This window comes from Gemmatimonadales bacterium (assembly GCA_035502185.1).
GTDB lineage: Bacteria > Gemmatimonadota > Gemmatimonadetes > Gemmatimonadales > JACORV01 > Fen-1245.
Window position 1 is genome coordinate 1 of record DATJUT010000015.1, and the last position, 115,343, is coordinate 115,343.

The following is a 115,343-nucleotide window of genomic DNA, read 5'->3' on the forward strand; positions in this document are numbered from 1 at the left end:
TCCTCGCGCTTGACCAGGATCGGCAGCTCGTTCACCAGGCTCGCCGCCAGGGCGTTCACGCCGGGGCCTCCCACCGCGACGACCGGGCAGAGGTGGAAGATCCGGTTCTGGGCGAACCAGGCGTCGGACACCACCAGCCCCGAGCGGAACGGCCGGCCTCCGCCCCTCCGGTCGATCTCGGCCTTGAGCCGATAGGCGAGCGGGCGGTCGTTCATCTCGGCGGGCACGTCGATGCCCGTCACGATGAGCACCGTGTCGTCGGTGTCGACGAGCTTCACGGCTGCGCCGGCTGCGGGCTGGCTGGCTGGGGTGGCTGGTGCTGCTGCTCGTGCTCCTTCTCCTTGCGCGCCCGGATCTCCCGCACCGCCTCGCGGAAGTCCTCCTCCGTCTGCGCGCGCGCCGCCGCCCGCAGGATGTCGGCCCGCATCGCCATGTAGGCCTGGTTCGCGCGCGCTTGGTCGATGTTGCCCTGCGGCGTCGAGAGGAACGCCAGCACCGCCGTCGGGATCGTGAAGTCGCCCAGGTGGATGCCCTTGGAATCGATTCCGTATGTCTTGCCGCCGACGCGGAAGGTCCAGGGCTTCGACACGTAAGGGTCGGCGTTGGGGTCGGGCGACGGGTTCTTCTCCATCGAGTCCGCCAGCTGCCGCATCCGCACCGCCACGGCCGAGTCGATGCGGATCTCCCGGCTCGCCGTCCCCGCTCCCGCTCCCGTTCCCGTCTCCGGATCCACCCAGGGACGCCCGTCGCCGAACTGCGGCGTGTAGTTGATGACGCCCCGGACGCCGCGCCCCGACCCGGACCGCGGCCTGGCGACCGCCACCACGGCGGTGTCGCGACCGCCGGCGCCGGTCCTCGCGGCCGGCATGCCGCTGTCGGCCGCTGCGGGCGGCGCGAGCACGGCGGGCGCCGTCACCGCGGTGGCGCGGCCGGCCGCCTCGCCCTCACCCGCGCCGCGCCGGGCGGGTGCCGAGGGCAGGTAGAGGACGATCCGCCGGGTGCTGTCGCCCGGCTCGGCGCCGGTGAGCACCAGCCGCCCGCGGGACGCCGGGCCCCCGAGGTGCCACGACATGCTCGATTCCACCAGCGCCGTGAGCACCACGAAGTGCGCCGCGATGGACGCGACCAGCCACCACCGCGGCCACGCGCCGCCCGTGGGGAGCGTGAACGCTTTACGCTCGCGCAAGCACCCGACCCATCCGCTCCGCCGCCTCGACGAGCCGTTCCTCGCCGACGGTGAGCGCGACCCGGAAGTACCCCTCGCCCGACGCGCCGAACCCGCTGCCTGGCATCACGATCACGCCTTCCTCCTCCATCGCCATCCGCGCGAACTCCGCCGACTTGAGCCCCTCGGGCAGCGGGACCCACAGGTACAGGGTGGCCCGCGGCGGGGCGACCTCGAAGCCGGCCGCGGTCAGCGCCTTCACGGCGGCGTCGCGCCGCGCCGCGAACCGCGCCACCGCCTCGCGCGCCACCGCCTCGGCCTGGTCCAGAACCGGGACCGCCGCCTTCTGGACCGCGAGGAACGGCCCGGTGTCGTGATACGACTTCACGGTCGTCAGGGCCCCGATCAGCTCGCGGCCGCCCACCGCCCAGCCCAGCCGCCATCCCGTCATCGTGAAGGTCTTCGAGCACGAGTGGAACTCGACCGCCACCTCGCGCGCGCCCTCGATCTCGAAGATGCTCGGCGCCCGGTATCCGTCGTAGGTGATCTCGACGTAGGGGTTGTCGTACGCCAGGACGATGCCGTGCTCGCGGCACACCGCCACCGTCCGCTCCAGGTAGTCGAGCGGCGCGACCGCTGCCGTCGGGTTGTTGGGATAGTTCAGGTAGACCAGGCTCACGCGGCGCAGCACGTCGCGCGGCAGCTCGCCCAGCTCGACCAGGAAGTCCGCGTCCGCGCGCAGGGGCGCGACGTGCGCCTGGCCACCCGACGCGATGGCCCCGCCGATGTAGCACTGGTAGCCCGGCTCCGGCACCACGACGACGTCACCGGGATTCGTGGTGGCCAGCGCGAAGTGGGCCAGGCCCTCCTTCGAGCCGAGGAGCGGCAGCACCTCCGTCATCGGGTCGAACGCCGTGCCGAAGCGGCGCCGGTGGTACCGCACCACCGCCTCGCGGAACGCCGGCAGGCCGAGCTGGAAGCCGTACTTGTGCATCGCCGGGTCGCGCAGCGCATCGGTCAGCGCCTCGAGCGCGAGCGCCGGCGGCGGCTCGACGGGGTCGCCCGCGCCCACGTCGATCACGTCCACGCCCCTGGCGATCAGCTCGCGCTTCAGGCGCGGAATGTGAGCCAGCGGATAACCCGGAAACATCCCCACGCGCCTGGCGATGTGCGCCACGAGTCGTCTCCCCGTCCCGCGAAGGTCGGCTGCGGGGGCGGCCGGCTGACGCTCCCACGCGCCCCGGCCGCGCAGACCTTGATACCCCGCTGCTCTGCAAATGTACGGCCTCGAGCCGCAACCCAAAACCCGGTCGTCCGCGGCGCTTGCGCGGACCCCTGCAATTACCGCATCTTGGCGTCGCATTGCCACCAGCCTTGCGGCGATCACCCATGGCTCCAGAGGCAGACGCGACCCGGCCACCCCCGCTCGCCCGCGCCTTCGCGGCGCTCGTGGCGGCCGTTCTCGCGGTCACGTTCGCCGTGCCGTACCTGCTGCCGCACGCCTCCGCCCTCGCCGTCGCCGCGATCGACGCCGCCATCGTCGCGACCGTGGCGGCGGGGCTCGCCTGGCGGCTGATCGTCCGCCCCCTCGGCGCGGCCGCCGTCGCCGGCCACGCCGACGCGGGACCGCGGCGGGCGGCCGAGCAGGCCCTGCGCGACTCCGAGGAGCGCTACCGCCTCCTGTTCGACGCCAATCCGACGCCGTTGTATCTGTTCGACCCCGTGACGCTGCGGTTTCTGGCGGTCAACGAGGCGGCGATCCGCCAGTACGGCTTCACGCGCGAGGAGTTCCAGCGGATGACCGTGGTCGAGCTCCGGCCGGCCGAAGACGTGCCGGCGCTGATGGAGCACTTCGCGGCGCCCGCCGCCGACGGGGTGCGCCGGGGGCGGTTCCGGCACCGGCGCAAGGACGGCACCGTGTTCGAGGTGGACGTGGTCGCCCACGCCATGGACGTCGGGGGGACGTCGACCCGGCTGGTGATCGCCACCGACGTGAGTGAGCGCACCGACCTCGAGCGCCAGCTGCGCCAGGCGCAGAAGATGGAGGCGGTCGGCCAGCTCGCGGGCGGGATGGCGCACGACTTCAACAACCTGCTCAGCACCATCCTGACCACGGCCGAGTTGATGGGGGGTGAGCTGCCGGCGGATTCGGCGCTCCGCGACGACCTCGAGACCATCCGCACCGCGGCCGGCCACGGCGCGACCCTCACCGCCAAGCTGCTCGCGTTCAGCCGCCGCAAGACGCTCGAGTACCAGACCCTGGCGGTGGACGAGCTGCTCGCGGACTTCGGGCGGGTGGTGCGCCGCCTGATCCCGGAGAGCATCGAGCTGACGCTCGCGCTGGGCGCCGCCCAGGCGCGGATTCACGCCGACCCGGGGGCGGTGGAGCAGATCGTGATGAACCTGGTCACCAACGCGCGCGACGCGATGCCGGGTGGCGGCACCCTCACGATCGCCACCGCGCGCACGACCATGGACGAGGACTTCACCCAGAGCCACGCCGGGACGCGCCCGGGCGACTACGTCGTGCTGTCGGTCCGGGACACCGGGGCCGGCATGGACACGGACACGCTGCGCAAGGTGTTCGAGCCCTTCTTCACCACCAAGCCGGTGGGCGTGGGCACGGGGCTCGGGATGTCAATGGTGTACGGGCTGGTGAAGCAGCACCAGGGATACGTGGACGTGGCGAGCCGCGCCGGCTCCGGCACCACGGTGACCGTCTATCTGCCCGTGGTCGAGGGGGCCGTGGCGCCGGCGGCGGCCGAGGAGCCCGCGCGCGCGGGGGCCAGCGCGGGCGAGACGATCCTCCTGGTCGAGGACGAGCCGGCCCTCCGGCGCGCCGCGACGCGGGTGCTCGCCAAGTCCGGCTACCGCGTCCTCACGGCGGGGGACGGCCGCGACGCGATCGACCTCCTGGAGCACGAGCCGCGCGTGGACCTGGTCATCACGGACGTGGTGATGCCGCGGCTCGGGGGGAACGAGCTGATCCGCGAGCTGCGGGAGCGCGGCCGCCACGTGCGGGTGCTGTTCACCAGCGGCTACCCGGGCCGGGGAGACGAGCGGGAGGAGATGGAGCCCGGGTTCCCGTTCCTCACCAAGCCGTGGACGATCCCGGAGCTGCTGGGCGCGGTCCGCGCGGCGCTCGACGCGCCGGCGCCCGGCGCGGCTAGCGCACCGCGGACCTGACCGGGTTCCGCAGCACCCCCACGCCCCCGACCTCCACCTCGACGACGTCGCCGTCGGCCAGCGGGCCCACGCCGCCCGGCGTGCCGGTGGCGACGAGGTCGCCCGGCTCGAGTGTCATCACCTGCGAGATGTAGGCGACGAGATCCGCGATGCCGAAGACCATCTCGGCCGAGCGGCCCCGCTGACGCTCGACGCCGTTGACGCGGCACCGCACCTCGAGGCCCGCCAGGTCGAAGTCCGCCGCCACCACGAGCAGCCGCGGGCCGACCGGGCAGAAGGTGTCAAATCCCTTGGCGCGGGTCCACTGGCCGTCGGCGTTCTGGAGATCGCGCGCCGTCACGTCGTTGACGCAGGTCACGCCGGCGATGGCGGCGCGCGCCGCGGCCGGGCTCCCCCGGCACAGCCGCGACCCGATCACCACCCCGATCTCGCCTTCGTGCTCGACCTGGCGCGACGCGTCCGGCAGGACGATCGCCTCGCCGTCGCCGATGACGGCCGACGGCGGCTTGAGAAACAGCAGCGGCCGAGCGGGCACCGCATTGCCGAGCTCCGCGGCGTGCGCGGGGTAGTTGCGGCCCACACAGACGATCTTGCCGGGTCGTTTCACGTCTCACCCCTCACGGCTGGAAGCGAGAGCAGTGAGCGGTGAGGGGTGAGAGGTTCAGGTGAGAAGTGAGAAGCAACGACGTGAGCGGTTCAGGTGAGGGGTCAGAAGCAACGACGTGAGAGGTGAGACGCGAAAGGCGTGAGAAGTCGCCGACCCCGCCCTCTCACGCATCACCGCCTCTCACTTCTCACCTCTCACTGTCCCCTCGCACTTCTCCCCCCTCACTTTCCCTTCTCACCTCTCACCTCTCACGCCCTCCACACCATGCAGCTCAAAGAACTCCTCGATCTCACCTCTCAACTGGTCCCACGGCCCAATCACCCGCGCCGCCTCCGGCAGCCCCTCCAGCAACGCCCCCCCGTACCGCTTGCGCAACACCCGGGGATCCAGCAGCACCACCACGCCCACGTCGCTCCGCGAGCGGATCAGCCGCCCGAACCCCTGCTTGAGCTTGAGCCCCGCGAGCGGCACCAGGTACTCGTTGAACGGGTCGCCGCCCGCGGCCTGGATCACCTCGCACCGCGCGGCGGTGAGCGGCTCGGTGGGCACGCGGAACGGGAGCTTGGCCAGGAGCAGCGCGCGCAGGGCGAAGCCGGGCACGTCCACGCCCTCCCAGAACGAGTCGGTGCCGAGCAGGATCGCCGAGCCGGCGTCGCGAAACCGGCGCAGCAGCTGGTCGCGGGGCGCATCGCCCTGGACCAGCAGGGGCCAGCGGCCCGCCACGTCGGCGCGGCGCCGGAGCGCAGCCGCGGTCTCGCGCAGCGCGCGGTGGCTGGTGAACAGCACGAACAGGCCGCCGTCGGAGGCGCGCGCGAGGTCCGCCGCGATCTCGGCCACCCGGGCGCCGTGGGCCTCCACGTCGTCGCGCGGCTCGGGGACGTCGTCGGGAATGGCGAACAGGCACTGGTCGCGGTAGTTGAACGGCGAGGGGAGCACCTCGCGCGCGCCGGCGCACGCCGGCGGCCGGTCGATCCCCAGCCGTCCCGCCAGGAACTCGAACGACCCGCTGGTCGCCAGGGTCGCGCTGGTCAGCACCACGGTCTCGACGCGGTCGAACAGCAGCTCCCTGAGGATCGGCGCGAGCTCGAGCGGCACCGCCGCCAGCGCCACGTGCGTGCCGCCGCGGCGCTCGATCCACCGCACCAGCGACGCGCCCGGCGGCGGCCGCAGCGCGGTGCGGAGTGCGTCCCGCGCGCCCTCGAGGCGGCCGGCGATGCCCTTGAGCTCGCCCAGCAGCGACTGGATGCGGTCCGACGGCTCGGCCTCGCCGGCGAGCCGGTCCGTCAGCGCCAGCAGCGCTTCCCGCAGCAGGCCGAGCGCGCCGCCGAGCCCGTCGAGCGCGTCGCCGAGACCGGCCGTCCAGACGGGATCGTCGGCGAAGTCGTCCGCGAGCCGCACGACGTTGTCCGTGCGGCCGGCGAGGAAGGCGTCGAGCAGCCGGAACAGCGCCTCCGCGGTGCGGCGCGCGTCGGCGAGCGCGGGCGCGACCCGGGCCTCGAGCACCTCCGTCGCCGCCTCGCGCAGCAGCTCGCCGGCGTCCGTGGCGAGCGCGCCCCGCAGCGCGGGCAGCACGCCGCGGCTGCCGCGCTCGAGCCTGGACAGCAGCCGCTCGACGCCGCGGGAGGTGACCTGCGCCCCCAGGTGCTCGCCGGCCGTATCCTCGAGGTGGTGCGCCTCGTCCACCACGACCCGCCGGTACGGCGGCAGCACGGCCGCTTCCAGCCAGTTGCCCGCCGCGCCGCGCACCGCCAGGTCGCTGGCCAGGAGGTGGTGGTTCACGACCACCACGTCCGCGTCCGCCGCCGCGCGGCGGGACGCGAACACGAAGCACCGCTCGAAATGCGGGCACCGCAGCCGGGTGCACAGGTCCGACTCGGCCGCCACCTCGTCCCACAGCTCCGGGCTGGGCGTGAAGCTGAGGTCCGACAGGCTGCCGTCGGCGGTGTGCGAGGCCCATTTCCCGATGGCCTCCAGCTCGTCGCGGCGGTCGGGCTCGAGCAGCGTGCCCACGCTGCGCGCCGCCTGCTCGAGCCGGCTCAGGCACACGTAGTTGCGCCAACCCTTGAGCAGCGCGAAGCGCACCGGGCGGTCCGCGGTCCCCAGCGCGCGCCCCAGCAGCGGCAGGTCCTTCCCCACCAGCTGCTCCTGCAGGTTGATCGTGTTGGTCGAGACGATGGTGCGCTCGCCGTTCGCCACGGCCCACTGGATGGCGGGCACCAGGTAGGCGAAGCTCTTCCCGACGCCGGTGCCGGCCTCGAGCAGCGCCACCCCGCCCTCGTTGTAGGTGTCGGCCACGTAGGCGGCCATGTCGCGCTGGCTCTGGCGGTCCTCGTGGAAGCCGAGCGCGCCCGCGACGGGGCCGCCGGGCGCGAGCAGCGCCGCGACCGCCACCGGGTCCAGCGCCTCCGTGGTGCGCGGCTTGGGGACCTCCACCACGACGTACAGCGCCGTGGCCCCGTTGTCCACGATCCCGAAGCCCACGCCGCCGTCGTGGAGGCGCACCGCCACGTCGAGGTCGGCGTTGGACGGCTCGAGGAGCCCGCTGGGGTGGTTGTGCAGCACCATCTGGCCGCGCGCCGCCACCCCCGGCAGGGCGAGCACCGAGTCCACCGTGCCGCGCGCCACCGGCTCCGCGCGGACCACGGTGCCGTCGGGCGCCAGGTCGGCGACGAACGACACCTCGCGGCCGCCGGCCGAGGCGATCGCCTGCGCGATCGCCTCGCGGGCGGCGGCGCCGAGCCGCCCGCCGGTGGCACGCGGGCCCGGGCCGGATCGAGCGGGCGGCGCGGCGGACGCCTCCGCTACCCGTCCGCTTTCGTCCGGCGCGGTCACGTCTTGAGTTCGCGCTTCCTGGCGGCCGGAAACAGCACGTTGTTCAGGATCAGCCGGTAGCCCGGGGACGTGGGGTGCAGCGACAGGTCGGTGGGCGGCGCGCCGATCTGGTGCTGCGGGTCTTCGGGGTCGTGCCCGCCGAGGTACGTCCAGGTCCCCCTGCCGAGGTCGCCATGAATGTACTTCACCCACGGCGCCCCCGGCTCCTCGGCCAGCACGACGTCGGCGGGCTTGAGGGTGCGGCGCGTGAAGCTCGTGGTGACGCCGTAGAAATCCGGGATCACCTGCCGGTGGCACTGGACCAGCATCGTGTACGCGGGATCGATCTTGGCGCTGAAGTTGAACAGCTCGAAGGCGCCGAGCGGCTGGCGCAGCGCCGGGTTGTTGACCTGGTGGCCGTCGATATCGGAGAAGACCGGGATCGCGGGGTTCTGCTCCAGGTGCGCGTCCCGGCACGCCATCGCGCGCGACCAGTCGAGCTTGGCGTCGGCGTCCGGGTCCATCGGCGTGCCGTCGGCGAAGGCGGCCGCGATGTCCACGTCGTGCGCCGCCAGCGCCAGCTCCAGCGTCTCCGTGGCGGTGCACATCGCGAACAGGAAGCCCCCGTTCTCGACGTAGGACCGGAGTCGCTCCGCCACGGCCTTCTTGAGGGCCGGCACGGTCGCGAAGCGCTGCTGCCGCGCCGTGGCCTGGTCGGCCGCGACCATGTCGTTCAGCCACGACGCCCCGGCGTAGGTGAGGTAGAACTTGGAGTCCTGGCCGGTGAAGTCCTCGTGGTGCAGGTGCAGCCAGTCGAAGGCCGTGAGCCCGCCGCCCAGGACCTCGGGATCCCACACGCGCGTGAACGGGATGTCGGCGTACTGCAGCGCCATCGTGACCGCGTCGTCCCACGGCGGCGCGAACGGCGGCGCGTAGATCGCGACCCGCGGCGCGCGCTCCAGCACGACGGCGTCCATGTTGTTCTGCTCGATCGTGCCGCGGATGGTCAGCAGCTGGCTGTCGTCCACGCCCTCCACCGCGACGCCCGCCAGCGTCGTGGCGCGGCGGACCGCGCCGTCGTCGGGCACGAGGAACGAGCCACCCCGGTAGTTCAGCAGCCACTCGGTGTGCCCGCCGCGCCGCACCGCGTCGTACGCGATGCCGTACGCCTTGAGGTGGTTGGTCTGCGCGTCGTCCATCGGCACCAGCAGCAGCGAGCCGTCGCGCGGCGCGGCGCCGCCCCGCCCGTCCGCGACCGGCGGCAGCGCGCGGGCCGCCCGCGCGCCCGCCAGCCAGCCGAGGGCGCCGCCCACCGCCCGGAGAAACACGCGCCGCTTCACGGCACCATCCCTCGTACCCGGTCCAGCTCGCGGCGCGCCTCGGGCACGAGGGCGCTCTGGGGATGGCCGAGGATCATGCCCTCGAGCCGCGCCCGGGCGCCGCGCAGGTCCCCCCGCCGCTCGAGTGCGCGGGCGAGCGCCAGCTCCGCCGCGGGAGCCACCCCGGAGGCGGGGAACCGCTCGGCGACCTCACGCCACAGCGCCTCGGCGCCCGCCGCGTCGCCGCCCGCGGCGGCGAGCCGCGCGGCCCACAGGAGGAGCGCGGGCTCGCCTTCGCCGCCGACCTGGCGCGCGATCGGCACCAGGGCGCGCGACGACGCCGCGGAGTCGCCGCGCACCGCCAGCAGCAGCGCCGCGCCGAGCGCGGGCAGCGTGTCGCGCCCGACCGCGTCGAGCAGCGCGACCGTCGCGGCGCGCTCCGCGGCACCGTCCGCTTCCCCGCCCGCCGCGCCCGCGCCCGCCAGCGCGTCCCGCGCGGCAGCCAGGTGGCCGCGGCACAGCTCGACCCAGCCGCGGATCTCCAGGGCGTCGAGCGACCCGTCGTCCTCGATCGCGGCGCCGGCGCTGTCCACCTCGCCGCGCCGCAGCCACCCGAGGGCGATGCGGCGGCCCAGCGCCTCCCGCTCCGACCCGGTGAGGGCGGCGGAGTCCGTCGCCAGCTGCTGCGCCGCTCCGCCCGGATCGCCGGCCCGCACGGCCAGCTCGATCATCACCGCGATGGCGGCCGAGCGGTCCGCGGGATCGGCCTCCGGATCGGTCGCCAGGGGACGCAGCAGACGCCGCGCCGCGGCGGCATCCCCCGCGGCCGCGTAGGCCCGGGCACTCTCCACCCGCGTCGCGACCGCCGCCGCCGCCGGCTCGATCTGCGCCAGCATCTCGTACGCCTGTGCCGCCGCGCGCTGCGCCGCAGGCCCCGCCACGGTGCGCGCCCGGTCGGCGAAGGCGCGGAGCGCGTCCGCCGCGAGCGGCCCGGGAGGCGGAAGCTCGGAGCGCAGCAGCGCCCAGGCCCGCGCGGCCTGGTCCCAGCCCAGGAGCAGGTCCGCGGCGAGCCGCCGGCCGTCGCTCACCCCGGCCCCCGGCGCCGTCAGCGTGGCGAGGATGTCGTCGCGCGTGCCGGCCGGGGCCGGGCGGAGACTGAAGGCGGCGGCCCCGGCCACCTGCGGCTCGGCGGTCACCCCCGCCCGCCACTCGGCGGCAGCCCGCATCCAGTCGCCGGTGGCGACGTCCACGCGTGCCATCTCCGGCGCGAGCAGCGCGGGGCTGCGGAACCGCTCCCGCGCCCGCTCCACCGCCGCGCGCGCCTCGTCCACGCGCCCCGCCGCGAGGCTGAGCTGTGCCCACTCGCGGTAGGGCAGCGGGCTGCGCGGGTCGGACGCCAGCCACCGCACCAGCGCCGCCGCCGCCAGGGAGTCTCGCCCCAGCGCCCGCAGCCCCCGCACCTCGACGCCGCGGGCCGTGTTGTCGGTCGAATCCCGCGCGATCGCACGCTCCGCGTACGCCACCGCCGAATCGCGCCACCCCACCTGCTGGCCCACCCGCTCCAGGCCCAGCAGCGCGATGGGGTTGTTGGGCTCCGCGCGGAGCGCCGCCGCGTAGAACCCCGCCGCCGAGCCGAGGAAGCCCTGCTGCTCCAGGTCCAGGGCCTGCATCACCGCCGTCTGGCCGGCGGCGCCCGCCGGCAGCAGCACCAGGAGCCCGGCCGCGAGGCTAGCGATCCTGTGCATTGAGCCGCTCGAAGTAGTCGAGGACCATCGCCCGCTCGACCGGGGAGAGCGCCTTGAGCTGCTCCCACGTGGGCGGCGGGTAGCGGAGCGCCGCCTCGCGCGGGACGACGGCCGGCGGCAGGTGGGCCGGCTGCTCGCGCGCCGTCTCGCTGCGACGCTCCGGATCGTTCTCCTGGTCGTTGCGCATCGTGCGCCCGGCATCGAGCAGGTGGCGGTACAGCTGCTGCTGGCGCTCCAGGGTCGCCCGGTCGAAGTGACCCGACTCGAGCTGGTCGGCCAGGCGCCGCGCCTCGGGCGCGAGCTGCTCGGGACGGCCGGGCAGACCGAGGCCCCCGAGCCGTTCCAGCTCGTTGGCCAGGGCCCGCTGGCGCGCGGCGAGCGCCCGCAACTGCAGGAGCACCGCCTCCTGGGCCCCGCCGGCGCCGAGCATCGGCAGCAGCCCGCCCAGCTGGTCGTTCAGTGCACCCTGGCGCCCCGCCAGGTCCGCCATCCGCTGCAGCGCCTCGGCCAGGCCCGAGCCCGACTGGGACCCGGCCACGTCCCGTCCGGCCTGGCGGATCTGGAACGCCGCGGCCGCCAGCGACTGCGCCGCCGCCTCGGCGCCCTGCGCCGCCTGGTCCGGGTCGGCGCGCGGCCCCTCCAGCGCGCGCCGCGACTGCTCGATCTGCGCGCGCGCCTGGCCGAGCGACGCCCCCAGCCGCGGAGAGACCAGTGCGTTGGAGCCGGACGCCTGCGCGAGCTGGCGCGCGAGCTGGTCCACGCCCTGCTCGAGCGACGACTGGCGGCCGCCCATCTCCCCCGAGCCTTCGCCGCGCCGCAGGGCGGAGGCCGCCTGCTGCTCCTCGAGCGCCAGGGCGACGGTCTCCGCCTCCGCATCGTGGAGCTGCTTCACGACCTGCGCGCGCCACGCCGACGACATCTGCTGCCGGCGCTGGCGCAGCGAATCGGCCACCGGCTGGAGGGCACGCGCGGCGCCCTCGGCCTGCCGCTGCGCCGAGTCCTGCTGTCCGCCGGACATCGAGCCGGCGGCCTCGGACATCTGGCGCGAGGCCTCGGCGACCTGCTGCGCCGCGCGCTCCACGGCGGCGGCGGTGGCGGTGTCGGCCCGCTGCCGCAGACGCGGGCCCAGGGCGGCGAGGCCCGATCCCAGCGTGTCGGCCTGCCGGTCCAGCGCGCGCTGCTCCCGGGCCGCGGCCGCCGTGTCGCTCCCCCGGTGCTCCGGCGCGCGGGCGGCCCACTGCTGCTCGGCGCGCCGCAGCTCGTCGGCGTGCTGCGCGTACGCCTCCATCGATCCCTCCAGCGCTGCGCGCTCGAACAGCTCGGCGCTGCGCTCCAGCTCGCGCCTCAGATCGCGCTGCGCGTCGGCCAGGTGCCGGAGCGCCTGCTCCACGGCCCGCGGGTCGAGATGCTCCAGCGCCTGGCGCAGCTCCTCCAGCCGCGAGGCCATCTCGGGGGTGATGGCCTGGGTGAGGAGCGAGTCCAGCTCCCGCAGCCGCTGCTGCCACGCCGGATCGTTGAGCCCGGCGTCCTCCGAAGCCCGCGCCACCTGCGCCAGCTCCTGGCGGAGCGAGTCCGCGCGCGCCACGAGCCGCTGCTGCTCCTCCCGGATCCGGCCGGCCTCCTGCGCCTGCTCGAACGGCAGCGCGCCCGCGCGCGGCGCGCTCCCGGCCGGCGAGGTCGGCGCCGTCTGCTCCGCGCCCGCCGAGTCCGCGCTCCGGTTGCGCTGCGCCGCCAGGTCGGCGGTGCGACGGCCGAGGGCCGCCTGGTCGCCCGCGAGGTCCGACGCCGACGCGGCCAGGCTGTCCACCCCGGCCCGCACGGCCTCCCGGACCTCCTCGAGCGTGCGGAGGCGGATCGCGTACTCGCGACTCACGCCCACGTGCGGCACGCTCGCCCGGTCCACCGCGCGCGCGAACAGGCGCAGCGTGTCACCCGGCAGCAGGCCGCGGCCGTTGATGTCCAGCAGGAGGCTCTGCACCACGTGATCCGCGCCGGCCACCCCCGGCAGCGTGTCCACGACGCGGCCGGCCGCGTTGCCGAGGCGGCTCACCTTCCAGCTCACGACCTCGACGCGGCCGAGCGCGTGGTCGTCGCGGGCGTCCACGACCAGCGGGAGCCGGAGATCGAGCGGCGCGGTGGTGTCGGACCCCGGCACCGGAAGGCCGACGACCGGCGCGCTGTCGGGCACGGCGCGCACGTTCACGACCGGCAGCGGTTCCGGGAACGGCTCGCCACCCTCGTCGGCCAGCGCGAGCCGCCACGCCGCCGTGCCCCGCACCACCAGCTCGCCGCGGAACGTCTGCCCCGAGGCCGCCAGCGCCACTCGCTCCGGGCCGTCGGCGAGTGCCGCCGCTCGCACCGGCCGGGAAGCGGCGCCGCGGATCCTCAGCAGCGTCCCCATCGGCACGAGCACCTGGCCGGAGTCCGACGGCAGCGTCTCGTCCTGACGCTCGAGGTACGCGGGGTAGTGCGCCTCGACGGAGAAGTCGGTGACCATGGCGGGCTCGACGACGCCCACGCGCACCGTGTCCGACACCCCGCGGCCCGCGGTTGCGAACACCCAGGTCGGCGCCGTGACCGCGGCGAGCCGGCCCGCGACGCGGCCGGCGCCCGCCGCCGCGGCGGGGATCTCGTGCCACGTGTCGCCCGTCTCGCGCACGTGCAGGTGGATGCGCTCCGGCGTGCTCGAGCGCGCCTCCACGGTCACGGTGCCGCCGCGCCGCACCTCCCGGGGCGACACCACGATCGCGACCTTCGGCGCGAGCGACGCGCGCAGGGTCCGCAGCGGCGACGCCAGCTGCGCCGCGGCGTCGCCCGCCACGACGAAGCCGACCGCGGCAACCCCCGCGGCGACCGCGCAGGCGGCGGCCCGGATGCCGACCCGCCGCCCGAGGTCGCGGACCGTCGCCGGCGCCCATGCGGCGCCGCCCGCGGCCGGCAGCACCCGCGCCAGGCGGCGCACCGCGCTCGCGACCAGCGCCGCCGACGTACCCGCCGGACCCGCCGATCCGGCGACGTCGACCGCGCCCACCAGCGCGCCGCGGCGCAGGGCCTGCTCGCGCTCCACCAGTGCGGCCGTCTCGCGCAGTGCCGCGAGCGACGCGGCCCGGCCCCGGGCGGCGCGCCACAGCGCTTCGCCGACGAGGCCCAAGGCGGCCGCCCACACCGCCAGCGGCACCCAGCCGAGCCGCCAGAACAGGCCGGCGCGGCCGGCCAGCGCCGCCGCCGCCATGAGGGCCAGCGCCGCCGCGAGCGCGCCGAGGACCCGGGCGGCGCCGCGGCGCCGCGCCACCACGGCGCGCAGCGCGGACAGGCCCTGCAGCAGCTCGCTCACGGGCCGGCGCCCCCGGTCACGGCGTAGACGAACAGGTTCACCCCCATCCGCAGCGCCTGCTCGCGGATCGGGGCCGGGTCGTGGTGCACCTCCGGATCCTCCCACCCGTCGCCGAGGTCGGACTGGTAGGAGTAGTAGAGGGCGAGGCGCGGACCGAAGAAGATGCCGAAGCCTTGCGCCGGCAGGCCGTCGTGCTCGTGGATCTTCGGAATCCCGTGCGGGAACTCGTACACGTTGTGGTAGATGGGGTGCGTGAGCGGCACCTCCGCGAACGGCCGGTCCGGGAAGGCCTTCGCGATCTCGCGACGGATGGACTTGTCCATCCCGTAGCAATCGTCGGCGTGCAGGAACCCGCCGGCCTCCAGGTGCGCGCGGAGCGAGCGCACGTCGTCGGCCGACCAGAGCACGTTGCCGTGTCCGGTCATATAGAGGTAAGGCACGTCGGGAAGCGCCGGGTCGGTGAGCCGCACCACCCGCTCCCGGTCGGCCGTCTGGAGGGTCGTGCGCTCGCGGATCGCGCGCAGCAGGTTGGGCAGGCTGGAGGGATTGCCGTACCAGTCCCCTCCGCCGTCGTAGTGGACCCGCCCGATGGTCAGCGGGACCACGGAGTCACCGGCTCAGCAGGCGATAGGCGTCGCGGCGGGAGATTCCTAGGCGTTGGGCCAGCTCCTTGGCGATGGCACCCGGCGCGCCGCCGTCGGCCCGCAGGGCGGCCACGAGCTCGCGCGCCTCGTCCTCGTCGGGCGCGGCGGGGCTGGGCTCGGCCGCTCCGCGAGGGGCGCCGCCGACCACCACCGTCACCTCGCCGCGCGGGGGGTGCTCCTCGTAATACTGGGCGAGCTGGCCAGCCGTTCCGCGCCGGATCTCCTCGTGGATCTTGGTCAGCTCGCGGGCCACCGCGGCCGGCCGGTCGGCGCCGCAGGCCGCGACCAGGTCCCGGAGCAGGGCGGTCGTGCGGTTCGCCGCCTCGTAGCAGACCGTCGTCCAGCTCTCCGCCGCGATGCGCTGCAGCAGCGCCGCGCGCGCCGTGCCCTTCCGGGGCAGAAACCCCAGGAACAGGAAGCGGTCGGCCGGGAGCCCCACGGCGGCGAGGGCCGCGATGACCGCCGCCGGCCCCGGGATGGGCACCACGCCGACGCCCCGCTCGTGGGCGCGGGCCACCAGGGCCGCGCCCGGATCGGAGATGGCCGGCGTGCCCGCGTCGGTCACGTAGGCGACGTCCTCGCCCGCCGCGACGCGGTCCAGCAGCCGCTCGATGTCCTCGACCTGGCTGTGGGCGTGCAGGCTCACGACTTCCCGGACGACCTCGTAGTGCCCGAGCAGCCGCCGGGTCCGGCGCGTGTCCTCGGCGGCCACCACGGCCACCCGCCGCAGCACCTCCAGGCCCCGAAAAGAAAAATCCCCCAGATGACCGATGGGGGTGCTCAGCACGAACAGCGTTCCGCCTTTCACCACTGGACGCGCCATGGCAGCTTGTCGAAGAACCCCACCGCGTTGAGGGCGAACCGGTGCTCGCGACCCGACTGCCGCACCAGCCGCGGCGCGCTCTGGGGCGCGAGCACCTCCAGCTCGGAGAGCAACTCCCGCGTCCAGGCCGCGACCCCCTCCGCGAGGGCGGCCGGCTCGACGACCGGGTCCGGCCGCTCGGCGCCGCGCAGGCCGCCCACGAAGGCCAGCACGTCGTACTTGGGCACGAGACGCTGGCGCACCCGCTCGGCCCGCTTGGTGCCTTCCCCCGGCGCCTCGCCCTCGATGAGCTCGGTGAGGTCCCACACGTAGCTACGGAACATCGCGATGAGCGCGGGCGCCGCCTGGACCGGCAACGGCCGCGGCAGATCGTAGAGCTTGACCGCGATGGCGGGGAGCGGCTCCGGCGGCGTCGAGGTAAACAGCCGTGCGACGTAGCTCAGGGCCGGCTCGTCCGGACCCCGCGCGGCGTAGAAGCCCGAGACCACCCTGCCGGCACTCACCGTCAGGTAGTTCACCCGTCCGTTCGAGATGAGCTCGAGCAGCCCGGACCACTGCCGCTCCAGCAGGGCGGCGAAGATCGTGTCCGGGCTCTTGGCCTCGATCTGGATGGCCAGCGGCGCCTGCGCGCACGAGCCGTAGATGGCGGCCAGCAGGTCGGGCGCGGCCTCGTGGAACGCGATCTCCCCGCGCTCCGCCCCGGCCTCGATCCGGCGCAGGGCGTCGCCGAGGGCCACGGTCGTGCGGCCCGCCGACGTCAGCACCGCCGCGTTGACCAGCTCGCCGCCGAGGAAGAAGAGCACCACCACCTCGTCGGGCAGGTAGGCGACCAGGTAGGCGTCCACCTTCCCGTCGCGGTCGCGCTTGCTGAAGGCGATGAGGTTCTCGAGCGCCACGTACGGCGCGCGGGTCCGGGCCAGCAGCGCCCGGCCGCGGGGAAACTCCAGACCCCACAGGCGGGTCGACGTGTCGGTCAGGACGGCGGACGAGGCACGCACGGGCTAGATGTGCTGGGTGATCTTCCCGAGCAGGTGAGCCTTCGGCACCGCCCCCACGACCGTGTCGACGTGCTTGCCACCCTTGAAGAACAGCAGCGACGGGATCGAGCGCACGTTGAAGCGCATCGGCGTCTGGGTGTTCGCGTCCACGTCCATCTTGGTGATCTTGAGCTTCCCGGCGTATTCGTCGGCGATCTGGTCCAGGATCGGCGCGATGACGCGGCACGGTCCGCACCATTCCGCCCAGAAGTCCACCAGCACCAGGCCGGGGTGCTGCTCCACCTCCGCCTGGAAGTTCCCGTCCGTCACCGCCTGCGCCTGCGACCCTGCCATGACATCCGGCTCCCGGTTAGAATGTGCGCGTGCTCCCGCCCGAGATGCAGCGTGCTCCCGGCGTCCGGCTCGCCCATGTCGGCGTGGCGGTGCGGAGCCTCGAGGAGGCCATCGGTTTCTACCGCGACGTCCTCGGTTTGGTGCCCGGCCCCAGCCAGACGGCCGACGGCGCCACCCTCGTCGTGGTGCCGGCCGGCGGCGTGGACGTCGAGCTGCTGGCCTCGGCCGATCCCGGGACCCCCATCGGCAAGTTCCTCGCCCGGCACGGCCCCGGCATTCATCATCTGTGCTACCACGTCCCCGACCTCGAGCAGGCCCTCGCGCGCTGCCGGGCGGCCGGCTACCGGCTGATCGACGCCGCGCCCCGGCCCGGCGCCGATGGCCGGCGGGTCGCGTTCCTCCACCCGAAGGCGACGGCAGGCATCCTGCTCGAGCTGACGGACTAGGGACGCGTACGGGCGTTCACAGCGGGCATCAGCGGCTCGAGGTCGATCCTGGCGACGAGCCACCCGCCGGCGGACTGCGGTGCCACCGTGAACGGCACGGTCGCCCGCTTCTCGCCCTGGAACAGCACCAGCTTCAGCACCCGCCAGGTGTTCTTGTCGGGCGCGGCCTCGGTGCTCACCACCCGCGACGAGTCGGACACGAGCAGGTGCTGCATGATCGTGATCATCGAGTCGCGGCGGGCCGCCTGCCGGGACCAGGTGACGGTGCTCGGGCCGCGCTCGTCGCCGAACAGCGCCGCCATCCGGTCGTGGTCGTTGGCGTTGACGGCGGCGAGAAACTGCCCTACCGTCGCCTCGGGGGACGCGGGCGCGGGGGCCACGACGACCCGCCGGCCGCCGCAGGCGGCGACGGCACCGAGGGACACTACGGCGCAGAATCGGAGTGTGGGGGCCACGAGCAGCGAAGCTAACGGGCGCCCGGGGAGCGAGCAAGCGTGAGACTGTACGTCAACGTCGACCACGCGGCCACGGTGCGCCAGGCGCGCCGGACCGACGAGCCCGACCCGGTCCGGCTCGCGGTCCTGGTGGAACAGGCGGGCGCCGACGGCATCACGGTGCACCTGCGGGAGGACCGGCGCCACATCCAGGACCGCGACGTGGAGCTGCTGGCCCGCACGGTCCGGACGGTGGTGAACCTCGAGCTCGCGGCCGCGGACGAGATCGTCGCCATCGCCGGCCGGCTGAAGCCGCACCAGGCGACCCTGGTGCCGGAGCGCCGCGAGGAGATCACCACCGAGGGCGGCCTGGACTGCGTGGCGGGCGCCGCGCGCCTGAAGGGGGCGCTGACCCGTCTTGCCGCGGCGGGCGTGCGGACCAGCCTGTTCATCAGCCCCGATCCCAAGGCGGTCGCGGCGGCGGCGGCGCTCCATCCGGTGGCGGTGGAGCTGCACACGGGCCGCTACGCCGAGAGCTGGCGCACCGGGGACGCGGCCCTGGCGGACCTGGCGGCCGCCGCACGGCAGGCCCGCGGGCTGGGCCTGGCGGTGCATGCGGGCCACGGGCTCACCTACGAAAACGTGGGCCCCGTCGCGGCGCTGCGCGACGTCGAGGAGCTGAACATCGGGCACAGCATCATCAGCCGCGCCGTATTCGTGGGCATCGAGCGGGCGGTGCGCGAGATGCGGGAGCGAATTGACCGCGCCCGCGCCGCGTCATAGCTTGGCGCCATCGTCGGAGGGGCCATGACCAACGCGATCGGGATGACGGACTTCTTCGTGCTCGAGGCGGGCGAGTACCTCGAGCGGCTCGACGCGCTGGCCCAGGCCCGGCCGGGCGTCTTCGAGGCGGCGGAGGAGTTCGTCCGCATCGCGCGCGCGTTCCGCGGCAGCGCGCTGATGGCGAGCCAGCAGCCGTTGGCCCGCGCGGCGCAGGGGCTGGAGTCGGTGGGCCGGGCCGTGCGCGACGGGCGGCTGGCATGGGACGAAGGCGTGCGCGGCGGCCTGGTGCGCGCGGTGGACGACTGCAAGGTCCTGCTGCGCCGGGTCCGCGCGCCTTCCGACCAGGACGCGGCCAAGGCGGAGGCCCTGGGCGCCGAGCTGGAGCGCGTGGCCGGACGGCCGAGCGTCCCGGCCCGCGCCAGCGGCGAGGGGCTCGACGCCGGTGCCCGCGCGTTCGTGGCCCGCGAGGCCGCCGCGATCGCGACCGCGCTGGACCGCGCGTCCCGCGCGCTGGCCAACGATCCGGGGGCGCGGGGCGCCCTGGCGGGCGTGACGCAGGCGATGTCGGCGCTGAAGGGCGTCGCGGTGCTGGGCGACCTGCCGCCCCTGGCCGACGTCCTCATCGGCGTGGAAGGCGCCGTGCACGAGGTGAACGCCACGTCGGGCCCGGTGGCGCCCGCCGCGGCCGCCGCGTTCGACGCCGGTGCCAAGGCCCTCGCCCGCGCCGCGCGCGAGGTGGTGGATCTCGGGCGACCGACGACCGACGGCGAGGAGGCGGCCGCCTTCGCCACGCTGCTGCTGCAGGCCTTCGCGGGCGGCGGCACCGTCGTCCCGATCGAGTCGCTGTTCTTCGACGACGCCGGCCCCCACGTGGTGACCCAGGGCGCCCCGCCGGCCGGACTGACGCGGGTGGAGGTGGTGAGCGAGGGCGAGTACCTGGCCGGTGCGGCCGGCGCGCTCCAGCGCGCCAACTCCCCGGTGCTGCGCGACCTGAGGCTGTTCGGGATGGCGGCGGCCCTGCGGCCACTCACCGGCGCCGGCGGCACGCCGCTGGCGGGCGCGCTCGGCCGGCTGGCCGACGCCGGGCGCGGCGCGATCGGGCGCGGCGCGGCCGAGGCCAACCTGCCCCTGTTCGTGGGCCTCGTCGGACAGGCGGCGGACACGCTCCGCGGCGCGGCCCACGACGACGAGGCGGTGCTCAGCGCGGCGCTCGACGCGGTGAGCGTCCAGCTCGGCGAGCTCTCGACGACGCCCCCGGCCCTGGCCCCGGTGGCGGCGGCGCCCGCGGCGACCCCCGAGCCGGAAGTGCTGCCGGGCCTTCCGTTCCTCGTGTCGCCGGCCGAGGCGGCGGCGGGCGGGGAGCCGGCCGAGCCGGCGGACGTCGTGGCACCCGTCGAGGCCGGCAGATCGCTGGCCGATGCGTTCGCATCGCTCGCCCGCCTCGTGGCCGAGCCGCCGTCCGAGGCCGGCGAGCTGGAGAGGCTGCTGGCGCACCCGGTCGAGGAAGCCGGCGTGGTCTCGATCGAAGCGCTGGCGCCGGCGGCGGCGGACGAATCCGAGGTCGTGCCGGTCGAGTCGCTGCTGTATCGCGGGCCGGCGGCGCTCAAGCACGCGCTCGCGCTCCAGCCCGAGATCGAGGCCCTGCTCGCCGCGCGGAACGGGGGCGCGGCGCAGCTGGCCGCCCTGGTCCGCGAGGTGTTCGACCTGGTCCAGCTTGGTCTCGGCGCCGAGCGCTAGCCCCGCATCGCCGACGTCCGCCGGCCGCGGCCGGTTCTGGCTGGGCCTCGCGGGCATCCTCATCTCGCTCGGGTTCCTGTATTGGGCGCTCCGCGGGGTCGACCCCGCGGAGCTGCTGGCCGACCTCCGCAGCGTCAACGTCGGGTACTACCTGCTCTCGGTGGCGCTCGCGACGCTCACCTTCCCGGCGCGCGCCTTCCGGTGGCGGATCATCCTCGCTTCGGGCGGCGACGTCGTGCCGTACCGTCCGGTGTGGCACGCGACCGCGATCGGCTTCATGGCCACCAACCTCCTGCCCGCGCGGGCGGGCGAGCTGGCACGGGCCTATGCCGCTTCGCGCTTCATCGACGTGCCGCTGCCCCGCTCGATCGGCTCCGTCGCGGTGGAGCGCGTGTTCGACGGCCTCATCGTCGTGCTGCTCCTGGCCCTCGCCATCGCCACGTTCCACGTCGCCGGCGCGGCCCGGCTGAGCGGGAGAAGCGTCTCGAGCATCGCCGCGTGGAGCGGCGCGGCGTTCATCGTGCTCCTGGCGTTCCTGTTCTTCCTGGTGCACGCACCGCGGCCGGCGCTCGCGTGGCTGGCCGCCGCCCTGCGCCGCCTGCTGCCCGAGCGGGCCGCGGAGTTCGTGGTCCGGGTGACGCGGTCGTTCATCGAGGGGCTCACGGTGCTGCGCTCACCGGTGGCCTTCGCGCAGGTCGTCGCCGCCTCGTTCGGGGTGTGGCTCATCAACGCGGCCGCCTTCTACGCGGCGTTCCTGGCGTTCCACCTCGGCCCGCTGCCCGTGACCTCGCCGCTGCTGATGCAGGGCATCGTGGCCGTCGGCGTGGCCATCCCCTCCTCGCCCGGGTTCGTGGGCGTGTTCGAATGGACCGGCGTGTTCGCGCTCGGCCTCTACGGCGTGCCGCAGACGCCGGCCGCGAGCTGCGCGCTGGGCACCCACATCGGCTGGTTCATCCCGATCACGGCGATCGGCCTGTGGCGGCTGGCGCGGTCGGGCCTCTCGCTCCGCGACCTCACCGGCGGCGGGACCGCGGCGTGAACGCGCGGATCCGGGCGCGGGCACCGGCCAAGATCAACCTGTGGCTGCGCGTGTTCGGGCGGGACGCGCGGGGCTACCACGCGATCGAGTCGCTGTTCCAGCTCATCGGCCTCGAGGACGACCTGGTGCTCGAGCCGGCCCCCGCCGGCGTCGCGCTGCACGGCGCCCCGCCCGCGCTCGGGCCCGCCGAGGACAACCTGATCGTCCGCGCCGCCACGCGCTTCCTGGCGGCGTCGCGCGCCCGCGGCGGGGTCCGGATCACGCTCACCAAGCGCATTCCCTGGAACGCGGGCCTGGGCGGCGGCTCCAGCGACGCGGCCGCCACCCTGGCCGCGATGAATCGGCTGTTCGGCTCACCGCTCTCGGCCGGCGACCTGCTCGAGCTGGGCGCGGCCCTGGGGAGCGACGTGCCGTTCTTCCTGTCGGGCAGCCCCCTCGCCCTGGGCTGGGGGCGCGGCGAGCGACTGCTCACCTTCGCACCGCTCCCTTCCCTGCCGCTGCTCGTGGTCCCTCCCCCGGCCCCGGTCCGCACCGCGGACGCCTACGCCTGGCTCGACAAGGAGCGCGGCACCCGGGAGGGCGGGTACGCCGCCGTGATCCCCGCCGGCACGCTCGCGAGCTGGGCCAGCGTGCGCGACCACTCGCACAACGATTTCGAGCCGGTCGTCGCCGGGCACCTGCCCGAGATCGGCCACTGGCTCGACCGCCTCCGGGAGACCGAGGCCTTCCTGGTGCGGCTGGCGGGGAGCGGCGGCGCGATCGTGGCGCTGTTCGAGTCGGTCTCGGCGCGCGACGCGGCGTGGTCGGTGCTGGGCGCGGCCACGATGCTGCGCGCCTCCACCCTCACCGCCCCGCCCCTGCTGGTGGACGACGGGTAGGCCGTGGCGACGCTCGAGATCGACGGCCACCACCTGACGCTCGAGGACGTCGAGCGCGTCGCGACCGGCGAGGTCGCGGAGGTGCGTCTCGCGCCCTCGGCGCGCGGCGCCCTGCAGACGGCGCGCCGGCTGATCGAGGACCGCGTCGCCAGCGGCGAGCGGGTGTACGGCGTCACCACCGGATTCGGCCGCCTCGCCGAGGTCGTGATTCCGGCCCAGGAGCGCGCGGCGCTGCAGCGGAACCTGATCCGCAGCCACTCCAGCGGCGTCGGGCCGGCGCTCGACCGCCCCGCGACCCGCGCGCTGATGCTGCTCCGGGCCAACTCCCTCGCGCACGGGCACTCCGGATGCAGCCCCGAGCTCGTGGGGCTGCTCCTCGACTGCCTCAACGCGGGCGTCCACCCGGTGGTGCCGGAGTTCGGATCGGTGGGCGCCAGCGGCGACCTCGTGCCCCTGGCGCACGTCGCCCTGGTGCTGATGGGCGAGGGCGAGGCGGAGCACGGCGGCCGCGTCGTGCCCGCGGCCGAGGCCCTGCACGCCGCCCATCTCGCGCCGTTCGAGCTGCGGGAGAAGGACGGGCTGTCGCTGATCAACGGCACGCAGTTCTGCACCGCGCTCGGCGTGCTGGCGCTGCTCGCGGGGACGCGGGTGCTCGAGGCGCTCGAGGTCGCGGGTGCGCTGACCCTCGAGGGCCTGCGCGGCTCGCCGGTGCCGTTCGACGCGGACATCCAGGCCGTGCGCGCGCACCAGGGCCAGGCGGTGAGCGCCAGCCGGCTGCGCGCACTGCTCGAGGGCAGCGAGATCCGCGAATCGCACCGCCGCGGCGACCCGCGGCTCCAGGACGCCTACTCGCTGCGCTGCATGCCCCAGGTGCACGGCGCCGCGCGCGACGCGCTGGCCTACGCGCACCGCGTCCTCGAGATCGAAGTCAACAGCGCCACCGACAACCCGCTGGTGTTCCCGGAGAGCGGCCAGATCAAGAGCGGGGGCAACTTCCACGGGCAGATCGTCGCGCAGGCGATGGACCTGGTGGCGATCGCCCTGGCCGATCTCGGCGCGATCGCCGAGCGCCGGATCGAGCGGCTCCTCAACCCGGACGAGTCGGGCCTGCCGGCCTTCCTGGCCGCGCATCCCGGCGTCGAATCCGGGCTGATGACGCTGCAGGTCACCGCGGCCGACCTCCTGACCGAGCTGCGCCTCCTGGCCGCGCCGGCCAGCACCCAGTCGGTCCCGACCGGCGCGGGCCGCGAGGATCACGTGTCGATGGGCCCGGCGGCGGCGCGCAAGGCGCGGCGCTCGGCCGAGTGCCTGGCCGACGTGGTGGCCATCGAGCTGCTGTGCGCCGCCGAGGCGGTGGACCGCCTGCGGCCCCTCAGGACCAGCCCCGCCCTGGAGCGCGCCCACGCCGCGGTACGGGACGAGGTGCCCCCCCTCACGGCCGACCGTGCGCTCGCGGCCGACGTGCGCCATATTGGCAACCTGGTGAGACGGGGGGTCTTCCGCGCGATGTAGCCGGCCCGGCTGGGCCGGCGCGACGGAAGGAGGGCCGGCCCGATGGCGACGCTCCTGGAGCGCCTGCGTGCGGCGCTCGCGCCCGACTACGAGGTCGACCGCGAGCTGGCCAGCGGCGGGATGGGCATGGTCTTCGTGGGCCGCGACGTCGCCCTGGACCGCCGCGTCGCCATCAAGATCGTGCGGCCCGATCGCGCCACGGCCGTCGCGACCGAGCGCTTCGTGCGCGAGGCGCGGATCCTCGCCTCCATCAACCATCCCAACCTGATCCCCGTCCATCGGGCGGGCGAGTCGGCCGGCTTCTCCTACTACGTGATGGACTACCTTGAGGCCGAGACGCTGGCGCAGCGCCTCGCGCGGGGGCCGCTGCCACCACAGCAGGCCGTGGCGGTGGCCGTGGACGTGCTCGCCGCACTGGAGGCCGTCCACCGCCGCGGGATCGTGCATCGCGACGTCAAGCCGGGGAACGTGTTCCTGCTCGAGGGCCGCGCCGTGGTCGGCGACCTCGGCGTCGCCAAGGCCAGCGGCACCGCGGAGCCTCCGCTCACCGGCGACGGCAAGGCCGTGGGCAGCCCCGGGTACATGGCACCGGAGCAGATGGCGGGCCGGGACGTGACGCCCGCGACCGACTTCTATGCGCTCGGGCTCGTGCTGTACGAGGCGCTCGCGGGCAGAGCCTGGCCGTTCGACGCGGACCCCACGCGCGGCGAGTGGTCGGGCGTGCCGCCCCGCCTGGTGGGGCCGCTGCGGCGGGCGCTGGCCCGCGCGCCCGACGACCGCTGGCCGAGCGCGGCCGCCTTTCGTGCCGCGCTGGGTGTGCCCCCCGGCCGCATGCGCCGGCGCGCGCTGGCGTGGGCGGGCCTGGCCGTCGCCGCGGCGCTCGCGGCGCTGGCGGTGGTCGGCGTCGTCCGGGGGCGGCGCACCGTGCCGTCCGCCGTGCTGCGGATCTACGTCCACGCCTTCGACGTGCGGCCGCCGGCGATGGGCTGGCTCGCGGAGTCACTCCCCGCCGCGCTGGTGCGCAGCGTGGGCGGGGCGGCCGACTTCGCCCCCGCGACCCTCACCGCCGGCCCGCCGCCACGCGGCGGCCTCGTGCTGCGGGGCATCGCGGAGGCGCTGCAGGGCGGCGGGCTGCGGCTGGCCCTGATTTCCGACCCGGCCGAGCTGCGTACAGGGCGCATCGATCTGGCGGTGAGCGGGCCGGCCGACCGATGGGAGCAGCTCGCGGACTCGCTGGGCTACGCGCTGCTGCTCGCCATCTGGACCAACGAGGGCGGGAAGCTCGCGGCCGACTTGCCGCTGCACGCCCTGCCGCGCAGCCGCGCGGGCCTGATCGCATGGACCGAGGCCGAGCGACTGTTCGCGCGCGCCCAGTGGGAAGAGGCCTACGCCGCGTACCTGCGGGCGCTGGCGGTGGACTCCACCTGTCTGCTGTGCCGCCTTCGCCTCACGGACGTCGGCCGCTGGTTCGGACGCGACCAGGACTCGGTCGCGACCGGCCGCTACCGCGTCGCGCTGGATTCCTTCCCGCCGCACTACCGTCGCCTCATCGAGGCGAGCTTCGCTTCCCACGACCGGCGCCTCGCGCTGCTGCGCGACGCCACGAACCGCGACCCCGATTTCGGCCTCACCTGGTTCATCGAGGCCGACGACATCTATCACCGGGGCGCGTTCGACGGGTACTCGCGCGCCGAAGCGTATCGGGCGATGAAGCGGGCGACGGTGCTGTGGCCGGATTTCGCGCCGGCCTGGGAGCACCTGGCCTGGATCGCCACGGCCGAGGGCGACGCGCCCGCGGCCCGGCAGGCCCTCGACAGCCTGAAGCAGCTGGGTGGCGGGAGCGACCCGTTCTCCGCCTCGGTGCGCGCGCTGCTGGAGGTGGGCTACCACTGGCGATTCGATCCGCCCGCCGCGGCGGAGCGGTACGCGGACGCCCTGCTCCACTCCCCGGCAGTGACCGGCTTCGCAGGCCTCGCCGCGGGCGCCCGCTACCAGCTGACCTTCGACGCTCCGGCCGGCGCGGTCTGGCTCGGCGGGCGCTTCGAGCACTTCGGGCGCCCCGACCTCGTGGTGCCGGGCCTGCTCGCCCAGGTGTACGGCTACCAGGCGCTGGGCAGGCCGGACTCCGCGCGGGCGGCGGCGGTGCGGCTGCGGGGCCTCACGTCCGAGCCCGACGTCGAGCTGTTCCTGGCCCAGCTCCCGGTCGCGCTCGCGCTCGCCGATTCCACGGCGCCCGCGGCCGTTCGCCGCGGCTGGCCGATGGTGGAGCGCGAGCTGGAGCTCCTGGCGGGCACGGGCAACCACGACGCGTTCGCGCGCCGCCGCGCGGCGTGGCTGTTGGCGCTGCTCGCGCGGCGCGCGGGCGACTCGCTCGGGGCGCGGCGGTTTCGCGCGGTGCTCGACGCCGAGGCGGGGCCGCGGCCGTTCGCGACGCTGGTCGACGCCGACGCGGACGCCGCGCTGGGGCGGCCGGCCAGGGCCCTGGCGCGTACCGAGCCGCTGATCGCGCTCGACTCGGCGTGGCAGGCCGGCGATCCCTTCTTCCGCGCGATGCTCCACCTGCTGCGCGCGCAGTGGCACGCCGATCAGGGCAGCACCGCCCTCGCGATCCGCGACCTCCGGTGGTACGAGAACAACGACCTCCGGACCACGGGCCTCCCCGCGGCCGCGCCCGAAGCAGCGGAGCTGGACTGGGCGCTCGGCACCGTGGCGCGGTGGCGGAGCGCGCGCCTCCTCGACGCGGCCGGCCAGGGCTCCGCCGCGTGCGTCCCCTACGCCGCGGTGCGAAGACTGTGGAGCGGGGGCGATCCCCACTTCGCGGCGCGCGCCGATTCGGCCGCGCGCCGGCTCCGCGAGCTCGGTTGCACGGAGGTCTCGTGATCACCTGCCGCACGCTGGGGCCGCTCGCCGTCACGGTGAACGGCGCCGAGCCGCCGCCGGAGCTCCTGTGGCGCAAGCACCTGGCGCTGCTGGTGTACCTGGCCCGCTCGCCGCGTCGCTCCCGCTCCCGGGAGCACCTGGTCGGGCTGTTGTGGGCGGACAAGCCGGAGACCGCGGCGCGGCACTCGCTGCGCGAGGCCGTGCGCGTGCTGCGCCACTGCGCCGGGGAGGCGGCCGTCGAGACCTCGGGCGAGCAGGTGCGACTCGCCGAAGGCGTCGCCGAGTTCGACGTGGATCAACTGGCGCTGCTGGCCGCCGAGGGCGACTGGGCCAGCGCGGCGACCCTGGTGACCGGCGAGTTCCTCGAGGGCTTCAGCGTGCCCGACGCCCCCGGATTCGACGACTGGCTGGGCGCCGAGCGCACCGAGTGGCGGCGACGCTCCGTGGACGTCCTGCTGCATCTCACGCGAGCGATCACCCGCGCCGGCCACGCGGCCGACGCGGTGACGCAGGCCCGGCGGGCGCTCGCGCTGGACGTGCATTCCGAGCCGGCCGCGGCGGCGGCGATGCACGCGCTGGCGCTGGCCGGCGAGCGCACGGCGGCGCTCGAGACGTATCGGGCGTTCGAGGAGCGCCTGCGGGCGGACCTGAACGCGGCCCCGGGTGATGAGCTGCAGCGGCTGGCCGCGCGCGTGCGGGACCAGCGGGCCTGGCGAGTGCCGGAGAGCGAGACCGTCCCGGCGATCGGCGCCGAGTCGCGCCGTGCGCCGCTGATCGGTCGCGAGCAGACGCTGGGGGCCGTGCTCGCCGCATGGGAGGAGTGCCGCACCGGGCCGCACGCCGCGCTGGCCATCGTCGAAGGCGACGCCGGCACGGGACGGACCCGGTTCGTGGAGGAGATCCTGGCGCGCGCGCGGCTCGACGGCGCCGGCACGACGGCCGCGCGGGCGGTGCCCGCCGACCAGGCCGAGCCCTGGAGTGGAGTGCTCGGCCTGGCGCGCGGCGGCCTGCTGGCGGCACCCGGCGTGGCCGCCGCGCCCGCCGGCGCGCTCGCGGCGTTCGCGACCCGGCTCGCCGACTGGGGCGACCGCTTCCCCGAGGCGCGGCGGGCGGTTCCCGGAGCGCCGGGCCAGGCGCTGGCCGAAGTCCTGCGCGCCGCGACCGACGAGCGGCCGGTGCTGCTCGCGCTCGACGACGGACAGTGGAGCGATCGCGAGTCGCTCCTGGCGCTGGACGGCGCGCTCCGGGATCTCGCCGCGGCGCCGCTGTTCGTCCTCGTGACCACCGTGTCGTTCGCCGGTCGGGAGGAATTGGATCGGCTGTGCGGGCGGATCGGCCGCGACGTCGCCGGGTCGGCGGTGCGCCTGACGACCCTCGACCGCGACGCGCTGCGGCGGCTCGCGGCGTGGGCCCTCCCCGGCTACGGCGAGGCCGAGCTCGACCGGGTGGCGCGGCGGATCGCCGCCGACTCCGCGGGCCTGCCCCTGCTCGCGGTCGAGTTGCTCCACGCCGTGGCGCTCGGGCTCGACCTGCCGGGAGCGGGGGCCGAAGGAGCGTGGCCGGCGGAGCACCGCACGCTGGACCAGACGATGCCCGGCGATCTGCCGGACGCCGTCACCGCCGCCATCCGGGTGGGCTTCCGCCGGCTCTCGAAGGACGCGCGGGCGCTCCTCACGGCTGCCTCGGTCCTGGGCGACCGGGCCCCGGCCGTCGCCCTCGGCCGCGCGACCGGTCTCGACGGCGAGCGGCTGACGGGCGCGCTCGACGAGCTGGAGTGGCAGCGCTGGCTCACGTCGGAACCGCGGGGCTACTCGTTCGTGGCGCGGGTGGTGCGCGACGTCGTCGCGCGCGAGATGCTCACCGATGGACAACGCCGGCGGCTGCTGGAGGCGGCCGGGCTGAAGGCCCCCGCCGAGGCCGGGTAGGCGCCGGCCGCCGCCGGTACGGGGGCTAGGGCAGCTCCCAGCGCCGCAGGAAGGCCCAGGCGTCGGCGTCGATGGCGTCCGACAGCACGAAGTAGTCGTGATCGTGACTCGCCAGCTCGACGTAGTGGACCGTGAATCCCCTCGTGCTCAGCAGGTCCCGGGTCCGGCGCACCCGGGCGAGCGGCACCACCTGGTCCAGCTCGCCGGCGTAGATCGCGACCGGCGTCCGGCGCGAGGCGCGATCCACGATCCAGGTGTAGTCGTCGGCGATGTACATCGCATGCACGGCGATGGCGGCGAAGTACTGCGATTCGAGCATGCCGGCGTCGTACGCGAGATACCCGCCCATCGAGTGGCCGAACACGTAGACGCGGCGCCGGTCGATGGAAACGCCGCGCCGGGCGTCCTCGACGATGCAGCGGAAGACCTGCGGGGCGATGGGCTCGAAGCGCGCGGCCATCGGCAACACGGGCGCGATCAGCGTGAGGCCCTCCCGTCGCGCCAGATCCTTCCAGACGTCCACCATCGATCCCGGCTCCCCGCCGGCACCGTGCAGCAGCAGCAGCGCCGGCCTCGGGCCCTCGTCGAGCGGGCTGAACAGGATGTACCGGTAGTCGCCCCCGGCGCACCGTACCTGACGCCAGTCCCGGGGCGGGACGGCCGGGGGCGGGGTGGACGGGGCGGCTCGGTACGTCGGCGCCACCAGCGCGAGCGCCACGCCGTTCGTCCAGCCGAAGCCGTCCTGGGCAGGATACTCGCCGCCGCCGGCCGCCCGGCCCAGGTCCACGACGTCGTACTTCTCCATCATCCGGCCGGTCTCGCCGTAGGTGCGTCGGTTCAACGCGAGCCAGCGGGTGCGCACCGTGTCGGCGAGGTCCGCGCGGCCGTAGCGCCGCACGCCCCGGATCGCCATCCACTCGAGCGGCGCCCACCCGTTCGGCGCATCCCACTGCTGCCCCGACGCGACGAGGGTCGTGACGAGGCCTCCGGGGCGGAGGAAGTCGCGCTCGAGCCGCGCGGCCACGGCGCGCCCCTGCTCTTCCGTCGCGAGGCCGAAGTACAGCGGCACGGCGGCGGCGAGCGTGGGGCGGTCGCTCACCCGCTCGCCGGTGCGCCACCGCACGTCGTAGAAGAAGCCGGTCGAGGTGTCGTAGGCCGCAGCGAGCAGCCCGCGCCGGCGCGCCGCCGCGGCCGCCTCGAACGTGCGGGCGACCGCGCCGTCGCCCGGGCGTCCCCGGAAGGCCCTCAGCGCGGCGATCAGGCGCTCGGCGTCGTACAGGAGGCTGTTGAGATCCACCGGGGCGAGCTCGGTCGTCTCCAGCGTGCGCAGGTCCGACGCATCCCGCGTCCAGCGGCTCGAGAAGTCCCAGCCGCTCTCGGCCGTGGCCCGGACGTTCCGGTAGAATGCCCCGCGCTCCGGCTCCGCCAGCGCTTGCGCGAGCGCGTAGTCGTGCCGGTAGGCCTCCGGCCGCGGTGTGGCCCGATCGTCCCAGTAGCGGTTCAACATCGCGCCGTCGGGGAGCCGCACGACCCGGCGGCGAGCTTCGCCCGGCGCCAGGCCGCCGGCGCCGTCCATCCAGAAGGCGTGCTCGGCCTCGAGCGCCGGCAGGTAGGCCAGCGCGTGCGCCGTGTCGGTCGCGGCCGCGTAGAGCCCGACCATGGCGGCGAAGAACGGCGGCTGGCTGCGGCTCAGGTAGTAGGTGCGGCTGCCGTTCGGTACGTGGCCGAACCGTTCGATGAGGAACGCGAAGTCGTCGAGCAGGTCGCGCACGAGATCCGTGCGGCCGCTGGCCACGAGGCCGAGCATCGTGAAGTAGGAGTCCCAGTAGTAGACCTCGCGAAAGCGGCCCCCCGGGACGACGTAGGGTTCCGGGAGTGCGATCAGGGAGGAGGGCGCGGCCGACGAATCGTGCGACGGGCTGCGGGTGAGGTACGGCCACAGGGCGCGCAGGTGCTGCTCCATCGTGGCCGCGGAGTCGGCGCGGTAGGCGGTCGGCGGCGGCTCGGGCAGCGCGAAGTGCCGCGCGACGAAGCCGGACAAGCTGAACCCGGAGTCGCTGCGCTGGCTCAGGTAGTCGGCGGCGATCTGCGTCGGCGGCTGGAGGGGCCGGGCGTCCGCGAACGTCTTGGCGTCCTGGAACAGCGGCGCGAGCTGCACGGCCTCGAACAGCGGGCCGAGATCGCGGGCGGGATCGTAGTAGGCGCCCGGCGCCGGAGCCAGGCGCCCGGCGCCGATGCGGCCGGCTGGCGGGGCGCCGGTCCGACAAGCGCCGGCGCACAGCAGTGCCGCGGCGAACGCCAGGGTCTGGCGAGGTCTGCAGGTGATCGCTCGTACCGGCTGGCGGCGCACGCCTGAAGATGGGCGCCGGGGCGCACGCGACGCCAGGCACCCATCACGCTCCGGCACGTCCCCAGCACGCAGCGGGTGACGAGGCCGGAAGGTCCGCAGCGACGAGGATCTCCGGCGGAACGTTGCGGGTGACGCACCGGGGTTCCATGATATGGCGTGCCGTGAGCGCTCCGCGGTTCGCTTCCCGCGCCCCCTCGAGCGTGAGTGGTCGCTCGGCCATGCGCCAGCTTCGGATCGGCGTACTCGACATCGTCGACATCCCCGCCAGGGGCCTGTGGGCTCGCGTGATGAACGCCAACTTCGCGAGCATCATGCCGCAGGTGGTCGCGGCATGGTGCGAACGGGCGGGGCACCGGGTTCACTACTGCTGCTACACGGGGTTCGACGACCCGCTGGCGGCGCTGCCCGCGGAGCTGGACCTCGTGTTCATCGGCGCGTTCACGCAGGCGGCCCACCTCGCCTACGCCATCAGCCACCGCTTCCGGCAGCGCGGCACCGTCACGGTGCTGGGGGGACCGCACGCCCGCTGCTACCCGGAGGACGCGGCCCGCTTCTTCGACTACGTGCTCGGGTTCACCGATCGCGCCGTCGTGGAGGAGGTCCTGCGAGAATGCGCCCCGCACCGGCCGCTGGGACGCCGGCTCTCCGCTGCCGCACAGCCGGCGGAGCTGGTGCCGCTCGCGGAGCGCTGGAAGTTCGTCGAGCTCGCGCTCCGCAAGGCCCCGACCATCAAGTTCGTCGGCATGATCGGGAGCCTGGGGTGTCCCTACAGGTGCAGCTTCTGCATCGACTCTACGGTGGCGTACCAGCCGCTGAGCTTCACGCAGCTCGGGCACGACCTGCGCTTCCTGCTCGGCAAGATCCCGGAGCCCATCGTCGCGTGGCACGACCCCAACTTCGGCATCCGGTTCGAGCAGTACATGGAGACCATCGAATCGGCGGTCCCGCCCGGCCGGGTGCGGCACATCGCGGAGAGCAGCCTCTCGCCGCTGTCGGAGCCCCATCTCGAGCGCCTCAGGCGGAACGGCTTTCAGGCGATCCTGCCGGGGATCGAGTCCTGGTTCGACATGGGCTCCAAGTCGAAGACGCGGCTCACCGGCATGGAGAAGGTCCGCCGGCTGTCGGAGCACGTGAACACCGTCCTGCGCTACGTGCCCTACGTGCGGACCAACTTCGTGCTGGGCCTGGACACAGATCGGGGCGCCGAGCCGTTCGAGCTGACGAAGACCTTCGAGCGGCTCACGCCCGGGGCGTTTCCCGGCTTCGCGCTCCTCACGGCGTTCGGGCGGGCCGCCCCGCTCAACCTGGCGTACCAGCGCGACGGCCGTGTGCTGCCGTTCCCCTTCCAGTTCCTGGACAACAACCAGGCGATGAACGTGCGGCCCAAGAACTACGCCTGGCCCGATTTCTACGACCGGGTGCTGGACCTCACCCGCTTCTCCTTCTCGCCGCGTGCCCTGGCGCGGCGATTCGCGGCCACGCGCGGCATCCCCCGTTGGGTCAACCTGCTGTCGGCGCTCTCCTCGGAGGGGTGGGGGCGGATCCGCTACTACGCCACCATCCGGCGGCTCCTCGACGCGGACCGGGAAGTGCGAGGGTTCCTCGAGCAGGACACCGAGCAGCTCCCCGAGTTCTACCAGCAGCGCATCAGGGAGCAGCTGGGCCCCATCTACGCCCTGCTGCCCGAGGGCGCGCTCACGCATGACCACACGGCCTACCTCAGGACGGAATCAGCGGCCGCCGTGGACACCGCCCGCGCCGCGCCGGGCAGCCGAAACTGAAGGAGGCAGTGGCGCCAGCGGAGGGGTTCGTCCGAGTGCGGTGGCTCGGCACCACGGCAAACGGACGGCCAAGAACCCGCCTGCCGCTCGGCAGGCGGAGTCGCTAAGTTAGGGCCTCACAATACGCTGGCCCCTCGTCCAAGGGCAGGACTCCGGACTTTGGATCCGGTAATGAAGGTTCGAATCCTTCGGGGCCAATTGGAGTTGCACCCCTTCCCTCCTCCCGTGGGTCAGTTCGTGGGTCAGTTCGCGGTACACGTTCGTCCCCATCAGCGCGCCGCTCGCGCCGGGGCGTCGTGCATGACCACGGCGGCGCCCGTCTCGGGGACGCAAACAACATCATAGGGAGGTCGCATGAAGCTCTCGGTGAAGGGCATGGCGTGGACTGGGGCGGTGCTGTGGGGGGGATGCCTGTTCCTCATGGGGATTCTGAATCTGGCGTTCCCGAAGTACGGGGTCGCGATGCTCGACATGGTGCGGTCCGTCTATCCGGGCTACGGGGCCATGTCGGGATTCGCAGGGGTGATTGTCGGTACGCTGTACGCTCTGGTGGACGGCGCGGTCTGCGGCGCCCTCCTCGCGTGGCTCTACAACCGGTTCGCCAAGCCGGGCGCCTCAGCATCGGCGTAGCGGCGACCGGTAGCCCGGCGCCGGGAGGACCATGAGCCGCGTGCTCTGACCGTACGCCGAGGTGTGCCCACGGGCGCTGCCCCGTGACCTACCAGCTGTCTACGTGCTCCTTGAGGTGCTCGAGGCTCTGCGGCGTCGTCACCAGAATGAGCCGGTCGCCGGCTTCCAACACGGTGTCCGGCCGGACACCGATCATGTGCTCGCCGCGGATGATCGAGATGACGCGCGTGTCTCCGCTCAGCGCGCCGCCCTGGCTCACGGTCTGGTGCACCATGGAGCTGCCGACCTTGAGGACACCCACCGTTAGGCGCCGGTCGTCGGGCAGCTCGACCGGGGTGCCGGACCTCAGGAGCGTGAGCAGGTCGAGCCGGCCCTGGAGCGGCCCCGACAGCTGTCGCTGCTCGAGGATGCGGAGCGCGATCTCCAGGTGCTCGGTGTGGTGGACCGGAGAATCCGTGCGTCGCGGGACCTGGGCCTCGTACAGGCTCCGGTACTTGAGTGTGCGCGACACACGCACCTGGATCAGGTAACTGAGCATCACCGCGAGCGCAGCCGGCACCAGCAGGGCATAGCCGCCGGTCATCTCCGTCACCATCATCATCGTGGCCAGTGGCACGCGCGCGGAGCCCGCGAACACGGCGGCCATCCCCACGATGACGAACGGCGCCGGCGGCAGGTGAAGGACCGCCGCCAGGAATCCGCCCAGCATGGCCCCGATGAACAGGCTCGGGGCGAACACACCGCCCGAGCCGCCCGACGCGATCGTCAGACTCATCGCGAGGATCTGCGCGAACACGAGGACCAGCAGCGTCCCCGCCGCCAACTGGCCGTCAATGGCGGCCTGCATCCACCCGTAGCCCCCGGCCATCACTTGCGGCACGACGAGCGCCATCAGCCCCACCGCGAGCCCGCCCAGCGCGGGCTTGAGCCAGGCGCGTAGCGGCAACCGATGGAACACGTCGCGCACGCCGTAGAAGACCATCGGTTCGAGGGTCGCCGCCAGCCCGGCGCCGATCCCCAGCACCACGAACCATCCGTAATCGAGCGTGTGGGGCAGCGCGAGGTCGGCGGGAACGCGGAACAGCGGCTGCCACCCGGCGAAGAAACCGTTGACCGCGTAGGCGACGACCGACGAGAGGATCGTGTAGAGCAGCGCGTCCGACTCGAACTCCACATCGGAGTAGAGCACCTCCACCGCGAACAGGGCCGTCCCGATGGGTGAGCGAAAGATGGCTGACAGGCCCGCCGCCATGCCGATCAGCATGAGGAGCCGGCGCTCCCGCTCCCCGGATCCCGCGAAGGAGGCGTACGCCGAGGCAATCGCGGAGGAGATCAGGGCAACGGGCCCCTCACGTCCAGCGGCACCACCCGAGCCGATCGTGATCGCCGACGCCACGGCCTTGATCGGCGCGACCCGCGCGCGGACGGCACCACCGGCGCGATGGAACGCCTTGATGGCGGCGTCGGTGCCGTGTCCCTCCGCCTCCGGCGCCCATCGGGTCACCATCCACCCCACCAGCAGACCGCCCAAGGTGGTGGCGACCGGCACGAGCCACAGGCCATGCGAGCCGACGATCGCGTGCGGCAGGCCCCCCTCGTTCGGGAGCCCCGGCGGACGGTAACCGGCGATTTGTCCGAGAAAGAACCAGTTGGCGAAACGCAGCAGCAGATTGAAGACTTGCGCGGCCGCCGCCCCCGCGACGCCCAAGAGCAGCGTCTCGAGGATCAGCCGACGTTGGGCAGGCTCGGCGGAGGCCGCGTCGGAACTAGCCAATGATGCGGGTCATGGCGTCAATTGGAAACAGTAGTTTGGATGTCAACCAAGTGCCAGCCCCAGGGGTAGGAGGATCGTCGCCCTTCCGGAGCCATGACGCTACCAGCCACCCACGCCTCACGTGGGCAGTTCGCGGGTCAGTTGAGGTGCGGGATTCTCCCCTTGGCGGGCGCGGTCCTGGCGGATTCTTCCGCCGGAACCTCGCGTCGGCGCGGGAGTGGTAGCAGCTTTGTGCTTGAGCGGCCCAGGCGCTCGGAGCGACTTTGGATCCGGTGATGGAGGTTCGAATCCTTCGGGGCCAAGCGTCGACGTACTTCCCCATCACATCGTTTCACGTCGTTCCAGCCGCCGACGGGCATGGCGCGGGCCGGCCCGCGCATGCGACCGCCGTCAGTTGGGCGCGTGCACGGTGGGCGCGCCGTAGTCGCGGCTGCCGCCCAGCTCGGGGCCGCCGTTCCCCAGTCCGTTGCGGCTGTTGTCCATCCGCGCGATGTACTGGCGGATCGCGCCGGGGAACGAGTCGGTGCTCGCGTGACCGCCGAACGGGTCGGTGAACCACACGGTCGGCCCGTCGGCGTTGCGGATCTCGGTGTCGTTGATGTCCACCACGCGCCGGACGCCGTTGAACGGCGAGCGCGGATCGTCGTACGCGATCCCGAGCACCGTGCCGCCGTTGGTCGCGTCCTCGCATGGACCACCGCGCGCCCGGTTACCGGTGGCGCTGTCAACCGCGTAGCACATGTCCATCGGCCGCCCCACCACGCCCGCCGCCGCCGGATCGTAGTAGCGGCTCGGCAGGAACACCTGGAAGTACGGGTTGAAGAACGCCAGGTCCCGCCCGTCCGCCGTCTGGATGGCGTTGGAGGTCTGCCAGCTCTCGTGCAACGTGCCGTAGTCCGACTGCTGGCCCGCCGCCACCAGGATGTGCTGGAGGACGCAGCTGGCGTCGGGGATCACCCGCTGCCCACCGCCCCGGGGAGAATTCAGCGGCAGGGCGACCCCGGCGGAGACGTCGGTGCCGTCGCAGCTGCGCGTGAAGTGCCCGGGAACGCCGATGGCCGCGAGCATGGTCACGTGGAGCTCGGTGCCGTCGGTGCAGCGGATGTGATAGACCAGCTCGTGCAGGTTGTTGGTGAACGCGTCCGCGGAGTGCGTGCCCTGGTGCAGCTTGACCAGCACGTCGCAGCGCACGTCGAACAGCGCGTTGGCCGCGGCGCTGCCGAAGTGCAGCGGGACGTCGTTCGCCCACTCGACCTTGTGTCCGAAGTGGTCCTCGTGCCGGGGGTTCGCGGGGTCCCAGGTGTCGAGCTGCTCGTTGGCGTAGCCGAACGGGATGTCGCCGACCGACGCGTACAGGTTCGAGCCGCGCGGGTCCCGTCCGTGGTCGTGGCCGAAGCTGCACCCGGTCACCGGATCCACCGGCGGATGCCACGTGGGATAGAGCTTGTGATCGGGGCCGACGACGGAGTACCGGTTGTGCACCGAGTCCGGGCAGGTGTCGAAGCGCCCCGGGTGCCACGTTCCGAACGAGGCCGCGTTCCCCACCGGCAGCACGGCGCCCCCGCCCGCCGCCGTGGAGAGGTGGTCGCTGCAGGCGAGGAGGACCACGGCGGGTGCGGCGAGTGCCGACACCCAGGCGCGACGCCGGAGCGCGGACAGCATCGGACGGCCTCCCGGAAAAGGGGACTAGTTACCTAGACTATGCTTGCGTAGTCTAAGTAACGATGTCCCCCGGCTCAATCCGACGTGCTGTGTTGGGCGCCGCCCTGTCGGCGCTGCTGGCTCCCGCGCTCGCCGCCCAGGAGGTGCAGGGGCGCGACGCGCTGTGGTACGGCGCGGGCCTGGGCCCCGGCGTGGCGCGCGTCCAGTGCAGCATCTGCCGCGCCAACCGCGGGACCGCCGCGACCGGCGTGCTGCGGCTCGGCGGCCGGCTCAAGCGCGGCCTGCTGGTCGGCGCCGAGGCGACGCTGTGGGCCGGCGGGGTCCAGTCCGGCGTGCACGAGTCCATGTGGGGTCTGGACGCGGTGGCCTACTACTATCCGCGCGCCCGCGGCACGCTCTACTGGAAGCTGGGCGCCGGGATGTTGTCGTGGCGCAGCGTCGATGGCCGCGACGTGCTCTCCGCCGGCGCGCCCGGCCTGGTGTTGGGGACCGGCTGGGAGTTCCGGATCGCACGGCAGCTCACGCTGGCGCCCTACGCGAGCCTGTTCATGGCCCCCGTCGGCGGCGACATCAAGTTCAACGGGGCCGGCATCCAGCAGAACGCATCGCTGCTGCTCGGCCAGCTCGGCGTGAGCATCACCAAGCACTGAGCCGGAGCCGGGCCGGCCGGCTGGTGGCGCTTCTTCGCGAGCGCCGGCTGCGGTGCCGGCATCGGGTACGAGTTGTTCTCCGCCAAGATCTTCCGACCGTCCGCCACCCGCTCCCACACGGCCGGGTAGGCGCCCGTAATGTCCATTGCCTGGCCGGCCGTATCCGTGATGGTGCCGTGCCAGGTCTCCGTCACCACCATCCGTCGGCAATCCGAGTCCCGCGCTCGGCTTGGTCCCGTGCGCCGGCCACCGCCCCTAACGCCCGCCTAACGCCGCCCGCCTAGTCTGCGCCGCATGGTCGGCCCGGCGCGAGGCCGGTCCGCACGGACCTCAACCATGTGGCGACCCATGAACGCACGTGGACTCCCTCAGCGCCGCCTGCTCCTGGCCGGACTGCTCGCCATTCTGCCCGTCGGGCTCGCCGGCCAGACGCCCCAGGCGGCGTCCGCCGCCGGGCCGGCCGCCACCTTCCTCGAGCGCTACAACGAGCTCATGAAGCTCGCGCCGCTGGCCGGACAGGTCGCGGACGTGCACCACCTCGTGCTGCGGCGCGACGCCGGGCAGCTCGTGCTCGAGCAGGGCAAGCTGTACCTGCTCTCGCGGATCGGCGGGCGCACGGTGGGCGCGGTGTTCGAGGGCACCGGCCGCTTCACCCTCACGCCTCCGCTCCCGGCCGAGCAGGCGGAGCTCCATCGCTTCGCGCATGCCACGACGCTCGACGACTCGATCCACGAGGTGATCCTGATCTTCGCCGACTCGACCGCGGCGCAGATCGGCGCCCTCACGTTCGGCCCGGCCGACGTGCCGGGCGAGGTGGGCAACCACGTGGACGCCTTCGTCGGCTCGCTCAAGGGCGACAAGGACGGCTCGTACGATCCCGGCGTGATGGAGCCCCTCCTCAACGGCGACACCACCGGCTACTTCCTGGCGCGCCTGGCCCCCGACCGGGGCGACGCGGTCCTGTTCGAGCTGAACCCCGGCGCGAGCGAAGAGGTCACCCTCTACCGGCCGGTGAGCCACGCGCGGTGGCACACCAGCTGGACCCCGGTCACCCGGTTCGCCGCCCAGGGCCGCTCCGTCAGCCCCGCCGACTGGCGAGGGCCGCGCGACCGTCTCCGCGTGCCCCGCTACCAGCTCGACGTGCAAATCAAGGAAGGGTTCAACGCCGACCTCCTGGTGGACGCCGCGGCCATCCTCACCACGGTGGACCGCGAGCCGGTGGGACCATGGCTCAACTTCAAGCTCGCCCCCAAGCTCACCCTGGACTCGGCTCGGTGGGGCGACGGCGCGCCGGCCGCCACGTTCAAGGCCGAGGAGGACGAAGACGCCTGGGTGCGCGTGGGCCACCGGCTCCGCGCGGGCGACACGCTGGCGCTCACCCTGTTCTACCACGGCGACGTTTTCCGGCGCTGGCTCGACTGGTTCCTGATCGAGCCCGGCCTGCCGTGGTTCCCGTTCAACGGGCAGGGCTCCACGGTCTCCACGTTCGACCTGACGTACCACAGCCCCAGCCAGTACACGCTGGTCAGCGTGGGCGAGCGGGGCGACTCCTCGGCCGCCGGCCGGATCACCACCGCGCACTGGACCCAGCGACTGCCCACCGACCAGGCGACGTTCAACGTGGGGCTGTTCGACCTGTACCACGCCCAGTTCGAGGGCGCGCCCGCCGTGGACGTGCTGATCTCGGAGGCCGCGCACCGCCAGATCCGGCAGCGCACCCGCGGCACGATGGTCGAGCAGGGGAACAAGAGCGAGACGGTCGCGGTGGACGTCTCGAACAGCCTCAAGCTCTACGCCAGCCTGTTCGGCCGCTGCACCTACGACCACTTCTTCGTCACGGAGATCCCGTACGCGGAAGGCGTCTCGTTCCCCGGAATGATCGACCTCTCGGCCTCGACGTTCCAGAACACGTCGCTGGACGGCTTCGACGAGTACTTCCGTGCGCATGAGGCCGCCCACCAGTGGTGGGGCAACGGCGTCCGCCCCGCCTCGTACCGCGACGTGTGGCTCAACGAGGGCCTGGCCGACTTCTCGGCGCTGTGGTACCTCCAGGTCGAGCGCAAGTCCTCGCAGCAGTACTTCAAGTTCCTCGACCAGTACGCCGCCGACATCCGCACCGACAAGGACGACGTCGGTCCGATCTGGCTGGGGTGGCGCAACCTGTCGCCGGACCTGCCCCGCGGCTACCAGGTGATCGTCTACGAGAAGGGCGCCTGGGTGTTCAACATGCTCCGGGTCCTGATGCTCGACCTCAGGACCATGTCCGACGACCGGTTCACCGCGATGATGCGGGACTACTACCAGACCTTCCTGGGCCGGCCGGCGACCACGGCCGACTTTCAGCACGTGGTCGAGCAGCACCTCGGGATGCCGATGGATTGGTTCTTCGACGAGTGGGTGAAGGGCACGGACATCCCGACCTACCACGTGCGCTGGAAGAGCGAGCCCGCCGAGGGCGGGCGGTTCCGGATCCGGTTCCGGATCGGCCAGGACAACGTGTCGCCCGGCTTCCGCATGCCGGTGCTCGTCGCCGCCGACCTCGGCGAGAACCGCGTGGCGCACTTCCGGCTCGACGTGACGGGCGCGCAGGGCGAGTACCTGAGCCCGCTGCTGCCGGCGGAGGCGCGGTCGGTCACGTTCAACGATCTGCACGCCGTGCTGGCCGACGTGAAGATGGACGGGAGCTTCTAGCCTCCGCTCGGCCCCCAGCGGGTGCCGAAGACCAGCCACAGAGCGCCATAGAAGCCGGCGACGGCGGCGGCCGTCCCGACGGCGATCGCCGCGACCCGCGCCGCCCGCAGCAGGCGGCGCTGCCGGGGCGCCGCCCGCCCCGCGCCGTCGAGCGCCTGCTCCCGCTGCGAGGCCAGGCCCCAGGAGCCGACGGCCGCGAGGCAGACGAACGGCGTCGCCGCCAGCCACCAGCCCGGCCGCACGAGCAGAATGCCGACCGCGTCGGCCGCGCCGCCGACGGCCCAGGTGGCGAGCCGGCGCCGTCCGGCGCGCAGGGCCCACGCCGCGATCAGGGTGTAGACGGTGCCGCGCGGCGTGCTCACCGCGGGAAGTGGGGACGGAGCGCTCATCGCAAGACCCCCTCTCGAGGATCGCCCTGCGGCGCCAACGTAGCCCCGCGCGCCATACGAGTCCAGCCCGCGGCGACGCGTCTCGCCAGCCGGCCGGCGCGGAGCCCCGAAGACACGACGCCGCCCTACCTTCGGGCGGCGTCGGCACCGGCGTCGGCCGGTCGGCTCAGTGCAGAGTGTCGAACAGCTTGTGCACGACCTGCTGGATCTTCTCCTGCGACATCCGCCGCACTTCGTGCGCCTCGGTCCGGTAGCGGCCGACCCACGCCGTCTCGCCGTCGGACCTCAAGCGCAGCTCGAGCGTCAGCCACCCGTCGCGGTAGGCGCTCGCGCCGTACGGGTAGTAGGCCGGCGCCGACCAGCCGTACGGATAGCCGCTGAACGCGAATCCCCACCCCCACGGGTACCAGCCCCACGGACGGTAGAAGCCCCAGGGCCGGTAGAAGCCGAACGGCCGATAACCCCAGCCGCCGTAGAAGCCGAAGCCCACGGTGGTCGCGACCCGGGCCGGCTGGCGATAGGCGTCGGAGCCGCTGAACGCGAGGTCGAGGAGGAAGTCGGCCTGCGCGGTGTCATCCACCTTGCGGAAGCCGCGCTCCTGCATCCCGGCCTCGACGGCGCGGCGGAAGCGCTGCTGGGCGATCGCGTCGTACCCGGGGCGCTCGGGGATGTAGCGCCCGCGCGCGCCGCTGTCGTGCGCGGCAGGGGCGCCGGCGCTCCAGGTCCAGGTGGCGCCCTGCGGGACGGGGATGTTCTCGTCGCGCTCGCTCCGGATGCTCGGTGCGCAGGCCGTGGCGAGGGCCGCGCCGGCAACCAGGACGGTCGCGCTGTACAACCGACCGGTGTTCATCGTCGTGCTCCAATCGAAGAGGCTCACCACTGCGACGCCTCACATCCGTGAGACGCCTGTTGCGACGTCTTTCTTAACACCGCACCGCCGTGGCGGTTCCGGCCCGGCGTCCGCCTTGACGAGCACTTGACGGCCGGGCGGCACCGTACGCCCCGAACCCGAGTCGGAGCGTCCAGATGCAGCCCTCTCGTCGGACAATCGGTTCCATCCTGCGGTGCGGGCCGTCGGTCCGCACGATCGCGGCGGTCCTCGGCGCGATGAGCCTCGGCGGTTGCATGTCCTGGCAGCGCCAGTCGAAGCCGCCGGCCGAGCTGCTCGCCCGGCACCCGCCGACGGTGATCCGGGCCGTGGACCACACCGGCGGCTGGATCCTGTTCTACAAGCCGTTCATCAGCGGCGACTCCCTCGGCGGCTACCGGGACTCGACGCTCGCCGGCTCCCGCTACGCGATGCCGTTGGCCGACGTCGCCAGCGTCGAGGTGCGGCAGGTCGACGCCGGCCGATCCGTCCTGGCGCTCGCGGCCGTGGGGGCCTCGGCGGCGCTGGTGTACGGCGCCATCAAGGCCCTCGACAACATGACCCTGTTCAAGGCGCCCGACCTCTCGGGGTTCAACATGAGATCCTGCCCGCTGGTCTACAGCTGGGACGGGCGGCACTGGCGCCTCGACTCGGGCACGTTCGGCGGGGCGATCGTCGAGGCGCTGCAGCGCACCGATCTCGACAACCTCGACTTCGCGCGCGCCGTGGACGGCACGCTGCGCCTGCGCGTGACGAACGAGCTGGCGGAGACCGATCACGTCGACGCGTTGGCGGTGGTGGCCGTGGACCACGACGCCGGCCTCGCGGTGGCGCCGGATCCCGCCGGCGGCATTCACACCATCGGCGCGCTCCAGCCGCCGCTCACGGCCACCGACTTCCGGGGCGCCGATGCCCTGGCGCGCGTGCGGGATGCCGACGGCTGGAACTGGGAGTCCGCCGTGACGGGGCGCGACCCGGCCCGCGCGACCGACCTGCGTGACGGGCTCGTGCTGGCCTTCGCGCGGCCGCGCGGGGCCACCCGCGCACACCTGGTGGTGGACGCCAACAGCTCGGCGTGGGGCACGCACCTGCTGGTCGAGTTCATCCGCGCGCACGGCAGTGCGACCCAGGCCTGGTACGACTCGATGAACGCTCGGCCCGCGGCGGCGCGCGCGGTTCAGGCGCGGCTCGCCCGCGAGGCGTTCCTCGCCGCCTCGGTGCGCACGGCCTCCGGCTGGCAGCCCGCGGGACTCTTCTGGGAGGCGGGGCCCGAGATCGTCAAGCGCCAGGTCCTCGACCTCGATCTCTCCGCGGTCGCCGGTGACACGGTGCTGGTGCGGCTCGAGTCCGCGCCTTCGTTCTGGGACATCGACCGCGTCGCCATGGACTACACGCCGGACCAGGCGGTCACCGTTCACGAGCTGACGCTCCTCGCCGCGCGCGACCAGGCGGGGCGGGACATCGCGCCGTTGATCGCCGCCGTGGACCACCGCGACTACGCGCTCGCTCACGGCGCCAGCGCCGAGGTCGTGCTGGCGGTCCCGCCGCTGCCCTCCGGGCAGACACGCAGCTTCCTGCTCCGCTCCACCGGCTGGTATCGGGTGGACACGCCGGAAGCCGGCGCGCCGGACCTCGCGGCGCTCACCGCCTTCGGCCGCGACTCGCTCGCCGTGGGGCGTGCGTCGGTGCTGCGCCTCAACGCCGCGCTCGCGGCGCTCGCCGAGGGGACCCGGTGAACGCCCGTCGGGTCGTGATCACGGGCGTCGGCGCCGTGTCGCCGGCCGGCATCGGAGCGCCGGCCCTGCTCGAGCTGGTCACCTCGGGGCGCAGCGCGGTCCAGCCCCAGCCGCAGCTGGACGGCCTCCCGGCCGGTGCGGCGCCGGACCTGCCGCCGGACCGCCGGACCCGCCGCCTCGACCGCGCCGCGCGCTTGTTCGCCGCCGCGGGCGAGGAGGCCTGGCGCGACGCCGGCCTGGCCGAGGTGGCCGAGGACGGCGGGCGATTCGCCCTGATCGAGGGCTCGTCCCTGGGCGGCCTCGCGGACATGCTGGACGAGCACCGGCAATACGTGGAGCGCCACGACGACCGGCCGCCGGGACCGGCGGCGCTGGTGCGCTACATGGCGGGCGCCGGCGGCGCCTTCCTGGCGCAGCAGCACGGGATCCACGGCCCCGTGTTCCATCTCTCGGCCGGGAGCGTCTCGGCGATGGTGGCCATCGGCGAGGCCTGGCTCAAGGTGGCGTGCGGGGCCGCGGACGTGGCGCTCGCCGGCGGCGGCGACTGCACCCTGCAGCGCGACGTGGCGGCGGCGTTCCGCGCGTCGGGCATCCTGGCCCACGCGGCGGGTGCGAGCGCCGAGTGCCGGCCGTTCGACCGGCGCCGCAGCGGCACCGTGCTCGGGGAGGGCGCCGGCGCCGTGATCCTCGAATCGGCGCAGCACGCCGCGGCTCGCGGGGCGCGCATCCGCGCGATGGCCGGCGGGTACGGGCTCTCCTGCGAGGCCGGCTCGATGACCGCGCCGGACGCGGAGGGGACCGGCGTGGCCGCCTCGGCGCACGAGGCGCTGGAGGCGGCCGGCGCGCACGCCGTCGGGTGGATCAAGGCCCACGGGACCGGCACCAGGCTCGGCGACCGCGCCGAATGCCGGGGACTCGCGCGGCTCCTCGGGCCCGGCCTGGCGGCGTCGCCGCTCACCTCCCTCAAGGCGGCGATCGGCCACTCGTTCGGCGCGAGCGGCGCGGTGGAGACGGCGGCCGCGGTGCTGGCGATCGAGCGCGGCATCGTGCCGCCGTCGGTCGGCACCGAGGAGGTGGACCCGGACCTGCCGCCGTGCCGCGTCGCTCTGCGACCGGAGGCGGGCGGCCGGGACGCCGTCCTGCTGCTGGCGGAAAGCTTCGGCGGGCGCTGCGCGGCGCTGGTGCTCCAGGCCGCGTGAGGCGGGAGGGCTACAGCGTCTTCTGGAAGATCCGGTACCGCTTGTAGATCACTCCACCCTGCCGCTCCATCTCGGCGCGGATCTTGGTGTTGCTCTCGAGCTCGTGATGGCTGTCCATCACCTCGAAGCCCCCGGCGATGGCCGCGCGCATCATCGCGGCACCGAGCAGCGTGTCCACCCCGCGGCCCCGATACGCCTCCTTGATGCCGCCGAGGAGCAGATCGAGCTGCCGCGCCCGCCGCATCGCGCGGAGGATGTGGATGAACCCGAACGGGAACAGGCGGCCCCGCGCCTTGACGATGCCCTCGAACAGGTTCGGGATCGCGATGAAGAAGCCGACCAGCTCCCCTTCCTTGACGACCGCCTTCACGAACCGGGGATCGAGCAGCGGCAGGTACTGCTTGGCGAGCCCTTCCATCTCCTCCTGGTCGAGCGGCGAGTAGCCGTAGATGCCGACGAAGGTCTCGTTCATCAGCCCGAGGACCGGCCGGATGTACGGCTTCAACTCACTCCGGCTGGCGAACTCCAGCAGGCGGAAGTGTCCGCGGGCCGCGATCCGCTCGGCGACCTTCTCGTACAGCTCCGGGATCCGCTCGGGAACCGGGATGCGGTAGACGACGTAGTCCACTTCCTTCCCGTAGCCCTCGGCCTCGACCAGCGGGATGAGCCAGGGGAAGTTGTAGTAGGTCACGATCGTCGGCTCGTGCTCGAACCCCTCGACCAGGAACCCCTCGGGATCCTGGTCGTTGAAGCCGAACGGGCCGATGATCCTCGTCATCCCGCGCTCGCGCGCCCAGCCCTCGACGTGCGACAGCAGGGCGTGGACCACCTCCGCGTCCTCGGTGGCCTCGAGGCCGGCGAACCGCGCGGACTTCTCCTTCATCATCTCGTTGTGGCGGCGGTTGACGATCCCCATCACGCGGCCCACCAGCCGTCCGTTCTTCGAGGCCAGGAGCAGCGTCGCGTCGCAGTAGCGGAACGCGAGGTTCTTGCGCCGGTCGTAGTACCTCCACTCGTCCATGTAGATCGGAGGCATCCAGCGCGGGTGGTCCCGGTGCAGCTCCTCGGGCAGGTAGATGAACCGCTTCAGGTCTCGCTTGCTCACTACGGGGGTCACCTGAACAGGCATGCTCGTGGGCTCGCTTCGCAGTGGTCTCGACCCGTAAGGCGGTCGTGAGGTCAACACAAGCTATGGTCGCGGGTTGCGGCTCGCCAGTTGGCGGTCGCCGGCGCGCCGCACTCCGCGGCGCGATCGCTGGAACGGAACTTGCCCTCCGGCGTTCGGCATGACGGCTTTCGCCCCTGCCGCGTTCGGCGTCTTCGCCGCCATCGCGCTCACCGCGGTGACGGTGGGCTCGCTGCACACGCTCGCCCCGGATCACTGGGTGCCGTTCGCGGCCCTGGCGCGCGCGCAGGGCTGGCCGGCGGGCCGGACGGCGCGGATCACGATGCTGTGCGGCTTCGGGCACGTCACCACGTCGGTCGCGCTCGGGGTGGTCGGCCTGGTGTTCGGCCTCGAGCTGGTGGCGGCGTTCGGCCGCCGTCTCGAGGCCTGGGGCGGGCTGCTGCTGGTGGCGTTCGGCATCGCCTACGCGATCTGGGGCGTCCGGCGCGCCGCCGGCCGGCGCCTCCACGGGCACGCGCACCGGCACTACGACCACGTGCACGATGCCGCGCGCATGACCCCGTGGACGCTGTTCCTGCTGGCCTGCGCGGATCCGTGCGTGGCCGTGATGCCGCTCGTGATCGCGGCGGCGCCGCTGGGGACCGGCGCGGTGGCGGCCGTGGCGCTGCTGTACGAGATCGCGACCATCGCCACGATGGCCGGGCTGACGCTGCTGGCCTGGCGCGGGGCGACCCGGCTCACCGCCCCCTGGGTCGACCGCTACGGCGACGCCGCCGCAGGCGCGCTGATCGCCGTGCTGGGGATCGTGCTCGCCGCCGTCGGCGCGTAGGGCCGGCGCCCGCCTCGCGCGGCCGCCCCACCGGCCTTAGCTTCCGGTTTCGTGACCACTCCGGTCTTCTTCGACGCGTCCGGCAAGCGGCGGCGGGCGGTGAACCGCTCGTCCACCGTGCTCGGACTCGGCGCCGCCGTCGTGACCACCATCTTCGTCGTCAGCCTGCTGGTCGTCCCGTTCCTCCCCCGGTTCCCCGGCATGGCCAATCCGGCGCGCCAGCTCAACCGCGCCGGCCAGACGCTGCTGCCCAGGCGCAGCCAGCGGCTGAACCGCTCGCTGCTGCGCCGCTCGCGCATCGAGCTGTGGAAGGACATCGCCGCCCGGCGGGCCCGCGCCGCCCGGCGCGCCGCGCTCCCCGGCCCGCCGGTGAAGCCGGACACGATGATCGCGGCGTTCTACGCCATCTGGCAGCGGAGCGGCCTGTACTCGCTGCGGCTGAACGCGGACCGGCTGACCGACCTGTTCCCGGAGTGGCTGCACCTCAACCGGGCCGGCACCGGCCTGGACTTCAAGGACTGGGACCCGGAGGTCACGCAGTCCAACCTCGACGTGGTCGACGTCGCGCGCGACCACCACATCGACATCCACCCCGTGCTCAACAACGCCGAGGGCGGACAGTTCGATCCGGTCCGCGCCCACGTGCTGCTGTCGTCCGGCCGGCGCCAGCTCGAGCTGGCGTACGCCATCCGCGACTGGCTGGTGAAGGAGGATTTCCAGGGCCTGAATCTCGACCTCGAGAACCTCCAGGCCGATGACTACGCACGCCTGCCCCGCTTCGTCGCGCTCCTGAGGAGCGTGCTCCACGCGGCGGAGCTGCAGCTCAGCGTGGACGTCGAGGCCGGCCGCAGGGACGTGCCGCTCGCGCCCATCGCGCAGGCGGCGGACTACGTCATCCTGATGGCGTACGCCCAGCACGCGCCCGCCTCGGCGCCCGGGCCCGTGGCCTCGGTGCCGTGGTTCGACAGCGTGCTCGCCCGGACCCTGCAGCAGGTGCCGCCCGCGAAGCTCGTCGCCGGCATCGGCAACTACGGCCTCGACTGGCCCGTCGGCGGGAAGGCCGGCACGGCCGTCACCTACCAGCAGGCGCTGTTCACCGCGCAGGACAACCATCCCGACGAGCCGGCGCGGCAGGTGGTGGACTTCGACCCGGTGGCGCTCAACCCGACCTTCCAGTACCAGGACGACTCGTCCAGGACCCACGAGGTGTGGATGCTGGACGCCGCGACGGCCTACGACGACCTGCTGCTGGCGCGCCGCAGCGGCGTGAAGAGCGCCGTGCTGTGGGTGCTCGGCTCCGAGGATCCGTCGGTGTGGGCGGTGTTCGACCGCCACGCGCCGGACTCGCTGCCCGGCGCCGGCCGGCTCGACACCATCCCGCCGCCCTACGCTCCGCTCAAGACCGGCGACGGCGACGTCCTGGAGGTGGTCTCCTCGCCCCGGGGCGGGCTCCGGACCGTGGATGCCGACTCCGCCACCGGCGTCGTCACGGACGAGGAGTACCTCACCTTCCCCTCGCCGTACGTGATCCGGCACTCCGGCTACAAGCCCAAGAAGCTGGTGCTCACCTTCGACGACGGCCCCGACCGCGTCTTCACGCCGGAGATCCTGGACGAGCTGAAGGACCTCGGGGTGAAGGCGACGTTCTTCCTCATCGGGGAGAACGTGGAGCGCTACCCGGAGGTCACGCGGCGCATCCTGCGCGAGGGCCACGAGATCGGCAACCACACGTTCACGCATCCCAACATGGGGGCCGTGAGCTACCGGCGGCTGATGCTGGAGTTCAACACGACCCAGCGCGCGCTCGAGGCCGTACTCGGCCGGTCCACCATCCTGTTCCGCTTTCCCTACAACGCCGACCAGGAGCCGAACACCAACGAGGAGACGGATCCGGTCCTGGTGGCGGCGCGGCTCGGCTACATCACGGTGGGTGAGCTGATCGACCCGCAGGACTGGAACCTCTTCAAGACGGACAGCACGGGCGCGCGGACGGTGCGCACCGCCGACGACATCATCGCCGCGACGCTGAAGCAGGTGGACAGCATCAAGGGCAACGTCATCCTGCTCCACAGCGGCGGCGGCGACCGGAAGGCGACGGTGCAGGCCCTGCCGGTGCTGGTGCACGACCTCGAGGACCGCGGCTACCAGTTCGTCACGGTCTCCCAGCTGATCGGCGTGCCGCGCGACGTCGTGATGCCCTCGGTGAGCCCGCACGAGGAGCTGCTGGTCGGCCTCGACCGGGTGACGTTCGACACCCTGTTCACCTTCGAGACCCTGCTCGGCGCCACGTTCATCTTCGCGGTCGCACTGGCCGTCGGCCGGGTGGTGTTCATCATTCCCGTCGCCCTGCTGGCTCGCCACCGCGCCAAGCGCACGGTGTTCGACCCCGCCTTCCGCCCGTCGGTCTCGGTGCTGATCGCCGCCTACAACGAGCAGCCGGTCATCGTCCGCACCATCCGCAGCGTGCTGGCCAACCAGTACCCGGACCTGGAAGTCATCGTGGTGGACGACGGCTCGGCCGACGGCACGGGCGACGCGGTGAGCCGCGAGTTCGGCGCCGACCAGCGCATCCACCTGATACGCCAGGCGAACGGCGGCAAGGCGGCCGCGTTGAACCGCGGGATCCAGGACGCGCGCGGCGACATCCTGGTGTGCTTCGACGCCGACACCCAGATCGCCCCGCAGGGCATCGCGCTGATCGTCCGCCACTTCCAGGACGCGCAGGTGGGCGCGGTGGCCGGAAACGTGAAGGTCGGCAACCGCATCAACGTCCTCACCCGCTGGCAGTCCATCGAGTACATCACCAGCCAGAACCTCGACCGGCGGGCGTACGCGCATCTCAACGCCATCACGGTCGTGCCCGGAGCGGTGGGCGCCTGGCGGCGCAGCGCCGTGCTCGCGGTCGGCGGCTATCTCGCCGACACGATGGCCGAAGACATGGAGCTGACCTACCGGCTCCGGCGCGCGGGATGGCGGATCACCGCCGACACCGAGACGCTCGGCTACACCGAGGCGCCGGCCACCTTCCAGGCGTTCTTCCGCCAGCGCTTCCGCTGGGCCTACGGCACGCTGCAATGCCTGTGGAAGCACCGCGGCGCGCTGTTCCGCTACGGGTGGTTCGGGGGCCTCGCGATCCCCGCGGTGTGGGTGTTCCAGGTCCTGTTCCAGGCCCTGGGCCCGCTGGTGGACCTCAAGGTGGTCTGGACCCTGATCGACTTCGCGTACTCCTGGGCCACGATGGGGGCCCTGCACCAGGACTGGCAGCCGCTGCCGGGCATCACGCGGCTGGTGCTGGAGGTAGGGTTCTTCTACGGCATCTTCTTCGGCGTGGACCTGGTGGGCGCGCTCATCGCCTACCGGCTCGACCGGGAGAAGTACCGGGACCTGTGGTGGCTGTTCTGGCAGCGGTTCGTCTACCGCCAGCTGATGTACGCGGTGCTGTGGAAGTCGGTGGTGACCGCGATCAAGGGCAAGCGCCAGGGCTGGGGGAAGCTGGAGCGCAAGGGCACCGTGCGCCTGGCGGTACGGACGGCGCGGACGGCGTAGCCGCCGCTTGCGCCGGCGGCTGCCGCGCGCTACCTCTGACCCCACCAGACACCTCTTCGAGGCCCTCATGCGTCGCACCGCATCCCTCACCGCCGGCGTCGCGCTCCTGCTGCTCGCCGCCTGCCAGCCCTCCAACAAACCCCAGCTGCTCACTGGCGCCGACTCCACGGCGATCGCCAAAGTCCGTGCGGACTACGCCGCCGCCTGGAACCGGGGCAACGTCGACGGCGTCGTGTCGCTGTACACCGACGACGCACTGCTGCAGCAGGCCGACACGGGGGCGCTCAAGGGCAGCAACGCCATCCGCACCTACCTCAACAGCGCCCTGGGCACGCCCACCCGACCCGTGCTCGCCGTGACCTCGACCGCGCTGACCGGCCGGCAGGACCTGGCGGTCGACGTGGGGACCTTCACGCTGACGCCCCCCGCGCCCCCCGCGCCCGCCAAGGGCGCGGCGCCGGCCGCGCCCGCGCCGATGTCCGGCAAGTACCTGGCGGTGATGATGAAGCAGTCCGACGGCCGCTGGAAGCTCACCTGCCTGGCCAGTAGCGGCGACGCGCCCATGGCGCCGCCGGCGCCCGCGAAGAAGGGGCGGTAGCAGAAGGGCCGGGCCGATAGCGGAAGGCGGTTTGCCGGGCAGTTGCCAGACGGCAAGTCGAGCAGTGGTTGCCAGGTGAAAGAGGCAAGGGGCCAGACCGGTTGCCAGTACTTGCAGCTGGTCTGGCCGCCGTCGTCTCACGGCTGGTAACCACTGGCAACTTGGCGTCTGGGAACCCCCTAACTAGGTTTAAGGGCTTTTATGGCCGACGTCTCGCTTCGGCGCAGCCAGCTCATGCTGCTCGCAGGGACCGCGAACCGGCCCCTGGCCGAGGAGATTGCGGCGCATCTCAAGCAGCCGCTGTGCGAGGTGACGATCCGGCGGTTCTCCGACGGCGAGCTGTTCGTCAAGATCGACGAGAACCTGCGTGGGCGCGACGTCTACATCATCCAGCCCACCAACCCGCCGGCCGAGAACCTGATCGAGCTGCTGCTGCTGATGGACGCGGCGCGGCGGGCGAGCGCGGCGCGGATCACGGCGGTGATCCCGTACTTCGGCTACGCGCGGCAGGACCGCAAGGACCAGCCGAGGGTGGCCATCAGCGCCAAGCTGGTCGCGAACCTGGTGAGCACGGCGGGCGCGGACCGGGTGCTGGCGATGGATTTCCACTCGCACCAGCTGCAGGGGTTCTTCGACATCCCGGTGGACCATCTGTACGGCGCGCCGGTCCTGACGGCGCACTACCGGCAGAAGATGCTGAAGGACCTCGTGGTGGTCGCGCCGGACGTCGGCTCGGCGAAGATGGCGCGGGGTTTCGCCAAGCGCCTCAACGGCTCGCTGGCGATCATCGACAAGCGGCGCCCGTCGGCGAACATCGCCGAAGTGGTCAACGTGGTCGGCGAGGTCGAGGGGCGCGACTGCCTGATCCCCGACGACCTCATCGACACCGCCGGGACGGTGAGCGAGGCCGCCGCGGCGCTGAAGCGGCTCGGCGCCCGGAACGTGTACTGCTGTGCGTCGCACGCGCTGCTGTCGGGACCGGCGATCGACCGCCTGTCGGCGTCGCCGATCGAGGAGCTGGCGGTGACCAACACGATCAACATGCCGAACCGGAAGCCGTTCGACCGCCTGGTGGTGCTGTCGGTGGGGGGCTTGCTCGCGACGGCGATCGCGAACACGCACAGCGACAAGTCGGTGAGCAGTTTGTTCGATTGAACACCAAGTGAGAGGTGAGGGCTCTCACTCTTCACTTCTCTCGTCTCACGCTTCGAGGATCGGAGCAATGGCCCAGACCGTTCAGTTGAAAGCGAGCAACCGTTCCACCCACGGCAAGGGCGCCGCGCGCGCCATGCGCCGCGGCGGGCAGGTGCCGGCCGTCATCTACGGGCGCGGCCGCGAGCCGGTCGCCCTCACCGTCGACGGCGTGGCCCTCGGCCGGCTGCTCGAGAAGATCCACCCCGAGAGCACCATCGTGGAGCTGGCCCTGGACGGCGGGACCGTCCCCACGCTGATTCGCGAGGTCCAGCGGCACCCGGTCCGCCCGGGGATCGTGCACGTGGACTTCTACGAGATCCGCGCGGGCGAGAAGATCCGGCTCGAGGTGCCCATCCACTGCGTCGGCATTCCCGAGGGGGTGCGCAACCAGGGCGGCACGCTGGACCAGGTCATCCGCAACGTCGCCATCGAGGTCCTGCCGACCGACATCCCCGAGCGCGTGGAGCTGGACGTGACGGCGCTCACGATCGGCAAGTCGCTGCACGTCTCCGATCTGGCGATCCCCAACGTCCACATCCTCATGGATGCGGCGCTGACGGTGTGCACGGTCGTCGCGCCGCGGGTCGAAGAGGTCGTCGCGCCGGTGGCCGGCGCCGTGGTGGAGGGTGCGCCGGTGGAGGGCGAGGCGGTTGCGGCTCCGGTCGAGGGTGCCGCGGAGGTCGCGGAGCCCGAGCTGATCCGGAAGCGCAAGCCGACGGACGAGGAGGGCGAGGTCGAGGAGAAGAAGGACAAGAAGGACAAGAAGTAGGACGGGCGGCGTGGCGTGAAGCTGATCGTCGGGCTCGGCAACCCCGGCGCCGGTTACGCCGACACCCGCCACAACGCGGGATTCTGGCTGGCCGACACGCTCGCCTCGCGGTGGCGGCTTCCGCGCTTCCGGCGGCAGCCGCCGTCGCTCGCGACCGGCGGCCGCACGCCGTTCGGGAGCGTCCACCTCCTCAAGCCGCAGACCTTCATGAACGACTCCGGACACGCGCTCGCGGGGCTCCGGCCCCCCGAGCCCGGCGGCCCCATCGAGGGCCTGCTGGTCCTGGTGGACGACGTGGCGCTGCCGGTAGGCTATTTCCGGATCCGCCCCCGCGGGAGCGCCGGCGGACACAACGGCCTGAAGAGCATCGAGTCCACGCTCGGCACGCGCGAGTACGCCCGGCTGCGGATCGGCGTGGGTCCGGCGCCCGAGGGCGTGGACGACCTGGCGGCGTTCATGCTCGAGCCCATGCCGCCCGATGATCGCCAGGTCGTCGAGGAGCTGCTGCCGCAGATGGGCGAGGCGGTGGAGTGCTGGATGACGGAGGGCGCGGAGCGCGCGATGACGCGGTTCAACCGTCGCGTGCGCCCGGCCGGGTGACCTCGCGCGAGATCCGCTACCGAAAGGACGCCAGATGAGCCTGCGCCGTGTCCTGTTCTCCTTCGCCGTGGCCTTCATCGCGGCGCTGGCGGTGTTCACCCTGCCCCGCTTCGTGTACAACTCGGTGACGGCGGCGGTGGCCCAGGCACCCAGGGCGGCAGTCGGGGATTCGGGGGCGGGGACCGGGGACCGGCCAGGCGCGCAGCACCCGGCCGCGGCGCCCGCAGCCCAGAGCCCGGCTCCGTCTTCCCCGAGCCCCACCCTCCAAGCCCCGACCCCCGTCTCCCTGCCCACCCGCCTCACCGGCCTGCTGGGCATGGCGCTGTTCCTGCTGGTCGGCTACCTGCTGAGTCGCAACCGCGGTGCCATCAGCTGGCGCACCATCGGCTGGGGCCTCGGGCTCCAGCTGGCGTTCGCGGTCTTCGTGCTGCGGGTGCCCTTCGGGATCCGGCTGTTCCGGAGCCTGGGCGACATCGTCACCCGGATCCTCAGCTTCTCGTACGCGGGCTCCGAGTTCGTGTTCGGCGACATCGGCGCGCAGCACGCCAAGATCGGCGTGGTGTTCGCGTTCCAGATCCTGCCGGCCATCATCTTCATCTCGGCGCTGATGGCGATCCTCTACTACCTCGGCATCATGCAGGTGGTGGTGCGCGGCATGGCGCTGGCGATGAACAAGCTGCTCAAGGCGAGCGGCGCGGAGAGCCTCAACGTGGCGGCCTCCATCTTCATGGGCCAGACCGAGGCGCCGCTGACCATCCGGCCCTACCTGAACAAGATGACCCAGTCGGAGCTGATGACGGTCATGACGGCGGGCATGGCGCACGTCTCCGGCTCCATCATGGCCGCCTACATCGCGTTCGGCATCGAGGCGCGGCACCTGCTGACCGCGGTGATCATGACCGCGCCGGGCACGATCGTGATGGCCAAGCTGCTCCAGCCCGAGACCGAGCAGCCCGAGACCCTCGGGATCGTGCGGCTCGACGTGCCGAAGACCGACGTGAACGTGGTGGACGCCGCGTCCCGCGGCACCGGCGAGGGCCTGCACCTGATGCTCAACGTGATCGCCATGCTGATCTCGTTCATCGCGATCATCGCGCTCCTCAACGGCGGCTTCGCCTGGGTGCACGGCTGGGCCGCGTGGTTCCCCGCCAGCATCCAGACCGTGCTCGGCTGGGTCGGGCGGCCGGTGGCCTGGGCGATGGGCGTGCCCTGGCGCGACGCCGGCACCATCGGCAGCCTGCTGGGCACGCGCGCGGTGCTCAACGAATTCATCGCCTTCGCGCAGCTGGGGCCGATGCGCGCGGCGCTCGACCCGCGCAGCTTCACCATCGCGTCGTTCGCGCTGTGCGGTTTCGCGAACGTCAGCTCGGTGGGCATCCAGATCGGGGGCATCGGGGCGCTGGCGCCGGAGCGCAAGCACGACCTCGCCCGCCTCGGCTTCCGCGCGATGCTGGCAGGGACGCTGGCGAACTTCATGTCGGCGGCGATCGCGGGGATATTGCTGTAGGGGTGAAGCGTGAGAAGTGAGGGGTGAGAGGTTCAGGTGAGAGGTGAGAGGCGACCTCTCACGCCTTCCGCCCCGCACCTCTCCCTTGAACCTCTCACTTCTCACCCCTCACCTCTGACGCTATCTTTCCCTCCACACGCAACCTGCTCCCGCCCACACCCGGCGGGGGCCGCTCAGACCAAAGGGGAGGTGCCGCACGTGACCCGTCGCTACGAAGTCGTCTACATCTTCAACAGCGCGCTGGAGGAGCCCGCGATCAGCGAGAAGCTGACGCGGTTCCACGCGCTGCTGGGCCCCGACGTGCAGGTCAGCGTCAATCACTGGGGCAAGCGCTCCCTGACCTACAAGATGAAGCGGCACGAGACCGGCTACTACGTGATCGCCCAGTTCGAGGCGCCGCCGCCGGTGCTGCCGGAGTTCGAGCGGGCCGTGAAGCTCGACGAGGGCGTCCTTCGCTTCCTGATCGTGCTGGCCGAGGCGGCCACGCCCGCGCCGGTGCCGGTCGAGGCGCCGGTGGCGGCGGCGGTCGAGGAGGAAGAGGAATGAGGACGCGCAGCAAGACGTGCCCGGTGTGCGAAGCGGGCGTCCGGGTGGTGGACTACAAGGACGACCGCACGCTGGGCCGGTTCCTCACGGATCGGGGCAAGATCCTGCCGAGCCGGCTGTCGGGGATGTGCGCCCGCCACCAGCGCCAGATATCGACCGCCATCAAGCGGGCACGGCAGCTGATGCTGCTGCCCTACATCAAAGGGTACGGCCAGTAGCCCGAAGCTCCGGCCGCTGATCCTGGGGGCGCTGAGCTACTTCTTCGGGATCGCGCTCGTCTCCCCGGTCGCGCTGGTGGCCGCGCCGCTCGCCGTGTACCTGGCGCTGCAGCCGTCGGCCCGCCGCGACCTGGCGTACGCCGCGGCCTGCGTGCTGGTGACCCTGGCGCTGTGCTGGGGCCCGGCCGACGAGTTCGAGCAGCTCGAGCGCGCCTGGGTCGTGCTGCTCACGGCCGCCGTCGCGATCGCGGTGATCACGGGCGGGCGCAGCTGGGTCACGACCAGCCTCCTCGCGCTCGGGCTGGCCGGCGGAGCGGCCGCCGCGCTGATGGTCGTCACCCACCTGTCCTGGGGGAAAGTGGCCGGCGTCGCGGAGCAGCACTTCTTCCCGCCCGCCCGGTCCCTGGTCGACCTGGTCGCCCCGGTCGGCGCTCCGGCCCGCGAGTCGGTCAACGAGTCCCTGCTGGCGTTCGTGCGCGTGCTGAGCCGCTTCCTGCCCGGGGTCGTGCTGCTCCAGTCGCTCGCCGCGCAGGCTCTGGCGTGGGCCCTCTACCACCGTATCGCCCGCGCGCCACGCGGTGAGCCGCTGGGCGCGCTGGCCGGCTTCCGCTTCAACGACCACCTGATCTGGGGCGTCGCGCTGTCGCTGGTCGCCGTGCTGCTGCCGCGGCTCGGCTGGGCGCGGGCCATGGGCGGCAACCTGCTGCTGTTCTTCGGCGGCCTGTACCTGGTGCGGGGCGTCGCCGTCCTGGCGGCCGTGGCGGTCGCCGCGCGCTTCACCGGGCTGCTGGCCTCGGCCGTCGTGCTGCTCGGCACCGTGCTGTTGTGGTGGATCCTCGCGCCGGCGCTGCTCGTGCTGGGACTCACCGACACGCTGGTCGACTGGCGGCTGCGCCTGGCGCGCGCCGCCGGCAAACCCTAGGGGACGATTGCCATGGACGTGATTCTCCGCGAGGACGTCGAGAAGCTCGGGCGCGCCGGCGAGGTCGTGACCGTCAAGGACGGCTACGCGCGCAACTTCCTGCTGCCGCGCGGGCTGGCCTACCTGGCCACCGACGGCAACCGCCGCCGGCTCGGGGCCGAGCAGCGGCAGCGGGACCGGAAGGTGGCGGCCGAAGTCTCCAGCGCGCGCGACCTCGCGACGCGGCTCGAGACCGTCTCGCTGTCGTTCACCATGAAGGCGGGCGAGGGGGACAAGCTGTTCGGCTCGGTCACCGCCGGCGACATCGCCGAGCGCCTCGCCGCCGAGGGCCTGGCGGTGGACCGCAAGGCCGTGGAGCTCGAGAACCCGATCAAGACGCTGGGCGTGTACAAGGTGCCGATCCGCCTGCACGCCGACGTGAAGCCCGAAGTCCGCGTCTGGGTGGTCAAGGAGTAGCGACGTGGGCACGGCGATCGGCTACCTGGACGGCCGTCGCCTGCGGCGATCGCTGCTGGCGGCCGCCGCGTGGGTCGTGGCAGGGCGCGACGAGCTGAATCGCATCAACGTCTACCCGGTGCCGGACGGCGACACCGGCACCAACTTCACCCACACCGTCCGCTCCATCGCCGACGCCCTGCACCGGCTCGGCGACGCACCGCAGCTGCCCGAGGTCACCCGCGCCGCCGCCGAGGCGTCGGTCCGCGGCGCCCGCGGCAACTCGGGCATGATGCTCTCGCACTTCCTGCTCGGTTTCAGCGAGGGCATCGGCCAGCGCATGCAGGTCCGCACCCACGAGCTGGCGGCGGCCATCCGGCGCGGCTTCGAGCGGCTCCAGGAGGCGCTCGAGAAGCCCGTGGAGGGCACCATCCTCTCGGTCGCCCGGGAAGCGGCCCGGGGCGCCGAGCGCGGTGCGAGCGAGCACACCGACATCGTCCCGATGCTCCGCGCCACGCTGGCCCACGCCGACGAAGCCCTGCAGCGCACGCCGGAGCAGCTGCCCGTGCTCAAGGAGGCGGGCGTCGTGGACGCCGGGGGCAAGGGCTTCGTGCGCATGCTCGAGGGCGTGGTGCGCCTCATCGAAAAGGGGATGCACGCCGCCGAGCTGCCGCCGCCCGCCGATGTGGCGCTGGCGCCGGCGGCCGTCGCCGCGGTGGCCGCCGAGCAGGATTACCGCTTCTGCACCGAGGTCCTGGTGAAGGGCGACCGCCTCCCCGGCTCGGCCGACGCCCGGGTGGCGCTCGCGCCGCTCGGCGGCTCGCTGCTGGCCCTGAGGGCGGCGGACCTGCTGCGCGTGCACATCCACACCGACGACGCGGCCGCGGTCTTCCGGATCGCCGAGGGCTGGGGCGAGGTGGTCACGCGGAAGGCCGACGACATGCGGGAGCAGCACCGGCTGCTGACGACGGCCGTCAAGCGGGTCGCCATCGTCTGCGACAGCGCCTGCGATCTCCCCGACACCGTGCTCGACCGGTACGGCATCGCCCTGGTGCCGCTGCAGGTGCTGTTCGGCGACGAGGTCCTGCTCGACCGCGTCGAGCTGGCGCCGGGGGAGTTCTACCGGCGGCTCCGCGGCGGCGGGCCCCCGCCCACCACCAGCCAGCCGTCGCCGGCGCAGTTCCTGGCGGCGTTCGAGCACGCCCGAGCCGAGGCCGAGGGCGTGGTGGCCGTGCTGCTGTCGTCCGCGCTGTCCGGCACCTACGCCAACGCGGAGGCGGCCCGGCGCTCGTTCGCGGCGGGCGGCATCCACCTGGTGGACAGTCGGAGTGCGTCGTTCGGCATCGGCCTGCTGGCCCTGCGGGGCGCGGAGCTCGCCGAGGCGGGCTGGGACGCCGCGACCATCGCACGCGAGCTGGAGCGGGTCCGCGACCGGTCGGGGATGTACTGCACGGTGGACACGCTCCAGTACCTGCTGCGCAGCGGCCGCGTGTCCCGCGTGCAGGCCTGGCTCGGGGGGCTGCTCGACATGAAGCCGATCCTCTCGCTCGACCACGACGGCAAGGTCGTGGCGGCGGGACGGGTGCGCGGACAGGCGGCGCTGCTGGACCGCGTGTGCCGGCTCCTGGACGCTGTGCTGCCTCCGACGCGCGTGCGCCTGCGGCTCGCGGTCGCGCACGCGGACACGCCGGAGCTGGCGGAGCGGGTGCGCCGCGCCCTGGCCGAGCGCTACCGGCCTCTCGAGGTGCTGGTCGCGCCCGTCACGGGGGTGCTGGGGGCGCACGTGGGTCCCGGCGCGTGGGGCGTGTTCTATCAGGTCGAGGACGGCGCCCGCGACGGGAACCTTTCCTCCTCCGGCAGGCTATGACGGGGAGGAGACCGGCGCGACGCCCGGCCCGGCACCGGCCCCCGCGCCCCGCCGAGGCTGACGCGCTCGCGTGGGTCGAGGCGGCATGCGCCGACCGCAAGGCGCTGGACGGCGTGGTGCTCGACCTCCGCAAGCTGAGCGACGCGACGGACTACTTCGTGGTGGTCTCCGGCACCTCGGACACCCACGTCCGCGCGATCGCCGAGCACGTGCTGGAGGACCTGCGGGAGCGCGGCGTGCGGGCCCACCACATCGAGGGGCTCGCCGGGGGCCGCTGGGTGCTGCTGGATTTCGTGGACTTCGTGGTGCACGTCTTCCACCCGGCGCTGCGGGAGTTCTACCAGCTGGAGGGCCTGTGGGCCGATGCCCCGCAGCGCGCGATGACCGGCGGAGAGGAGCGGCGATGAAGCGCACCCTCGCGGTGGCCCTGCTCGTGCTCGGCGCCGTCGTCCTCCGGCCGGCGGACGGCCGGGCGCAGTACTTCGGCCAGAACAAGGTCCAGTACGGCAGCTTCCACTGGCAGGTCATCGCGACCCAGCACTTCGACGTCTACTTCTACGGGCGCGAGCGCGCCGCCGCGCTGGACGGCGCCCGGATGGCCGAGCGCGCCTACGCCCGGCTGTCGCGCATCCTCCAGCAGCAGTGGATCGAGCGCAAGCCGCTGCTCCTGTACGCCTCCTCGTCCGACTTCCAGCAGACCAATGCCACCGAGGGCGACGTCGGCGAAGGCACGGGCGGCTTCACGGAGCCCTACAAGCACCGGATGGTCGTGCCGTTCACGGGCTCGTACGCGGACTTCGCGCACGTGCTGCAGCACGAGATGGTGCACGCGTTCCAGTTCGACGTGTTCAGCCACGGGCACCCCGGCGCCGGGCTCCAGGCGCTCGGCCAGATCAACCCGCCGCTGTGGTTCATGGAGGGAATGGCCGAGTACCTCTCGATCGGCCCGGTGGATCCGCACACCGCGATGTGGCTCCGGGACGCGGCGGTCGAGGGCAACCTCCCGACCATCGAGCAGCTGACCTACGACCCGCGCATCTTCCCGTACCGGTTCGGCCACTCCATCTGGGCGTACATCGGCCAGCGCTGGGGCGACGAGGCCATCGGCGCCATCCTCCACGGCGTGATGTCCGGCGGCATCGACAAGGCGTTCCGGCGGGTGCTGGGCGAGTCGCTGGAGCAGTTCTCCGAGGACTGGCGCGACGCGGTCCAGACCATGTACCTGCCGCAGCTCGCCGATCACCAGCGCGCGCGGCACTTCGCGCGGGCGCTGCTGACCGAGAAGACGGCGAAGGGCTCCCTCCACGTCTCGCCGCAGATCTCGCCCGACGGCCGCGAGGTGGCCTACCTGTCGGAGCGCGACTTCTTCTTCGTGGACCTGTACCTCGCCGACGCCGATTCCGGACGCGTCCTGCGGCGCCTGGTGCGCTCGTCCATCAACCCCAACTTCGAGACCCTGCGGTTCATCAACTCCACCGGGGCCTGGTCGCCCGACGGCACCGAGTACGCGTTCGCCGCCAAGAGCGGCGGGCAGGACAACCTGGTCGTGCTCGACGTGCCGCACGACCGCATCGTGGGGCAGTACCGCCTCGACGTGGACGGGATCACCGACCCGACCTGGTCGCCCGACGGCAAGCAGATCGCCTTCACCGGCTACGACGGCGGCTGGTCCGACCTGTACGTCGTGGACGCGGACGGCCAGAACCTGCGGCGCCTGACCGCCGACCGGTTTGCCGACCTGATGCCGTCCTGGTCGCCCGACGGCCGTGCCATCGCCTTCACGACCGACCGGGGGCCGGACACCGACTTCGGCATCCTCCGCTTCGGCAACCTGCGGATCGGGCTGTACTACCTCGACGGCGATTCGATCCGCGTGCTCCCGGGCATGGACCGGGGCAAGAACATCAATCCGGTCTGGGCGCCCGACGGCCGCTCGCTCGCGTTCGTCTCCGACCGGTCCGGGATCGACAACGTCTTCTTGTACGACCTGGGGGACGGGGCCCTCTACCAGCTGACCAACGCCTACACCGGCATCACGGGGATCACCGATCTCTCGCCCGCCATCTCGTGGGCGAGCGGCGCCGACCGGATGCTCCTCACCTACTACCAGAACGGCGACTACGACGTCTACGCCATCGACAACCCGCGGTCCCTGAAGAAGGCGCCGTACCGAGAGCCCCAGCCCGACTGGATCGCCCTGGCGAACGCGAGCGCCCTGCCCCTGAGAAGCGACGTCGCCGTGGCCGAGGGCGCCCACCCGGCGCCGGTCAGCGACGCCGCGCTCGCCCGGCTGGGGGAGGCGCCGTCCGGAGCTCCCGCCCGGCCGGCCGAGCCTCCGACCGCCCCGAGCCCGCCGCCCGCCGGCGTCTCGACCTCGATCTACCGCTCGGGCGGCGAGTTCCGGCCCTCGGACGCGCGCCCGACGCGCGCCGACAGCGCCGCGGCCCAGCCCCTGTCGGTCGCCGCCCTGCTCGACAGTGCGACGCTCGCCCTGCCCGACACGGCCAGCTTCGGCCTGCACACCTACCGGGTGCGCTTCACGCCGGACTACGTGAGCCGGCCCACCATCGGCTACACGCGGGACAACTTCGGGCGGGGCGTCTTCGGCGGCACCGCGATCGAGCTGTCGGACATCCTCGGGAACCAGTCGCTCATCTTCTCCGGCGCCGTCAACGGACGGATCTCGGAGGCCCAGGTCCTCGCCGCGTACCTCGACCAGGGCCACCGCGTGAACTACGATCTCGGCTTCCAGCAGCAGCCGCTGTACTACTACGTGAACTCCGCGTACACCGCGGGTGCCGGCCCCGGAGGCACCGATCTGCTGAGTGAGCAGGTGCAGCGCCTGGTGCTCCGGAGCGCGTTCGCCGACGCCTACTACCCGTTGAACCGGTTCCGGCGCCTCGAATTCGGCCTGCGGTACACCAACGTCGGTCTTGCCACGCTGACCCTCGAGACGGCCGTCGATCCGAACACCGGGCAGGCGGTCGGGTACTCGGACAGCAGCAGCGAAGGCGGCAGCCTCAACCTGGTGCAGCCGTCGCTGGCGCTGGTCTACGACAACTCCCTGTTCGGCTACACCAGCCCCTTCTTCGGGCAGCGCTACCGGTTCGAGGTCTCGCCCGTCTTCGGGAACTGGCGCTACACCCAGCTCCTCGGCGACTACCGCCGCTACGACCTGATCAAGTACCCGTTCACCTTCGCCACCCGGCTGCTGATGCTGGGCCGGTTCGGGCGCGACGGCGACCTGTTCCCGAACTACCTCGGCTCCACCGACCTGGTGCGCGGCTACACCTTCGGGTCGTACGACGCGTCCATGTGCACGGCCTCGCGGGCCAGCATCCCCTCGGCGACCGGATGTCCGGAGGTCGACCAGCTGATCGGGTCGCGGATCGCCGTGTTCAACGCGGAGTTCCGCTTCCAGCTGGTGCGGAACCTCACCCTGGGGTTCCTGCCGGTCGGCTTCCCGCCCATCGAGGGCGCGCTGTGGTACGACGCGGGGATCGCCTGGAACAGCAACTCGTCCGTGCGCTGGTCGCGGCCGGCGGACGCCGACCCGAACGCCGTGCGGGTGCCGCTCACCAGCTATGGCGTGGGGCTCCGCGTGAACGTGCTGGGCATCGCGGTCGTTCGCGTGGATTACGCGATCCCGAACCAGCGGCCGGGTCACGGCGGCTACTGGATGCTCAGCCTCGGGCCGCCGTTCTAGCCGGCCCCCCGGGCGATCGGCCGCGGCGGGCCTCCCCCGCCCCGCGCGGCGCGGCCCCGGTCGAGGCCGGCGCAGCCATTGCCGCGCCGCCCCCGGCGACTAGTTTTGGTGTCTGTTGAAACGCTTTCTCTCGCTGATCCTGCTCGCGACGGCGTGCTCCGGCCGACAGTCCGGCGGCACCCCAGGCAACGAACCTTCGAGCCAGCAACCGGCCGAGGGGCCGCGGGCCATCCCCATCGTCGCGGTCCGGCTGGCCGCGAGGGGCGGCCCGGTCCGCGTGTACAGCCTGCCGAGCCTCGCGCCCGCGGAGTGGCAGACCGGCGCGCGCACCTCGCCGGCCCGTGCGGCCATCGGGGTCGACGCCGCCGGGCGCCGGCTGCTCTACCGCGACAGCAGCGGCGCGATTGACGCACTCGACCTGGTGGCGCTGCTGCAGAAGACCGTGGCCACGGGCGGCCGCTTCACCGCCCTCGCGACCGACGGCACGCTGCTCGTCGTCACCCCGGACGGCGGCGTCGTGGAGTCGGAGCCCTGGGGAATCCAGCGCTGGCCCGCCACCGTCGGCGGCGGCGTGCGCGATGCGTTCGCCGGCCCCGATTCCAGGCTGATCGTCGTCCGCAGGGACTCCCTGATCTCGCTCGCCCGCGACCCGGAGCCGCCGGTCGCGGTGCCGGTCCCCCGCACGGCGGCCGTGGCGGGGAGCCGCGACGGCGACGCGATCGCGTTCGCCACGGACTCGGGCCTCGTGGTGGCGGAGGACCGCGACCAGTGGCATCCGTGGTTCGTGCGCCTCGCCGGCTCGCCGGTGGCCGCGGCGTTCGCCCCGTCGGGCTACCGGGTGTACGTCGCCCTCAAGGACAAGAGCGAGCTGGCCGTGGTGGACCGCTTCCAGCGCAAGGAGCGGCCGACGATCCCGCTGCCTGGACCCGCGTCGGACCTGCGCATGGACCCGTGGGGCCGCGTGGTGATGGTCAGGCCGGCGGACCGGCCGGGCGACACCTGGGTTGTGGGCGTCGCCAGCGGTCGCGTCGCCGGGCGGTTGAGCACCCAGTGGTCCAGCGACCTGCCGACCGTGTCGGAGGGTGGCGTGCTCCTCTCGCGCGAGGGGCGGGCGGTGGTCGCGCACGACGTGCGCTCGCTCGACTCGCTGGGCGCGGTGGCCGACGGCGCCGGGGACCTCTGGTTCCTCGGGCGCTGGAAGCCCTCGTCCGCCATCGTCGCGGCGCGACAGGAGGCCCGACGGGCCGCCACGGAGCCGGCGGCGGCCGCGCCCGCCATCGCCGTGCGCCCCGCCCCGCCCGTCGCGGGCCCGCCCTCGGGTCCGGCTCCGAACGCTCCCGCCGCCTCCAGACCGGCCACGCCGGCGGCGGCGCCCGCGCCTGCCCCCGAGCAGGCGGAGCCCGGGGCGCCGGCGACGGGCGAGCGTGCCGCCGAGTTCTGGGTGCAGGTGTCCGCGTCGCAGAACGAGCGGCAGACCCGGGAGCTCGCGGCCGAGCTGGCGCGGGCCGGCTACGCCTCCCACGTCGCGAGTCCCCTGTCGCCGACGGAGAGCTGGAGGGTGCTGATCGGGCCGTATGGCACGCGCTCGTCCGCCGACTCGGCCGCCCGGACCCTCGGCCGGCCGTACTGGATCACCGGGCGGGGACCGGGAGGTCCCTCCGCGCCATGAGGCCGCCCGAGCAGGCCGCGCCCTTGGACCCCTGGAGCGCACCCGAGATCCCGCGCGACGCGGCCGTCGTCACGCTCGTCCCCGCCACCGACGACGTGGACCGCGCCGCGGAGGCGGCCTGGGAGTTCGCCCGCCGCGCGGCCCGCACGGGCCGGCGGGTGGCGCTCATCGACTGCTACGTCGACGCACCGCGGCTGCACAGCGTCACCGGCGAGCCGAACGGCGACGGGATCGTGGACGTGTTCGAGTACGGCGCCTCGCTGTCCCGCATCGCGCGGGCGCAGCCGGAGGGCACCCTGTTCTTCGTGCCGGCGGGCACGTTCTCCCCGAGCCCCGAGGACCTGATGGCTCGCCCGCGCTGGGCCCGCCTCTCGGCGGGATTCCGGCACGAGGACGCGGTGATGCTGCTGTTCCTGCCGCCCAGCTGCATCAACGTGCTGGCCACGCCGGTGGACGGGCTCGTCGCGCTCGCACCCGGCGCCGATGACGGGCTGGCCGCGACGCCCGAGATCCAGGCCGCGCTGGACCGCGGCATCCCGCTGCTGGGGACCTTCACGGACACCACCGGCACGGCGCCGGCCCCATCCGACGGCGGGTACGCCGCTCCGCCGTTCGGCCGGGGCGGGCCGGCGGCCGAGACCGGGGCCGCGTGGGTGGGTGCCGAGGCGGCCGAGGGCGTCGCGGAGTACGCGGCCCCGGTGAACGACGCCGGGATCCCCGATTTCGCGGTGGAAGGCCCGGCCGACGAGGGGCCCGCGACCTTCCCGCGCGGACCCGCGGACGACGGGTTCGAGGGGGGAGACGAGGAGCTGGTGGTGCCGGGCGGACGGCTGGGCCAGCCGCTGATGCGGCGGCACGCGACCGGCCGGTGGTCCCGCCACCGCAAGAACCTGTTCGCCCTCGGCCTGGTGCTGGCGCTGGCCGCGGGCGTCTACGCGTACCGCCGGCAGTTCGGCTGGGAGCAGGCGCCGGTTCCGCCGGAGCCGGCCGAGCTGCCCGCGCGGATGGTTCCCGGACCCCGCGCCCTGGTGCCACACGGCGTGGATTCCCTCCCGTTCGCCGTGCAGGTGGCGGCGTGGACGAACTTCAGCCAGGCGCTCGAGGATGCGGATACCGTCGAGGCCCGCGGCTTCGTGCCGATGGTCTCGCCGCTCTACGTGGACCGGGCGCGCTGGTATCGCGTGTACGCCGGCCCGGTGGCGACGCAGGATGCCGCCGACTCGCTGCTGCGCGCGGTGCGCGGCGCCGGGCTCGACGGCAGCAGCTCCGCGAGCACGGTCCTGGCGCCGCTGTCGTTCGCCCTGCGGCGGGTCGCGACGCTCGCCGCAGCGCGGGCCGAGCGCGCCCGGCTGCGCGACGCCGGGATCGCCGCGTTCGTGCTCGGCCAGGCCGACGGTTCGTTCCGGCTGTACACCGGCGCCTTCGCGTCGGCCGTGCAGGCCGCGTACCTCGACACCCTGCTGGCATCCACCCGGAGCGCGGGCCAGCTCGTCCCGCGCGTGGGATACCGTCCATGAAGCTGCGCCGTCTCGAGCTGGCCGGATTCAAGTCCTTTGCCGACACCGTCGAGGTTCTCGTCGATCCCGGCGTGACCGCGGTGATCGGCCCCAACGGGTGCGGGAAGTCGAACATCTCCGACGCCGTGCGCTGGGTCCTCGGGGAGCACAACCCGCGGGTGCTGCGGGGCGCGCGGATGGAGGAGGTCATCTTCCAGGGGTCCGCCGGCCGGCGGGCGCAGAACATCGCCGAAGTCTCGATGCACTTCGACAACAGCGACCGGCTGATCGACCTCGATTTCGTCGAGGTGGTGCTGGGCCGGCGTGTCTCCCGCTCCGGTGAGTCCGAGTACTTCATCAACCAGGCGCCGGTGACGCGCCGCGAGCTGCTGGCGAAGTTGGCGGGCACGGGGCTCGGGACGAACCAGGCGGTGGTGATCGAAGCGCGGATGGTGGACGCGTTGCTCTCCGACCGCCCGGACGACCGGCGCGCGCTGTTCGAGGAGGCGGCCGGCCTGGGGCTGTACCGCGAGCGCCGGCGCAGCACGGAGCGGCGGCTCGAGGAGACCACGACGGACCTCGCGCAGCTGGAGCAGGTGGTGGTCGAGGTGGAGTCGCGGGTGCGCAGCCTGTCGCGGCAGCGCCGGCGCTCGGAGCGCCACGCCGAGCTGGTGGCGCGGCGCTACCAGCTGGTGGCGGCGCTGGCGCGTCTCGACGTGGCGACCGTGGACGCGGCGTTGCGGCTGGTCTCGGAGCGGCGCGCGGCGCTGGCGGTCGAGCTGCCCGACGAGCGGCGGCGGCAGGCCGAGCTGGAGACGGCGCGGGAGGCGGCGGCCGAGGCTCGCGCCGGCGCGGAGGCGCAGCGCAGCGAGGTCGAGCGCCGCGTGGGGGAGAGCCGTCTGGCGGTGAGCGCGCTCGAGGGCGACGTGGCGCTGGCGGCCGAGCGGCGGGCCAACGCGGCGGCGCGGCGCGAGCGCGCCCTGGCCGAGCGGAGCGACGCGCAGGCCTCGGCGGTCCGGGTCACCCGGGAGCGCGACGCGGCGTCGGCGGAGCGCCAGGCGGCGGAGCGGGACCGCTCGGCCGTGCAGGCCGAGCTCGACGCGCGGCTCGCGGCCGAGGAGGCCACGCGGACGCGCCTGGCCGAGCAGCGCGCGGAGCTGCGGGGCCTGGAGGAAGCGCTGCAGCAGCAGGCGGAGGGGATCCGGCGTCTGGACGGCGAGCGTCAGGCACTGGAGCGGGAGATGGCGGATCTGCGCCCGGAGCTGGCCGCCGCCGAGGCGCGTCGGGCGGCGCTGACGCGGGATCGCGACGTCGCCCTGGGCCAGGCGTCCGCGGCGGAGGCCCGCCACGGGCAGTTGGCCGAGCGGCTGGTGTCCCTCGGACTGGAGGCGGACCGCTCGCGGCACGCGCTCGCGGAGGCGCGGGAGCACGAGGCACGGCTCCGGGCCGAGCGCCGGGCCACCGAGGAGGCGCTCGCGCAGGCCACCGCGCGCCGGGGCGCGCTCGAGCAGCTGGAGCGCGACCGGGTCGGGCTGGCCCCGGCGGCGGCCGCGCTCCTGGGCGCGCGCGACCGCTTCGGGGGCGCGGTGCTGGGGCCGCTCGCGGACTACGTCCACGTGCGGCGGGAGGACGCCGCGCTCGCCGAGCACGTGCTGGGCGAGTGGATGCACGCGGTGGTGGTGGCCTCGCTGGCCGCCTGCGACCAGATCCACGCCTGGCACCGGGACGCGGGTACCGGCCCGCTCCTCCTCCTGCCGCTCGAGCCGGGACCCACGGGTCCCGACGCCGGCGAGCCGACCGCCCAGACGGCCGGCGGCGGACCGGCCGACCGCTGGGTGCGGGCGCTGCTGGCCGGCGCGCGGCCGTTCGCGCCCGCCGGCGACGCGGTCATTCGCGCCAACGGCGCGGTGTTCCTGCCGGGGCCGTCGGACGCGGTCGGGCCGCTGCGCCGCCGGGCCGAGCTCGAGGCGCTGCGCGACGACACGGGCCGGCTCGCCGACGCGCTCGCCGAGCAGGACCGCGCGCTCGAGGCCGCTGCCGGACGGCTGGAGCTGCGCCAGGCCGAGGCGGCCGACGCCGAAGCGGCCGTGGAGCTCGCCCGTGGCGAGGAGCGCCACGCCGCGGCGGAGGCGGACGACGCCCGGCGCCAGCTGGCGCACGTGGAGCGCGACCTGGCCACCGAGCGCGCGCTCCACGACCGGCTGTCGGATCGCCTGGGGATCGTGCAGCAGCGGCTCGTGGAGGTGGACGAGGGGCTGTCGGCGGCGGAGCTGGAGCGGGTACGGCTGGACGGCGCGCTCGCCGCCGAGCGTTCGCGGGTCACCGAGACCGAGAACGAGCACGAGGCGGCGCGGGAGCGTCGCGTCCACTGGCAGGTCGAGGAGGCGCAGGTCGGCGCCCGGCTCTCGGCGGCCCTCGAGCGCGAGGAGCGCAGCGCCGGCGCGGCCCGGGACTTCACCGACCGCGGGGACAGCCTGGGGGCCGAGCAGGTCGCGCTCGAGGCCGAGATCGGAACCCTCGACGGCCAGCGGGCGGCCTGGCAGGAGGAGCTGGTGGAGCGGCGCGCGGCGCTCGCGGAGCTGGAACGGGCGTCGGTGACCGCGGCGGAGTCGCTGGCGGCGGCCGAGCTGGCGCTGCGCGACGCCGAGGCGGAGGTCGCCGCGGCACGCGAGCACGTGGCCGCGTTGTCCGACGAGTCGCACCGCCTGGAGCTGGAGGCGAGCGAGCTCACGGGATCCCGGCGGCTGCTGGACGAGCGGCTGAGCGCGGAATGGGGCAAGGGCCTGGACCAGATTTTGGCCGAGCCGGCCGACGTGGCCGGCGACGAGGCCGCGCTGCGGGCCGAGGCCGACGAGATCCGGACCCAGATCGAGGCGCTGGGCCCCGTCAATCCGCTCGCGGTCGAGGAGCACGCCGACGAGAAGCGGCGGCTCGAGCACCTCGTGACCCAGCGCGACGACATCCTCGCCGCCCGCAACTCGCTCCAGCAGAGCGTGCGCGAGCTGGACACGGTGGCGCGGGAACGCTTCACCGCCACCTTCGGTGGGGCACGCGCCAACTTCCAGCGGGTGTTCGGGACACTGTTCGGCGGCGGCTCGTGCGACGTGTTCCTGGTGGACGAGACCGACCCGCTGGAGTCCGAGATCGAGATCGTCGCGAAGCCGCGCGGCAAGCGCACCGAGCGCATCCACCTGCTCTCCCAGGGCGAGCGATCGCTGGTGGCGCTGGCGCTGCTGTTCGGCATCTACCTCACCAAGCCGAGCCCGTTCTGCGTGCTGGACGAGGTGGACGCGCCGCTGGACGACGCCAACATCGGCCGGTTCACGCGCCTGCTCGAGGAGTTCAAGGGCAACACGCAGTTCGTCGTGATCACGCACAATCCGAGAACGATGGCCGTGGCCGACGCGGTGTACGGGGTCACGATGCAGGAACCCGGCGTCTCCAGCGTCGTGTCGGTGCGGCTGGGCGGCGAAACCCAGGCCGCCTGACGTGCCGCGCGCCGGACTCGCGCTGCTGTCGCTGCTCGTGGCCGCCGGCGCGGCCGTCGCCCAGGTCCCCCGCACCGTCTCGCCGCGTCTCGCCCGCGCCTGGACCCGCCCCGACACGACGGTGCTGGTGTGGGTCATCGCGGACCGCGCCACCGACCTCGACACCCTCGCGGCGCTGGTGCGCCGCGCCGGCGGCTCCGTCCGGCGGACCAGCCGGTTCGTCTGGGCCGTGTCCGCCGCGGTGCCGGGCGCGGCGCTGCCCGCCCTGGCCGTCGCACCCGGCGTGCGGCGGGTCCAGGCCGTGGGGGTCTACTTCCGCCGGCCGGAGCCGCGCGGCGCGGCCGCCGCCGCCCGGGCCGCGGCGCCGTGCGCGAAGCCGTCGTGTGCCGCCCCGCTGCGGCCCGCCGCGCCGCTGGACACCACCTACGGCCCGGGAGGCTGGGCGGCGCGCCAGCTCGACATCCCGGCGGTGCACGCGCTGGGCGACAGCGGCGCCGGCGTCCGCATCGCGATGCTCGACGCCGGAGTCGACACCTCGCAGGCCTTCGTCAGCGGCGCGCACGTCGTGGCGCTGCGTGACTACGTCAACCAGCCCGACCCCACGGGGCGCGCGCACGGCACCGCGACGTTCTCGCTGATCGCCGCCCATCGCCCCGGGGTGCTCGTCGGAGCGGCGCCGGCGGCGCAGTTCGTCCTCGCCACCACCGAGTACACGCCGACCGAGACGCGCGTCGAGGAGGACAACTGGGTCGCCGCGGTGGAGGCGGCCGAGTCGCTCAGCGTCGACATCATCTCCTCGAGCCTGGGCTACCTCAGCTTCGACAACGGCTTCAGCTACTCCTACCAGCAGCTCAACGGCGACGTGGGCGTCACCACGCTGGCGGCGGACAGCGCCGCGGCGCGCGGCACGCTGGTGGTGGTGGCGATCGGGAACAGCGGCCCGTCGTCCGGCACGCTGAGCACGCCGTCCGACGCCCGGGGCATCGTCGCGGTCGGCGCGACCGACTCGCTCGCCCAGGTGGTCGCGTTCAGCTCGCGCGGCCCCACCGCCGACGGCCGCATCAAGCCCGAGGTGGTGGCGCCCGGCTCGGCCGTCTTCGTCGCCGTCGCGCCCAGCAGCATTGCCCAGGAATCCGGGACGTCGTTCGCCACGCCGCTGGTGGCGGGGATCGCGGCCCTGGCCCAGGGCACCAGGCTCGGCCAGCCGGCCAGCGCCTTGAGACGCGGCCTGCTGGACGCCGCGAGCCTGCGCGACACCCCGGACAACAACCACGGCTGGGGCATCCCCGACGCGCTCAAGCTGCTGGCCTTCCCGACTGGCCTGGAGCCGCTGGCGCCCCTCGACTCGAACCTCGCCTCCATCACTCCCACGTTCAGCTGGGACGCCGGAACGCCACCGTTCGGCTCGTCGCCGGACACGTTCGAGCTCCAAGTCGCCGTCGATACCGGGTTCGCCACGATCATCCTGGACACCACCGCCACCGGATCGGCGGTTACCCTGACGCGCGCACCCCAGCCGCTCACCCGGCTGTTCTGGAGGCTCACCGCGCGCTCGGCGCTGGGGACCTCGGAGGCGATCCACAGGATCGGGCCGCTGGTCGTTCCGCCGTGGGTCACGCTGCTCACGCTCGACGCGCCCGGCGGCGAGAGCATTCGCGACTCCCAGCCGCTGTTCGCCTGGCACGCGCCGCTGGCGGCGACGCCGCCGGGACCCCTGACCTTCGACCTGACGGTGTTCCCGGCCTCGGACGGGCCCGGCAACCCGGCCGTGGCCGTCCGCGGCCTCACCGACACCACCTATCGGCCGAGCCAGCCGCTGGAGCGCAACCTCCCCTACCGGTGGCAGATCGTGGCGCATCTCGGCCCGATCGACTCGGTGGTGACCACGAGCCGCGGCACCTTCCTGCTGCTCGACCAGAGCGCCCCCGCCACGACGATCCTGTTCCAGAACTTCCCGAACCCGTTCCCCAACCGCGGGCTCGGCGTATCGACCACCTGCATCTGGTTCGACATCGCCACGCCGGGCGACGTGCGCCTGGAGATCTTCGATCTCCGCGGCCGGCTGGTGCGGCGCCTGGTCCCGTCGAGCCAGGTGCCCGGCACGCTGGACGTCGGCCGCTACGGCCGGCCGTCGGGCGACGCGGCCGGCACCTGCGACACGCGTCTGGCGTGGGACGGCAAGGACGATACGGGAGCATACGTCCGCCCCGGAGTGTACCTTTATCGGCTGACGGCACCGGGTTTCCAGAACACGAAACGCATCGTCTATCTCGGAGCGCCATGACGCTCGCGCTGGTCACCGTCGGGACGGGCACGGTGGCCCCGTCCGCCACCCGCTCGGGCCCCGCGCACTGGGTCGAGCGGGGCGACGTCCGCCTGCTGATGGACTGCGGCTCGGGTGCGACCCACCGGCTGGCGCGCTGCGGTCTGGCGTGGGAGCACGTGTCCCACGTGGCCCTCAGCCACTTCCACCCCGATCACTTCGGCGAGCTGCCGGCGCTCCTGTTCGCGCTGCGCCACGCCACCAAGCGCCAGGAGCCGCTGGTGATCGTCGGTCCGGCGGGGACGGTGCGCCTGGTGAAGAGCCTGGCCGAGGGGTTCGGCGACTGGCTGCTCGATCCCGGCTATCCCATCGGCATCCTCGACCTCCAGGCGGGGGAGCCGTTCCCGCTCTCCCCCGACGTGATGCTCGAGGTGCATCCGACGCCGCACACGCCCGAGAGCGTCGCGTTCGGCGTCTCGGCGCCGGAGGGGCGACTGGTGTACACGGGTGACACGGGACCGAGCCCCGATCTGGCCCGCTGGGCGAAGGGCTGCGACCTGCTGCTGGCCGAGTGCTCGCTCCCCGACGGCCAGGGGGTGGACGGCCACCTCACCCCGGACAGCGTGGGCCGGCTCGCGGCCGACGCCGGCGCGGCGCGGCTGGTGCTGACCCACCTCTATCCTCCCACCGAGGCGGTGGACGTGCGCGCCGCGATCGGGCAGCGCTATCGGGGGCCGGTGGCGATCGCCGCCGACGGCGACCGGTTCGAGGTGACGCGGTGAGGCGCGAAGCGCGATGCTGATCGTCATGCAGCACGGCGCGACCGCCGGGGAGATCCAGGGCGTCGTCGCCGCGATCGAGGAGATGGGCTACCAGGCCCGCCCGATGCCGGGCAAGCAGCGCACCGCGGTCGGCCTGGTGGGGAACGACGGGAAGGTGGACGCCTCGCGGCTCGAGGGCCTCCCCGGCGTGCTCGAGATCATCCACGTCTCCCAACCCTACAAGCAGGTCTCGCGCGAGTGGCGGAACGAGAACACCGTCGTCCAGCTGCCGGGAGGCGTGGCGATCGGCGGCGACGACGTGGTGGTGATGGCGGGTCCGTGCTCCGTGGAGTCCGAGGCGCAGATCATCGCCTCGGCGCGCGCGGTGCGCGAGGCGGGCGCCGTCGTCCTCAGGGGCGGCGCGTTCAAGCCGCGCACCTCGCCCTACTCGTTCCAGGGCCTGGGCAAGCGGGGGCTCGAGCTGCTGGCCAAGGCGCGGGACGAGACCGGGCTCCTGGTGGTGACCGAGGTGATGGACTCCGAGGACGTGGACCTGGTGGCCCGCTACGCCGACATCATCCAGGTCGGCGCCCGCAACATGCAGAACTACGCGCTGCTGCGGCGGGTGGGCCGCACGGCCCGCCCCGTGCTGCTCAAGCGCGGCATCGCCGCCACCATCACCGAGCTGCTGCTCGCCGCCGAGTACATCCTGGCCGAGGGCAATCCGCAGGTCATCCTGTGCGAGCGGGGCGTGCGCGGATTCGACACCGCCACCCGATTCCTGTTCGACCTGACGGCGATCCCGCTGGTGCACAAGCTCTCGCACCTGCCGATCGTCGCCGACCCGAGCCACGGCACGGGCCTGAGGGACAAGGTGATCCCGATGGCGCGGGCCGCGGTCGCCGCCGGCGCCGACGGCCTGCTGGTGGAGGTGCACCCCGACCCCGCGCACGCGCTGTCGGACGGCGCGCAGAGCCTGGCGCCCGATCAGTTCGCGGAGTTGATGCGCCAGGCCCGGGCGATCGCCGAGGTCATCGGGCGGCGCATCGCCGAGCCCGCGGAGGTCACCTGAAGCTCGCCGCGGCACTGGGGCTGGCGGCCCTCGTTGTCGCGCCGCCCGGCGCGCAGGCGCCGGATGCCGGCGCGCTCCTCGACGGGGCGGTGGTCGCGCTGGGTCGGGCCACGACGATGCGCGCCGACTTCACGCAGCGCATCCGCGACCAGATGCTCGGCAGCGACGAGACGTCGACCGGCGAATTCCTGCAGCAGCGGCCGGGCCGCTTCGCGATGCGGTGGCGCCGGCCCGCCGGCGACCTGATCCTCGCCGACGGGAAGGTGCTGTGGGTCTACCTGCCCTCGTCGGCGCCCAAGCAGGCCGTGCGGACCAACCTGAGCGGGAAGCCGGGCGAGTCGGCGGACTTCGTGTCGGAGTTCCTGGATCACCCGCGTGACCGCTTCGCCGTCAGCTACGTGCGCCCCGACACCGTCGGCGCCAGGCCGGCCGACGTGCTCGCGCTGGTCCCGCGCCAGGCCAGCGTCCCCTACCAGCGGGCGCTGATCTGGGTGGACCGCGCCGACAGCCTGGTGCGGCGCGTCGAGATCATGGAGGGGTCGGGGTCGGTGCGGCGCCTCACCTTCGATCACCTGCGGGTCAATACCCCGATTCCGGCGAGCGCCTTCCGCTTCACGCCGCCGGCGGGGGTGAGGGTGGTGGACGCGAGCGAGTAGGACGCTCGAGCCCTGCCGTTGCGTGTCGGGGCGTCTACCTGAGGAGCGCCTCGATCCGCTCCGCCTTCCCCGCCTCCAGCCCGGCCCGCCGCGCGAGCTTCAGCGTCTCAACGCCCAGGGCCCTGTACAGGGCCGCGTCGGCCTGCCCCAGCGCCATCAGGTGCCGGCGGACCGTGGCGGCGTCGCCGCGCGCGATGGGGCCCGTCAGCGCCGCGGCGGGGCCGGCGGCCTCGAGGTTGGCGACCGTGGCGCGCACCAGCGGCACCAGCGCCGCGAGCGCATCCTGGCCGGCGATGCCCGCGCGCTCGAGCAGGCGCGCCGCCGCGGCCACCAGGCCGACCAGGTAGCTGGACGCGAAGACGGCGCCGGCGTGGTAGAGGGGCTTCAGCTCCGGCGCGACGGTTAGGGGCAGACCGCCCAGCCGGCGGACCATCGCGTCGGCGACGCCCACCGCCGCCACATCGCCTTCGAGCGCGAAGGCCGCACCCCGCAGCTGCCGCGCGACCCGGGCCGGCTCCGGGCCGAAGGCCACGAGCGGATGCATGGAGCCGGTGGCGGCCCCGAGCGCGGCCAGCGGCGCGAGCACCTCGCTGGTGAGCGCACCCGACAGGTGCAGCACGACGGCGCCGGGGGCGAGCGCCGCGCCGCGGGCCAGCTCGGCGACGCACGCCGGCAGCGCGTCGTCGGGCACCGCCAGCACCACCACGCCGGCCGCGCCCAGCCACGGCGGCGTTCCGCCCGCGGTGAGCTTCAGGCCGGGCGGCGCGGGCCTGGCCCTCCGCCCGTGCACGCCGCAGACCTTGACGCGCGCGCGCCGGAGCGCCACCGCGAGCCCGAGGCCCGCGCGACCCGGCCCGACGATGCCCACCGGGGGCACGGCCGGAAACGCGACCGGGCCCGTCTCGCGGTGAGACCGGCCCGGAGGCTTTCCGCCGGCGCGGCGACGGCGCGGCACTAGGGGTGCTGCGCCGCGGCGCCGGCCTTGCCCGGCTGCGCGAGGCCCAGCAGCTCGGCGGGCGTCCTCGCCTGCGTGGCGTACCGCACCGCCTCCATCAGCACCGGGTCCTCGTCGAACAGCCGGCGCACGCTGCCGGAGCGCCCGAAGCTGAACTGCGCCACCTCGTAGCCGATGTCCTCGTCGATGAAGTGCTGCGCCTGCGTCACCGTCCTGGCGTCGAGCGTCACGCCCCGCCGCGCCAGCGACGCGAGGAACGCGGCGCGCATCTCGGGCGAGACCGCGAAGGTGGGGGCGCTCACCGCGTGCCGGGCCCTGACGTCGAGCGCATAGGCCGCGAGCGCGTCGTTGAACGCGGGAACGTTCTTGCCGAGGGCGGTGTTCAGCACGCGCGCCGCCACCTGGTCGGTGGAGTCGGGACGCACGGCCACGTCGGGCACGATGCCCCCGCCGCCCGCCACCACCCGGCCGTGGTCGGTGTGGTACGTCGGGCCCGCCGGCGCGCCGGTGTCCGGCCGCAGGGCCGCACTGTCGGTCAGCGCCTCCTGCTCCTCCTCGCTGTGCGCGCGACGCTGGATGCTGCGGCCGCTCGGCGTGTACCAGCGCGCCGTGGTGATCTTAAGGGCGGCGTCGCCCGACAGCTTGAACAGCGTCTGCACCAGGCCCTTGCCGAACGTCGGCTGGCCGATCACCAGGGCCCGGTCGTGGTCCTGCAGCGCCCCCGCGACGATCTCCGACGCCGATGCCGTGCCGGCGTTCACCAGCACCACGATGGGCAGGTCGGGGTAGCGCTGCGTCTCCTGGTCGGTGTACTGGCGATTCGAGCCGGGCGCGCGGCCCCGGGTCGCCACCACCTCCTGGCCGGGATCGAGGAACAGCTCCGAGACGGCGATGCCCTCGTCGAGCAGCCCGCCCGGGTTCCCCCGGAGGTCGAGGATCAGCGAGCGCAGACCCGCACCCTTGAGACTGTCGATGGCCGCCGTCAGCTCGTCCGCCGACTCCTCGCTGAAGGGGTTCAGCTCCACGTAGCCGACGTGGTCGTTGACCATCATCGCCGTCCGCACCGAGCGGGCGTGGATCCGGGCCCGGACCAGGTTGAACCCGAGCAGATCGGTCACGCCCGGGCGCTGGATCTTCAGCGCGACGTTCGTGTTCTCCGGCCCCCGCAGGTTGCGCACCGCCTGCTCCTGGTTCCACTGGGCGGTGCTCTGCCCGTTCACCTCGATGATCCGGTCGCCGGTCTGGATGCCCGCGCGCTCGGCCGGCGACTCCGGCAGCGGCGCCACCACCACGATCGCGTTGTCGCGCACCTCGATCTGGATCCCGAGGCCGCCGTAGTTCCCGGTGGTGACCTCGTTCAGGCCCGTCAGGTCGCGGCCGGTGAGGAAGACCGAATACGGGTCGTGCAGCTCCTTGACCATGCCGGTGATGGCCATGTTGTACAGCTGCCCCTCGTTCAGGGTGTCCACGTAGTAGTCCGCCACGTGGGACAGCACGTCGTCGAACAGCCGGGCCCGCTGGTACACGTTCGCGTCGCCGCGGCTGCCCTGCTGCATGAACCAGCCGCCCGACAGGAAGGCGGCGACCGCGACGACGCTGGTGACCAGGATGATGCGCTGACGTGTCATGGTTCCTTCCTCGAAGGCTTAGGCCCGATACCCCACGACCGGCGGGAAGATCTGCGGGAACCGCCGGGCGAGGGTGTCCCACGCCTCCGCGTGCACCGCCTCGGGCGACCGGTCCGCCCGAAGGTGAACGATGGCCGGGCCCCGCGCTTCGCGAAAGGCCTCGGCCACCCGCCGGTGGAAATCCTCGTCCTCCCGCTCCATCCGGTCGCGCGGCTTCCCCTCGGCCTCCTGGCGGGCCCGCCCCGCGGCGGGCGGGAGATCGAGCACCAGCACGACGTCCGGCGCCAAGCCCCCGGTGGCCAGGGCGTTGGCCTCGAGCACGGCCGGGCCCGGCAAGCCCCGGCCGGCGATCTGGTAGGCGCGGGTCGAGAGGTCGAACCGGTCGGCGATGACGGTGACCCCGCGCTCGAGTGCGGGCCGGACGGTCCGCGCCACCAGGTCGGCCCGCGCCACCAGGTACAGAAACAACTCCGCCGCGGGTCCGGGCCGCTGCGCGGGGTCCAGCACCAGCCGCCTCGCCTCCTCGGCGAGCCGCGTGCCACCGGGCTCGCGCACCACCAGCACCTCGCGCCCCAGCCCCTTCAATCGCTCGGCCAGCCGGGCGACCTGGGTGGTCTTCCCGGAGCCCTCGACGCCCTCGAAACTGAGGAAGACGCCTGTCACCACCGCCTCTCACGCCTCACGTCTCACGCCTCACCTCTCGCGCTTCATCCCAGCGTGATGATCCGGCTCTCCGACCCCTTCTTCATGCCCTGGAGGATCGTCTCGTTCACCTTGTACATCAGCTTGTCGAAGTTCGTCCGGGCCGCGATGTAGGCCTGGTACAGCGGGCTCACCTGCACGCGGCTCCACAACCCGTCGAGTTCCGACTGCTGCTCGGGCGGCGTTTCCTCGCCCTTCTCGGCGCGCTCCGCCGCCGCCATCTGGAGCTGCGCCAGCCGGTCGAGCGACTGCCGCAGCTCGTCGTCCGCCGTGAGCCGCTCCTCGGCTCGCCGCCACGCGAGGTACGCCTCCGACTGTCCGACCAGACGCCCCAGCTCCTCGGCGTGCTGCTCAATCGCTTCCATCAGCCGGTCTCCTGGCCCGCAGGTACCGCGGGCGTCCGAAGAGGTCATCGTCCACGGCGCACTCGACCAAGCCCGCCTCCGCGGCCAGGTCGAGGACCCGGCCGGAGCGCGGCGCATCCACTTCCAGCGCCAGGAGCCCGCCGGGCGCCAGCGTCTCGCGCGCCGCATGCACCAGCTCGCGCGTGGGTCCCAGCCCGTCCGGTCCGCCGTCCAGCGCCTCGCGCGGCTCGAACTCCCGCACGCCGGGCTCGAGGCGCTCCCAGTCCGCCGTGGCCACGTAGGGCGGATTGCTGACCAGCACGTCCACGCGCTCGCCGCCGAGCGGGGCGGCGAGGTGGCCGCGCCCGAGCCGGACGCGCCCGGCCGCCTCGTGCTCGGCCACGTTGGCCCGCGCCACCTCGAGCGCGCCGGCCGAGCGGTCGACGGCCACGATCCGCTCCGCGTCCGACTCGAGGGCCAGCGCGATCGCGATCGCGCCGGAGCCGGTGCCCACGTCGGCCACCACCATCCGCGACGCCGGCCGCGCGCTCCCGCGCATCCAGGCCAGGACGATGTCGACCAGCCCTTCGGTCTCGGGGCGCGGAATGAGCACCCGGCGATCCACGGCGAGCCACAGGCCCCGGAAGTTCGTGCGGCCCGCGGCGTACGCCTGCGGCCAGCCCATCGCGCGCCGGCGCACCGCCTCTTCGAGTTCGCAGCCCAGGGCCTCCGGGCACGGCTGCTCGCGATCCAGCCACGCGGCGCTGCTCGGGCGGCGCACGAGGGCGGCGTACAGCTCGGACGACTCGCGGGCGGCATCGGGTACCCCGGCGGCCTCGAGTGTCCGCCGCGCGTCCAGGAGCGCGAGGCCGACTGTCCGAGCGTGAGACGTGGGAGGTGCGCCGTGAGAGGTCTCCGTTCTCACGTTCTCACCTCTCACCTTCGATTCTTTCTTCCTGCCGTTGCAGCCTCAGCGCCTTCACCATCTCCCCCAGCTCCCCGTCCAGCACCCCCTGGAGGTTGTGCATCGTCAGCCCGATGCGGTGGTCGGTGACCCGGCTCTGCGGGAAGTTGTAGGTGCGGATCTTCGCCGAGCGATCGCCCGTGCCGACCATGGCGCGCCGCTCGCGCGAGCGCGCCGCCTCCTGCTCGGCGAGCATCCGGTCCAGCAGCCGCGAGCGGAGCACCTCCAGCGCCTTGACCTTGTTCTGGAGCTGCGACTTCTGGTCCTGGCACTTCACTTCGATGCCGGTCGGCAGGTGGGTCACCCGGACCGCGCTGTCGGTGGTGTTGACGCTCTGGCCGCCCGGGCCGCCCGACCGGAATACGTCGATCCGCAGGTCCTTGTCCTCGAGCTTGACGTCGATCTCTTCCGCCTCCGGCAGCACCGCCACCGTGGCGGCGGACGTGTGGATCCGCCCCTGGGCCTCGGTGACCGGCACGCGCTGCACGCGGTGGACCCCCGACTCGCTCCGGAGGTCGCCGTAGGCGCTGCCGCGCACCGCCAGGATGGCCTCCCGGATGCCGCCGAGGTTCCCCTCGGAGATCGAGATGGGCTCCACCTTCCAGCCCCGGCGCTCGGCGTAGCGCGTGTACATCCGCAGCAGGTCGGCGGCGAACAGCGCGGCCTCGTCGCCGCCGGTGCCCGCCCGGATCTCGACGATCGCGTCGCGCTCGTCCAGCGGGTCGCGGGGGGTCAGCAGCTCGGCCAGCTCGCTCTCGAGCGTCGCGACCTGGGGCTCCAGCTCGGCCACCTCCGACCGCGCCAGCGCGGCCATCTCGCCGTCGTCGCCCGCGGCCAGCTCGTGCGCCGCCGCCAGGTCGGCGGACAGCTTCAGGTACCGCCGGCCCGAGCGCACGATCGGCTCGAGGCGGGCGTGCTCCTTGCCCAGGGCTTTGAGCTTGGCGGGATCCCGGGCCGTCAGGGCGCTGGACCGCTCGGCGGCTACCTGCTCCGCGCGCTCGAGCGCCGCCCTGACACGGCTCGCGAGGTCAGCCTTCGGACGGGTTCCTGTACTTGGCACGGAACCGCTCGACGCGGCCCGCCGTGTCCACCAGCTTCTGCTTTCCGGTGAAGAAGGGGTGGCACTTCGCGCAGATCTCGAGGTGGATCGCCTTCGCCGTGGAACGGGTCTTCCACGTGTTGCCACACGCGCAGACCACGGTGACGGTGTGATAGTCGGGATGAATGCCAGCCTTCACGGTGTCGAATCCCCGCGTACGAGGTTGAGCTCAGAGCCGCTAAATATAACCGGGGACGCGACTTGCCAACAAGCCGCCGGGCCGCGCAACATTTGACACCCGGGGGGGGCCACGGTAAACTAGGCGCACTCGTGGAGTTAGCCCCTGCCTCCACCAGGTACCCATGTCCGCGACCGACGTCCTGAAGAAGGTGCCCCTGTTCGGTGACCTCGCCGAGGCCGACCTCGCCGGCTTCGCCGAGGTCATGCGCGAGCGCGAGTACCCCAAGAACAGCGTGATCCTGTTCGAGGACGATCCCGGCGACGCCTTGTACGTCGTCTCGGCGGGCCAGGTGAAGGTGGTGCTGATCGGCGAGGACGGGCGGGAGGTGATCCTCTCGGTCCTGGGCGACGGCGACTTCTTCGGCGAGATGGCGCTGATCGACGACGAGCCGCGCAGCGCGCACGTGATCGCGATGAAGGACTCCAGCCTGCTGGTCCTGCGCCGGGAGGACTTCCAGTCCCAGGTGGCCGCCAACCCCAAGATCGCGCTGAAGCTCCTGCGCGTGCTGGTGCAGCGGCTCCGCCGGGCCGACGCCAAGATCGGCGGGCTGGTGCTGCTCGACGTCAACGGGCGCGTGGCGCAGCTGCTCCTGGACCTCGCCGACGAGGGCGGCGGCCCGCGGATCACGCGCCGCCTGACGCACCACACGATCGCGCAGATGATCGGCTCCTCGCGGGAGACCGTCTCCCGCGCGATGCGCGAGCTGGTCGAGCGCGGCCTCATCGAGACCACGCGCCGCGAGATCTCCATCAGGGACCGCGAGGGCCTGGCGGCGCTCGCCGGTGCCCGGACGTGAGGGCCGTCACATCGACCGGGTGACCCGATTCCTTGAGATTGCCCCCCCCGTGCCGGTAGCGTTCGGCTTGCGCGAAACGGCGCTCCGGCGATGAGCACCTCAGTCACGTTCTGGGGTACCCGAGGCACGATCCCCTCGCCCGGCGCGCACACGGCGCGCTACGGCGGCAACACGGCGTGCGTCGAGGTCCGGGACGGGCGCGGGCACGACGGCCGCGGGCACCTGGTGGTGTTCGACGCCGGGACCGGGATCCGCGGACTCGGCAAGCAGCTCGCCGCCGAGCAGGCGCCGGACGGCATCCGCGCGCACATCGTGCTGTCGCACGCGCACTGGGACCACATCCAGGGGTTGCCCTACTTCGCCCCGTTCTTCCGGCAGGGCAACGTGCTGACGGTGTGGGGTCCCAAACAGGGCGACGTGGGGATGGAGGAGATCCTGCGGCAGCTGATGCAGCCGGTGGTCTTTCCCGTCCCGCTCGACGCGCTGGCGGCGACGCTCGAGGTGAAGCACGTGAACTCGGAGCCCATCGAGACCGAGGGCTGCCGGATCACGTCGATGCGGGTCCGCCACCCGGCCAACACGCTGGGCTACCGGCTCGAGACGCCGGGCGGGCGGTCCATCGCCTACGTGACCGACGACGAGCTCGGGCCGGCCGGCCACTACGAGGTGGGCCCGAAGTGGCGCGAGCGGTTCGTGCAGTTCATCGGCGGCGCGGACCTGCTGATTCACGACGCGACGTACACGCCCGAGGAGTGCCGGACGCACGCGGGCTGGGGCCATTCGTCGTACGTGGAGGCCGTGGAGCTGGCACGGGAAGCGGGGGTCCGGCGCCTGGCGCTGTTCCACCACGACCCGGAGCACACGGACGACGCGACGGACGTGATCGCGGAGAAGGCGCAGGCGATCGCGGCCAAGCACGGCGGGCGCACGGAGATCGTGGCGGCCGCCGAGGGGCTGAAGATCACGCTCTAGGCATTCACCAGGCAGTCACGAAGCAGCCGAACCCTGTCCACGGAGGTCGCAGCATGAAGCGGTTGGCATCCGGTACCATGGCCCTGGCGTTCGCCGCGCTGGCGTTCGGCGCGGGGCGCGCCCAGGCGCAGCAGGCGGCCGCGACGCCGGCCGCCGCCCCCCAGCAGGATACCCGGCCCGGGATCGCGGTGCTCGATTTCGACCTCGGCCTGGTGCTGGGACAGGACCACGACGCGTACGACGCGCTGCGGCGCGGGCTCGCCTCGCTCACCATCTCCGAGCTGACGGCCAATCCCGGCATCCGGGTGGTCGAGCGGTCCCAGCTCCAGCAGATCCTGCAGGAGCAGAACCTCGGCCACGAGGGGCGGGTGGACGACGCCTCGCTGGTGCGGATCGGGAAGCTGATCGGCGCCCACTATATGGTGACCGGCGTTCTGTTCGACAACAAGGGCGACATGCGCATCGACGCGCGCATCTTCGACACCGAGACGAGCCAGATCCTCAAGACTTCGAGCGTGCGCGGCCACCTGGCGGACCTGTACGACATGGTGCCTCGCCTCGCGCAGCAGCTGATGCACGACGCCAACCTCCCCCCGCTCGAGCGGCACGCGATGGAGGAGTTCCGGCAGCAGAACCCGGCGCCGCCCACGCAGGCGGTGATGGCGTATTCGCGCGCGGTGCTGTACGCCGACCGCGGCGACAAGGACCACGCGGTGGAGCAGTATCGCCGGGCCATCGCGGCGTTCCCGGGCTACACCCAGGCCAAGAACGACTGCAACCGCTTGCAGGCGGGCGCCTGCTCGTGATATGCTGATGCCGTGACGGCAGCCGTCGCGGCAGTCGGGCGGTCTGGAGCGCGCCAGCTCTCCGTTCTCGGTGGGCTGGCGCGCTTCATCATGCGCGCCGTGCGCGCAGCGTCGCGGCTGACGCGAGCCGGCCGCTGGGTGATGCTGCGCGTGCTGATCAACCAGATCCGGTTCACCGCCCTCCAGGCCATCGGCCTGGTGGCGTTCCTGGCCGCGATCCTCGCCTTCCTGGTCATCTCGCAGAGCATCCGCCAACTCGGCCGCTTCGGCGCCGTGGACAATCTGGGCACCATCATGGTGGTGGCGGTGATCCGCGAGCTCGGGCCGCTGCTGACCGCGCTGATCGTGGTGAGCCGCTCCGGCACCGCCATCGCGGCCGAGATGGCGACCAACCGCGTGATGGGCGAGGTCACGGCGCTCGAAGCGATGGGCATCGACCCGTACATCTACCTGGTGCTGCCGCGGATGCTGGGTGCGATCGTCTCGGTGGCGACGCTGATGGTCGTGTTCGACGCCGTGGCGCTGCTCTCGGGCTACGTGGCCGCTACGACCAACGGGATGGCCCTGAGCCGCTACACCGCGATCGTCCTCCGCACGCTCTCCGCCAAGGACGTCTGGCTCACCCTCGCGAAGGGCGTGTTCTTCGGGGCGGCGGTGGCCCTGTTCTGCAGCTACCACGGCCTGGCGGTGAAGGCCGGCCCGACCGAGATCCCGCAGGCGGTGACCCGCGGCGTGGTGGCGACCATCGTCGCCATCTTCGTGCTCTCCGCGCTGTTCGTGGCGGTGGCGACGTGACCGAGCGGCGCACGTCGGTCGTGCTGGGGCCGGGCGTGGCGGAGCTCCCCGGGGCGCCCCCGCTGGCCTTCCGCGAGGTGGACCTGCTCGGCCGCGCGGACAAGGCCGGCCGCTTCAGCGTGGTCGTGGAGCCCGGCGCGGTGGTGGCCGCCATCGGCGACGAGGAAAGCGGGATCGAGGCGCTGGGACCCCTCGCGCTGGGGCTCACGGCGCCGCTGGCCGGCGCGGTCGAGGTGTTCGGCGTGCCGATCGCGCTGCTGCCCTACTACGACCTGCTCGGCTTCCGCCGCCACCTGGGGTACCTGCCGCAGGGCGACGGCCTCTTGCAGAATCTCACCCTGAAGGACAACGTGGCGCTGCCGGTGCGCTTCGCCACCGACCACCGCCTGCACGAGGTGGAGGCGCGGGTGGCCCAGCTCGTGGACGACTTCCGTCTCCGGTCCATCGCGGCCCTGCGGCCCGCCCAGGCCACCGAGGAGGATCGGCGCCGCGCGGCGATGGCGCGGGCGGTGGCACTGAATCCCAAGCTGGTCGTGCTGGAGCTCCCGTTCGTGGGCCTCACCAGCCGGGCGGCGAAGGAGCTGCTGGACCGGGTGAGCCGCAGCGACGACGGCAGCGCGCGGGCCATCCTGCTGACGTCGCGGGATCTGACGCCCGCGGTCCGCGACCTCGTGACCCACGCGGTGCGGGTGGTGGACGGGGTGGCGATCGAAGCCCAAACGAGGGAATCGGGATGGCGGTGAACGTCCAGCGGACCGACCTCTACGTCGGCGTGTTCCTGGTGGCCACCGTGGCCCTGGTGGCCATCGCCCTGATCGCGACCAGCGGGTGGGGCGTGGACCGCTACGACGTGTACGTGCGCACCGACAACGCCCAGGACATCGCGCCCGACACCAAGATCTACCTGCAGGGTCTCGAGGTGGGCCGCGTCGCGGCCATCGCGCCGTTGCCCCTGGGCGGCGCCGGCCGCCTGCAGTTCATCGTCCGGCTCCGCCTGGTGGACCGGTTCCCCGACGGCACGCCGCTGCGCCTGCCGCGCGGCACCTACGCGGAGGCGAGCAGCGGGCTGCTGGGCGGCTCGCAGCTCGAGCTCAGCGTCCGGCGGGACAGCGGCGGCACCCTGGCGCCCGGCGACACCATCAGCATGCAGCGCGGGACCTCGCCGCTCGAGGCGTTCGGCGACCTGGCACGCGACCTCAAGAGCACCATCCAGCACGCGCTGGTTTCGGCCACCGGGACGATGGACATGGTGCGCGTCCTGGCCGACAGCCTGCGGCTCGCCACCGGCACCGCGCGCCGCCTGCTGATCGCCACGCAGCCGGGCGCCGAGCGCATGCTCGCCGGGGTGAACGCCAACCTCGACCGGCTGCAGGTGGTCCTCGACAGCACCAACACGCGCACCGGCCTCACGTTCCAGCAGGTGGACGCGACCCTGGCGCAGTCCCGGCAGCTGCTGGCGAGCCTGGACTCGCTGACGCGTCAGATGACGGGCCTGGCCGGGGAGAACCGCCCGGACATCCGCCAGATGATCGCCAACTTCCGCGACATCTCCGCCCAGCTCGGCTACGTGCTCGAGCAGCTCAGCCGGCGGCCGCTGCGGTTCATCAGCGGCGTCAAGATCCCCGACAGCCTGACCTTCCCGCGCGCGCACCCGGCGGGGCCCGATTCCGCCTCCCCGGCCGCGTCGCCGCCGCCCCCCGACCGCGCGCGGGCGCCGGCGGCGCCGGACCCGACCCGCCCCCCGCCTTGGCCGTGAGCAAGCTCGTCCTCCTGCACGGGCCGGCCTGGGACGGCGGCCCCGCCCGCGCGGCCCTCGACGCCGAGCCGATCGAGCGCAAGGTCGTCGTCGCGCCGCCCGCCAGCCTGATCGACGAGCGCCCGACGGTGCTGCTGCTCGACGAGTCGCTGCGGCGCTCGCTGGGCGCCGACGGCGTGCGCGCCGCGGCCGACGCCGGGGCCGCGCTCATCGCGCTCGGCGCCCCGGGCGAGACGGACCTCCCGGCCGACCTGCCCGGCGCCGACCTGGCGCCGGTCTTCCTCACCGCACCGGTCGGCGCGCGGCAGCTCCTCGCGGCCATCCGCGCGGGCTTCCGCGAGGCGGCCGCCCGCGCCGAGGTCCAGCGCGCCCGGGCCGAGGTGGCCGCGCGCTCGAAGGAGATCACCGACCTGACCCAGATCGGCGTGGCCCTCACCACCGAGCGCAACTACGACGTCCTGCTGGAGATGATCCTCACCCAGGCGCGGCGGATCACCCAGTCCGACGGCGGCTCGCTCTACCTGGTGGAAGGCCGCGACACGCCCAACCCGAGGGTCCGCTTCAAGCTCGCCCAGAACGACACGGTGCCCAAGGCGCCGTTCGTCGAGTTCACGATGCCCCTCAATCACGCCAGCGTGGGCGGCTACGTGTGCTCGACGGGCGAGACGGTGGTGATCGACGACGCCTACTTCCTGCCGCCCGACGTCGAGTACTCGATCAACCGCAGCTTCGACGAGCGCAACCGCTACCGCTCCAAGTCCATGCTCACCGTCCCGATGAAGAACCACAAGAACGAGATCATCGGGGCGCTCCAGCTCATCAACCGCAAGCGCGACCCGGCCGCGGTCCTCGCCACGCCGGCGGACGTGGACGCGCAGGTCATTCCGTTCTCGCGGCGCTCCGTCGAGATCGTCAACGCGCTGGCGGGCCAGGCGGCGGTGTCGATCGAGAACAGCCTGCTGTACGAGGACATCGAGCGCCTGTTCGAAGGGTTCGTCACCGCCGCCGTCACTGCCATCGAGCAGCGCGACCCGACCACCTTCGGCCACTCGGGACGCGTCGCGACGATGACCGTCGGGCTCGCCGAGGTGGTGGACCGCTCCGGCGACGGTCCGTATCGCGCCGTGGCGTTCTCCCGCGAGCAGCTCAAGGAGATCCGCTACGCCGGCCTGCTGCACGACTTCGGCAAGGTGGGCGTGCGGGAGCAGGTGCTCGTCAAGGCCAAGAAGCTCTATCCGCCCGACCTCGCCCTGCTCAAGAGCCGTTACGCGTTCATCCGGCGCACGGCCGAGGCGGAGTACCATCGCCGCCGGGCCGACTGGCTGCTGGGCAACCCGCGGGAGGGCTACGAGCGATTCCTCGCCTCGCTCGACGAGGAGCACCGGCGCGAGCTGGAGGACAGCGAGCGGTTCCTCAAGACGGTGCTGCAGGCCAACGAGCCCACCGTGCTGCCCGAGGGAAGCTTCGAGGAGCTGCTGGCCCTCGCCCAGCGCAACTACACGGACATCGACGGCGCCGCGCAGCCGTACCTCAACGACGACGAGGTGCGCTTCCTCACCATCCGCAAGGGCAGCCTCGACGACGCCGAGCGGCTCGAGATCGAGAGCCACGTCACCCACACCTACCGCTTCCTGCTCCAGATCCCGTGGACCAAGGAGCTGTCGCAGATCCCGCTCATCGCCTACGGCCACCACGAGAAGCTGGACGGGAAGGGCTACCCCCGGAAGACGCGGGCCCCGGAGATCCCGATCCAGACGCGGATGATGACCATCAGCGACATCTTCGACGCGCTGACCGCCGCGGATAGGCCGTACAAGCGCGCCGTGCCGCTCCAGCGCGCGTTGGACATCATGAGCGACGAGGTCAAGGGCGGGATGCTGGACGCGGACCTGTTCCGGCTGTTCATCGAGGGGAAGGTGTTCGAGAAGCTGAGTGAGGGGTGAGAGGTGAGAAGGCGAAGTGAGAAGCAACCGCGTGAGAGGTGAGTCGGCACTCACCTCTCACGCCTTTCACCTCTCACGTCTTCGCCTCTCACGTCTCACCTGAACGTCTCACCTCTCACGCCTGACCTCTCACCCTTCACTGCTGCGCTCGACGCCTCATCAGGCCTCCCACCACCAGCGCCCCCGTCCCCACCAGCGCCAGCACCCCCACCCAGTCCCCCCAGCGCACATACAGCGTCCGACCGGACGTCGTCCACACCGTGTCGGCCTCGATCCGCCGGGCGTCGAGCGGCGTGCGCAGGTGGGTGTACCCCAGCGGGTCCACAAACTCGCTGATGCCGGTGTTGGCGGCGCGCGCGACGCCGATGCGCGTCTCGATGGCACGCATCACGAGGTGCGCCGCGTGCTGGTAGGGGGCCGCGGTGCGGCCGAACCACGCGTCGTTCGTGATGTTGACCAGGAAGTCGGCGCCGCGCGCCCGGTAGAGCCGCGGCAGGTCCTCGAACGCCGACTCGTAGCAGATCAGTACGCCGAAGCCGCCCGCGGCAAAGCGGTACACGGGGAACCGGTCGCCGTGACCGAAGCCGCCGAACCACTTGAGCCTGCCGAACCAGCGTGGATTGACGAACGGCACCCGCTCGACGATCGGCACCAGGTACTTCTTGCGGTAGGACGGCCAGGACGCGTCGGAGCCCGTCGAGTCGAAGAAGAAGGCCGCATTGTATGCGTCGTAGCTGCCGTTGGGATAGAACTGCGCGTCGAGCGCTCCGGCCAGGATCGGGACGCGGGCGCGCCGCGCCGCGTCGCCGATCCACTGCACCCACTGCGGGTGCTCGACGAACCAGCCCTCCGCGGCCGCCTCGGGCCAGGCCACCAGGCGCACGCCCGGCAGCGAGTCCGCCTTCGCCGTCAGCCGCAGCAGGTCCTGCACCAGCACGTCCTGGTCGCGGAGGCTGCGCTTCTCGGCGAAGCCGACGTTGGGCTGGATCACCCCGACGGTCGTGACCGGCCGCAGCACCGTCGTGCGCTCCCGCCAGACGCCGTAGCCCAGGGCCACGACCACCGAGGCCCCCGCCACGGCCGCGGGCCGCCAGGTGCGGCGGCGCAGCGCGACCACCGCCGCCGCGCTGACCCACGCCAGCCACAGCGTCACGCCGCGCGCGCCGGCGAGGTCCGCCCACTGTACCAGCACGGGCACCGAGGAGAGCGACGTGCCCAAGCCGAGCCACGGGAAGCGGACTTCACCCTGGTGCCCGATGCACCACTCCATCGCGGTCCACAGCAGCGGGAACACCGCCCACAGCGGCACGCCGGTGCGGCGACGGACCCACACCGTGGTCCAGCAGAGCAGCGACCACCATCCGCCCAGGATCAGGATCGTGGCGAGGTAGCCCGCCGCGGACAGGGGGGTGAAGTGCCACAGCGCCACGATCATCCAGTACAGCACGAGACCGTTCGCCAGCACGCCGGCCCAGAACCCCAGCTTGGCGGCGCCGGCGGCGGCCGCGGCCGGATCGAGCCGGTCCTCGAGGCGCCACAGCAGCGGCACCAGCGCCACGAAGGCGGGGAGCACCAGGCTGTACGGCGGGTACGCGACGAACAGCAAGACGGCGGTCGTCGCGGCCGCCGCCAGGTCCCTCCGGTCGGGAAGCCAGCGGCGGGGGCTCACAGCTTGACGTCGCGCTGCTCGTCGGCCGACTTGTAGGTCGCCTCGAGCACCCGGCTGAGCTGGACCTGGTCCTCCGGCGCCTCGGCGTCGATCTCGCCACGGATCGCCGCGAGGAAGTACGCCCACTCCGAGCGGTACGACGCCGAGAACGGATTCTCGCGGCCCGCCGCACCCGTGGGCGTCACGTCCACCGGCGCGCCGTGCAGCTCCTTGAACACCCGCAGCGGCGAGATCGAAGCCGAGCCCTTTGTGCCCTGCACGTCCAGCCAGGTGCGCTCCCCCTCGCCGACGTGGCGCCACGAGACGTCGCAGAAGATGGAGAGCCCGCCCTCGCAGAACAGGTGCGCCGCACCGAGCTCGTCCACCTGCTTGGCGCCCGGCCCGCGGTCGAGGTAGGCCGAGACGCGCTCGACCGCCGGGCTGCCGGCGAGCCACAGCGCGAGGTCCAGCATCGGGAGGCCGAGGTCCATCATCACGCCGCCGCCCGACTCGGCGCGCCGGGAACGCCACCCGAGGCTGTGCTGCATCTGGCGGAAGACGTGCCACCCGCAGCGGATGGTCGACAGCGCGCCCAGCTCCCCGCCCTTGAGGAAGCCCTGCACCGCCTGCACGTCGGCCCGGAAACGATTGTTCATCGCCACCAGCAGGGTGCGCCGGTAGCGCTCCGCAGCCTTGACCACGCGGGCCGCGCCGGTGGGGGACAGCGCCAGCGGCCGCTCGACGAGCACGTGGGCGCCGGCGGCGAGCGCGGCGACGGCGTGGGCCTCGTGCAGGTGGTTCGGCGTGCAGATCACCACCGCGTCCACCTTTGCCAGTTCCAGCAGCTCCTCGATGTCGCCGTAGGCGGCGCCGGTCTCGAACCGTGCCGCCAGCGCCCTCGCCTTGGGGCCGTCGTTGTCGCAGATGCCCACCACCTGCACGCCCTTGAGCTTGCGGAGCACCGGCAGGTGCGCGACCTGGGCGATCGCGCCGGCGCCGACCACGCCGACCCGGATGTTGGAGACTGCGCCGCCGCCAGCCATCAGTAGAGCCGCTCCAGTCTGGTCCCCGGATAGTAGGTCGCCAGGATCTGCGCGTACCCCTGCCCCGCCCGCGCGCGGCCCACCGCCCCCCACTGGCACATCCCGACCCCGTGCCCCGCGCCCGCCCCGGCCGCGACCACCTTCGTCACCTCGCCGCCCTCCTTCTCGACGTGCAGCTGGAACAGGGTGGACGACAGCTGCCGGTCCGGCGCCGGTCGGAGCACGTCGCGCACCTGGTACGACGCCACGGTGTAGGTGCCGCTCGTCGTCGTCACCACCAACTCCGCCACCCGCCCGGTGGGCGTGGTCTTCGTGATCGAGAGGTCGGTCACGCGCCCCAGGCCCGCCGCGGCCGCGCCCAGCGCCGCGGGCAGCGTCCGCGCCAGCACCGCGTTGAGCGCCGTCCCGTCCCAGGTCTCGTTCCAGCGGAAGCTGGGCGCGGCGCTGCAGTAATAGTCCCGCGGGCCGGGTCCGAAGCGATCCGACACGGCGCGAAGGTACGGCAGCGGCGGCCCGTTGCGGAAGACCTGGTCGGCGGCCTCCGTGGACCAGCCGCAGGCGGAGTGGTACACCGCCTCGATGGGCTGCCCGTTCCACAGGAGGACCTGCCCGTAGGTGTCGCGCGTCGCGGCCGTGACCTCCGGCTTCTCCGCGTCGGCGCCCGGGTACACCTGGTCGGCGACCGTGGGGTACACGTCGAAGCCCAGCGCCTCCCGCCGCCCGCGGAAGTGCAGCACGAAGGTCCGGGTCGCGACCGTCTGGGCCATCACGGCCTGCCGCACCTCGGGCGCGCGCATCCCGAGCTCGGCCGTGGTCACCGACGCCACGTACCACTCGAGCGGCACGCGGTTGACGATGGTGATCCCGGTCGAGCCCCGGGCCACCGTCGCCTCGCCGCGGTACCGCCGGCCGCCGATCACCACCAGGTCCGTCGGCTGGTCCGGATGGACGGTGACCGGCGCCGCGAGCTGCAGCGGCTCCGGGCGGTCGGGACGCGTGAAGCGCAGGCTCCCGGGGTCGTCGCCCGGCTCCACCCGCCAGGTCGTACCCGCGTCCACGACGGCGACGATGGCGCCGTCCGCGCCGAGCACGCGGTACTGGCCGGTGGCGCTGAACTCGCCCGACGCCTGGTCCACGACGATCCCCACCCGCACGACCGGCATGCCCTGCACCGGGCCGAACGGCGACGGCCGCGGGCAGCCGGTCGCGAGCAGCGCCGCCGCCACGGCGAGCGCTCGGCGCCTCACGGCGTCACCTCGCCGACGAGATCGTAGTCGAGCGCCTCCGCGATCCGCACCCGCACGAAGCGGCCGGTCTCCGGCACCGCGCCGGCCGGCGCCCGCAGGTGCGTGCACCCGTCGACGTCGTCCGCCTGCCAGACCGTCCGGCCGACGGCCACGCCGGGGTCCTCCGGATGGGCGGGCCCGTCCACCAGCACCTCGACCTCGCGCCCCACCAGTCGCTGCAGCCGCTCCGCCGAGATGGCGCGCTGCAGCTCCAGGACCTCCGCGAGCCGCTCCTGCTTGACGCCGTCCGGCACGTCGTCCGGGAGCGCGGCGGCGCGCGTGCCCTCCTGCTCGGAATAGGCGAAGGCGCCCACGCGGTCGAACTGCAGCTCGTCGAGGAAATCGAGCAGCGCCCGGAAGTCCTCGTCCGTCTCGCCCGGGAACCCCACCAGCACGGTGGTCCGGAGCGCCAGGTCCGGTACCGCCTCGCGCAGCCAGCGGACCTTCGCGCTGATCGTGTCCGGCCGCTCGGGCCGGCGCATCGCCGCGAGCATCCGCTCGGTGGCGTGCTGGATGGGCATGTCGAGGTAGGGCGCCACGCGACGCTCGGCCGCCATCAGCTCCACCAGCTGCGGCGTGATGCCCGCCGAGTACACGTAGAGGCACCGGTACCACGGCACGCCGGTCTCGCGGAGCAGCGCCGCGAGCAGGTCGGCGAGCCGGGGGCCACCGGGGACGTCGCGCCCGTAGTGGCCGAGGTCCTGGGCCACGAGGTTGATCTCCCGGGCGCCGGCGCGCTCCAGCTCCACCGCCTCGCGCACCAGCTCCTCCAGGGGGCGGGAGCGGTGCAGGCCTCGCATCAGGGGAATGGCGCAGAACGCGCAGGTGTGGTCGCAGCCCTCGCTGATCTTGAGATAGCGCACGTGGGGCGTGGTGCCGAGGTACTGGCGCAGGCCGGGGTGCGCGGTCTCCTCGGCCTCGAGCAGGCCCGCGCGCGTCAGGCGCGGCACCAGATCGGGCAGGTCCTTGAAGCCGAAGAAGAAGTCCACCTCGGGCAGCTCGGCCTTCAGCTCGTCGCCGTAGCGCGCGATCAGGCAGCCCACGGCCACCACGGCGCGGCAGCGGCCGTCCTGCTTGTAGCGGCCGGCCTGGACCATCGCCTCGATGGATTCGCGCTTGGCGGCGTCGATGAACCCGCAGGTGTTGACCAGGATCACGTCGGCCTCGTCGAGGCCCGCCGCGAGCGTGGCGCCGTGGCCCACCAAGCCCGCGACGAGGTGCTCCGTGTCCACCGTCGCCTTGTCGCAGCCGAGCGAAATGACGCCGAGCTTCAACCTAGGTGAGGAAACTCTCGAGGGCGCGCGCCTTGGAGATGTGCCGCAGGCGCGACAGGGCTTTCTCCTTGATCTGTCGGACGCGCTCGCGGGTGATGCCCAGCAGGCTCCCGATCTCCTCCAGGGTCATCGGCTCCTGCCCGTCGAGCCCGAAGTACAAGCGCAGGATCTTCGCCTCCCGCTCCTTGAGCGTGCCGAGCACCCGCTCGATGCTCTCGCTCAGCGCGTGCTCGAACGTCTGCTCGTCGGGCGTGGGGTTCAGCGTGTCGGGGAGGTAGTCGAGCAGCTTGTTGTCTTCACCCGGGCTCATCGGCGCGTCGAGGGAGAGATGGCTCTGCGAGATGGAGAGGGTCTTGGCGACCTCCTCCTCGCTGATGTCCATGCCCTCGGCGATCTCCTCCACCGTGGGCTCGCGCCCCAGCTCCTGCTGCAGCGCGGAGGAGCGCTTGCCGATCCGGTGCAGCGTCCCGGCGCGGTTCAGCGGCACCCGCACGATGCGGCTCTGCTCGGCGAGCGCCTGGAGGATCGCCTGGCGGATCCACCACACGGCGTAGGAGATGAACTTGATGCCCTTGGTCTCGTCGAACTTGTGCGCCGCGCGGATCAGGCCGAGGTTGCCCTCGTTGATCAGGTCGGCGAGCGAGACGCCCTGGTTCTGATATTTCTTGGCGACGGAGACCACGAACCGCAGGTTGGAGCGGACCAGCTTGTCGAGTGCTTCCTCCTCGTTCCGCTTGATGCGGACGGCGAGGTCGATCTCGTCTTCGCGGCAGATGAGGGGGTACGCGCTGATCTCGCGGAGGTACTGATCCAGCGAGCCTTCGTCGACCGACGTCTTCCGGACGGAAGGCAGATGCCGTGCCATGAAGCTCCGCTACGGTGCGATCACCGTTAGTGTACCCACGCCCCTACGGGAGGGCAAGAGCCGTCAGGCCTTCTCGCCGCTCCCGGTTCGCGGCTACTCCTCGCCGTACGTGTCGATCTGCGCCCGCTGCAGTCGACCCGAGTAGTCGACGTACACCACCTTGGTCTCGGAGAAGAAATCGTACACCGCCCAGCCGCCCTCGCGGTGCCCGTTGCCCGTCTCCTTCACGCCGCCGAAGGGCAGGTGCGCCTCCGCGCCGATGGTGGGCGCGTTGATGTAGGTGATGCCGGCGTCGATGTCCTCCACCGCGCGGAACGCCGCGTCCACGTTGCTGGTGTACAGCGAGCTCGACAGGCCGTACTTCACGTCGTTGTTGACCCGGATCGCCTCGTCCAGGGAAGCGACGCGCGTCACTGCGAGCACCGGCCCGAAGATCTCCTCCTGCTCGAGCCGCGAGCGCGGCTTGACCCCGGCGAACACCGTGGGCCGGTAGAACCATCCCCTGGCCAGCTTGCCGCCGCCGGCGCGCCGGCCGCCCACCTCCAGCGATGCGCCCTGCTGCTTGCCGACCTCCACGTACTTCATCGTGGTCTGGAGCGCCCCCTCGTTGACCAGCGGCCCGACCTCGGTCGCCGGCTCAAGCCCGTTGCCCAGCCGCAGCTTCTCGACGCGGTCGCACAGCATCCGGAGGAACCGGTCGTGGATCTTCCGGTGCAGCAGCAGCCGCGAGGTGGCGGTGCACCGCTGGCCGGTGGTGCCGAACGCGCCCCACAGCACGCCGTCCAGTGCCAGCTCGAGGTTCGCGTCCGCCATCACGATCATGGCGTTCTTGCCGCCCATCTCGAGCGACAGCCGCTTGTGCAGCCGCCCGCACACCTCGCCCAGCCGCGCGCCGGTCTCGGTCGAGCCCGTGAACGAGAGCAGCGGCACCTTCGGGTGCTCGAGCAGCGCGTTGCCGACCGCGGAGCCGCGGCCGTGCACCAGCTGGATCACCTCCGGCGGGAGGCCCGCGTCGAGCAGCACCTCGACCAGCAGCGTGCCGGTGTGCGGGACGTCGTTGGCCGGCTTGAAGACCACCGCGTTCCCGCACAACAGCGCGGGGAAGATCTTCCAGGTCGGGATCGCCATCGGGAAGTTGAACGGCGTGATGATGCCGGCGACCCCGATCGGCCGCCGGGTGCTCATCGCCCACTTGTCCCTGAGCTCGCTCGGCACCGTGTGGCCGAACAGCCGCCGGCCCTCACCCGCCGCGTAGTACGCGGTGTCGATGCCCTCCTGCACGTCGCCGCGCGTCTCCGCCAGCACCTTCCCCATCTCGCGGGTCATCGCCCGGGCGATCGTCTCCTTGCGCTCCACCAGCAGGTCGCCCACGCGGCGCAGCACGTCGCCGCGCTGCGGGGCCGGGACGCGGCGCCACCGCTCGAAGCCCGCCAGCGCGCTGCGGACCGCCCGCTCGACGTCGCGCGGACCGGACTTCGGGAACCGGCCGATCAGCTCGCCCCAGTCGGCCGGGTTCCGGTTCTCCATGTACTCGCCGGTCGAGGGCTCGACCCACTGCCCGCCGATGAAGTTCTTGAACGTCTTCGCCATGTCAGAAGGCTCCCTGAGGATGCGTCCCTGCCGCCGGGGACCCGGACGGGGCGGCGGGCTGGGCGGGGCCGGACGGATTCGCCGGGCACAGCCAGGCGGCGTGCGTCCGGGCGTAGCCCACGCGAGGCAGCACCTCGCGGGCGCCCAGGATGGCGCCCCAGCACACCAGCCCCAGCGACAGCACGTGCGCGAGCCCCGACCGCGTCCGCCACGACGAAATCGTGCTCCACAGGCCAGCAACAATCACGCCACCGACCGCGCCGAGATAGCCGAACAGCAGGAGGCCGCAGCCGCGCGCGTACGGCCACTGGGTGATCCCCACCCCGATCGCGAGCCCGAGCAGCAGCCGCAGCCACGTGAAGACGACCGCACGCGGGCGCGGGCCCGCGGGCACCGGGGGCGCCCCGGCGCGCGCGGCCCCCGCGGGGGCCGCCCGGCCCGGGGGCGCGGCGGCCGGCGGGCTCGACTGCCCGGCGCCCGTGGCGATCAGCTTGTCGATCTGTGCCAGCTCCTTGTCCCAGTCCCGCGGTCCCTGTCCGCCGGTCATGACGCCCTCGTGAGACGGTAGCGTTCGATCTTCTTGTAGAGGTTGGAGCGCGGCATGTCGAGCCGCCGCGCGGTCTCGCTCACGTTCCAGTCGTGCTCCTTCAGCTTGGCCAGCAGAAACGCGCGCTCCGCGTTCTGCTTGAACTCCTCGAAGCTCGCCGAGCCGAGCAGCGCGTCGCCCAGCCCGGCCTCCTCCGCCGCGGGGCCCACCATCCGCGTGACATCCGCCTCGTCGATCAGCTCGCCGTTGGCCAGGATCATCAGCCGCTCCACCGTGTTGCGGAGCTCGCGGACGTTGCCCGGCCACAGGTGGCGCCGCAACCGCTCCACCGCCCCCGACGAGAGGCTCCGCGGCCCGAGGCCCTGCTGCACCGCGAGCTGCGCCACGAAGTGCTCCACCAGCTGCGGAATGTCCTCGCGCCGGGCCCGCAGCGGCGGCACGTCGATGGGCACCACGTTGAGCCGGTACAGCAGGTCCTCGCGGAACCGGCCCGCCGCGATCTCGTCCTCGAGCTTCTTGTTCGTGGCCGCGATCACCCGCACGTCCACCTTCACCGCGCGCGCGGACCCGATCGGCGTGATGACGCCCTCCTGCAGCACGCGCAGCACCTTCGACTGCGCCGCCGCGCTCATGTCCCCCACCTCGTCCAGGAACAGCGTGCCGCCGTCCGCCAGCTCGAACTTCCCCACCCGGTCGGCGAACGCGCCCGTGAACGAGCCCTTCACGTGGCCGAACAGCTCGGACTCGATCAGCTCCGAGGGGATGGCCGCGCAGTTCACCTCGACGAACGCGCGATTGGCACGCGGCGAGAGCCGGTGCACCGCCCGCGCCACCAGCTCCTTGCCGGTGCCGTTCTCCCCGGTGATGAGCAGCCGCGCCGGCGTCGGCGCCACCTTCTCGATCCGCTCGATCACCTGCCGGATGGCGGCGGAGGAGCCGACGATCTCGTGCCGCTGCTCGACGGCGGCCTTGAGCGCCCGCACCTCGCGCGAGAGGACCACGTGCTGCAGCGCGTTCTTCAGCGTCAGCAGGACGCGGTGCGTGTCCAGCGGCTTCTCCAGGAAGTCGTGGGCCCCGAGCTGCGTGGCCTCCACCGCCGTGGCGATGGTGCCGTGGCCCGAGATCATCACCACCAGCGCGTGCGGATCGGTCTCGCGCAGCTTGGCCAGCACCGCCAGGCCGTCCATCCCCGCCATCTTCACGTCGAGCAGCACCAGGTGCGGCTGGAACTCGGCGTGCGCGTCGAGCGCCTCGGGCCCGGAGTTCGCCAGCATCACGGTGTAGCCCTCATACTCCAGCAGCTGGCGCAGCGCCTCGCGCACGCCCTGCTCGTCGTCCACCACCAGGATGCGGTGGCTCATCGGCTCGCGGCCCGGTAGAGACGGACCGCCGCCCGGCTCACCCGCACGTCGCCCACGCCCGCCGGCAGCGGGATCGGCACGGAGGCGCCCTGCGCGCCGGTGACGGTCATGGCACGGAGAATGGAGGGAATCACCTGCCGGGGGAAGTCGAAGTCGTGGATCTTGAGCTCGTCGATCGTCCAGACCACGCGCCCGTCGGCTCGCGCCGCGAGCGTCCCGCCCGCCACGACCGGCTCGCGCCGCCCCAGCCCCTGCGACAGCGGGCCGAGGAGGCGCCGCGGCAGTACCGACACGTCGAGCGACCCGCGGACCTCGATGCGCCCCTCGCCGAGCGCCACCGCCACGGAGTCCAGCACGCCGCGCGAGGTGCCGGAGACCTGCCCCTGGATCAGGGCGGCCAGCTCGGACGCCGTCAGGTCCACGTAGGCGCTGCCCCCGCGCACGGGCCGGGCCAGGCTGGCCAGGGCCGACTCGGCGTGCGCCGCCGCCCCCGGCGCGGGCATCACGTACACCGCGGGCGGCGGCTCGGGCACGCCGCGCACGCGCCGCCACACCGCGACCAGGCGATCACGGAACAGATACCCCGCCACGATCGCCGCCAGCACGACCAGGCAACCGACGCCGGCGAGCGCCTTGCGGAGGCATCCCATCGGCTAGGCCGCCTGCCCGCCGGCGAGCGGGGCGCGCGACAGCACCGCGTAGCTGGCCCCGTGAGGGCCCAGGGTGCTCTGCATCAGGTCCACGCTTTCGACGGTCGTCGAGCCCGTGTAGCCGACCTCCGCGGCGAGACGCGCGAAGTCCTTGAACGCGGCGGGCCGCGCGCTCCGCTCGGCACGCCCGAGGGTGAGGTGGGGGCTGAACGGCCGCAGCTCCGGCTCGAAGGCGAGAGCCATCAGCGCCAGCTCCACGTCGTTGGCCAGCAGCTCGAGCGCCGGATGGTGCTCGATGCCCACCCAGACCACCCTTGGCTTCCCGAGACTCGGAAACGCCCCCACGCCGCCCAGCGTCACGGTGAACGGGCGCGCCGCCCGCACCGCTCCGCGCAGCGCCTCCTCGATGCCGGGCACCCGCTCGGGCTCGACCTCGCCAAGGAAGCGCAGCGTCAGGTGGAGCACGTCCTCGGCCACCCAGCGCACCGGGAGGTGCGCCGCCCGGAGCGGCGCCGCCGCCGCCCAGGCCCTCCGCCGCTCGTCGGCGGGGAGATTCACGGCCACGAAGAGCCGCACGCTAGCGCTTTCCATTCACGCGCTCTAACCTAATCGTCCGTCCACTTATCGGGAGAGTCCGCCGTGCGAATCCCGTCCCCGGCACTCAGAGTGGCGACGTGCGCGGCGCTCGCCGTCGCGTGCAGCCACGCGCCGCCCTCCACCACGCCCACTCCGCAGGCCGCGCCGGCCCAGGCGCAGGCGGCGCCGGGCCAGATCGACCTGACCGGCGACTGGGCGGTCGAGCTCGTCCAGCAGGGCATGTCGCCCAACACCGGGATGCTGCGGCTGGTGCCGTCGGGCGACGGCTACCGCGGCAACCTCCAGCTCGACGTGGCGAACCGGCCGTACTTCGTCCGCACGGCGCAGGCCCAGGGCAACCACATCACGATCATCCTCGACACGCCGGACGGCGACGCACGCATCGAGGGCACGCTTCGCGCCCCGACCCAGTTCGAGGGCCTGTACACGTCCCGCACGCTCAACGGCCGCCTGACGATGAACCGGCGCTGAGCCCCCTGGGGGCGCGGGCCCGGCGCCGCCGGCGCCGGTGCGCGCCGCCCGCCGGATCACCGGCGCGCGAGGCGGTCCAGGCTCCGATACTGGATCGCCTCGCTCACGTGTGGGGGCTCGATCCGGGCCGCTCCCGCGAGGTCGGCCACCGTTCGCGCCAGCTTCAGCACCCGGTGGTAGGCGCGCGCCGACAGCGACAGGCGGGCGATGGCGGTCCGGAGCAGCGCGTCGGCCGACGCGGAGAGCGCGCAGTGGACCCGGATGTCCCGCGGCGCCATGTGCGCGTTGGCGAACACGCCGGCCCGGCCGGCGAAGCGCGCCCGCTGCACCGCCCGGGCCCGCGCGCAGCGTTCCCGGATCCGGGCGCTCGGCTCCCCGCCCCGCTCCTCCGACAGCTCGCGGAAGCGAACCGCCGGCACGTCGATGTGCATGTCGATCCGGTCCAGCAGCGGGCCGGAGAGGCGGCTGCGGTAGTGCTGCACCATCACCGGCGAGCAGACGCAGGCGCGGGCCGGGTCGCCCAGGTACCCGCACGGGCACGGGTTCATCGCGGCCGCGAGCATGAAGCGCGCGGGATAACTCAGCGAAGTGGCCGCGCGGCTGATCGAGACCACGCCGTCCTCCAGCGGCTGCCGCAGCGCCTCGAGGACGTTGGTGCGGAACTCCGGCAGCTCGTCGAGGAACAGCACGCCGTTGTGGGCCACGCTCACCTCACCCGGCCGCGGGTAGCTGCCCCCGCCGATCAGCCCCGCGTCGGAGATGGTGTGGTGCGGTGAGCGGAACGGGCGGACCGCGATCAGCGATTCGCCGGCGGGCAGCAGCCCCGCCACCGAGTGGATCTTGGTGGTCTCCAGCGCCTCGGCCAGCGACATCTCCGGCAGGATCGTCGGGAGACGGCGCGCGAGCATCGTCTTGCCGCCACCTGGCGGGCCGATCATCAGGATGTTGTGGCCGCCGGCCGCCGCGACCTCCAGCGCCCGCTTCACGTGCTCCTGACCCTTGACCTCGGCGAAGTCCACGTCCGCCTCGGCGCGGGCGGCGAACAGCGCCGCGACGTCCACCGCGGCGCGCGCCAGCGGCGGCCCGCCGTCCAGATGGGCGATCACCTCGCCCAGCGTCCGTGCGCCGCGCACGTCGAGATCCTCCACCACGGCCGCCTCCCGGACGTTGGCATCCGGCAGGATGACGCCCGCACAGCCCAACCGTCGGGCCGCCACGGCCATGGACAGCGCGCCCCGCACCGGCCGGATCTCGCCGTCGAGGCCCAGCTCGCCCAGCACCACGTAGCCGTCGAGCCCCGCCGGGCGGATCTGCCCGGTCGCCGCCAGCACGCCGAGCGCGATCGGCAGGTCGAAGGCCGAGCCCTCTTTCCTTACATCTGCCGGGGCGAGATTGACCGTGACCCGCTTGAGGGGAAACTCGTAGCCGGCGTTGTGGATCGCGGCGTTGACGCGCTCGCGGCCCTCCTTGACGGCTCCCTGCGGCAGGCCGACGGTCACGAACGACGGCAGGCCGTTGGCGATGTCGGTCTCGACGCTCACCAGGTAGGCGTCGATCCCGAGCACGGCGGCGGACGTGATCCGCGCCAGCATCCCGAAGGCTAGGCGCCCGCGCCCGAACGCCCCCAGCGATCCGCTGCGCCGCGGCGCGCGGCGTTGCGGCTGCGCCGGCCCGGGCGCCATATATTCGCGAGCCCATGGACGACCTCTCGCAGCAGTTCGGCGACGGCTTGAACCAGCGCGCCGGCGCGGCCGCCGGGGGCGGTCCTGGCGACGACGCGCTCGAAGCCCTGCGCCGCTCCGTCGCCGAGTCGGTCGCGGGCCCCGCGCCGGCCGCCACGGGCCCCGCCCCGCCTGGCGTCCTGATGGTGGACGACGACCCGGACGTCACCAGGGTCCTGTCGGTCGTGCTCGCCGCGTCGGGCCGCGCCCTGTACTCGGCCGGCTCCGCCGCGGAGGCGGAGCAGGTGCTCGCCCGGCACCCCGTGGCGCTGGTCGTACTCGACGTGCTGCTGCCGGACGCCGATGGCCGGACCGTGCTGGCGCGGCTGCGCGACGATCCCCGCACGTCGGCGGTGCCGATCATCGTCCTCTCGGGCCACGGCTCGCCCGAGACGCGGGCCGAGTGCTACGCCCTCGGTGCGGACGCGTACATCCCCAAGCCGTTCGACCCGATCGCGGTGGCCGCGGCGGTCACCTCGAGCCTCGCGCGGGCGCTCCATGTCGCCACCGACGCCCGGCGCGACCCCGTCACGGGCCTGCCCAACCGCGCCGCGTTCCGCGAGGCGTTCGAGCGCACCGCCGGCCCCCGCCGCGACGGCGCGTCGCCGGTCTCGGTTGCGCTGGCGGAGCTGGATCAGTACCGCACCCTCGCCTCCGCCAGCGGCTGGGGCACGGCCGATCGGGCGCTGTCGCTGGCCGCCCGCACGCTCGCCCGCGCGCTGCGACGCGCCGTGTGCACAGCTCGCTGGGCCGGGGCCGCCTTCGCGATCCTCTTCGCGGACGCGGACGAAGCCGCCGCCACCTCCGCGGTCTCGGAGGCCCTGCGCGCGGTGCGCCGTGCACCGCCGGCCGAGGGGCAGGTGGGCCCGCTCACCTTCTCCGCCGGGGTGGCGGAGTGGACGGCGAGCGGCGCGCTCGAGGAGACGCTGGCCGAAGCCGAGAGTCAACTGGTGTCCGCGCGCTCCGACGGCGGAGACGCGGTCCGCTCGTCGATCGAGCCGGGGCCCGCCGCTCCCCGCCTGGTCCTTCTCGCCGAGGACGACGAGCTGATCGTGTCGGTGGTGAAGCACCGGCTCGAGCGCGAGGGCATCGCCGTCCGGCACTTCGCCGACGGTCTCGCAGCCAGCCGGGCCGCCGCGCAACTCCGCCCCTCGCTCGCCATTCTCGACGTCAAGATGCCGGGAATGGACGGCTTCGAGCTGCTGGGCCGGCTGCGTGCCGAGCCGGCGCTGCACGCCATGCCGGTGATGATGCTGATCTCGATGGGCCGCGAGCAGGACGTGGTGCGCGGCCTCGAGCTCGGCGCGGACGACTACATCGTGAAACCGTTCTCTCCGGTCGAGCTGGTGGCGCGGGTACACCGCCACCTGCTGCGGCGCTGAGGACGCGGGCCCGGTAGCCGGTGCCCTGCCATGCGCCCTCGCCGCCGCGCCGCCGCCGGCCACCGACACCGGCGCGGCCCTAGCGTCGCGGTCCCCGCTTCATCAGCCACAGCACGCCGAACAGGTCCGCGATGCCGACCCACAGCCGGTTGAACAGCCCGTAGTGCGACCGTCCCCGCAGCCGCGGGCGATGGCCGACCTCGACCGACACCACGCGTCCGCCGGCCCTCAGGAACAGCGCCGGCAGGAAGCGGTGCATGTGATCGAAGTGCGGCAGGCCCAGGAAGGCGTCGCGCTCGAACAGCTTGAGACCGCACCCGGTGTCGGGTGTGGAGTCGCCCAGCAGGCGGCCGCGGACCCCGTTCGCCACCCGCGACGAGACCCGCTTGAGCCAGGTGTCGCGCCGGGCCTTCCGCCAGCCCGCGAGGAGCAGCGGACCCGCGCCCCCGGCGGGCGCCGCGGCGCGGGCGGCGAGCAGCCTGGGGATGTCCGCGGGGTCGTTCTGGCCGTCGCCGTCCAGCGTCGCCACCCACCGGCCCCGGGCCGCGCGCACGCCGGTCAGGGTCGCGAAGCTCTGCCCCTGCGGCGACGGGTGGCGGACCACGACCAGCGCCGGCACCTCGCCCGCCGCCTCCCGCGCCCGCTCCGACGTGCCGTCGGTGCTGCCGTCGTCCACGATCACGACCTCGTACGCCGGCGCTCCGGCCGCCCGGAGCGCGGCCCCGATCTCCCGCACCAGCGGTCCCACGTTCCCGGCCTCGTCGTGGGCCGGGATGACGACGGAAAGTTCCACGCCGCAGTCTACACCTTTCGGGCGTTGCGCGCCCTCCAGAACAGGAACACCGGCACGCCCACGGCGAGCAGCAGTGCCCCGATCGCCGCGTTCCGGGGGTTCGACGCCACCGAGCTGGCCACCACGTACAGGGCCGCCAGCACGAACAGCGCCGGCGTCCACGGGTAGCCCCACGCCCGGTAGCCGCCGGCCGCGGCAGGCTCCGCACCGGACCCCGCGGGCGGCCCCGCCGGCGAGGGGGGGGCCGCGGCCGGGCGCCCGCGCCGCCGGTAGACGAACAGCGTGCTCACCACCAGGCCGAAGAAGATCCAGTCGCCGAACACCACGTAGTCCAGCAGCTGCCCGTAGGTCCCGCTCAGCGTGAGCAGGATGGCCCACACCCCCTGGAACACGATCGCCGCCGCCGGCGTGCGGTAGCGCGGGTGGAGCCGCGCCAGGCGGGGGAAGAAGACGCCGTCGGCCGCCATGGCCTGGTAAACCCGCGGCGATACGAGGATGACCAGGTTGAGGAACCCGAAGGTCGAGAAGGCGATCCCGGCCGCGATCAACGTCTCGCCCCGGCTGCCCAGCACGGCGCGCATCGCCTCCGCCGCCGGGGCGGTGCTGGCGATGAGGCCCGGCGCGCCGAGCACCCGGAGGTAGGTGACGTTCGCGAGGAGGTAGACGACCACGACGACGGTGACGCCGATCACCAAGGCCCGCGGCAGGTTCCGCTCGGCGTCGATCATCTCCTCGGCGATGAAGTTCGACTGCTGCCAGCCGCCGATCGTGAACATGACCGGCACCAGTGCCGCGCCGACCGCCAGGATCACGTTGGCCGGCGGCGCCGGCGTGGCGAGCGACGAAGGGCCGGCCCCGTGCATCCTCAACAGCAGGCCGGCCCCGATCAGCAGGGCCAGGGCGGCGAGCTTCAGGACGGTGAACACGTTCTGGGTCACGGCGCCCGGCTTAACACCCAGGTAGTTGACCGTCGAAAGAAGGGCGATGGCGGCGACCGCCACGGGAATGGTGGCTCCCTCGGGCAGGCCCGCGAGCCGGCCCAGATAGCCTGCGAACGTCACCGCCACGGCGGCGATGGCGCCGGTGGCCATCACCAGCAGCAGGGCCCAGCCGTACAGAAACGCCGGCAGGGGGCCGTAGGCATCGCGCAGGTAGACGTAGCCGCCGCCCGCCCGCGGCTTGCGGGCGCCCAGCTCTCCGAAGCAGAAGGCCCCCCCGAGGGCGATCAGTCCGCCCAGGCCCCAGACGGCCAGGGTGAGCGAGGGCGTGCGGACCCGTTCGGCGACGAGCGGGGGGCTGCGGAAGATCCCCGCTCCGATGATTCCGCCGATCACCAGCATCGTGCCGGAGAACAGGCCGAGCCGTCGGGCATAACCTGGATACTTGCCGCCTGCTTCGGGGTACTTCATGATGCATCACCCAATGGAGAGACCATGACCCCTCGGTTGTCGTACCCGGCGCGCGCCGGCGCCCTCCTGGCGCTGGCCCTCGGAGGCCTCGCCTTCGGTCCCTCGGTCGGCCGGGCCCAGTATTTCGGCCGCAACAAGGTGCAGTACGAGACCTTCCATTTCCAGGTCCTGCGGACCGACCACTTCGACATCTACTTCTATCCGGAGGAGCAGAGCGCCGCCGACCAGGCGGCCCGGATCGCCGAGCGCTGGTACGCCCGTGAGTCGCAGCTGTTCGACCACGAGCTCAGCGGGCGCCAGCCGCTGATCCTCTACGCCAGCCCCGCGGCGTTCCAGCAGACCAACGCCATTCCCGGCGACCTGGGCGAGGGGACGGGCGGCGTCACCGAGGCCATCAAGCGGCGGATCGTGCTGCCGCTGGGAAGCTCGCTGGCCGAGACGAACCACGTCATCGGTCACGAGCTGGTGCACGCCTTCCAGTACGACATTACCGGCAGCGGGCGCGGGGGCCAGATGCCGGCCGCGACCCAGATGCCGCTGTGGTTCATCGAGGGCATGGCGGAGTACGTCTCCCTGGGACCGCTGGATCCGCACACGGCGATGTGGATGCGGGACGCGGCCCTCAACGCCAAGCTGCCCAAGTGGCGCCAGCTCGACGACCCGAACTTCTTTCCGTACCGCTACGGCCAGGCGCTGTGGGCCTACATCGCCGGGCGGTGGGGCGACGAAGCGGTGGGACGGCTGCTGCGGTCGGCCACCAAGGCGGCCGACATCGACCAGGCGTTCCTGCGGGAGACGGGGATGTCGGGCAACCAGCTCGACTCGGCCTGGCAGGCCGATCTCCGCAAGACGTACCAGCCGCTGGTGGCGCAGACGGATTCGCCGTCGCACTACGGCGAGCGGCTGATCGCGGGGCGGGACCAGGCGAGCGGCCTGAACGTCGGGCCGGTGGTGAGCCCCGACGGGTCGCGCATCGTCTTCTACTCGGCGCGCGATCTGTTTTCCATCGAGATGTACATGGCCGACGCCCGCACCGGCCGGGTCCTGCAGCGGGTCACCAGGACCGCCGTGGATCCGCACCTCTCGAGCCTCGAGTTCATCAACTCGGCCGGCTCGTTCGACGGCACGGGCGACCGGTTCGTCTTCTCGGCCCAGTCCCGCGGCCGCCCCGTGCTGGACCTGCTCGAGGTGCAGAGCGGCCGCGTCGCCCGCGAGATCACCTTCCCCAATCTCGGGGAGATTCTCCACCCGTCGTGGTCGCCCGACGGCCGGTACGTCGCCTTCGCCGCGCTCAGCGGCGGCCTCACCGACCTGTACCTCTACGACCTCGAGACCGACAGCCTGCGCCAGCTCACGCACGACGCCTACGCCGACCTCGAGCCGGCCTGGTCGCCGGACGGCCGGAAGCTCGCCTTCGTGACCGATCGCTTCTCGACCGACTTGAGGACCCTGGTGCCGGGCAACTACCGGCTCGCCCTGATGGATCCGTTCACCGACTCCATCACGCCGCTGCCGAGCTTCCCGGACGGCAAGAACATCGATCCCCAGTGGTCGCCCGACGGGGCGAGCATCTACTTCCTGTCGGACCGCACCGGGATCACGAACATCTACAAGCTCGACGTGGCCACCGGGCGGCAGAGCCAGGTCACCAACCTGCTGACCGGCGTGACCGGCATCACCTCGCTCAGTCCGGCGCTGTCGGTCGCCCACACCAGCGGCCGCGTCGTCTACAGCGTGTACGAGCACGGCCGGTACGCCGTCTACGCCGCCGACTCCGCCGCCGCGCTCGCCGGTGCGCCGCTCACGGCGACGACCTCGCCGACGCCTGCGATGCTCCCGCCGCAGGCCCGGCCGCGCAGCGAGCTGCTGACGCTGCTCGCCGACTCGACCATCGGTGAGAAGTACGCCAGCACCGAGACCGTGACCAGCTACCGGCCCCGGCTGGGCCTGGACTACGTCGCCCAGCCCAGCCTCGCGGTCGGCGCCGACCGGTTCGGCACCTTCGTGGCCGGCGGCGTCACGCTGTACTGGAGCGACATGCTCGGTGACCGGAACCTCGCGACGATGCTGCAGGTCGAGGGCAACTTCAAGAACCTCGCCGGCCTGGTGGCGTACCAGAACACCGCGCACCGCCTCAACTGGGCCGTCGCCGTGCAGCAGATTCCGTACGTCCAGGGCGGCTACAGCTACGGCGTCTCCGCGCTCGGCGACACCGCCTACCAGCAGCTGGTGGTGTACCGGGAGATCAACCGCGAAGCCGACTTCCTCGTGGCGTACCCGTTGAGCGACGTGCAGCGCGTCGAGCTCCAGACCGGTGTCCGCAACATCGCCTTCGACGCCCAGGCGGAGACCCAGGCCTTCTCGCCCGTCACCGGCGCCCTGTTCTACGACGTCACCCAGAACTTGAGCGCCCCGCCCTCCGTGACGATGGCCACGGCGGGCGCGGCCCTGGTGTACGACAACTCGTTCTTCGGCGCGACCAGCCCCATTCTCGGCAAGCGCTACCGGGTCGAGGTGGACCCCACCGTCGGCTCGCTGCAGTTCTACAGCGTGCTGGCCGACTACCGGGACTACTTCATGCCCGCCCGGCCATTCACCATCGCGGCCCGGCTGATGCACTACGGACGATACGGCCGCGACTCCGAGGACAGCCTGCACATGTACCCGCTGTTCATGGGCTACCAGGGCCTGGTCCGCGGCTACGACTACAACTCGTTCGACGCCTCGGAGTGCGTGGCGACGGCGACCGATCCGTGCCCGGTCTACGACCAGCTGGTGGGCACCCGGCTGCTGGTCGGCAACCTCGAGCTGCGCTTCCCGCTCCTCGGCGTGCTCGGCCTCGGCCACGGCTACTACGGCGCGTTCCCGATCGAGGCCGCCATCTTCGGCGACGGTGGCGTGGCGTGGCACCAGGGCCAGACCCCGAGCATCTTCGGGGGCTCGCGCAAGGCGGTCACCAGCGCCGGCGCGGCAATGCGCGTGAACCTGTTCGGCTTCGCCGTCATCGAGGTGGACTACGTGCGGCCCTTCGACCGCCCCGGCAAGGGATGGCTGTGGCAGTTCGGCTTGACGCCGGGGTTCTGAACGAGCCGGGGGTCGGGGTTTGGGGGTTGGGGTTTCGGGCCACACACGCCAACCCCCAATCCCCAACGCCGGCTTCTACAACGCCACGCTCACTCCCGCCACCACCGCGAACGGACTGCGGTTCCCGACCAGCAGCCAGCGCGCCTGGACGAAAGGCGCCGGCGCTCGCCGTGCCAGACGCGGCGGCGAGAATCCCACGAACACGTTGAGTCCGCTGCGCGAGCGCACCGTCCCCAGGTCGCGGTGCGTGATGCCCAAGCCGGCCCCGCCGTAGAGCCCGCCGTACAACCCCAGGCGAAACGAGGCGTCGAGGTTCAGCTGCCACTGCGGAAACGGCGTGTGCAGGAAGCAGTCGACGCTCGGCACGAGGGCGAAGCCCGGGATCACCGGCACCTGCAGCTGGACCCCGGCGCTGAATGCCGCGAGGCCCCAGTCGTAGCCGGCCCGGGCACCCAGCTCGGCCGCCGGCGTCGGGCTCCCGTACTCGGGTGGAGGTGCGGAAGGCGGCTGTTGCGCGAACGACGGATGGGCGATGAGCGCGGTGAGCGCCATCGCGGCGAGCGCGCCTGCGAGCTTGGAGCGGATGGAACGCATGGGTTCGATCCTCCGGCCCGCGACGATACTCGGCGACTGCCTCACCGTCTACCCCGCACGCGATTCAAGGTAGCCAGCCACCCCAGCACCCGTGGTGTGGTTCGCCGGGCCAGAGCGGCGGGCTGCAGGCGCGTGGCCGATCGCCACGTCGCAGCTGCGCCTCTCGCACCACACCGGCACCACGGGACGCGCCCGGAGAGAGGGCCGAGTTGCGGTCACCGTCGGTTAACCACTTCCATGACAATGACATACGTGAGGTTGGGGATGCCCACACGGCTCCCGGTCCGGCCGCTCGCCCGCCGCGCACGAGCCTTGCACGTGCCTTGGACGGATGCTCAGCCCGGGGTTCGATGAGCAGGAGACCGCCGAAGAAGAGTCCGCGTCGAGAACGTCCACCGCGGGACGCCACCCCGCCCGTGGGCCCGGTGGGCGTGGGTGCGGACGCCGCCGAGCGGGATGCGCTCGAGCAGCGGCTGCGGCAGGCCGAGAAGATGGAAGCCCTCAGCCAGCTCGCCGGAGGGATGGCGCACGATTTCAACAACCTGCTGACCACGATCCTGACCACCGCGGACCTGATCGGGAGCGACCTGATCGGCGACTCCACGATCCTGAGCGATCTCGAGACCATCAAGGCTGCCAGCCGGCGCGGCAGCGAGCTGATCCGCAAGCTGCTCGCCTTCGCGCGCCGGCAGCGCCTCGACCTGCAGCCGGTCGAGCTCGACGCGCTGCTGCAGGATACGGCGGTCGTCCTGCGCCGCCTGCTGCCGGCGGACATCGAGCTTCAGGTCGAAGTGGACGAGCCCGGCTGCGTGGCGCGGGCCGATCCGGTGGCGGTGGAGCAGATCCTGATCAACCTGGCGACGAACGCGCGCGACGCGATGCCGGGCGAGGGAACGCTGGTCATCAGCGCGTCGCACGAGGAGCTGACGGCGGCGGCGTGCGCCGCGGGCGGCTGGGGCACACCGGGACGCTACGCGGTGCTGAGCGTGGCGGACACCGGCGTGGGGATGGATCGGGAGACCCAGCGCCACCTGTTCGAGCCCTTCTTCACCACCAAGGCGGTGGACGCCGGTACCGGTCTCGGACTGGCGATGGTGTACGGCCTGGTGCGCCAGCACGACGGGTTCGTGGAGGTGCGCAGCACGCCCGGGAGCGGCACCACGGTGCGCGTGCTGCTGCCCGAGGCCGAGCGTGCGGCGCACCGCGTCTCGCCGGAGGGCGGCACCGCACAGCTGCGGGGCACCGAAACCATTCTCCTGGCGGAGGACGAGGACGCCCTGCGCCGGGCTGCCCGGCGCGTGCTCGAGAAGCACGGGTACCGGGTGCTCGAGGCAGCGAACGGAGCCGAGGCGCTCGATCTGTTCGGCCGGCACGAGACGGAGATCGCCCTGATCGTCGCCGACGTGGTGATGCCCACCCTGGGTGGCCCGCAGCTGGCGCGCGCGCTGCGCGAAGCAGGCAAGCAGGTGAGAGTGCTGTTCACCAGCGGGTACACCGCGCGGGACGCGCAGGAGACCAGGGCCCTCGATCCCGGCCTGCCGTTCATCGCCAAGCCGTGGACGATCACTGAGCTGCTCAGGCGGGTGAGGGAGGTGCTGGACCAGCCAATGACAGGCTGACCGTCGTGCCGGCACCCAGCTCGCTGGCGATGCCGATCGTGCCGCCCCAGCCCTCCACCAGCCGTTTCGCGATCGCGAGGCCCAGGCCGCTCCCGCTGGTCGTCGTACTGAAGCGCGGCTCGAACACGCGCGGCAGCGCCTCGGCCGGAATCCCCTTCCCGTCGTCCCGCACCTCGATCCGCACGCCGCCGCCAGCCCGGGCTTGCGCCGTCCCGCGCGCGCCGCGCCGCGAGCGGATCGTGACCCGGGTGGCGCCCGCGTCGCGCGCGTTCTCCAACAGGTTCACCAGCACCTCCGCCAGCTCGTCGCGGCGGGCCACGACCGCGACCCCCTCATCGGCCTCCACGTCCCAGGTCACCGGCGAATCGCCCAGCCGGTAGAGGCCGACCACCTCGCGGATCACGTCCCCGGCGTTCACCACCTCGACCGGCGGCCGCTCGGCCGACGGGAGCGCGAAGCGGCTGAAGGCCCTGGCGATCGCGTCCAGGCGGTCGATTTCCGCCAGGATGCGCTGGCCCGTCACGTCGAGCACGCCGCCCAGCTCCGCTGGACGCTCCCGCCTCAGCCGCATCAGGTGCTGGACGCCGAGCCGGATCGGGGTGAGCGGGTTCTTGATCTCGTGGGCGACCTGACGCGCCATCTCGCCCCACGCGAGCACGCGTTGTGCCTCCTGCCCCCGCTCCACGTCGGCGGCCGTCTGCTCGATGGCCCGGTACACGGGCTCCAGCTCGCTCGGCATCGCGCCGGCTGCCGGGCTCGGGGGCTCGCCGCTGCCCGCGCGGAGCGCCGCGCGCGTCAGATGGCCGATCGGCCGGGCGAGCGCGCGCGCCGCCAGGCCCGAGAGCACCAGCGCCGCGACGATGCCCAGCACCGCCGCCACCAGCACCGCGATGCCGAGATCCTCCTCCCGGCCGCTCAGGGCCGGGTCACTGAGCAGCTGCGGCGAGGCGAGGATCGCCGTCTCCGATTCGTCGGCGGACCTCTGGAGGAGGTGATAGCCGACCAGCACCGGTTGCGGCGTATCGTCCTGCTTGCGCGTCACCTCGAGGTAGTCGCCCAGCGCCAGCCGCGTGAACGCCTCCGGCGGCACCAGCCAGTCCACCAGGCCCAGGTCCGCCAGCACCGGCGCGGAGCTGGCCTCGAGCGCGCCGCCGTGGCTCAACACCAGCTCCGCGTCCACGCGCTGCGCGATGGTCGTGACCTCCTCCGCGTCCGGTATCGTGTCGCTCTCGAGCGCGGCCGCCGCGTCCTGCAGGGTGCGGCCGATCAGCAGCTCGCGCGAGTGGCGGAACTCCTCGCCCTGGCGCGAGTAGCTCCACAGCGCGAGCGCCACCGTCGGCAGCACGAAGAACGCCGCGAGGCTCACGGTCAGCCGGGCGCGGAGCGAGCGGCGCGCCCGCGGCAGCCAGCGCGCGACGTTGGGCCCGAATCGCCCGCCCACGACGTCGACCACCAGCCACAGCGCCGCCAGCACGCCGAAGTCCAGCACCAGCAGCAGCAGCCCCCGTTGCAGCAGCGCCGACAGTCCGCCCAGGTCCACCTGTGCGTGCACGTGCCGGAAGCCGCCGGGCAGCTCGACCGCGCGGTCGCCGCGGATCGTCCAGCCCGACCGCTCCCACGCCGCGGGCCTGACGGCCGGCCCCCCGGGCTCCAGCGGGGAGAGCGTGAGCCGGTACGGGGGCTCGGGCTCCTCCCCGGCGCCCGCCAGGAAGCGCGCCGCGCGGCTCGGGGCGACGAGGCTGGATCGCGTGCCCGCGGCGACGGCGACGACGCGCCCGTCCGCCAGCGGGATGGTGGCGAGCCCGTACAGGCCCTCGCGCCGGAGGTAGGACTGCACCAGGGGCCGCCGCTGATCCAGCGCGTCCCGCACCTGCGTCTGCACCAGCTCGGCCGGCAGGTCGAGCTGGGCGAGATCCACCTGCACCATCCGCTCGGCTGCCGGAGACCACAGCGACAGCGCCGCGGGGTAGTCGTGGGCCGCCAGGTCGGTCCGCCGCCACAGCAGGTAGAGATCGCCCGCCGACTCGGGGGCGATGGTCGGCGGCGTGCCCCGGACCAGCCGGTCGAGCAGCGCGACCTTCAGCGGATCGGGCTTGTTGCCGAGCCCCTCCATGTCCTGCGTGGCGAGCGAGATGCGGCTGCCGGTGGTCGTGCCCCACTCCAGGAGCGCCGCTGAGGAGCCCGCGACCACAGCCACGGTCGCGATGGTGCTGCGGAACGGCATCGGGCGGATCGCCACCAGCAGCGCGGGCAGCCACAGGTACGGATACCACTCGGGCCAGGCGCCGCGCGGTTCCCACAGGAACAGGCCGGCCACCGCGAGCCCGATCGCCAGCGCCGACGCCAGCAGGGGCCACGCGCCCGCCCGGGCGGGCGCCACCGGGCCTCGCACCAGCGCCGCGGCCGTGAGCACCACGGCCGACGCGGACAGCACCAGCGCCACCTGCCAGGTCAGCCACAGGCCCAGCGTCACGCCGGCCGCGGGCGGCGTGATGCCGCGCGCGAGGTCCTGCAGCAGGTAGGGAGCGAGCACGGTGACGGCGAGCGCCGCGACCCGGCTCGGCAGCACCGGCCTGAGCCCGCGCCGCCACAGCGCGCCGGCCGCGAGCGCGACGACGAAGCTCGTGAGGATGACGCTGCCTGCCGAGCGCGAGAACGGGCCGAGCACGTCCTGGTAGTAGGTCGCCGAGGAGAAGATGCTGTCGGGTCCGAACGCCTCGCCGAGCGGGGCGCGGGCCACGCACAGCGCGGCGGCCGCGGCCGTCGCGACCGCGCCGGCCACCGGCATCCCGGCGCGCACCGCGCCGAGGATGCCGGCGAGGAGCAGGGCCGCCAGGATCCAGAGCACCGGGCGCCGCGCCGCCGCGAGCGCGTCCGCCAGCGCCGCATCCTGCTCGGGCGGCACGGGCTGCACCGTGAACAACGTGTCGCCGCCGGCCAACGCTCTCGGCAGCACGTAGTCGAACACGTCCGAATCCGTCAGCGCGCCACCCGGCGGGTAGAAGTGCAGCCCCGCGCCGGTCTGATCCGCGAACCGGTCGGTCAGCGCCACACCCGCCTTCGGCGCATACGACGCGCGCGCCAGCAGCACCGCCGCCACCGCCGTCCCGCCGTGCGCCTGGCGTCGCGCCACGAGCCACAGGTAGAATGGTGTCGTGACCGTTGACAGCTCCGGCCCCGCCGGACTGAACGTGACGCGCACCGTCCCGGCCCACGCCGTCGGCCGACCGACGGCGTCGAACAGCACGACACCGCGGGCCGGCTCGCGCTCGCGGATCAGGCCCCGGAGCCGCTGGAATGCCGGTCCGCCCGTGAGGCCGACCAGCGTGGCCGCGCGATCCGCCAGCCGCCGCACCTCGCCGAACGCGGCGCCGAGATCGTCCTGGAGCTGCGCCGACGCACGCGTGACCGTCTCCTCCCGCACCTTCGGCCACGAGTCGCGCAGCCGGGCCAGCTGCCACACGGAGCTCGTGGCCGCCACGGCGAGCGCCGCGGCGAGCAGCGCGCCGGTCATCCGCACGCCCCACCCCGGCGCCCGGCGCTCGTCGAGCCAGGCCGAGGCCAGGGCGAGCACCGCCAGCGCCGCCAGGCCGGCGGCCAGGATCCACCCGGGCGCCCGCGTCCATTCGGCGCCGAGCGCGGCGGCCCCCGCCACGGCCGCGAGCCACACCACGCGCGGCCGCCTCAGGTGAGCACTCCGCTCCGCCTCAAGGAGATGACGCCGGACGAGGTCGCCCTCGCCATCGCGGCGAACCCGCGCCTCATCGTGCCGGCCGGGACCTGCGAGCAGCACGGCCCGCACCTCCCGCTCGGCAGCGACGCGTTCATCGTCGAACGGCTCGCCGACGACCTCTCGGCCGAGTTCCGGATCGTGCGGGCCCCCACGATCGAGTACGGCGTGAACGCGGTCACGCCCGAGGTCCTGCCCGGCAGCGCGTCGGTGCGGCGCAAGACCCTGCGCCGCTGGCTCAACGATCTCCTGCAGGACTGGGAGGGGAGCGGCGTCGAGGAGTTCCTGGTGCTGACCGCGCACGGCCACGCACCCCACCAGGAGGCGCTCGCGACCGTCGTGACGGTCCGCTCGCGCGTCCGCGTCGTCGACGTCTTCGCCATCGACCTGGCCGCCGTGGCCGATACCGCCGAGGGGCCCATCCACGGCGGGGAGATCGACACGTCGCTCATGCTCTACCTCGCGCCGCAGCTGGTGCGGATGGACCTCGCCCGCGACTGTATCTTGCCGGAGACGGCGCGGCGGCGCTACCGCCGGGGCACGATGATGTACCTGCCTGCCGCCTCCCAGGGCACCATCGGCGCGCCCACGCGGGCCAGCGCCGAGGCCGGACGGGCCATCTACGAGTTCATCCGGGACCGCATCGCCGAGCGGGTCCTCGGCCGGGCGCCGGCCGCCGAGGCGGTGCCGTGAGGGCGGGCCTCGTCCTCGCCGCCTGCGCCGCGCTGCTGCCGGGGCTCGCCCCGCCGGCCGCGCACGCCCAGGAGGTGCTCGATCAGGGCATCTTCCTGATCGCGCACGAGGACGCCGAGATCGGCCGCGAGGAATTCGTCATCCAGGCCACCCCGGGCCGCCAGGGCCGACCGGGCATCCGCGCCGTGGCGACCGATCGCTACCGCGACCGCGAGGTCCGCCTCGCACTCGAGCTGACCAACGACCACGTGCCCGTCTCCTATCAGGCGGACGTGACCGTGGGCGGCCGGATCGCGGAGCGACTCAGCGGCCAGGCCGGCCGCGGCCGGTTCGCGGTCCGGATCGTCACGCAGACCGGCGAGGTCGTCCGCGAGTTCGCGGTTCCCGCCGGCGCGGTGGTCCTCGACGACGACGGCTTCGACCAGTTCTACTTTCTGCCGCGGCCCGACGGCGACGCGCCGCGGCCGGTGAGCCTGCTGCGGCCCCGCCAGACCCGGGTCGAGGCCGGCGAGGTCCGCGGGGCCGGCGACGACACGCTGGTCGTGGGCGGCCACACGGCCCTCGCCCGGCGCTACGTGCTCACCCTCGCCGGCGGCGAGACGCGCGAGTTCTGGTTCTCGCCGACGGGCAGCCTGCTCAAGGTCGCCGTGCCTGCCAGGTCCATCACCGCCACGCGCCTGAGCCTGCCTCCGCGCTAGCTGGGCCAATACGACAATTCGGCACGGGTTGCCGTGCTTCGATACTTGACCACGGTCAACATCGGTCTAGGTTGCCCCGTAGCCCGTTCGGCCGCGGCGCGTAGAGGATGAAACTCGCGGTGACGCCGTGACGTATGGGGCGCAGTGATAAGACCAATCCAGGGGCGAACATGCGGGCTCGACTGATTCTCGGATGGCTGGTGATTCTGACCATGGTGGCGGCGATCGGCTACGCGCAGGAGGCGCCGGCGCGGAAGCTGTCGTTGGCCGACGCGTTGGAGATCGCGCGGCAGAACAACCCGGCCTATCTGACCAAGGTGAGCGATCGGTATCCAGCGGCGGCCCAGGCCCTCAACTCGACCGTGTCGCTGTTCACGCCGACCGCGAGCGTCGGTGGCGGTTCCTCCTGGACGCAGGCCGGCCTCGTCAACCTTGGCTCCGGGCTCCAATACCCGTTGAATCGCACCCAGGCGTTGAGCTGGAACCTCAGCATCTTCTACCAGCTCTCCGGCAGCTCGATCGCGAACCGCGGCTACTACGCGGCCTCGCTGCGGGCGGCGGACCAGGACATTGCCGGCCAGCGCACCCTGCTCGAGACAGCCGTGAAGCAGGAGTACATCAACCTGCTCGAGGCCCGGGCCCAGGCCGACCTGGCCCAGCACGTGGTGGCGCGGGCCCAGGAAGTGCTGAATCTGGCGCAGGCGCAGTACAACGTCGGCCAGAAGACGATGATCGACGTGCGGACGGCGCAGGTCGCCAAGGGCAATGCCGACGTCTCGTTGCTCCAGTCCCAGCAGAACGTCCAGAACGAGGTGCTCAAGCTCTACCAGTTGCTCGGCGTGCCTGCGCCCGAGCCGCCGAACGTGGTCCCGACGGACACGTTCCCCGTGGTCGAGCCCGCGTACAGCGAGGACTCGCTGGTGAATCTGGCGCTCCGGGAGAACCCGATCCTGCTTTCGTTTCGGGCGCGGGAGGGGGCGGCCAACTGGAACGTTCGAGGGGCGTACTCCTCGTACCTTCCGGCGCTGCAGTTCTCGGCCAGCTACGGCAAGTTCACCCAGCGGGTGTACACGCAGGCGGATTCGGGGACCGTGGTTCCTATGCCGTTTGGTCCCGACACCATCGTCACCAAGACCACCGGGACCAATCCCTGGAACGTGCGGCTGGGCCTCTCGCTGCCGATCTTCGACGCATTCTCCCGTCACTCCCAGGTGTCGCAGGCGCGGGCGGCCCGCCAGGATCTCCAGTACTCCATCCGGCAGCAGGAGCTGCTGGTCCGGGAGAGCGTGAGCGCGGCGTACCTGGCGCTGCTGACGGCCTACCGCACCATCGCGGTGCGGGCGAACAACCGCACGGCGGCGGACGAGGCGCTATCGCTGGCCACCGAGCGCTACCGGGTGGGCTCGGGCTCGATCATCGAGCTGCTGGACGCGCGCGTCGCGTCGGAGCAGGCCGGCGTCGACTACGTCACCTCCGTCTACGACTATCACAAGGCGATCGCCGCGCTGGAGCAGGCGGTCGGGCAGCCTCTTCGCTAGGAGATCGGACCGGAAGCCATGAGCACTCGCGGGAAAGTCGTCCTCATCGTCGGCGGCGTCATCGTCCTCGCCGGCTTCGTCTCGCTCGGCGTCTCCAAGCGCCGCCAGCCGGCGGTCGACGTGAAGCTCGAGAGGGTCGCCCGGCGCGACCTGGTCTCGATCGTCACGGCGAGCGGGAAGATCGAGCCCGAGCAGTCGGTGGACATCCTGTC

Annotated in this window: 92 protein-coding genes and 1 tRNA gene (1 of these 93 running past the window's edge); 52 read left to right on the forward strand and 41 right to left on the reverse strand. The window is 73.2% G+C overall.

The features are described from left to right. From VMF70_01535 to VMF70_01545, 3 genes are all read right to left on the reverse strand, one after another. The coding region (locus VMF70_01535; GenBank protein HTT66687.1) for a hypothetical protein at positions 1-278 on the reverse strand (278 nt) is incomplete at its 3' end. Next, positions 275-1,186: a hypothetical protein gene (locus VMF70_01540; protein HTT66688.1), complete on the reverse strand. Its 912-nt coding sequence runs from the start codon at positions 1,184-1,186 to the stop codon at positions 275-277. The genes VMF70_01540 and VMF70_01535, both read right to left, overlap by 4 nt. Next, a complete protein-coding gene (locus VMF70_01545) occupies positions 1,173-2,342 on the reverse strand; it encodes an aminotransferase class I/II-fold pyridoxal phosphate-dependent enzyme (GenBank protein HTT66689.1) in 1,170 nt (389 codons plus the stop codon). The genes VMF70_01540 and VMF70_01545 overlap by 14 nt, the downstream gene beginning before the upstream one ends. Positions 2,343-2,554: 212 nt before the next feature. Between VMF70_01545 and VMF70_01550 the strand changes: the two genes are divergently transcribed. Continuing rightward, on the forward strand, positions 2,555-4,351 hold the full coding sequence (locus tag VMF70_01550; GenBank protein ID HTT66690.1) for an ATP-binding protein: 1,797 nt from the start codon (positions 2,555-2,557) through the stop codon (positions 4,349-4,351). On the opposite strand, the gene VMF70_01555 is transcribed toward VMF70_01550, so the two are convergent. The 9 genes from VMF70_01555 to trxA all read right to left on the reverse strand — a co-directional run bounded on the left by VMF70_01555 (position 4,332) and on the right by trxA (position 16,965). After that, entirely contained in the window at positions 4,332-4,958 is a 627-nt protein-coding gene (locus tag VMF70_01555) for a fumarylacetoacetate hydrolase family protein (protein ID HTT66691.1), read from the reverse strand. The genes VMF70_01550 and VMF70_01555 overlap by 20 nt on opposite strands. 234 nt (positions 4,959-5,192) lie before the next feature. Next, on the reverse strand, positions 5,193-7,790 hold the full coding sequence (locus VMF70_01560) for a helicase C-terminal domain-containing protein (GenBank protein ID HTT66692.1): 2,598 nt from the start codon (positions 7,788-7,790) through the stop codon (positions 5,193-5,195). After that, on the reverse strand, positions 7,787-9,109 hold the full coding sequence (locus VMF70_01565; protein HTT66693.1) for a hypothetical protein: 1,323 nt from the start codon (positions 9,107-9,109) through the stop codon (positions 7,787-7,789). Before VMF70_01565 ends, VMF70_01560 begins: the two co-directional genes overlap by 4 nt. Next, positions 9,106-10,833, reverse strand: a complete 1,728-nt coding sequence (locus VMF70_01570; protein HTT66694.1) for a hypothetical protein — start codon at positions 10,831-10,833, stop codon at positions 9,106-9,108. Before VMF70_01570 ends, VMF70_01565 begins: the two co-directional genes overlap by 4 nt. Then, complete coding sequence (locus VMF70_01575; protein HTT66695.1) at positions 10,817-14,167, reverse strand: hypothetical protein; 3,351 nt, start codon at positions 14,165-14,167, stop codon at positions 10,817-10,819. The genes VMF70_01570 and VMF70_01575 overlap by 17 nt, the downstream gene beginning before the upstream one ends. Beyond that, positions 14,164-14,772: a DUF4159 domain-containing protein gene (locus VMF70_01580; GenBank protein HTT66696.1), complete on the reverse strand. Its 609-nt coding sequence runs from the start codon at positions 14,770-14,772 to the stop codon at positions 14,164-14,166. Before VMF70_01580 ends, VMF70_01575 begins: the two co-directional genes overlap by 4 nt. Before the next feature lie 4 nt (positions 14,773-14,776). Next, a complete protein-coding gene (gene rsmI, locus VMF70_01585; GenBank protein HTT66697.1) occupies positions 14,777-15,634 on the reverse strand; it encodes a 16S rRNA (cytidine(1402)-2'-O)-methyltransferase in 858 nt (285 codons plus the stop codon). Continuing rightward, positions 15,616-16,632 (reverse strand): hypothetical protein, encoded by a 1,017-nt coding sequence (locus tag VMF70_01590; protein ID HTT66698.1) that lies wholly within the window; start codon positions 16,630-16,632, stop codon positions 15,616-15,618. The genes rsmI and VMF70_01590 overlap by 19 nt, the downstream gene beginning before the upstream one ends. Before the next feature lie 3 nt (positions 16,633-16,635). Continuing rightward, positions 16,636-16,965, reverse strand: coding sequence for a thioredoxin (gene trxA / locus VMF70_01595; GenBank protein HTT66699.1), 330 nt, complete (start codon positions 16,963-16,965; stop codon positions 16,636-16,638). A gap of 29 nt (positions 16,966-16,994) precedes the next feature. Here trxA and mce point away from each other — a divergent pair, with 29 nt between their 5' ends. Beyond that, positions 16,995-17,411: a methylmalonyl-CoA epimerase gene (gene mce, locus VMF70_01600; GenBank protein ID HTT66700.1), complete on the forward strand. Its 417-nt coding sequence runs from the start codon at positions 16,995-16,997 to the stop codon at positions 17,409-17,411. Here the strand turns inward: mce and VMF70_01605 are convergent. Beyond that, the gene (locus VMF70_01605; protein ID HTT66701.1) at positions 17,408-17,836 is read right to left on the reverse strand and encodes a hypothetical protein; all 429 of its coding nucleotides are present in this window, start codon (positions 17,834-17,836) and stop codon (positions 17,408-17,410) included. The genes mce and VMF70_01605 overlap by 4 nt on opposite strands. Positions 17,837-17,905: 69 nt before the next feature. On the opposite strand from VMF70_01605, the gene VMF70_01610 reads away from it, so the two are divergent. The 7 genes from VMF70_01610 to VMF70_01640 are packed head-to-tail and all read left to right on the forward strand — an operon-like array spanning position 17,906 to position 28,599. After that, positions 17,906-18,628, forward strand: a complete 723-nt coding sequence (locus tag VMF70_01610; GenBank protein HTT66702.1) for a pyridoxine 5'-phosphate synthase — start codon at positions 17,906-17,908, stop codon at positions 18,626-18,628. 24 nt (positions 18,629-18,652) lie between these two features. Next, on the forward strand, positions 18,653-20,365 hold the full coding sequence (locus VMF70_01615) for a hypothetical protein (GenBank protein ID HTT66703.1): 1,713 nt from the start codon (positions 18,653-18,655) through the stop codon (positions 20,363-20,365). Continuing rightward, the gene (locus VMF70_01620; protein ID HTT66704.1) at positions 20,343-21,404 is read left to right on the forward strand and encodes a lysylphosphatidylglycerol synthase transmembrane domain-containing protein; all 1,062 of its coding nucleotides are present in this window, start codon (positions 20,343-20,345) and stop codon (positions 21,402-21,404) included. The genes VMF70_01615 and VMF70_01620 overlap by 23 nt, the downstream gene beginning before the upstream one ends. Beyond that, positions 21,401-22,282 carry a 4-(cytidine 5'-diphospho)-2-C-methyl-D-erythritol kinase gene (gene ispE / locus VMF70_01625; protein HTT66705.1) on the forward strand — a complete coding sequence of 294 codons (882 nt, stop codon included), beginning with the start codon at positions 21,401-21,403 and terminating at the stop codon, positions 22,280-22,282. The genes VMF70_01620 and ispE overlap by 4 nt, the downstream gene beginning before the upstream one ends. A gap of 3 nt (positions 22,283-22,285) precedes the next feature. Beyond that, entirely contained in the window at positions 22,286-23,794 is a 1,509-nt protein-coding gene (gene hutH / locus VMF70_01630) for a histidine ammonia-lyase (protein HTT66706.1), read from the forward strand. A gap of 42 nt (positions 23,795-23,836) precedes the next feature. Next, positions 23,837-26,674: a protein kinase gene (locus VMF70_01635; GenBank protein ID HTT66707.1), complete on the forward strand. Its 2,838-nt coding sequence runs from the start codon at positions 23,837-23,839 to the stop codon at positions 26,672-26,674. Next, entirely contained in the window at positions 26,671-28,599 is a 1,929-nt protein-coding gene (locus VMF70_01640) for an AAA family ATPase (protein HTT66708.1), read from the forward strand. Before VMF70_01635 ends, VMF70_01640 begins: the two co-directional genes overlap by 4 nt. Positions 28,600-28,624: 25 nt before the next feature. Here VMF70_01640 and treF read toward each other — a convergent pair whose 3' ends face one another. After that, entirely contained in the window at positions 28,625-30,949 is a 2,325-nt protein-coding gene (treF, locus tag VMF70_01645) for an alpha,alpha-trehalase TreF (protein HTT66709.1), read from the reverse strand. A gap of 218 nt (positions 30,950-31,167) precedes the next feature. On the opposite strand from treF, the gene VMF70_01650 reads away from it, so the two are divergent. The 3 genes from VMF70_01650 (at position 31,168) to VMF70_01660 (ending at position 33,360) form a co-directional block, all read left to right on the forward strand. Continuing rightward, positions 31,168-32,730: a hypothetical protein gene (locus VMF70_01650; GenBank protein HTT66710.1), complete on the forward strand. Its 1,563-nt coding sequence runs from the start codon at positions 31,168-31,170 to the stop codon at positions 32,728-32,730. Positions 32,731-32,857: 127 nt separating this feature from the next. Next, positions 32,858-32,928, forward strand: a tRNA-Gln gene (locus tag VMF70_01655). 177 nt (positions 32,929-33,105) lie between these two features. Beyond that, positions 33,106-33,360 (forward strand): hypothetical protein, encoded by a 255-nt coding sequence (locus VMF70_01660; protein HTT66711.1) that lies wholly within the window; start codon positions 33,106-33,108, stop codon positions 33,358-33,360. A gap of 88 nt (positions 33,361-33,448) precedes the next feature. On the opposite strand, the gene VMF70_01665 is transcribed toward VMF70_01660, so the two are convergent. Both VMF70_01665 and VMF70_01670 read right to left on the reverse strand, forming a co-directional pair. Next, positions 33,449-35,134, reverse strand: a complete 1,686-nt coding sequence (locus VMF70_01665; GenBank protein ID HTT66712.1) for a chloride channel protein — start codon at positions 35,132-35,134, stop codon at positions 33,449-33,451. Positions 35,135-35,524: 390 nt separating this feature from the next. Then, positions 35,525-36,796, reverse strand: coding sequence for a hypothetical protein (locus VMF70_01670; GenBank protein HTT66713.1), 1,272 nt, complete (start codon positions 36,794-36,796; stop codon positions 35,525-35,527). 92 nt (positions 36,797-36,888) lie between these two features. On the opposite strand from VMF70_01670, the gene VMF70_01675 reads away from it, so the two are divergent. After that, positions 36,889-37,446 (forward strand): hypothetical protein, encoded by a 558-nt coding sequence (locus tag VMF70_01675; GenBank protein HTT66714.1) that lies wholly within the window; start codon positions 36,889-36,891, stop codon positions 37,444-37,446. A 348-nt stretch (positions 37,447-37,794) separates the two neighbouring features. Further along, complete coding sequence (locus tag VMF70_01680; protein ID HTT66715.1) at positions 37,795-40,137, forward strand: M1 family aminopeptidase; 2,343 nt, start codon at positions 37,795-37,797, stop codon at positions 40,135-40,137. On the opposite strand, the gene VMF70_01685 is transcribed toward VMF70_01680, so the two are convergent. Both VMF70_01685 and VMF70_01690 read right to left on the reverse strand, forming a co-directional pair. Further along, complete coding sequence (locus VMF70_01685) at positions 40,134-40,526, reverse strand: hypothetical protein (GenBank protein HTT66716.1); 393 nt, start codon at positions 40,524-40,526, stop codon at positions 40,134-40,136. The genes VMF70_01680 and VMF70_01685 overlap by 4 nt on opposite strands. Before the next feature lie 166 nt (positions 40,527-40,692). Beyond that, on the reverse strand, positions 40,693-41,403 hold the full coding sequence (locus VMF70_01690; GenBank protein HTT66717.1) for a DUF4136 domain-containing protein: 711 nt from the start codon (positions 41,401-41,403) through the stop codon (positions 40,693-40,695). A gap of 248 nt (positions 41,404-41,651) precedes the next feature. Between VMF70_01690 and VMF70_01695 the strand changes: the two genes are divergently transcribed. Then, positions 41,652-43,130 (forward strand): hypothetical protein, encoded by a 1,479-nt coding sequence (locus tag VMF70_01695; GenBank protein HTT66718.1) that lies wholly within the window; start codon positions 41,652-41,654, stop codon positions 43,128-43,130. Then, positions 43,127-44,329: a beta-ketoacyl-[acyl-carrier-protein] synthase family protein gene (locus tag VMF70_01700; protein ID HTT66719.1), complete on the forward strand. Its 1,203-nt coding sequence runs from the start codon at positions 43,127-43,129 to the stop codon at positions 44,327-44,329. Before VMF70_01695 ends, VMF70_01700 begins: the two co-directional genes overlap by 4 nt. Positions 44,330-44,339: 10 nt before the next feature. Here VMF70_01700 and VMF70_01705 read toward each other — a convergent pair whose 3' ends face one another. Continuing rightward, positions 44,340-45,434 carry a hypothetical protein gene (locus VMF70_01705; GenBank protein HTT66720.1) on the reverse strand — a complete coding sequence of 365 codons (1,095 nt, stop codon included), beginning with the start codon at positions 45,432-45,434 and terminating at the stop codon, positions 44,340-44,342. 181 nt (positions 45,435-45,615) lie between these two features. Between VMF70_01705 and VMF70_01710 the strand changes: the two genes are divergently transcribed. From VMF70_01710 to VMF70_01810, 21 genes are all read left to right on the forward strand, one after another. Beyond that, positions 45,616-46,284 carry a hypothetical protein gene (locus VMF70_01710; GenBank protein ID HTT66721.1) on the forward strand — a complete coding sequence of 223 codons (669 nt, stop codon included), beginning with the start codon at positions 45,616-45,618 and terminating at the stop codon, positions 46,282-46,284. 51 nt (positions 46,285-46,335) lie between these two features. Next, entirely contained in the window at positions 46,336-49,830 is a 3,495-nt protein-coding gene (locus VMF70_01715; protein ID HTT66722.1) for a glycosyltransferase, read from the forward strand. A 67-nt stretch (positions 49,831-49,897) separates the two neighbouring features. Beyond that, a complete protein-coding gene (locus VMF70_01720; GenBank protein ID HTT66723.1) occupies positions 49,898-50,428 on the forward strand; it encodes an SgcJ/EcaC family oxidoreductase in 531 nt (176 codons plus the stop codon). A 201-nt stretch (positions 50,429-50,629) separates the two neighbouring features. Beyond that, positions 50,630-51,583 carry a ribose-phosphate pyrophosphokinase gene (locus VMF70_01725; GenBank protein ID HTT66724.1) on the forward strand — a complete coding sequence of 318 codons (954 nt, stop codon included), beginning with the start codon at positions 50,630-50,632 and terminating at the stop codon, positions 51,581-51,583. Positions 51,584-51,650: 67 nt separating this feature from the next. Further along, on the forward strand, positions 51,651-52,391 hold the full coding sequence (locus VMF70_01730) for a 50S ribosomal protein L25 (protein ID HTT66725.1): 741 nt from the start codon (positions 51,651-51,653) through the stop codon (positions 52,389-52,391). Positions 52,392-52,406: 15 nt separating this feature from the next. Continuing rightward, positions 52,407-52,991 (forward strand): aminoacyl-tRNA hydrolase, encoded by a 585-nt coding sequence (pth, locus tag VMF70_01735; protein HTT66726.1) that lies wholly within the window; start codon positions 52,407-52,409, stop codon positions 52,989-52,991. Between the two features lie 34 nt (positions 52,992-53,025). After that, positions 53,026-54,498, forward strand: coding sequence for a NupC/NupG family nucleoside CNT transporter (locus VMF70_01740; protein ID HTT66727.1), 1,473 nt, complete (start codon positions 53,026-53,028; stop codon positions 54,496-54,498). Positions 54,499-54,696: 198 nt separating this feature from the next. Continuing rightward, on the forward strand, positions 54,697-55,044 hold the full coding sequence (rpsF, locus tag VMF70_01745; GenBank protein HTT66728.1) for a 30S ribosomal protein S6: 348 nt from the start codon (positions 54,697-54,699) through the stop codon (positions 55,042-55,044). Further along, positions 55,041-55,262 carry a 30S ribosomal protein S18 gene (rpsR, locus tag VMF70_01750; protein HTT66729.1) on the forward strand — a complete coding sequence of 74 codons (222 nt, stop codon included), beginning with the start codon at positions 55,041-55,043 and terminating at the stop codon, positions 55,260-55,262. Before rpsF ends, rpsR begins: the two co-directional genes overlap by 4 nt. 49 nt (positions 55,263-55,311) lie before the next feature. Beyond that, positions 55,312-56,184, forward strand: coding sequence for a DUF2232 domain-containing protein (locus VMF70_01755; protein HTT66730.1), 873 nt, complete (start codon positions 55,312-55,314; stop codon positions 56,182-56,184). A gap of 12 nt (positions 56,185-56,196) precedes the next feature. Further along, complete coding sequence (gene rplI / locus VMF70_01760) at positions 56,197-56,640, forward strand: 50S ribosomal protein L9 (protein ID HTT66731.1); 444 nt, start codon at positions 56,197-56,199, stop codon at positions 56,638-56,640. 4 nt (positions 56,641-56,644) lie between these two features. Beyond that, complete coding sequence (locus tag VMF70_01765; protein HTT66732.1) at positions 56,645-58,486, forward strand: DegV family protein; 1,842 nt, start codon at positions 56,645-56,647, stop codon at positions 58,484-58,486. Next, positions 58,483-58,893, forward strand: coding sequence for a ribosome silencing factor (gene rsfS / locus VMF70_01770; GenBank protein HTT66733.1), 411 nt, complete (start codon positions 58,483-58,485; stop codon positions 58,891-58,893). The genes VMF70_01765 and rsfS overlap by 4 nt, the downstream gene beginning before the upstream one ends. Beyond that, positions 58,890-62,192, forward strand: a complete 3,303-nt coding sequence (locus VMF70_01775; GenBank protein ID HTT66734.1) for a hypothetical protein — start codon at positions 58,890-58,892, stop codon at positions 62,190-62,192. Before rsfS ends, VMF70_01775 begins: the two co-directional genes overlap by 4 nt. Before the next feature lie 115 nt (positions 62,193-62,307). After that, entirely contained in the window at positions 62,308-63,861 is a 1,554-nt protein-coding gene (locus tag VMF70_01780) for an SPOR domain-containing protein (protein HTT66735.1), read from the forward strand. Beyond that, a complete protein-coding gene (locus tag VMF70_01785; protein HTT66736.1) occupies positions 63,858-65,378 on the forward strand; it encodes an SPOR domain-containing protein in 1,521 nt (506 codons plus the stop codon). The genes VMF70_01780 and VMF70_01785 overlap by 4 nt, the downstream gene beginning before the upstream one ends. After that, positions 65,375-68,845 (forward strand): AAA family ATPase, encoded by a 3,471-nt coding sequence (locus tag VMF70_01790; protein HTT66737.1) that lies wholly within the window; start codon positions 65,375-65,377, stop codon positions 68,843-68,845. Before VMF70_01785 ends, VMF70_01790 begins: the two co-directional genes overlap by 4 nt. A gap of 1 nt (position 68,846) precedes the next feature. After that, entirely contained in the window at positions 68,847-71,129 is a 2,283-nt protein-coding gene (locus VMF70_01795) for a S8 family serine peptidase (GenBank protein ID HTT66738.1), read from the forward strand. Continuing rightward, a complete protein-coding gene (locus tag VMF70_01800; protein ID HTT66739.1) occupies positions 71,126-71,890 on the forward strand; it encodes a ribonuclease Z in 765 nt (254 codons plus the stop codon). Before VMF70_01795 ends, VMF70_01800 begins: the two co-directional genes overlap by 4 nt. 13 nt (positions 71,891-71,903) lie before the next feature. Then, positions 71,904-72,941 (forward strand): 3-deoxy-7-phosphoheptulonate synthase, encoded by a 1,038-nt coding sequence (gene aroF, locus VMF70_01805; GenBank protein HTT66740.1) that lies wholly within the window; start codon positions 71,904-71,906, stop codon positions 72,939-72,941. 89 nt (positions 72,942-73,030) lie between these two features. Then, complete coding sequence (locus tag VMF70_01810) at positions 73,031-73,597, forward strand: outer membrane lipoprotein carrier protein LolA (GenBank protein HTT66741.1); 567 nt, start codon at positions 73,031-73,033, stop codon at positions 73,595-73,597. Positions 73,598-73,631: 34 nt separating this feature from the next. On the opposite strand, the gene VMF70_01815 is transcribed toward VMF70_01810, so the two are convergent. From VMF70_01815 to rpmE, 7 genes are all read right to left on the reverse strand, one after another. Then, the gene (locus VMF70_01815) at positions 73,632-74,474 is read right to left on the reverse strand and encodes a Rossmann-like and DUF2520 domain-containing protein (GenBank protein ID HTT66742.1); all 843 of its coding nucleotides are present in this window, start codon (positions 74,472-74,474) and stop codon (positions 73,632-73,634) included. A 77-nt stretch (positions 74,475-74,551) separates the two neighbouring features. Next, the gene (locus VMF70_01820) at positions 74,552-76,180 is read right to left on the reverse strand and encodes a S41 family peptidase (protein HTT66743.1); all 1,629 of its coding nucleotides are present in this window, start codon (positions 76,178-76,180) and stop codon (positions 74,552-74,554) included. A gap of 18 nt (positions 76,181-76,198) precedes the next feature. Next, positions 76,199-76,846 (reverse strand): dTMP kinase, encoded by a 648-nt coding sequence (tmk, locus tag VMF70_01825; GenBank protein HTT66744.1) that lies wholly within the window; start codon positions 76,844-76,846, stop codon positions 76,199-76,201. A gap of 41 nt (positions 76,847-76,887) precedes the next feature. Next, positions 76,888-77,247 (reverse strand): YlbF family regulator, encoded by a 360-nt coding sequence (locus VMF70_01830; GenBank protein HTT66745.1) that lies wholly within the window; start codon positions 77,245-77,247, stop codon positions 76,888-76,890. Next, positions 77,234-78,166 carry a peptide chain release factor N(5)-glutamine methyltransferase gene (prmC, locus tag VMF70_01835; GenBank protein ID HTT66746.1) on the reverse strand — a complete coding sequence of 311 codons (933 nt, stop codon included), beginning with the start codon at positions 78,164-78,166 and terminating at the stop codon, positions 77,234-77,236. The genes VMF70_01830 and prmC overlap by 14 nt, the downstream gene beginning before the upstream one ends. Continuing rightward, the gene (gene prfA / locus VMF70_01840; protein ID HTT66747.1) at positions 78,156-79,250 is read right to left on the reverse strand and encodes a peptide chain release factor 1; all 1,095 of its coding nucleotides are present in this window, start codon (positions 79,248-79,250) and stop codon (positions 78,156-78,158) included. Before prfA ends, prmC begins: the two co-directional genes overlap by 11 nt. Beyond that, a complete protein-coding gene (gene rpmE, locus VMF70_01845; GenBank protein HTT66748.1) occupies positions 79,219-79,428 on the reverse strand; it encodes a 50S ribosomal protein L31 in 210 nt (69 codons plus the stop codon). The genes prfA and rpmE overlap by 32 nt, the downstream gene beginning before the upstream one ends. 163 nt (positions 79,429-79,591) lie before the next feature. On the opposite strand from rpmE, the gene VMF70_01850 reads away from it, so the two are divergent. The 7 genes from VMF70_01850 (at position 79,592) to VMF70_01880 (ending at position 86,538) form a co-directional block, all read left to right on the forward strand. After that, a complete protein-coding gene (locus VMF70_01850) occupies positions 79,592-80,266 on the forward strand; it encodes a Crp/Fnr family transcriptional regulator (GenBank protein ID HTT66749.1) in 675 nt (224 codons plus the stop codon). A 90-nt stretch (positions 80,267-80,356) separates the two neighbouring features. Beyond that, complete coding sequence (locus tag VMF70_01855; GenBank protein ID HTT66750.1) at positions 80,357-81,238, forward strand: MBL fold metallo-hydrolase; 882 nt, start codon at positions 80,357-80,359, stop codon at positions 81,236-81,238. Between the two features lie 53 nt (positions 81,239-81,291). Continuing rightward, positions 81,292-82,044: a CsgG/HfaB family protein gene (locus VMF70_01860; protein HTT66751.1), complete on the forward strand. Its 753-nt coding sequence runs from the start codon at positions 81,292-81,294 to the stop codon at positions 82,042-82,044. Positions 82,045-82,056: 12 nt separating this feature from the next. Beyond that, positions 82,057-82,839 carry an ABC transporter permease gene (locus VMF70_01865; protein ID HTT66752.1) on the forward strand — a complete coding sequence of 261 codons (783 nt, stop codon included), beginning with the start codon at positions 82,057-82,059 and terminating at the stop codon, positions 82,837-82,839. Beyond that, entirely contained in the window at positions 82,836-83,582 is a 747-nt protein-coding gene (locus tag VMF70_01870) for an ATP-binding cassette domain-containing protein (protein ID HTT66753.1), read from the forward strand. The genes VMF70_01865 and VMF70_01870 overlap by 4 nt, the downstream gene beginning before the upstream one ends. Then, positions 83,573-84,595, forward strand: coding sequence for an MlaD family protein (locus VMF70_01875; GenBank protein HTT66754.1), 1,023 nt, complete (start codon positions 83,573-83,575; stop codon positions 84,593-84,595). Before VMF70_01870 ends, VMF70_01875 begins: the two co-directional genes overlap by 10 nt. After that, a complete protein-coding gene (locus VMF70_01880; protein HTT66755.1) occupies positions 84,592-86,538 on the forward strand; it encodes an HD domain-containing phosphohydrolase in 1,947 nt (648 codons plus the stop codon). The genes VMF70_01875 and VMF70_01880 overlap by 4 nt, the downstream gene beginning before the upstream one ends. Before the next feature lie 136 nt (positions 86,539-86,674). On the opposite strand, the gene lnt is transcribed toward VMF70_01880, so the two are convergent. The 10 genes from lnt to thpR all read right to left on the reverse strand — a co-directional run bounded on the left by lnt (position 86,675) and on the right by thpR (position 97,393). Continuing rightward, positions 86,675-88,207, reverse strand: coding sequence for an apolipoprotein N-acyltransferase (gene lnt, locus VMF70_01885; protein ID HTT66756.1), 1,533 nt, complete (start codon positions 88,205-88,207; stop codon positions 86,675-86,677). Next, positions 88,204-89,229, reverse strand: coding sequence for a Gfo/Idh/MocA family oxidoreductase (locus VMF70_01890; protein ID HTT66757.1), 1,026 nt, complete (start codon positions 89,227-89,229; stop codon positions 88,204-88,206). The genes lnt and VMF70_01890 overlap by 4 nt, the downstream gene beginning before the upstream one ends. Further along, complete coding sequence (locus VMF70_01895) at positions 89,229-90,476, reverse strand: SpoIID/LytB domain-containing protein (GenBank protein HTT66758.1); 1,248 nt, start codon at positions 90,474-90,476, stop codon at positions 89,229-89,231. The genes VMF70_01890 and VMF70_01895 overlap by 1 nt, the downstream gene beginning before the upstream one ends. Then, complete coding sequence (rimO, locus tag VMF70_01900) at positions 90,473-91,789, reverse strand: 30S ribosomal protein S12 methylthiotransferase RimO (protein HTT66759.1); 1,317 nt, start codon at positions 91,787-91,789, stop codon at positions 90,473-90,475. Before rimO ends, VMF70_01895 begins: the two co-directional genes overlap by 4 nt. Position 91,790: 1 nt before the next feature. Then, a complete protein-coding gene (locus VMF70_01905) occupies positions 91,791-92,654 on the reverse strand; it encodes an RNA polymerase sigma factor RpoD/SigA (protein HTT66760.1) in 864 nt (287 codons plus the stop codon). A gap of 93 nt (positions 92,655-92,747) precedes the next feature. After that, positions 92,748-94,244, reverse strand: a complete 1,497-nt coding sequence (locus VMF70_01910; GenBank protein ID HTT66761.1) for an aldehyde dehydrogenase family protein — start codon at positions 94,242-94,244, stop codon at positions 92,748-92,750. A 1-nt stretch (position 94,245) separates the two neighbouring features. Beyond that, positions 94,246-94,791, reverse strand: a complete 546-nt coding sequence (locus VMF70_01915; GenBank protein ID HTT66762.1) for a hypothetical protein — start codon at positions 94,789-94,791, stop codon at positions 94,246-94,248. Then, positions 94,788-96,152 carry a sigma-54 dependent transcriptional regulator gene (locus tag VMF70_01920; protein HTT66763.1) on the reverse strand — a complete coding sequence of 455 codons (1,365 nt, stop codon included), beginning with the start codon at positions 96,150-96,152 and terminating at the stop codon, positions 94,788-94,790. Before VMF70_01920 ends, VMF70_01915 begins: the two co-directional genes overlap by 4 nt. Next, positions 96,149-96,802, reverse strand: coding sequence for a hypothetical protein (locus VMF70_01925; GenBank protein ID HTT66764.1), 654 nt, complete (start codon positions 96,800-96,802; stop codon positions 96,149-96,151). The genes VMF70_01920 and VMF70_01925 overlap by 4 nt, the downstream gene beginning before the upstream one ends. A 3-nt stretch (positions 96,803-96,805) precedes the next feature. Continuing rightward, positions 96,806-97,393: an RNA 2',3'-cyclic phosphodiesterase gene (gene thpR, locus VMF70_01930; protein HTT66765.1), complete on the reverse strand. Its 588-nt coding sequence runs from the start codon at positions 97,391-97,393 to the stop codon at positions 96,806-96,808. A gap of 48 nt (positions 97,394-97,441) precedes the next feature. On the opposite strand from thpR, the gene VMF70_01935 reads away from it, so the two are divergent. Next, positions 97,442-97,870: a hypothetical protein gene (locus VMF70_01935; GenBank protein ID HTT66766.1), complete on the forward strand. Its 429-nt coding sequence runs from the start codon at positions 97,442-97,444 to the stop codon at positions 97,868-97,870. 56 nt (positions 97,871-97,926) lie between these two features. On the opposite strand, the gene VMF70_01940 is transcribed toward VMF70_01935, so the two are convergent. Next, positions 97,927-99,462 carry a YifB family Mg chelatase-like AAA ATPase gene (locus VMF70_01940; GenBank protein HTT66767.1) on the reverse strand — a complete coding sequence of 512 codons (1,536 nt, stop codon included), beginning with the start codon at positions 99,460-99,462 and terminating at the stop codon, positions 97,927-97,929. 104 nt (positions 99,463-99,566) lie between these two features. Here VMF70_01940 and VMF70_01945 point away from each other — a divergent pair, with 104 nt between their 5' ends. Continuing rightward, complete coding sequence (locus VMF70_01945; GenBank protein ID HTT66768.1) at positions 99,567-100,973, forward strand: response regulator; 1,407 nt, start codon at positions 99,567-99,569, stop codon at positions 100,971-100,973. A 79-nt stretch (positions 100,974-101,052) separates the two neighbouring features. Here the strand turns inward: VMF70_01945 and VMF70_01950 are convergent, their stop codons facing one another. Together VMF70_01950 and VMF70_01955 are read right to left on the reverse strand one after the other, a co-directional pair. Further along, positions 101,053-101,766 (reverse strand): glycosyltransferase family 2 protein, encoded by a 714-nt coding sequence (locus VMF70_01950; GenBank protein HTT66769.1) that lies wholly within the window; start codon positions 101,764-101,766, stop codon positions 101,053-101,055. Between the two features lie 8 nt (positions 101,767-101,774). Beyond that, complete coding sequence (locus VMF70_01955) at positions 101,775-103,175, reverse strand: amino acid permease (protein ID HTT66770.1); 1,401 nt, start codon at positions 103,173-103,175, stop codon at positions 101,775-101,777. 24 nt (positions 103,176-103,199) lie between these two features. On the opposite strand from VMF70_01955, the gene VMF70_01960 reads away from it, so the two are divergent. Continuing rightward, a complete protein-coding gene (locus VMF70_01960; protein HTT66771.1) occupies positions 103,200-106,259 on the forward strand; it encodes a BamA/TamA family outer membrane protein in 3,060 nt (1,019 codons plus the stop codon). Positions 106,260-106,334: 75 nt separating this feature from the next. Here VMF70_01960 and VMF70_01965 read toward each other — a convergent pair whose 3' ends face one another. After that, positions 106,335-106,853 carry a hypothetical protein gene (locus VMF70_01965; protein HTT66772.1) on the reverse strand — a complete coding sequence of 173 codons (519 nt, stop codon included), beginning with the start codon at positions 106,851-106,853 and terminating at the stop codon, positions 106,335-106,337. A gap of 425 nt (positions 106,854-107,278) precedes the next feature. Here VMF70_01965 and VMF70_01970 point away from each other — a divergent pair, with 425 nt between their 5' ends. Then, positions 107,279-108,472, forward strand: coding sequence for an ATP-binding protein (locus VMF70_01970; GenBank protein HTT66773.1), 1,194 nt, complete (start codon positions 107,279-107,281; stop codon positions 108,470-108,472). On the opposite strand, the gene VMF70_01975 is transcribed toward VMF70_01970, so the two are convergent. After that, positions 108,429-112,145, reverse strand: coding sequence for a HAMP domain-containing sensor histidine kinase (locus VMF70_01975; protein HTT66774.1), 3,717 nt, complete (start codon positions 112,143-112,145; stop codon positions 108,429-108,431). The two genes, VMF70_01970 and VMF70_01975, sit on opposite strands and share 44 nt — an antisense overlap. 15 nt (positions 112,146-112,160) lie before the next feature. On the opposite strand from VMF70_01975, the gene VMF70_01980 reads away from it, so the two are divergent. From VMF70_01980 to VMF70_01995, 4 genes are all read left to right on the forward strand, one after another. Further along, the gene (locus tag VMF70_01980; protein ID HTT66775.1) at positions 112,161-112,895 is read left to right on the forward strand and encodes a creatininase family protein; all 735 of its coding nucleotides are present in this window, start codon (positions 112,161-112,163) and stop codon (positions 112,893-112,895) included. Next, complete coding sequence (locus VMF70_01985) at positions 112,892-113,593, forward strand: hypothetical protein (protein HTT66776.1); 702 nt, start codon at positions 112,892-112,894, stop codon at positions 113,591-113,593. Before VMF70_01980 ends, VMF70_01985 begins: the two co-directional genes overlap by 4 nt. 200 nt (positions 113,594-113,793) lie before the next feature. Continuing rightward, positions 113,794-115,131 (forward strand): TolC family protein, encoded by a 1,338-nt coding sequence (locus VMF70_01990; protein HTT66777.1) that lies wholly within the window; start codon positions 113,794-113,796, stop codon positions 115,129-115,131. An 18-nt stretch (positions 115,132-115,149) separates the two neighbouring features. Beyond that, a protein-coding gene (locus tag VMF70_01995; protein HTT66778.1) for an efflux RND transporter periplasmic adaptor subunit crosses the window boundary here: on the forward strand, positions 115,150-115,343 show its beginning. The gene runs 1,138 nt beyond the window's last position; only the first 194 of its 1,332 coding nucleotides appear in the window; the start codon lies at positions 115,150-115,152; its stop codon lies beyond the right edge, outside the window.

Bases quoted from the DNA above. Each gene is read 5' to 3' on its own strand.
- VMF70_01550 (HTT66690.1), top strand. From the start codon at position 2,555: ATGGCTCCAGAGGCAGACGCGACCCGGCCACCCCCGCTCGCCCGCGCC.
- VMF70_01570 (HTT66694.1), bottom strand. From the start codon at position 10,833: ATGCACAGGATCGCTAGCCTCGCGGCCGGGCTCCTGGTGCTGCTGCCG.
- rsmI (HTT66697.1), bottom strand. From the start codon at position 15,634: ATGGCGCGTCCAGTGGTGAAAGGCGGAACGCTGTTCGTGCTGAGCACC.
- trxA (HTT66699.1), bottom strand. From the start codon at position 16,965: ATGGCAGGGTCGCAGGCGCAGGCGGTGACGGACGGGAACTTCCAGGCG.
- VMF70_01615 (HTT66703.1), top strand. From the start codon at position 18,653: ATGACCAACGCGATCGGGATGACGGACTTCTTCGTGCTCGAGGCGGGC.
- VMF70_01635 (HTT66707.1), top strand. From the start codon at position 23,837: ATGGCGACGCTCCTGGAGCGCCTGCGTGCGGCGCTCGCGCCCGACTAC.
- VMF70_01650 (HTT66710.1), top strand. From the start codon at position 31,168: ATGCGCCAGCTTCGGATCGGCGTACTCGACATCGTCGACATCCCCGCC.
- VMF70_01660 (HTT66711.1), top strand. From the start codon at position 33,106: ATGGCGTGGACTGGGGCGGTGCTGTGGGGGGGATGCCTGTTCCTCATG.
- VMF70_01670 (HTT66713.1), bottom strand. From the start codon at position 36,796: ATGCTGTCCGCGCTCCGGCGTCGCGCCTGGGTGTCGGCACTCGCCGCA.
- VMF70_01680 (HTT66715.1), top strand. From the start codon at position 37,795: ATGAACGCACGTGGACTCCCTCAGCGCCGCCTGCTCCTGGCCGGACTG.
- VMF70_01685 (HTT66716.1), bottom strand. From the start codon at position 40,526: ATGAGCGCTCCGTCCCCACTTCCCGCGGTGAGCACGCCGCGCGGCACC.
- VMF70_01695 (HTT66718.1), top strand. From the start codon at position 41,652: ATGTCCTGGCAGCGCCAGTCGAAGCCGCCGGCCGAGCTGCTCGCCCGG.
- VMF70_01710 (HTT66721.1), top strand. From the start codon at position 45,616: ATGACGGCTTTCGCCCCTGCCGCGTTCGGCGTCTTCGCCGCCATCGCG.
- VMF70_01720 (HTT66723.1), top strand. From the start codon at position 49,898: ATGCGTCGCACCGCATCCCTCACCGCCGGCGTCGCGCTCCTGCTGCTC.
- VMF70_01725 (HTT66724.1), top strand. From the start codon at position 50,630: ATGGCCGACGTCTCGCTTCGGCGCAGCCAGCTCATGCTGCTCGCAGGG.
- VMF70_01730 (HTT66725.1), top strand. From the start codon at position 51,651: ATGGCCCAGACCGTTCAGTTGAAAGCGAGCAACCGTTCCACCCACGGC.
- VMF70_01740 (HTT66727.1), top strand. From the start codon at position 53,026: ATGAGCCTGCGCCGTGTCCTGTTCTCCTTCGCCGTGGCCTTCATCGCG.
- rpsR (HTT66729.1), top strand. From the start codon at position 55,041: ATGAGGACGCGCAGCAAGACGTGCCCGGTGTGCGAAGCGGGCGTCCGG.
- rplI (HTT66731.1), top strand. From the start codon at position 56,197: ATGGACGTGATTCTCCGCGAGGACGTCGAGAAGCTCGGGCGCGCCGGC.
- rsfS (HTT66733.1), top strand. From the start codon at position 58,483: ATGACGGGGAGGAGACCGGCGCGACGCCCGGCCCGGCACCGGCCCCCG.
- VMF70_01775 (HTT66734.1), top strand. From the start codon at position 58,890: ATGAAGCGCACCCTCGCGGTGGCCCTGCTCGTGCTCGGCGCCGTCGTC.
- VMF70_01785 (HTT66736.1), top strand. From the start codon at position 63,858: ATGAGGCCGCCCGAGCAGGCCGCGCCCTTGGACCCCTGGAGCGCACCC.
- VMF70_01790 (HTT66737.1), top strand. From the start codon at position 65,375: ATGAAGCTGCGCCGTCTCGAGCTGGCCGGATTCAAGTCCTTTGCCGAC.
- VMF70_01800 (HTT66739.1), top strand. From the start codon at position 71,126: ATGACGCTCGCGCTGGTCACCGTCGGGACGGGCACGGTGGCCCCGTCC.
- aroF (HTT66740.1), top strand. From the start codon at position 71,904: ATGCTGATCGTCATGCAGCACGGCGCGACCGCCGGGGAGATCCAGGGC.
- VMF70_01820 (HTT66743.1), bottom strand. From the start codon at position 76,180: ATGACACGTCAGCGCATCATCCTGGTCACCAGCGTCGTCGCGGTCGCC.
- VMF70_01830 (HTT66745.1), bottom strand. From the start codon at position 77,247: ATGGAAGCGATTGAGCAGCACGCCGAGGAGCTGGGGCGTCTGGTCGGA.
- VMF70_01850 (HTT66749.1), top strand. From the start codon at position 79,592: ATGTCCGCGACCGACGTCCTGAAGAAGGTGCCCCTGTTCGGTGACCTC.
- VMF70_01855 (HTT66750.1), top strand. From the start codon at position 80,357: ATGAGCACCTCAGTCACGTTCTGGGGTACCCGAGGCACGATCCCCTCG.
- VMF70_01860 (HTT66751.1), top strand. From the start codon at position 81,292: ATGAAGCGGTTGGCATCCGGTACCATGGCCCTGGCGTTCGCCGCGCTG.
- VMF70_01875 (HTT66754.1), top strand. From the start codon at position 83,573: ATGGCGGTGAACGTCCAGCGGACCGACCTCTACGTCGGCGTGTTCCTG.
- VMF70_01890 (HTT66757.1), bottom strand. From the start codon at position 89,229: ATGGCTGGCGGCGGCGCAGTCTCCAACATCCGGGTCGGCGTGGTCGGC.
- VMF70_01905 (HTT66760.1), bottom strand. From the start codon at position 92,654: ATGGCACGGCATCTGCCTTCCGTCCGGAAGACGTCGGTCGACGAAGGC.
- VMF70_01910 (HTT66761.1), bottom strand. From the start codon at position 94,244: ATGGCGAAGACGTTCAAGAACTTCATCGGCGGGCAGTGGGTCGAGCCC.
- VMF70_01915 (HTT66762.1), bottom strand. From the start codon at position 94,791: ATGACCGGCGGACAGGGACCGCGGGACTGGGACAAGGAGCTGGCACAG.
- VMF70_01920 (HTT66763.1), bottom strand. From the start codon at position 96,152: ATGAGCCACCGCATCCTGGTGGTGGACGACGAGCAGGGCGTGCGCGAG.
- VMF70_01925 (HTT66764.1), bottom strand. From the start codon at position 96,802: ATGGGATGCCTCCGCAAGGCGCTCGCCGGCGTCGGTTGCCTGGTCGTG.
- thpR (HTT66765.1), bottom strand. From the start codon at position 97,393: ATGGAAAGCGCTAGCGTGCGGCTCTTCGTGGCCGTGAATCTCCCCGCC.
- VMF70_01940 (HTT66767.1), bottom strand. From the start codon at position 99,462: ATGCTGGCGCGGATCACGTCCGCCGCCGTGCTCGGGATCGACGCCTAC.
- VMF70_01945 (HTT66768.1), top strand. From the start codon at position 99,567: ATGGACGACCTCTCGCAGCAGTTCGGCGACGGCTTGAACCAGCGCGCC.
- VMF70_01955 (HTT66770.1), bottom strand. From the start codon at position 103,175: ATGAAGTACCCCGAAGCAGGCGGCAAGTATCCAGGTTATGCCCGACGG.
- VMF70_01960 (HTT66771.1), top strand. From the start codon at position 103,200: ATGACCCCTCGGTTGTCGTACCCGGCGCGCGCCGGCGCCCTCCTGGCG.
- VMF70_01965 (HTT66772.1), bottom strand. From the start codon at position 106,853: ATGCGTTCCATCCGCTCCAAGCTCGCAGGCGCGCTCGCCGCGATGGCG.